Source organism: Bacillus sp. D7-8, from assembly GCF_052055895.1.
GTDB lineage: Bacteria > Bacillota > Bacilli > Bacillales > Bacillaceae > Bacillus > Bacillus velezensis.
This window is the reverse complement of record NZ_CP179922.1, coordinates 1,509,411-1,624,753: the sequence shown is the minus strand read 5'-3', so window position 1 is coordinate 1,624,753 and position 115,343 is coordinate 1,509,411. Positions and strand designations below refer to the sequence as shown.

115 protein-coding genes, 2 riboswitches and 1 other annotated feature (2 of these 118 cut by a window edge) are annotated in these 115,343 nt (G+C 47.4%); of the genes, 2 read left to right on the top strand and 113 right to left on the bottom strand.

The window, feature by feature from the left end:
* The 62 genes from cheA to ACKTRM_RS07955 form a co-directional block, all read right to left on the bottom strand.
* Window positions 1-1,876 carry the 5' portion of a chemotaxis protein CheA gene (gene cheA, locus ACKTRM_RS08260; protein WP_023356898.1) on the bottom strand. The gene continues 143 nt to the left of window position 1, outside the view, so 1,876 of the gene's 2,019 nt are visible here — the first part of the coding sequence; the start codon lies at window positions 1,874-1,876; its stop codon lies beyond the left edge, outside the window.
* A 5-nt stretch (window positions 1,877-1,881) separates the two neighbouring features.
* The gene (locus ACKTRM_RS08255; RefSeq protein WP_007409791.1) at window positions 1,882-2,949 is read right to left on the bottom strand and encodes a protein-glutamate methylesterase/protein-glutamine glutaminase; all 1,068 of its coding nucleotides are present in this window, start codon (window positions 2,947-2,949) and stop codon (window positions 1,882-1,884) included.
* On the bottom strand, window positions 2,946-3,839 hold the full coding sequence (locus ACKTRM_RS08250) for a MinD/ParA family protein (protein WP_012117560.1): 894 nt from the start codon (window positions 3,837-3,839) through the stop codon (window positions 2,946-2,948). The genes ACKTRM_RS08255 and ACKTRM_RS08250 overlap by 4 nt, the downstream gene beginning before the upstream one ends.
* Window positions 3,836-4,927, bottom strand: coding sequence for a flagellar biosynthesis protein FlhF (gene flhF, locus ACKTRM_RS08245; protein ID WP_012117559.1), 1,092 nt, complete (start codon window positions 4,925-4,927; stop codon window positions 3,836-3,838). The genes ACKTRM_RS08250 and flhF overlap by 4 nt, the downstream gene beginning before the upstream one ends.
* Window positions 4,927-6,960 carry a flagellar biosynthesis protein FlhA gene (gene flhA / locus ACKTRM_RS08240; RefSeq protein WP_012117558.1) on the bottom strand — a complete coding sequence of 678 codons (2,034 nt, stop codon included), beginning with the start codon at window positions 6,958-6,960 and terminating at the stop codon, window positions 4,927-4,929. Before flhA ends, flhF begins: the two co-directional genes overlap by 1 nt.
* Window positions 6,961-6,993: 33 nt before the next feature.
* The gene (flhB, locus tag ACKTRM_RS08235; protein WP_007409787.1) at window positions 6,994-8,073 is read right to left on the bottom strand and encodes a flagellar biosynthesis protein FlhB; all 1,080 of its coding nucleotides are present in this window, start codon (window positions 8,071-8,073) and stop codon (window positions 6,994-6,996) included.
* A complete protein-coding gene (gene fliR / locus ACKTRM_RS08230) occupies window positions 8,073-8,852 on the bottom strand; it encodes a flagellar biosynthetic protein FliR (RefSeq protein ID WP_012117557.1) in 780 nt (259 codons plus the stop codon). The genes flhB and fliR overlap by 1 nt, the downstream gene beginning before the upstream one ends.
* 6 nt (window positions 8,853-8,858) lie before the next feature.
* Window positions 8,859-9,128 (bottom strand): flagellar biosynthesis protein FliQ, encoded by a 270-nt coding sequence (gene fliQ, locus ACKTRM_RS08225; RefSeq protein ID WP_003154234.1) that lies wholly within the window; start codon window positions 9,126-9,128, stop codon window positions 8,859-8,861.
* Between the two features lie 14 nt (window positions 9,129-9,142).
* The gene (gene fliP, locus ACKTRM_RS08220) at window positions 9,143-9,808 is read right to left on the bottom strand and encodes a flagellar type III secretion system pore protein FliP (protein WP_012117556.1); all 666 of its coding nucleotides are present in this window, start codon (window positions 9,806-9,808) and stop codon (window positions 9,143-9,145) included.
* Window positions 9,801-10,454: a flagella biosynthesis regulatory protein FliZ gene (fliZ, locus tag ACKTRM_RS08215; RefSeq protein ID WP_003154237.1), complete on the bottom strand. Its 654-nt coding sequence runs from the start codon at window positions 10,452-10,454 to the stop codon at window positions 9,801-9,803. Before fliZ ends, fliP begins: the two co-directional genes overlap by 8 nt.
* A 14-nt stretch (window positions 10,455-10,468) precedes the next feature.
* Window positions 10,469-10,831, bottom strand: a complete 363-nt coding sequence (cheY, locus tag ACKTRM_RS08210; RefSeq protein WP_003154238.1) for a chemotaxis protein CheY — start codon at window positions 10,829-10,831, stop codon at window positions 10,469-10,471.
* Between the two features lie 26 nt (window positions 10,832-10,857).
* Window positions 10,858-11,994: a flagellar motor switch phosphatase FliY gene (gene fliY / locus ACKTRM_RS08205; RefSeq protein WP_012117555.1), complete on the bottom strand. Its 1,137-nt coding sequence runs from the start codon at window positions 11,992-11,994 to the stop codon at window positions 10,858-10,860.
* A complete protein-coding gene (gene fliM / locus ACKTRM_RS08200) occupies window positions 11,984-12,982 on the bottom strand; it encodes a flagellar motor switch protein FliM (RefSeq protein ID WP_003154240.1) in 999 nt (332 codons plus the stop codon). Before fliM ends, fliY begins: the two co-directional genes overlap by 11 nt.
* Window positions 12,983-13,015: 33 nt before the next feature.
* Window positions 13,016-13,435: a flagellar basal body-associated protein FliL gene (gene fliL, locus ACKTRM_RS08195; RefSeq protein ID WP_003154241.1), complete on the bottom strand. Its 420-nt coding sequence runs from the start codon at window positions 13,433-13,435 to the stop codon at window positions 13,016-13,018.
* The gene (locus ACKTRM_RS08190) at window positions 13,432-13,647 is read right to left on the bottom strand and encodes a flagellar FlbD family protein (protein ID WP_003154243.1); all 216 of its coding nucleotides are present in this window, start codon (window positions 13,645-13,647) and stop codon (window positions 13,432-13,434) included. Before ACKTRM_RS08190 ends, fliL begins: the two co-directional genes overlap by 4 nt.
* A gap of 39 nt (window positions 13,648-13,686) precedes the next feature.
* A complete protein-coding gene (gene flgG, locus ACKTRM_RS08185; RefSeq protein WP_007409783.1) occupies window positions 13,687-14,463 on the bottom strand; it encodes a flagellar basal body rod protein FlgG in 777 nt (258 codons plus the stop codon).
* Window positions 14,464-14,487: 24 nt separating this feature from the next.
* A complete protein-coding gene (gene flgD, locus ACKTRM_RS08180) occupies window positions 14,488-14,928 on the bottom strand; it encodes a flagellar hook assembly protein FlgD (protein WP_012117554.1) in 441 nt (146 codons plus the stop codon).
* On the bottom strand, window positions 14,929-16,272 hold the full coding sequence (locus ACKTRM_RS08175) for a flagellar hook-length control protein FliK (protein WP_023356897.1): 1,344 nt from the start codon (window positions 16,270-16,272) through the stop codon (window positions 14,929-14,931). It lies immediately after the preceding gene.
* Between the two features lie 6 nt (window positions 16,273-16,278).
* Window positions 16,279-16,893 carry a MotE family protein gene (locus tag ACKTRM_RS08170; protein WP_007409780.1) on the bottom strand — a complete coding sequence of 205 codons (615 nt, stop codon included), beginning with the start codon at window positions 16,891-16,893 and terminating at the stop codon, window positions 16,279-16,281.
* 11 nt (window positions 16,894-16,904) lie between these two features.
* A complete protein-coding gene (gene fliJ / locus ACKTRM_RS08165) occupies window positions 16,905-17,348 on the bottom strand; it encodes a flagellar export protein FliJ (RefSeq protein WP_003154253.1) in 444 nt (147 codons plus the stop codon).
* Window positions 17,349-17,353: 5 nt separating this feature from the next.
* Complete coding sequence (fliI, locus tag ACKTRM_RS08160) at window positions 17,354-18,670, bottom strand: flagellar protein export ATPase FliI (RefSeq protein WP_007611430.1); 1,317 nt, start codon at window positions 18,668-18,670, stop codon at window positions 17,354-17,356.
* Complete coding sequence (gene fliH / locus ACKTRM_RS08155; RefSeq protein ID WP_023356896.1) at window positions 18,667-19,422, bottom strand: flagellar assembly protein FliH; 756 nt, start codon at window positions 19,420-19,422, stop codon at window positions 18,667-18,669. The genes fliI and fliH overlap by 4 nt, the downstream gene beginning before the upstream one ends.
* Window positions 19,415-20,431: a flagellar motor switch protein FliG gene (gene fliG / locus ACKTRM_RS08150; protein ID WP_003154256.1), complete on the bottom strand. Its 1,017-nt coding sequence runs from the start codon at window positions 20,429-20,431 to the stop codon at window positions 19,415-19,417. Before fliG ends, fliH begins: the two co-directional genes overlap by 8 nt.
* Window positions 20,432-20,443: 12 nt before the next feature.
* On the bottom strand, window positions 20,444-22,054 hold the full coding sequence (gene fliF / locus ACKTRM_RS08145; protein WP_012117551.1) for a flagellar basal-body MS-ring/collar protein FliF: 1,611 nt from the start codon (window positions 22,052-22,054) through the stop codon (window positions 20,444-20,446).
* 42 nt (window positions 22,055-22,096) lie between these two features.
* A complete protein-coding gene (gene fliE / locus ACKTRM_RS08140; RefSeq protein ID WP_007409777.1) occupies window positions 22,097-22,417 on the bottom strand; it encodes a flagellar hook-basal body complex protein FliE in 321 nt (106 codons plus the stop codon).
* A gap of 10 nt (window positions 22,418-22,427) precedes the next feature.
* Entirely contained in the window at window positions 22,428-22,880 is a 453-nt protein-coding gene (gene flgC / locus ACKTRM_RS08135; protein ID WP_003154259.1) for a flagellar basal body rod protein FlgC, read from the bottom strand.
* Entirely contained in the window at window positions 22,880-23,269 is a 390-nt protein-coding gene (gene flgB / locus ACKTRM_RS08130; protein WP_003154260.1) for a flagellar basal body rod protein FlgB, read from the bottom strand. Before flgB ends, flgC begins: the two co-directional genes overlap by 1 nt.
* 353 nt (window positions 23,270-23,622) lie before the next feature.
* On the bottom strand, window positions 23,623-24,402 hold the full coding sequence (gene codY, locus ACKTRM_RS08125) for a GTP-sensing pleiotropic transcriptional regulator CodY (RefSeq protein WP_003154263.1): 780 nt from the start codon (window positions 24,400-24,402) through the stop codon (window positions 23,623-23,625).
* A 37-nt stretch (window positions 24,403-24,439) separates the two neighbouring features.
* Window positions 24,440-25,843 (bottom strand): HslU--HslV peptidase ATPase subunit, encoded by a 1,404-nt coding sequence (hslU, locus tag ACKTRM_RS08120; protein ID WP_007409775.1) that lies wholly within the window; start codon window positions 25,841-25,843, stop codon window positions 24,440-24,442.
* A 16-nt stretch (window positions 25,844-25,859) separates the two neighbouring features.
* A complete protein-coding gene (gene hslV, locus ACKTRM_RS08115) occupies window positions 25,860-26,405 on the bottom strand; it encodes an ATP-dependent protease subunit HslV (protein ID WP_003154267.1) in 546 nt (181 codons plus the stop codon).
* A gap of 15 nt (window positions 26,406-26,420) precedes the next feature.
* Window positions 26,421-27,338: a tyrosine recombinase XerC gene (gene xerC / locus ACKTRM_RS08110; protein ID WP_007409774.1), complete on the bottom strand. Its 918-nt coding sequence runs from the start codon at window positions 27,336-27,338 to the stop codon at window positions 26,421-26,423.
* Window positions 27,339-27,407: 69 nt separating this feature from the next.
* Window positions 27,408-28,715, bottom strand: a complete 1,308-nt coding sequence (trmFO, locus tag ACKTRM_RS08105) for an FADH(2)-oxidizing methylenetetrahydrofolate--tRNA-(uracil(54)-C(5))-methyltransferase TrmFO (protein ID WP_012117550.1) — start codon at window positions 28,713-28,715, stop codon at window positions 27,408-27,410.
* Between the two features lie 64 nt (window positions 28,716-28,779).
* The gene (topA, locus tag ACKTRM_RS08100) at window positions 28,780-30,855 is read right to left on the bottom strand and encodes a type I DNA topoisomerase (protein WP_007409771.1); all 2,076 of its coding nucleotides are present in this window, start codon (window positions 30,853-30,855) and stop codon (window positions 28,780-28,782) included.
* Between the two features lie 181 nt (window positions 30,856-31,036).
* Window positions 31,037-31,936, bottom strand: coding sequence for a DNA-processing protein DprA (gene dprA, locus ACKTRM_RS08095; protein WP_012117549.1), 900 nt, complete (start codon window positions 31,934-31,936; stop codon window positions 31,037-31,039).
* Between the two features lie 64 nt (window positions 31,937-32,000).
* On the bottom strand, window positions 32,001-32,903 hold the full coding sequence (gene sucD / locus ACKTRM_RS08090; protein ID WP_003154281.1) for a succinate--CoA ligase subunit alpha: 903 nt from the start codon (window positions 32,901-32,903) through the stop codon (window positions 32,001-32,003).
* 28 nt (window positions 32,904-32,931) lie between these two features.
* Entirely contained in the window at window positions 32,932-34,089 is a 1,158-nt protein-coding gene (gene sucC / locus ACKTRM_RS08085) for an ADP-forming succinate--CoA ligase subunit beta (RefSeq protein WP_003154283.1), read from the bottom strand.
* A gap of 174 nt (window positions 34,090-34,263) precedes the next feature.
* Entirely contained in the window at window positions 34,264-34,545 is a 282-nt protein-coding gene (locus ACKTRM_RS08080; RefSeq protein WP_007409769.1) for a FlhB-like flagellar biosynthesis protein, read from the bottom strand.
* Window positions 34,542-36,245, bottom strand: coding sequence for a hypothetical protein (locus tag ACKTRM_RS08075; protein WP_012117548.1), 1,704 nt, complete (start codon window positions 36,243-36,245; stop codon window positions 34,542-34,544). The genes ACKTRM_RS08080 and ACKTRM_RS08075 overlap by 4 nt, the downstream gene beginning before the upstream one ends.
* A gap of 16 nt (window positions 36,246-36,261) precedes the next feature.
* Window positions 36,262-37,029 carry a ribonuclease HII gene (locus ACKTRM_RS08070; RefSeq protein ID WP_007611398.1) on the bottom strand — a complete coding sequence of 256 codons (768 nt, stop codon included), beginning with the start codon at window positions 37,027-37,029 and terminating at the stop codon, window positions 36,262-36,264.
* Window positions 37,030-37,101: 72 nt separating this feature from the next.
* Window positions 37,102-37,950, bottom strand: a complete 849-nt coding sequence (ylqF, locus tag ACKTRM_RS08065; protein ID WP_007611396.1) for a ribosome biogenesis GTPase YlqF — start codon at window positions 37,948-37,950, stop codon at window positions 37,102-37,104.
* A gap of 142 nt (window positions 37,951-38,092) precedes the next feature.
* Window positions 38,093-38,440, bottom strand: a complete 348-nt coding sequence (gene rplS / locus ACKTRM_RS08060; protein WP_003154288.1) for a 50S ribosomal protein L19 — start codon at window positions 38,438-38,440, stop codon at window positions 38,093-38,095.
* Between the two features lie 140 nt (window positions 38,441-38,580).
* Window positions 38,581-39,312 (bottom strand): tRNA (guanosine(37)-N1)-methyltransferase TrmD, encoded by a 732-nt coding sequence (gene trmD, locus ACKTRM_RS08055; RefSeq protein WP_012117547.1) that lies wholly within the window; start codon window positions 39,310-39,312, stop codon window positions 38,581-38,583.
* Window positions 39,309-39,833, bottom strand: coding sequence for a ribosome maturation factor RimM (rimM, locus tag ACKTRM_RS08050; protein ID WP_003154290.1), 525 nt, complete (start codon window positions 39,831-39,833; stop codon window positions 39,309-39,311). Before rimM ends, trmD begins: the two co-directional genes overlap by 4 nt.
* A 4-nt stretch (window positions 39,834-39,837) precedes the next feature.
* A complete protein-coding gene (locus ACKTRM_RS08045; RefSeq protein ID WP_003154291.1) occupies window positions 39,838-40,224 on the bottom strand; it encodes a YlqD family protein in 387 nt (128 codons plus the stop codon).
* Between the two features lie 90 nt (window positions 40,225-40,314).
* Complete coding sequence (locus tag ACKTRM_RS08040; RefSeq protein WP_007611392.1) at window positions 40,315-40,560, bottom strand: KH domain-containing protein; 246 nt, start codon at window positions 40,558-40,560, stop codon at window positions 40,315-40,317.
* Window positions 40,560-40,832: a 30S ribosomal protein S16 gene (rpsP, locus tag ACKTRM_RS08035; protein ID WP_003154296.1), complete on the bottom strand. Its 273-nt coding sequence runs from the start codon at window positions 40,830-40,832 to the stop codon at window positions 40,560-40,562. The genes ACKTRM_RS08040 and rpsP overlap by 1 nt, the downstream gene beginning before the upstream one ends.
* Before the next feature lie 105 nt (window positions 40,833-40,937).
* Entirely contained in the window at window positions 40,938-42,278 is a 1,341-nt protein-coding gene (ffh, locus tag ACKTRM_RS08030) for a signal recognition particle protein (RefSeq protein WP_007409763.1), read from the bottom strand.
* A 13-nt stretch (window positions 42,279-42,291) separates the two neighbouring features.
* A complete protein-coding gene (locus ACKTRM_RS08025) occupies window positions 42,292-42,624 on the bottom strand; it encodes a putative DNA-binding protein (protein ID WP_003154299.1) in 333 nt (110 codons plus the stop codon).
* A gap of 121 nt (window positions 42,625-42,745) precedes the next feature.
* A complete protein-coding gene (locus tag ACKTRM_RS08020) occupies window positions 42,746-43,516 on the bottom strand; it encodes a phosphotransferase family protein (RefSeq protein WP_012117546.1) in 771 nt (256 codons plus the stop codon).
* Window positions 43,517-43,599: 83 nt separating this feature from the next.
* Window positions 43,600-44,589, bottom strand: a complete 990-nt coding sequence (gene ftsY, locus ACKTRM_RS08015) for a signal recognition particle-docking protein FtsY (RefSeq protein WP_012117545.1) — start codon at window positions 44,587-44,589, stop codon at window positions 43,600-43,602.
* Window positions 44,590-44,608: 19 nt separating this feature from the next.
* On the bottom strand, window positions 44,609-48,169 hold the full coding sequence (smc, locus tag ACKTRM_RS08010; RefSeq protein ID WP_012117544.1) for a chromosome segregation protein SMC: 3,561 nt from the start codon (window positions 48,167-48,169) through the stop codon (window positions 44,609-44,611).
* A 101-nt stretch (window positions 48,170-48,270) separates the two neighbouring features.
* Window positions 48,271-49,020, bottom strand: coding sequence for a ribonuclease III (gene rncS, locus ACKTRM_RS08005; protein ID WP_012117543.1), 750 nt, complete (start codon window positions 49,018-49,020; stop codon window positions 48,271-48,273).
* A 138-nt stretch (window positions 49,021-49,158) separates the two neighbouring features.
* Window positions 49,159-49,392, bottom strand: coding sequence for an acyl carrier protein (acpP, locus tag ACKTRM_RS08000; protein WP_003154310.1), 234 nt, complete (start codon window positions 49,390-49,392; stop codon window positions 49,159-49,161).
* 84 nt (window positions 49,393-49,476) lie between these two features.
* A complete protein-coding gene (gene fabG / locus ACKTRM_RS07995; protein ID WP_003154312.1) occupies window positions 49,477-50,217 on the bottom strand; it encodes a 3-oxoacyl-[acyl-carrier-protein] reductase in 741 nt (246 codons plus the stop codon).
* Window positions 50,210-51,163: an ACP S-malonyltransferase gene (gene fabD, locus ACKTRM_RS07990; protein WP_012117542.1), complete on the bottom strand. Its 954-nt coding sequence runs from the start codon at window positions 51,161-51,163 to the stop codon at window positions 50,210-50,212. Before fabD ends, fabG begins: the two co-directional genes overlap by 8 nt.
* Window positions 51,164-51,181: 18 nt before the next feature.
* Window positions 51,182-52,180, bottom strand: coding sequence for a phosphate acyltransferase PlsX (gene plsX / locus ACKTRM_RS07985; RefSeq protein ID WP_012117541.1), 999 nt, complete (start codon window positions 52,178-52,180; stop codon window positions 51,182-51,184).
* A 13-nt stretch (window positions 52,181-52,193) separates the two neighbouring features.
* Window positions 52,194-52,760 carry a transcription factor FapR gene (gene fapR / locus ACKTRM_RS07980; RefSeq protein WP_003154320.1) on the bottom strand — a complete coding sequence of 189 codons (567 nt, stop codon included), beginning with the start codon at window positions 52,758-52,760 and terminating at the stop codon, window positions 52,194-52,196.
* A gap of 106 nt (window positions 52,761-52,866) precedes the next feature.
* Window positions 52,867-54,915: an ATP-dependent DNA helicase RecG gene (gene recG, locus ACKTRM_RS07975; RefSeq protein WP_012117540.1), complete on the bottom strand. Its 2,049-nt coding sequence runs from the start codon at window positions 54,913-54,915 to the stop codon at window positions 52,867-52,869.
* Window positions 54,893-55,795: an L-serine ammonia-lyase, iron-sulfur-dependent, subunit alpha gene (gene sdaAA / locus ACKTRM_RS07970; RefSeq protein ID WP_012117539.1), complete on the bottom strand. Its 903-nt coding sequence runs from the start codon at window positions 55,793-55,795 to the stop codon at window positions 54,893-54,895. The genes recG and sdaAA overlap by 23 nt, the downstream gene beginning before the upstream one ends.
* A 20-nt stretch (window positions 55,796-55,815) precedes the next feature.
* Entirely contained in the window at window positions 55,816-56,478 is a 663-nt protein-coding gene (gene sdaAB, locus ACKTRM_RS07965) for an L-serine ammonia-lyase, iron-sulfur-dependent subunit beta (protein ID WP_003154325.1), read from the bottom strand.
* Window positions 56,479-56,620: 142 nt separating this feature from the next.
* On the bottom strand, window positions 56,621-58,288 hold the full coding sequence (locus ACKTRM_RS07960) for a DAK2 domain-containing protein (protein WP_012117538.1): 1,668 nt from the start codon (window positions 58,286-58,288) through the stop codon (window positions 56,621-56,623).
* A 15-nt stretch (window positions 58,289-58,303) separates the two neighbouring features.
* Window positions 58,304-58,666, bottom strand: coding sequence for an Asp23/Gls24 family envelope stress response protein (locus tag ACKTRM_RS07955; protein ID WP_003154327.1), 363 nt, complete (start codon window positions 58,664-58,666; stop codon window positions 58,304-58,306).
* A gap of 258 nt (window positions 58,667-58,924) precedes the next feature.
* Between ACKTRM_RS07955 and rpmB the strand changes: the two genes are divergently transcribed.
* Window positions 58,925-59,113: a 50S ribosomal protein L28 gene (gene rpmB, locus ACKTRM_RS07950; RefSeq protein ID WP_003154328.1), complete on the top strand. Its 189-nt coding sequence runs from the start codon at window positions 58,925-58,927 to the stop codon at window positions 59,111-59,113.
* 77 nt (window positions 59,114-59,190) lie between these two features.
* On the opposite strand, the gene spoVM is transcribed toward rpmB, so the two are convergent.
* The 17 genes from spoVM to ACKTRM_RS07865 form a co-directional block, all read right to left on the bottom strand.
* Window positions 59,191-59,271, bottom strand: a complete 81-nt coding sequence (spoVM, locus tag ACKTRM_RS07945) for a stage V sporulation protein SpoVM (RefSeq protein ID WP_003154329.1) — start codon at window positions 59,269-59,271, stop codon at window positions 59,191-59,193.
* A gap of 86 nt (window positions 59,272-59,357) precedes the next feature.
* Window positions 59,358-60,002 (bottom strand): thiamine diphosphokinase, encoded by a 645-nt coding sequence (locus ACKTRM_RS07940; protein ID WP_012117537.1) that lies wholly within the window; start codon window positions 60,000-60,002, stop codon window positions 59,358-59,360.
* Between the two features lie 68 nt (window positions 60,003-60,070).
* The gene (gene rpe / locus ACKTRM_RS07935) at window positions 60,071-60,721 is read right to left on the bottom strand and encodes a ribulose-phosphate 3-epimerase (RefSeq protein ID WP_012117536.1); all 651 of its coding nucleotides are present in this window, start codon (window positions 60,719-60,721) and stop codon (window positions 60,071-60,073) included.
* Window position 60,722: 1 nt separating this feature from the next.
* On the bottom strand, window positions 60,723-61,613 hold the full coding sequence (gene rsgA, locus ACKTRM_RS07930) for a ribosome small subunit-dependent GTPase A (RefSeq protein ID WP_012117535.1): 891 nt from the start codon (window positions 61,611-61,613) through the stop codon (window positions 60,723-60,725).
* A gap of 14 nt (window positions 61,614-61,627) precedes the next feature.
* Window positions 61,628-63,571 carry a Stk1 family PASTA domain-containing Ser/Thr kinase gene (gene pknB, locus ACKTRM_RS07925; protein WP_012117534.1) on the bottom strand — a complete coding sequence of 648 codons (1,944 nt, stop codon included), beginning with the start codon at window positions 63,569-63,571 and terminating at the stop codon, window positions 61,628-61,630.
* Complete coding sequence (locus ACKTRM_RS07920; protein WP_041482191.1) at window positions 63,565-64,326, bottom strand: Stp1/IreP family PP2C-type Ser/Thr phosphatase; 762 nt, start codon at window positions 64,324-64,326, stop codon at window positions 63,565-63,567. Before ACKTRM_RS07920 ends, pknB begins: the two co-directional genes overlap by 7 nt.
* A 5-nt stretch (window positions 64,327-64,331) precedes the next feature.
* Window positions 64,332-65,423: a 23S rRNA (adenine(2503)-C(2))-methyltransferase RlmN gene (rlmN, locus tag ACKTRM_RS07915; protein ID WP_003154339.1), complete on the bottom strand. Its 1,092-nt coding sequence runs from the start codon at window positions 65,421-65,423 to the stop codon at window positions 64,332-64,334.
* A 3-nt stretch (window positions 65,424-65,426) separates the two neighbouring features.
* Window positions 65,427-66,770 carry a 16S rRNA (cytosine(967)-C(5))-methyltransferase RsmB gene (gene rsmB / locus ACKTRM_RS07910; RefSeq protein ID WP_012117532.1) on the bottom strand — a complete coding sequence of 448 codons (1,344 nt, stop codon included), beginning with the start codon at window positions 66,768-66,770 and terminating at the stop codon, window positions 65,427-65,429.
* Window positions 66,757-67,710, bottom strand: coding sequence for a methionyl-tRNA formyltransferase (gene fmt / locus ACKTRM_RS07905; RefSeq protein ID WP_012117531.1), 954 nt, complete (start codon window positions 67,708-67,710; stop codon window positions 66,757-66,759). Before fmt ends, rsmB begins: the two co-directional genes overlap by 14 nt.
* A 4-nt stretch (window positions 67,711-67,714) precedes the next feature.
* Window positions 67,715-68,197, bottom strand: a complete 483-nt coding sequence (gene def, locus ACKTRM_RS07900) for a peptide deformylase (protein ID WP_012117530.1) — start codon at window positions 68,195-68,197, stop codon at window positions 67,715-67,717.
* A 24-nt stretch (window positions 68,198-68,221) separates the two neighbouring features.
* Window positions 68,222-70,633 (bottom strand): primosomal protein N', encoded by a 2,412-nt coding sequence (gene priA, locus ACKTRM_RS07895; protein WP_012117529.1) that lies wholly within the window; start codon window positions 70,631-70,633, stop codon window positions 68,222-68,224.
* On the bottom strand, window positions 70,630-71,850 hold the full coding sequence (gene coaBC, locus ACKTRM_RS07890; RefSeq protein ID WP_012117528.1) for a bifunctional phosphopantothenoylcysteine decarboxylase/phosphopantothenate--cysteine ligase CoaBC: 1,221 nt from the start codon (window positions 71,848-71,850) through the stop codon (window positions 70,630-70,632). The genes priA and coaBC overlap by 4 nt, the downstream gene beginning before the upstream one ends.
* Window positions 71,851-71,940: 90 nt before the next feature.
* Entirely contained in the window at window positions 71,941-72,144 is a 204-nt protein-coding gene (gene rpoZ, locus ACKTRM_RS07885; RefSeq protein WP_003154346.1) for a DNA-directed RNA polymerase subunit omega, read from the bottom strand.
* A 3-nt stretch (window positions 72,145-72,147) separates the two neighbouring features.
* Window positions 72,148-72,762, bottom strand: a complete 615-nt coding sequence (gene gmk / locus ACKTRM_RS07880) for a guanylate kinase (protein WP_003154347.1) — start codon at window positions 72,760-72,762, stop codon at window positions 72,148-72,150.
* 7 nt (window positions 72,763-72,769) lie between these two features.
* Window positions 72,770-73,039 carry an extracellular matrix/biofilm regulator RemA gene (gene remA, locus ACKTRM_RS07875; RefSeq protein WP_003154355.1) on the bottom strand — a complete coding sequence of 90 codons (270 nt, stop codon included), beginning with the start codon at window positions 73,037-73,039 and terminating at the stop codon, window positions 72,770-72,772.
* A gap of 76 nt (window positions 73,040-73,115) precedes the next feature.
* Window positions 73,116-73,991, bottom strand: coding sequence for a YicC/YloC family endoribonuclease (locus ACKTRM_RS07870; protein WP_007409745.1), 876 nt, complete (start codon window positions 73,989-73,991; stop codon window positions 73,116-73,118).
* A gap of 81 nt (window positions 73,992-74,072) precedes the next feature.
* Window positions 74,073-76,745: a calcium-translocating P-type ATPase, SERCA-type gene (locus tag ACKTRM_RS07865; protein WP_012117527.1), complete on the bottom strand. Its 2,673-nt coding sequence runs from the start codon at window positions 76,743-76,745 to the stop codon at window positions 74,073-74,075.
* A 119-nt stretch (window positions 76,746-76,864) separates the two neighbouring features.
* Between ACKTRM_RS07865 and ACKTRM_RS07860 the strand changes: the two genes are divergently transcribed.
* A complete protein-coding gene (locus tag ACKTRM_RS07860) occupies window positions 76,865-78,571 on the top strand; it encodes an Rqc2 family fibronectin-binding protein (RefSeq protein WP_041482252.1) in 1,707 nt (568 codons plus the stop codon).
* A 447-nt stretch (window positions 78,572-79,018) separates the two neighbouring features.
* Here ACKTRM_RS07860 and ACKTRM_RS07855 read toward each other — a convergent pair whose 3' ends face one another.
* The 34 genes from ACKTRM_RS07855 to ACKTRM_RS07690 all read right to left on the bottom strand — a co-directional run.
* Complete coding sequence (locus ACKTRM_RS07855) at window positions 79,019-79,507, bottom strand: precorrin-2 dehydrogenase/sirohydrochlorin ferrochelatase family protein (RefSeq protein ID WP_012117525.1); 489 nt, start codon at window positions 79,505-79,507, stop codon at window positions 79,019-79,021.
* Window positions 79,488-80,273 (bottom strand): sirohydrochlorin chelatase, encoded by a 786-nt coding sequence (locus tag ACKTRM_RS07850; RefSeq protein ID WP_012117524.1) that lies wholly within the window; start codon window positions 80,271-80,273, stop codon window positions 79,488-79,490. Before ACKTRM_RS07850 ends, ACKTRM_RS07855 begins: the two co-directional genes overlap by 20 nt.
* Entirely contained in the window at window positions 80,274-81,047 is a 774-nt protein-coding gene (gene cobA, locus ACKTRM_RS07845; protein WP_007409740.1) for a uroporphyrinogen-III C-methyltransferase, read from the bottom strand.
* Window positions 81,048-81,171: 124 nt separating this feature from the next.
* Window positions 81,172-81,765, bottom strand: a complete 594-nt coding sequence (gene cysC, locus ACKTRM_RS07840) for an adenylyl-sulfate kinase (RefSeq protein ID WP_007611313.1) — start codon at window positions 81,763-81,765, stop codon at window positions 81,172-81,174.
* A 13-nt stretch (window positions 81,766-81,778) separates the two neighbouring features.
* Complete coding sequence (sat, locus tag ACKTRM_RS07835) at window positions 81,779-82,927, bottom strand: sulfate adenylyltransferase (RefSeq protein WP_012117523.1); 1,149 nt, start codon at window positions 82,925-82,927, stop codon at window positions 81,779-81,781.
* Window positions 82,928-82,975: 48 nt separating this feature from the next.
* Window positions 82,976-84,040: an inorganic phosphate transporter gene (locus ACKTRM_RS07830; RefSeq protein WP_012117522.1), complete on the bottom strand. Its 1,065-nt coding sequence runs from the start codon at window positions 84,038-84,040 to the stop codon at window positions 82,976-82,978.
* 12 nt (window positions 84,041-84,052) lie between these two features.
* Window positions 84,053-84,754 (bottom strand): phosphoadenylyl-sulfate reductase, encoded by a 702-nt coding sequence (locus ACKTRM_RS07825; protein ID WP_003154369.1) that lies wholly within the window; start codon window positions 84,752-84,754, stop codon window positions 84,053-84,055.
* A gap of 126 nt (window positions 84,755-84,880) precedes the next feature.
* A riboswitch (SAM riboswitch) is annotated at window positions 84,881-84,985 on the bottom strand.
* 101 nt (window positions 84,986-85,086) lie between these two features.
* Entirely contained in the window at window positions 85,087-85,719 is a 633-nt protein-coding gene (pyrE, locus tag ACKTRM_RS07820; RefSeq protein WP_023356887.1) for an orotate phosphoribosyltransferase, read from the bottom strand.
* Window positions 85,716-86,435, bottom strand: a complete 720-nt coding sequence (pyrF, locus tag ACKTRM_RS07815) for an orotidine-5'-phosphate decarboxylase (RefSeq protein WP_023356886.1) — start codon at window positions 86,433-86,435, stop codon at window positions 85,716-85,718. Before pyrF ends, pyrE begins: the two co-directional genes overlap by 4 nt.
* The gene (locus ACKTRM_RS07810; protein WP_012117519.1) at window positions 86,404-87,339 is read right to left on the bottom strand and encodes a dihydroorotate dehydrogenase; all 936 of its coding nucleotides are present in this window, start codon (window positions 87,337-87,339) and stop codon (window positions 86,404-86,406) included. The genes pyrF and ACKTRM_RS07810 overlap by 32 nt, the downstream gene beginning before the upstream one ends.
* Window positions 87,339-88,109, bottom strand: coding sequence for a dihydroorotate dehydrogenase electron transfer subunit (locus ACKTRM_RS07805; protein WP_012117518.1), 771 nt, complete (start codon window positions 88,107-88,109; stop codon window positions 87,339-87,341). Before ACKTRM_RS07805 ends, ACKTRM_RS07810 begins: the two co-directional genes overlap by 1 nt.
* Window positions 88,106-91,321 carry a carbamoyl-phosphate synthase (glutamine-hydrolyzing) large subunit gene (gene carB, locus ACKTRM_RS07800; RefSeq protein WP_012117517.1) on the bottom strand — a complete coding sequence of 1,072 codons (3,216 nt, stop codon included), beginning with the start codon at window positions 91,319-91,321 and terminating at the stop codon, window positions 88,106-88,108. Before carB ends, ACKTRM_RS07805 begins: the two co-directional genes overlap by 4 nt.
* Window positions 91,306-92,400, bottom strand: coding sequence for a carbamoyl phosphate synthase small subunit (locus ACKTRM_RS07795; RefSeq protein ID WP_007409730.1), 1,095 nt, complete (start codon window positions 92,398-92,400; stop codon window positions 91,306-91,308). The genes carB and ACKTRM_RS07795 overlap by 16 nt, the downstream gene beginning before the upstream one ends.
* Window positions 92,397-93,683, bottom strand: a complete 1,287-nt coding sequence (locus ACKTRM_RS07790; RefSeq protein ID WP_012117516.1) for a dihydroorotase — start codon at window positions 93,681-93,683, stop codon at window positions 92,397-92,399. The genes ACKTRM_RS07795 and ACKTRM_RS07790 overlap by 4 nt, the downstream gene beginning before the upstream one ends.
* The gene (locus tag ACKTRM_RS07785) at window positions 93,667-94,581 is read right to left on the bottom strand and encodes an aspartate carbamoyltransferase catalytic subunit (protein ID WP_012117515.1); all 915 of its coding nucleotides are present in this window, start codon (window positions 94,579-94,581) and stop codon (window positions 93,667-93,669) included. Before ACKTRM_RS07785 ends, ACKTRM_RS07790 begins: the two co-directional genes overlap by 17 nt.
* A gap of 140 nt (window positions 94,582-94,721) precedes the next feature.
* Complete coding sequence (pyrP, locus tag ACKTRM_RS07780; protein WP_012117514.1) at window positions 94,722-96,032, bottom strand: uracil permease PyrP; 1,311 nt, start codon at window positions 96,030-96,032, stop codon at window positions 94,722-94,724.
* A 154-nt stretch (window positions 96,033-96,186) separates the two neighbouring features.
* Complete coding sequence (gene pyrR, locus ACKTRM_RS07775) at window positions 96,187-96,732, bottom strand: bifunctional pyrimidine operon transcriptional regulator/uracil phosphoribosyltransferase (RefSeq protein ID WP_003154392.1); 546 nt, start codon at window positions 96,730-96,732, stop codon at window positions 96,187-96,189.
* Between the two features lie 188 nt (window positions 96,733-96,920).
* Window positions 96,921-97,835 carry an RluA family pseudouridine synthase gene (locus ACKTRM_RS07770; RefSeq protein ID WP_007409726.1) on the bottom strand — a complete coding sequence of 305 codons (915 nt, stop codon included), beginning with the start codon at window positions 97,833-97,835 and terminating at the stop codon, window positions 96,921-96,923.
* 1 nt (window position 97,836) lies between these two features.
* On the bottom strand, window positions 97,837-98,298 hold the full coding sequence (lspA, locus tag ACKTRM_RS07765; RefSeq protein WP_003154398.1) for a signal peptidase II: 462 nt from the start codon (window positions 98,296-98,298) through the stop codon (window positions 97,837-97,839).
* 101 nt (window positions 98,299-98,399) lie between these two features.
* Window positions 98,400-98,771 (bottom strand): TraR/DksA family transcriptional regulator, encoded by a 372-nt coding sequence (locus ACKTRM_RS07760; protein WP_012117513.1) that lies wholly within the window; start codon window positions 98,769-98,771, stop codon window positions 98,400-98,402.
* A gap of 150 nt (window positions 98,772-98,921) precedes the next feature.
* A complete protein-coding gene (gene ileS, locus ACKTRM_RS07755) occupies window positions 98,922-101,687 on the bottom strand; it encodes an isoleucine--tRNA ligase (RefSeq protein ID WP_012117512.1) in 2,766 nt (921 codons plus the stop codon).
* Window positions 101,688-101,739: 52 nt separating this feature from the next.
* Window positions 101,740-101,968 (bottom strand) — a binding site (T-box leader).
* Window positions 101,969-102,029: 61 nt separating this feature from the next.
* Window positions 102,030-102,524, bottom strand: coding sequence for a septum site-determining protein DivIVA (divIVA, locus tag ACKTRM_RS07750; protein WP_003154406.1), 495 nt, complete (start codon window positions 102,522-102,524; stop codon window positions 102,030-102,032).
* 94 nt (window positions 102,525-102,618) lie between these two features.
* A complete protein-coding gene (locus tag ACKTRM_RS07745; RefSeq protein WP_007409722.1) occupies window positions 102,619-103,389 on the bottom strand; it encodes an RNA-binding protein in 771 nt (256 codons plus the stop codon).
* A 61-nt stretch (window positions 103,390-103,450) separates the two neighbouring features.
* Complete coding sequence (locus ACKTRM_RS07740; protein ID WP_003154408.1) at window positions 103,451-103,729, bottom strand: YggT family protein; 279 nt, start codon at window positions 103,727-103,729, stop codon at window positions 103,451-103,453.
* A 6-nt stretch (window positions 103,730-103,735) separates the two neighbouring features.
* Window positions 103,736-104,194, bottom strand: a complete 459-nt coding sequence (gene sepF, locus ACKTRM_RS07735) for a cell division protein SepF (protein ID WP_007409719.1) — start codon at window positions 104,192-104,194, stop codon at window positions 103,736-103,738.
* Window positions 104,191-104,883: a YggS family pyridoxal phosphate-dependent enzyme gene (locus ACKTRM_RS07730; protein ID WP_012117511.1), complete on the bottom strand. Its 693-nt coding sequence runs from the start codon at window positions 104,881-104,883 to the stop codon at window positions 104,191-104,193. Before ACKTRM_RS07730 ends, sepF begins: the two co-directional genes overlap by 4 nt.
* A gap of 4 nt (window positions 104,884-104,887) precedes the next feature.
* Window positions 104,888-105,724: a peptidoglycan editing factor PgeF gene (pgeF, locus tag ACKTRM_RS07725; RefSeq protein WP_012117510.1), complete on the bottom strand. Its 837-nt coding sequence runs from the start codon at window positions 105,722-105,724 to the stop codon at window positions 104,888-104,890.
* A 154-nt stretch (window positions 105,725-105,878) separates the two neighbouring features.
* Window positions 105,879-106,130 (bottom strand): YlmC/YmxH family sporulation protein, encoded by a 252-nt coding sequence (locus ACKTRM_RS07720; RefSeq protein ID WP_003154415.1) that lies wholly within the window; start codon window positions 106,128-106,130, stop codon window positions 105,879-105,881.
* 60 nt (window positions 106,131-106,190) lie between these two features.
* The gene (locus ACKTRM_RS07715; RefSeq protein WP_012117509.1) at window positions 106,191-107,471 is read right to left on the bottom strand and encodes an acetylornithine deacetylase; all 1,281 of its coding nucleotides are present in this window, start codon (window positions 107,469-107,471) and stop codon (window positions 106,191-106,193) included.
* Between the two features lie 76 nt (window positions 107,472-107,547).
* Window positions 107,548-107,653: riboswitch (TPP riboswitch) on the bottom strand.
* A gap of 4 nt (window positions 107,654-107,657) precedes the next feature.
* Window positions 107,658-108,455, bottom strand: a complete 798-nt coding sequence (locus tag ACKTRM_RS07710) for an ABC transporter ATP-binding protein (protein WP_012117508.1) — start codon at window positions 108,453-108,455, stop codon at window positions 107,658-107,660.
* Between the two features lie 128 nt (window positions 108,456-108,583).
* Window positions 108,584-109,366, bottom strand: coding sequence for an RNA polymerase sporulation sigma factor SigG (gene sigG, locus ACKTRM_RS07705; protein WP_003154420.1), 783 nt, complete (start codon window positions 109,364-109,366; stop codon window positions 108,584-108,586).
* A gap of 140 nt (window positions 109,367-109,506) precedes the next feature.
* Window positions 109,507-110,226: an RNA polymerase sporulation sigma factor SigE gene (sigE, locus tag ACKTRM_RS07700; protein ID WP_007409714.1), complete on the bottom strand. Its 720-nt coding sequence runs from the start codon at window positions 110,224-110,226 to the stop codon at window positions 109,507-109,509.
* 57 nt (window positions 110,227-110,283) lie between these two features.
* Window positions 110,284-111,213: a sigma-E processing peptidase SpoIIGA gene (gene spoIIGA / locus ACKTRM_RS07695; protein WP_012117507.1), complete on the bottom strand. Its 930-nt coding sequence runs from the start codon at window positions 111,211-111,213 to the stop codon at window positions 110,284-110,286.
* A gap of 215 nt (window positions 111,214-111,428) precedes the next feature.
* A protein-coding gene (locus ACKTRM_RS07690; RefSeq protein ID WP_012117506.1) for a S8 family peptidase crosses the window boundary here: on the bottom strand, window positions 111,429-115,343 show its 3' portion. 381 nt of this gene lie beyond the right edge of the window; the window shows 3,915 of its 4,296 coding nt (coding positions 382-4,296); its start codon lies off the right edge, out of view; it ends in the stop codon at window positions 111,429-111,431.

Sequence of the window (115,343 nt, the reverse complement as noted above, 5' to 3'; positions counted from 1 at the left end):
CGACAAAAGCAGTGGATTTATCGCCCTTTTTCACGACGATTACATGGAACTGATCGGCATCCTGTTTTGAATCCGTAATGCCGAATTCTTTTTTCAAATAGACGATCGGAACGATTTGGCCTCTGAAATCAATCACTTCTCTGTCATGCGTCTGCAGGATATCTTTCTTATCAATAACAGCCGTCTCTATAATAGAAGAAATCGGTATCGCAAACGTCTCTTCTTCCAGTTTAATGAGAAGAACGGATATAATTGAAAGTGTCAGCGGAAGCTGGATACTGAAAAGAGAACCTTGACCTTCCGCGGATTTGACACTGACAGAGCCGCCGAGTGATTCGAGTTTATTTTTTACGACATCCAGGCCGACGCCCCGCCCTGAAATGTCAGAAATTTGATCGGCAGTCGAGAAGCCCGGAGCAAAAATAAGCTCGTAAATCTCATTATCTTCAAGCGTTTCAGCATCACGTTCGGTGATTACACTCCGCTCGAGCGCTTTTTCAAGAATTTTCTTTCTGTTCAGGCCGGCCCCGTCATCTTCAACCTCAATAAAGACGTGGTTGCCGCTGTGATATGCCTTAAGCACGACATGACCTGATTCCGGTTTTCCTTTATTCACCCGCACTTCAGGCGATTCAATGCCGTGATCGATGCTGTTTCTGATTAAATGGACAAGCGGATCGCCGATTTCATCAATCACCGTGCGGTCCAGCTCCGTTTCAGCTCCGATGATGGACAATTCGATTTTCTTGTTTAATTCCTTTTGAAGCTGGCGGATCATTCTCGGGAAACGGTTAAAGACGGTTTCTACCGGCACCATCCGCATATTAAGAATAATAGACTGAAGGTCGCCCGAGATTCTGGTCAGGCGTTCAACGGTTTCAGTCAGCTCATTGTGGTCAAGCTCTTTGGCGATCTGCTCAAGACGCCCGCGGTCAATGACAAGTTCTTCAAAAAGGTTCATTGAAGAATCCAGTCTTTCAATGTTGACGCGAATCGTTTTCGAGCCGCTGTGATGCTTCGGCTGTTCTTCCGTTTTCGCTTGCGGCTTAGGCTGTTTCTCAGTCTTTTTAACCGGAGCTTCCTTCACCGGTTCAGCCGCTTGCGGTTTTTCGGCCGTTTTTAACGGCGCACCGGCAGAAATTTCGACATTCTCTACTTCTGAAATGCCGCTGATGAGTTCTTTAATTTCTCCAGCAGGCTGCTTTGTCAAGAAACACACCTGAAAATCCGTTCCGAAATCTTCCGTCTCAAGCACTTCCGCGGCGGGTATCGTTTTTGCGACTTCCCCGGCTTCATTCAGCTTTTCAAATATCATGTACACGCGCACGGCTTTGAGCATGCAGCTTTCATTCAGGGAAACCGTTATTTCATAGCGGCTGAATCCTTGCTCTTCCGCCTCTTCAATAACAGTCCGTTCGAACTCGTCATAATTCCATTCAGTTGAAGCCTGTTGTTCTGAAGCCGGCGGTTCTGCTGTTTCGGCTGAAGCCGCAGTCTCATGCACCGCATTTACGTCGAGCTTCGCACTCACTTCAGAAATATCACGTTTGCCGTCTCCTCCGTCAATAATGGACTGCACCATCTCTTCTAGATGATCAAGCGCTTCAAACAGCACATCCAGCCAATCTGATGTAACCGGCATTTCTCCGTTGCGGATAGCGTCCAGCACATTTTCCATCAGATGGGTTAAATGCGCCAGATCTGTATATCCCATCGTTGCGCTCATGCCTTTCAGCGTATGGGCAGCTCTGAAGATGTCATGCACAAGCTGAAGATCTGCCGGATCTTTTTCCAACAGCAGCAGCTTTTCGTTACATGTCTGTAAGTGCTCTTTACTTTCATCAATAAAGACATCTAAATATTGATTCATATCCAATTGATTCACACCCTCTCTTTTTTCACACATCCGGTGATGGATGCCGCGATATCTTCCACATGTTTAATCTCATGAATGAGGCCCGCCTTTATCGCTGACTTCGGCATTCCGAACACAACACAGGATTCGTCCGATTCCGCAATCGTTTTAACGCCGCCTGTTCTGAGCATTTCTTTTACGCCCTCGGTTCCGTCGCTGCCCATGCCTGTCATAATGACGGCTACCTTTTCGTAATCGGATAAGCGGCTTGCCGACCGAAACAAATAATCGGCTGACGGTTTATGCCGGCTTTCCGTATCATGAACGTCAAGAATGATGCGGAGCCTTCCGCCTTCCTCTGCAACCGTCATATTTTTTCCGCCGGGTGCGATGTACACCCATCCGTCTTTCGCTTCTTCACCGTTTTCCGCTTCTTTGACCTGAATATCTGACAAATGGTTGAGTCTGTCTGCAAGTGAAGCGGTGAAACCTTCAGGCATGTGCTGAACGACAAATACAGGCGCCTTTAAATCCTTCGGCAGTTTCGGAATCACCTTTTGCAGAGCCCGCGGTCCGCCTGTAGAGGTCGCGATGAATACGGCCTGTTTGGCGGATTTTGCTTTCGGTCTTTCAAATCCCGCCAAAGCCGGACGTTCCGGGATAGAAGACTCTTTCACTGCCGCCTCAGGTTTTTGTGCGCGGGACAGCCCGGCTGCAATCACCCTCTCAATCAGCTGCTCTTTAATTTTATAAAGATCAAGTGAAATCGCTCCGGAAGGCTTGGTGATAAAATCAAAAGCGCCCATTTCCAGACAGTTGATCGTTCGGTCCTTCCCTTGCTGTGTCTGGCTCGATACCATGATTACGGGAAGTTTATATATGCTGATGATCTTCCGCAATGTATCCGTTCCGTTCATGACCGGCATTTCAATATCAAGCGTGACAACATCCGGTTTAAGAAGCTCTATTTTCTTCAGCGCCTCTTCCCCGTTTCTGGCTGTCCCGATGACTTCTATCTGCACTTCCGCAGCCAGAAAATCGGTAATCATCTTTCTCATAAAAGCTGAGTCATCAACGACAAGCACACGAATCACTGTAAAGTCCTCCTCAATAAAAAAGAAGATAATCTCTCAATAAATGCCGGTTTCTCTTCTCTTGGTTTGTTTTCTTCCGTTTGAAACAAGACATCCGTCAGAAGACGGACGGACCTGCTGGCTTTTGCTTGAGGACTTTTTATTAAAAAAGGCACCTGGTCAATGACGGCTTGACTTACTAGCGGGTCATCGGGTATGGAGCCGGCGAAACGCACCCCTGCGCCTAAAAACGTGTGAATCGCATGAGAAAGGCGGTTGTACGTGTCCAGCGCCTGTTTTTGAGCGCGGGCGCGATTGACGGCAATGTTTACGGTCAGCCGTTCATCCGCGAGCAAAAGATGTTTGATCGCGCTGTAGGCATCCATAATGGCCGTCGGCTCAGGCGTTGTCACAGCGAGAATGTCTTCCGCCGATAAAATAAACGGCAGCTGTTCTTTTGAAAGTCCCGCTCCCATATCAAACAGAACGTAATCAAAATCGCTTAATACAGCGGAAAGACCATTCATAAAAGCCGACCACTTCTCTCTGTCTGCTTGATAGATCGCCTCAAGCCCCGTTCCTCCGGATATGTAGCGAAGGCCTTTCGGACCGGAGGAAAGTGATTGAGCCAATGCGTGCCGATTCTCCATCACATCAATAATGGTGCGGGAAGAAGCAGCGCCGATCAGCACATCAATGTTGCCCATTCCGATGTCAAGATCAATGATGAGTGCTTTTTTTCCTTTTTCCTGCAGGGCAACTGCCATGTTTAATGTTAAATTAGATTTTCCGACGCCGCCTTTACCGCTGATGACGGCTAATGTCTTCGCTTTTTTCTCATAAAGCTCCGGCTTGATCATTTGCCGCTCTCTCATTTTCCTTCTTAATGACTCTGCCTGATCGGGTTTCATGTCAAAAGCATCCTTACAAACTCTTTTGGTGAAGCCGATAGGATGTCTTCAGGCACATCCTGTCCATTTGTCAAATAGGCGGCGCCGATTCTTGATTCCGACAGCACTTGAAACACGGAGCCGAGTGAGGCGGTTTCATCCGTTTTCGTGAAAATGAATTGATTGACCGGCACACCTGAAAACTGTTTCAGCCCCTGTTTCATATCTTCATATTTTGCAGATGCCGATAATACGAGAAAGGATTGTAAGCCTGATTCAAACGGAATCATCTCTTGTAATTCCGTAATATACTGCTCTTCTTTAAAGTTTCTACCGGCTGTATCAATGAAAACATGGTCATATTCAGCGAATTTTTCCAGTGCCTTCAGACATTCTTCCTTTGAATAGCATACTTCAAGAGGAGCCTGAAGCAGCTCCGCATATGTCTTCAGCTGCTCGACCGCGGCAATCCGGTAAGTATCCGTCGTCATAAAGGCAATTTTTTTATGCTCTGTCAGCATTGATGAGGCCGCGAGTTTCGCAAGTGTAGTCGTTTTGCCGGCCCCGGTTGAACCGAAAAGCACGACGTATTTTGATTGAATCCCTTCCTGCCACCTGTCTGCCGAAGGGAGTTTTTTCACTAACAAATCCTGCAGTTTTGAGCTGACATTATCTTCAGTTAAATCTCCGGAAACAATTGAAGAACGGAGCAATTCACTGAGTACGGCGTTTTGCGTATGATCAGGAAGCCCGGCTTGCTTCAATAGTCTCTCGGCTTTTTTTAATGGTTCAGGGAGCACTTCTTTAAAATGCGCCAGTTCGCCGGAAATGCTTTGATCCGGAAGACGTGGCGGCTGAACAGGCTCAGCTTTCTCCGCCGTTTCCGTCTTTTTCATTTCTTCAGCGGCAGCCGGCGGCGTTTTTCTCGCTTCCCTGACGTCACGATCTAAAACCGCTATCACTTCGACGGCCTGCTGCGACCGCAGCCCCAGCCATTTTCGTTTCTTTACTTGTTTGGAATGTAAAATAACGGCATCATTGCCGAGTTCCTTTTTGATTTGCTTCGCGGCATCCTGCATTGAAGCGGCTGTAAATTTTTTTATTTTCATTAAATATCCACCACTCCAATGCTCTGTACTTCAACATTTGCTTCCAGCTCATTATAAGAAAGAACCGGAAGATCAGGGAAATACCGTTCTAACAGCTGTTTTACATACATTCTGACAGCAGGCGAGCAAAGAAGAATCGCCGACTCCTGGCGGATGGAAAGCTGCTCGGCCTCTTTAGCGACAGAACGGATGATGCTGTCTGAAACCTCAGGGTCGAGTGACAGGTAATTGCCCTGTTCAGTCTGCTGTACCCCGTCTGCAATCGCTTTTTCCACCCGGCCTGAGCATGTGATGACCTTCAGCGTTTCATGCTCTCTCGCATATTGTGCCGTGATTTGTTTGGCAAGCGACTGTCTCGCGTATTCTGTCAAAAGGTCTGAATCTGTCGTTAATCTTCCGTAATCGGCAAGAGTTTCAAAAATGGTCACCAAGTTTCTGATTGAAACTTTTTCTCTCAGCAATTTGGCAAGCACCTTTTGAATATCGCCGACAGAAAGAGGGTTTGGCGTGACTTCCTCAACAAGCACAGGATAATTTTCCTTCAGATGATCGATCAGCTGCTTTGTTTCCTGTCTGCCGACCAGTTCATGGGCATGCTGCTTAATTTTTTCTGTAATATGCGTAGATACGACTGATGCCGGATCAACAACTGTATATCCCAGCATGTCCGCTTCATCTTTTGCAGCTTCGCTGATCCATTTTGCGGGAAGTCCGAACGACGGCTCTATCGTTTCAATTCCTTCAATGACGTCATCTTCAGGCGTCGGTGACATCGCTAAGTAATGATCTAGCAGGAGCTCTCCTTTAGCGACTTCATTGCCTTTAATTTTCAATCTGTATTCATTCGGCTGGAGCGCGATGTTATCTCTGATGCGCACAACCGGAATGACAAGTCCCAATTCAAGCGCAAGCTGACGTCTGATCATGACGATGCGGTCAAGAAGATCACCGCCCTGCCCCGCGTCTGCAAGCGGCACGAGTCCGTATCCGAACTCAAATTCAATCGGATCAATATGTAAAAGCTGCACAACGCTTTCCGGGCTTTTCAGTTCATCCGCCTGAGCCTCTTCTTCAAGAATTTCTTCCTCTTCTTCGCTCGGCTTATCCGCTTTGGACAGCATGTAAGCGCCGAATGCAAGCAGACCGGCGATCGGCCCCGTCAGCAGAATGCCGATCGGTGTAAGAAGACCGAGCAAAAGTACAGTTCCCGCAGCTACATACAAGAGCTTCGGATAAGCAAACAGCTGGCCTGTAATATCATGACCGAGGTTTCCTTCAGATGCCGCTCTCGTCACGACAATCCCTGTAGCCGTTGAAATGAGCAAGGCCGGCATTTGAGAAACGATACCGTCACCGACCGTCAGCATTGTAAAGTGAGACGCAGCTTCTTGTATGCTCATCCCCTGCTGCAGCATGCCGATTACGATTCCGAAAATAATATTGATCATCACGATGATGATACCCGCGATGGCATCCCCTTTGACGAATTTGCTCGCACCGTCCATGGCGCCGTAAAAATCCGCTTCCCGGGCGACTTTTTCACGTCTGTGCTTTGCATCCTGCTCCGTAATCATGCCGGCATTTAAATCCGCGTCAATACTCATTTGCTTTCCGGGCATCGCATCGAGCGTAAATCTCGCCGCCACTTCCGATACCCGCTCGGCGCCTTTTGTAATGACGATAAACTGAATAATAATCAAGATAATGAAGACAACAAGCCCTACCAGCACATTTCCGCCGACAACGAAATTCCCGAATGTCTCAACAACCTTTCCCCCTTCTCCGCGAGAAAGAATCGAACGTGTCGTCGACACATTGAGCGAAAGCCGAAACAGCGTCAATAACAGCAGCAATGACGGGAATATCGAGAATTGCAGCGGTTCTTGCATATTCATTGTGGTGAGAAGCACGATCAACGCAAGAGAGATATTAATGATGATCAAAATACTTAACAACCATGGAGGGAATGGAATCACCAGCATTGCCACAATGAGGACAACACTTATTAAAACCGATAAATCTCTTGTTGACATGCTGTTTTTCTCTCCTTTTGAATCTGAAATTCACTATACTTTTTGTTTCGTTTTATATACATAAGCCAAAATTTCCGCAATGACTTTGAAAAACTCTTCCGGCACGGCCTGGTCAATGTCAACCTGATCATATAACGCACGCGCGAGCGGCCTGTTTTCAATCGTCATGACATCGTGTTCTTTGGCGATCTGCCTGATTTTTAATGCGAGATGGTCCACCCCTTTGGCAACAATGTAAGGGGCGTCCATTTTCTTTTCATCATATTTTAAAGCTATCGCATAATGGGTCGGGTTGGTAATGATGACATCCGCTTTCGGCACTTCCTGCATCATCCGCCTCATCGCCATTTCCCGCTGCTTCTGCTTAATTTTGGACTTAATTATCGGATCACCCTCCGATTTTTTGTATTCATCTTTTATATCCTGCTTTGACATTCTGATATTTTTCTCATAGTCAAAACGCTGATATAAGTAATCAAGCCCGGCCAGCAGCATTAAAGCCCCTGATCCCGCAAGCCCCATCCAAAGAGTGAGCTTGGAAACGAAAGTGAGCACTTCCGCAGGAGTCAAAAGCGGAAGGCGGAGAATATCGCCATAATGCAGCCAGAGCACCATAAAGGCGGCAAAACCGACCACAGTAATCTTCAAAATGGATTTGACCAGTTCAACAATCGCCCTCATGCTGTAAATCCGCTTAAATCCTTTCAGCGGGCTGAGCTTATTCAAGTCAGGCTTGAGGACTTCCGCAGAAAACAGAAAACCCACCTGCATGTAATTGCTCACGACACCTGCCACAAGCGCGACCAGCATAATCGGCGCGAGGATGAGGCTGATATCTTTCACCGTATCCACGAACAGTTCATGCACGGCAGATGCAGACAGATGTAATGATATCGATTTCGTATAAAACGTTTTAATAAAGGACAGCAGCCTGTCCCGCATATAAGGACCGAGCGCGATCAGCGAAAGAAAGATAATCAGTAAAGAAACGGCTGTATTCACATCCGTACTTTTCGCGACCTGTCCTTTCTTTCTTGTATCCTTCCGTTTTTTCGGAGTGGCTTTCTCCGTTTTTTCACCGGCAAAGAATTGCAGATTCAGTCTGAGCCTCATCATGTCACACCGACCAATGCCAATAGATTCCGCATGGTTTCAACGGTAAGGCTGAAGATGTTGCGGACAACGACAAACATCACCGCCATACAAACGATCAGCATAATAAAGCTCACGGCTATTTTCAGAGGAAGCCCGACAACGAAAACATTCAGCTGCGGCACCGTTCTCGCCACGATACCGAGCGCCAAATCAACTAAAAACAGACTGGCCACAACCGGCGCAGACATTTGAAAAGCGATAATAAACATGGCATTGAAGCTTTTTGCGATAAAAAGTCCAAAGTGATCATTTCCAAACGACGGAAATGCCTGATCAAGCGGGATATACTGAAAGCTGTAATAAATCCCGTCCAACAAAAGATAATGGGCGTTTATGCTGAGCATAAATAACAGCGCCAGCGTATAAACGAATTGTCCGATCAGCGGGCTTTGCGTTCCTGATTGCGGATCAATGACATTGGCGATGGAAAAGCCCATCTGAAAATCAATAAAGGAACCTGCTATCTGAATGGCTGTCATCATCATGAAAGCGATCAGCCCGAGGCTCAAGCCCACAACGGCCTCTTTTATGACAAGAAGCATATACTGTTCCCCTATTTCTATTTCCGGCGCATGTTTCAGCGTGCTGAAGCAGATCACCGAAAGAAAAAAAGCAAAGCCGATTCGGTGAACCGCCGGCAGATTCCGATGCCCGAACACCGGCACCGTTACAAAAAAAGCAGAGATTCTGATAAAGACCAATAAAAAAGCGGGAAATAAATCAATGATGGAATTCATTTGATTCTACCCTGCAAATCGGTTCAGATGAGAGAACAGATCAGTTGTGAACGAAAGAATCGTCGACAGCATCCAAGGACCGAAAAAGATCAGTCCAAGCATCACCGCCACGATTTTCGGAATGAACGCAAGCGTCTGTTCCTGGATTTGAGTTGTCGCTTGAAAGATACTGACGAGCAAACCGACGATCAGCGCGATCGCAAGCAGCGGCCCGCTGATCATTAGTGTTACATATACGGCTTTTTCCGCCATGGAAATTACAAATTCTGAACTCACAATTAGCACCTACCCTAAAAGCTGTCAAGCAAAGATTTCACGATTAAATACCATCCATCGACCAAAACGAAAAGCAATATTTTAAAGGGCAGAGAGATCATAACCGGCGGTAGCATCATCATTCCCATTGACATTAAGACGCTCGCCACGACCATATCGATAATTAAAAACGGAATAAAAATCATAAAGCCCATTTGAAAAGCGGTTTTGAGTTCTGATATCGCATAAGCGGGCACCATCGTCGTCAAAGGAATATCCTGAATCGATTCAGGTTTTTTCATTTTGGCATAGTTCATAAACAGCGCCAGATCCTTCTGCCTTGTATGCTTGCTCATATACTCTTTAATCGGCTTCTCGGCTTTTGTATATGCTTCATCGAGACTGATTTTGTTGTCCATCAGCGGCGTTAAGGCTTCCTTATTAATCTCTGAAAAAGTCGGCGCCATAATAAAAAACGTCAAGAACAGCGCAAGGCCGATTAAAACCTGGTTGGGAGGCATGTTCTGCGTCGCCAGTGAGGTTCTTACAAAAGACAGGACGATGACGATTCTCGTAAAGCAGGTCATCAAAATCAGAATCCCCGGCGCCACTGAAAAGACAGTCAAAAGCAGCAGTAATTTAACAGTGGAGCTGACTTCGGTCGGACTGTTTGAATTAAAAAGATTAATGAATTCATTCATGGTGATAAGGGCCTTTCTTCTTTCCTTCAGAACGGCTTTGTTTCAGCTCGTTCAGCTGTTCTTTCAGCGCTTTTGAAAACGACGGAAGCATCGTTTGCGGCTTTTTTTCTCCATCCTTACGCGGATTTACGAGCTTGGTCCATTCCACTTTTGAAGACATCGACTCTTCGTATTGGCTCAGAATCGCCTCGCGCTCTTTTTCATCTTCAATTTCTTTTAAAAGCTGTATCGTTTCGCCCACACCGACTACGAGAACGCTGTTTCCCACTTTGATCAGCTGCACGGAACGGTTTTGGCCGACTGACGTTCCGCCGATATTTTCTACATATTGAAACGGCTTCAGCAGACGGTTTCTTCTATTCATCAGTTTGACAAATCCATAGATCAGCAGAATGACGAATAATAACGCCCCAATCATCTTTACAAAATCAAAAGCGGAGACAGAAGATGCAGAAGCATCCCCTATCTCTTGATCAGCCGTTTGTTTCGATGTATCGCTTTTTTTCTCTGTTTTGTTTGTTGATTGTTTGTCAAACCATTCGTTGACGGTGGAATTGTCAGACTCCGCCGCAAAAGCAGGGAACGGATGTACATTGAGTAAAACGAAACAACAAATCAAAGCTAGTAAACCATGACTCTTTTTCAACAGTCGTACACCCTTTAGCTTAATGTTTTATTAATAGCTTCAAGCACGCGGTCCGCTTGGAACGGTTTCACGATAAAGTCTTTTGCGCCGGCTTGAATCGCGTCAATAACCATTGACTGCTGGCCCATAGCCGAACACATAATGATTTTCGCCTGCGGATCGATTTGTTTAATTTCCTTTAAAGCTGTAATCCCGTCCATTTCAGGCATTGTAATATCCATTGTCACAAGGTCGGGGGAATGCTCTTTGAATTTTTCGACTGCCTGCGCTCCGTCTGAAGCTTCAGCTACAACGTCAAAACCGTTCTTCACTAAAATATCCTTGATCATCATTCTCATAAATGCTGCATCGTCTACAATTAAAATTCTGTGTGCCATAATCTGTTTCTCTCCTCTATGTTCGCTTATTTTAAATTGTTAAGGCGGTCTGCCTGACTTAAAATATCAGTGACTCTCACGCCGAAGTTTTCTTCTATGACAACGACCTCGCCCTTTGCCACGATCCGCTGGTTGACCAGGATGTCAACAGGTTCACCAGCCAGCTTGTCAAGCTCAATAATGCTTCCCGCAGAAAGTTCAAGGATTTCTTTGACGCTTCTCTTCGTTCTGCCGAGCTCAACCGTAACGGAAAGCGGAATATCCATCAGCATATCAAGGTTATTCCTTGATCCTTGCGCCGCTTCGTTATGATCAAACGCCTGGAATTCTACCGGAGCGACTTGAACAGGAGCAGCTTTTTTGGCGGTTCCCTGTCTCTTCGGAAGCTCGGGTTTTGCCTGCGGCTCCGGCTGCATGGCAGGTTCCGGCTGCGGCGTTTCGTATGTTTCCTGTGGTTCTGATACGGTTTCTGCGGCCTCTGACTCATGCTGGTCTGCAGTCATCAGGTCTGCGATCAGATCTTTCGCAAACGTAATCGGATAAAGCTGCATGATGCTCGAATCGATTAATTCGCCGACTTTCAGACGGAATGACACTTTTACGAGCAGGTCATCCTCAGGTATTCTGTCAGTTCCTTTTTCTTCCATCACATCCAGAAGTTCAACCCTTGGCGGAGAAATGTCAATCTTTTTACTGAACACGGTCGACATTGACGTAGCAGCCGAGCCCATCATTTGATTCATTGCTTCCTGCACGGCGCTCAGGTGGATTTCACCGAGTGACGGATCGGCGCCCCGGCCGTCTCCGCCGATCATCAAATCCGCGATGATGGCCGCGTCGCTTTGTTCGACGACGAGCAAATTGCTGCCGTCAAAGCCTTCTGTGTAGTTCACTTCAATGGCAACATACGGATGAGGAAATTCATCACTGATTTTGCTTTTTGAAATGACGGTCACACTCGGCGTCGTAATGTCCACTTTTTGATTTAAAAGAGTGGACAGCGCCGTAGCCGAGCTGCCGAACGAAATATTCCCGATTTCTCCGATCGCATCGCGCTCAAGTTCAGACAAGTTTGCCCCTTGAGGCTGTTCTGTATCCTCTGATTGACTGCTTGTGCCGTTAAGAAGAGCATCGATTTCATCTTGAGATAATCTATTGTTCATCTTGTTCACCTCTTATGTCGTGATCTAAAATTTGCACTGCCTGTCTTCGATTCACCCGGCCGGCCTGCCCTAAAAACTTCGGTTTGTTTCCGACCAATACAGTAAGAGGATCAGTCACTGATTTGTCCAGAGTTATACAGTCCCCGACTTCCAAACTTAAAAATTCTTCTATTGTCAGTTCAGAAGCGCCCAAGAGAGCCACAACGGGAATTTGAGCCGTCATGATGCGCTTTTCAAGCAACTTCGTTTCTTCGGGCTTCGCTTCATTCCGGTCTGATTGCATCCAATAATGTACGGAAAGCTTAGGGATAATCGGCTCAAGTACGACATGGGGAATACAAAGATTAATGACACCGCTGATTTCACCTATCTGTGTATTGAGAGAAATGACAACGACTGTTTCATTTGGGGAAACCATCTGTACAAACTGAGGATTCACTTCAAATTCAGTCATTTCAGGGTCAATATCAGCAATCGATTGCCAAGCTTCTTTGTAGTTGCCCAGTGCATTTTCAAATAAGTTAGAAATAATATTCGTTTCAATTTCCGTAAGGCTGTCAGCTTTGTTATGAGTGATGCCGATGCCTCCCATGACGCGGTCAAGCATTGCGTATGCGATAGTGGGATTAACCTCCATCATGATTCTGCCTTCCATCGGATGAACATCGAATAAATTTAAAATCGTCATGTTCGGTATGGAACGGATAAATTCTTCATACGGCACCTGGTCAACTGAGCTGACGGATATATGAATATACGTTCTGAGCTTGGCGGAAAAGTGTGTTGTGAGAAGCCTCGCAAAGTTATCATGTATCCGGGTTAAACTGCGTATCTGATCTTTCGAGAATCTGAGAGCCCGTTTAAAATCATATACCTTTACTTTTTTCTCTTTAACTTCCTTTTTCAGCTCTTCCGCATCCGCCTCACCCGTGGAAATGGCGGAAAGCAGTGCGTCTATTTCATTTTGGGAGAGAACTTCTCCTGACATTTTCTTCACCTCCGTATTCTGTCAAATTTGTTTTTATTGCAGATTAAAGGAGGTAATGTACACTTTCTGAACTTTTCCTTCTTGGAGATAGCTGTTTACTTTCTCTTTTAATGATTGTTTAAACGCTTCTCTTCCTTTATCTCCCTCAATCTCTCCGGCGCTTGTGTCGGCTAAAATGGAAATGATGTTGTCTTTCACCTGAAAATCGCGTTTTTCAAGTTCTTCCTTCGCTTTAGCCGAGTCGGTTTCAAGCTTGATGCCGATACGGATGATGCTGTCAGACTTTAAGTTTGTCGTAATATCGTCGACAGACACAGTGGCTGCAACGACTTCGTCAATTGTCGGCTTTTTATCTTTGCCGGAATGTCCGCTGACGACAAAATATGCTGCCGTTCCGAGGCCGGCGATGACAATTAAAATAATCAGCAAAATGATGACTAATTTTTTCTTCATTCTTCTTCCTCTATTCCCTGATCCAGTGAAAATATTTGTATGCTATGGTAAAACGATATGACTTTTTTGAGAACTGCTTCTTCCGGTTCTTTCACTACGAACTTTTTGCCGTTGGACAGTGTAATCGTCGTGTCGGGGAAGCACTCAATCTGTTCGATAAACAGCGCGTTCAGCGTAAAAGGCTGGCCGTTTAAACGGGTGACTTGAATCATGCAATCCGGAGAAGCGGCCTAACCGCCTCTCCTCCCTCCTTACCGTTTCAGATTAACCAGCTCCTGAAGGATTTCATCTGAAGTCGTAATGATTTTTGAGTTTGATTGGAAACCCCGCTGAGCAACGATCATTTCGGTAAATTCATCTGTCAGATCTACGTTTGACATTTCAAGATAGCCTGCCAAAAGCTTACCCGTTCCGTTTTCGCCCGGAGTGGTGACTGCGCTCGCAGCTCCTGAACTTAATGATTCTCTGTAAAGGTTGCCTCCGATTTTTTCCAGACCGGCGCTGTTAGGGAACGTGACCAAACCGATTTGTCCGGCATCATGAACCTCATCCCCTGCATCAGTGTATGTAACGGTTCCGTCTGCACCGATGCTGTAATCTTTCGCATCAGTCGGAATATTGATTTTGCCGCCGCCGATTTTTTCAAGATAGTACCCGTCAGTCGTAACAAGGTTCCCTTGATTGTCCTTTCCGAAATTCCCCGCACGTGTGTAAACAATTCCCGCACCTGTATTAATCTGAAAGTAGCCGTCTCCGTCAATGGCTAGGTCGGTTTTATTCTGTGTAGCCTGCGGGGCGCCGGTTGAATGAACAACATCAATGGAAGAAGTCGCGGCACCCAAGCCGATTTGTTTTGAATTGGTCACGTTTGAACCGCCGGCGACTGTCTGGCTGATCATATCTTTAAATGTAACGCGGCTTTTCTTAAATCCCACTGTGTTGACGTTGGCGATGTTATTGCCGATTACATCTAGTTTTGTCTGAAAGTTTTTCATGCCGCTGATACCGGAATATAATGAACGTAACATGTTAAATTCCCCCTGAGTTTCTTATTATTTAGATGTTTCGCTGACGGCCGTGACATTCCACGGACTGACCTCTTTGCCGTTTTCAAGCACGAGCACGTAATTGCCGTTTGAATGCTTGACTGAATTGACTGGGCTTGTCTGATCCTTCCCGTCGCTGTCGCTGAATGTGACATTTTTGCCGATCCAGTTCACATACATCGTAAACGGATCTTGATTTTCTACAAATTTAGTCATCGTCGTATTCATATTCATCATTTGCTCCAATGAAGAAAATGTCGCCATCTGGCTGATGAATTCTTTGTCATCAACCGGATTGAGCGGGTCCTGGTTTTGAACCTGTGTCATTAAGATCTTCAGAAATTCGTCTTTCCCTAAATTCGTGCTGCTGTTTACTGCGGTGGTGCTCTTCGCGCTTGAAGTGGTTGAAGCGCCCGCCGCGGCATAATCCGAGTTTACTGATGTCAACTATTCTTCCTCCATTTCATTGAGAGAAAGCTCCTCCAGCATATCTCCGAAATCGCCTGACTGCTGCTGGTTCTTCTGCTCTCTCTGTCCCTGATGCTGCTGTTTATTGTGATCGGCCGTCTGCCCGTAAACAGGCTGCTGATCCCCGCTTTGAAGGGGGACTGTAAAACGGTCGACCTGGACCGACATATTCGGAAGCGACTGTTTCAGCTGAGGAAGATGCTGTTCCAGCAGCTCTTTCGCGGACTGGCTGGATGCGATTATTTTGCTTTGAAACATCCCGTTTTCGTTTGTCACCTTAATTGTGACAAATCCGAGGTTCTCGGGATTAAGACGAATCGTAAAGCTTCCGGTTGTTTTCCCGAAAGGCGTGTATTTCATCTGTTTCCAGCCGCTTATAACCTGATCCGTTAACGGTTTATTTTCTGCCGGCTGCTGTTCAGCTCCTGCGGACGTTTGCTGAATGCCGGCAAGGCTTCTCGTTCCCGAAAACAGTATATGTGCAGACAATTTGCTGTCAGGCGCCTTTGCGTGAGAAACCGTGCCGCCGTTTTGCTGTTCTGTTTTCCCGGCTGACTCTTGGGATGATTCAGATGATTGAGATAACACAAAAACTTTCAGCTCAGTTTCAGCCATATCCCATTCCTTTGTTCCCTTTTGAGAAAGGCCCGCAAGCTGCTCCGCGACGCTTTGAAAGCTCTTCAGCTCAGCGGCTGTCATGGAGTAAAGTTTAGATGCAGATTCGTTTTTCGGAAAAAATGTCTGCCGCAGGTCTTGAATCACGCGGTCTGGGACACCTTGTTTTTTCAATGCCTCTAATAAACGGGCGCCTTCCTGGTAAACCGCCTTTGCCTGCGCGCTGTCAGGCAGTTCCTGCTGAGATGTGAAGAGCTGGGATACGGCTTCTTGAATGAAAAGCAGCCCCTTCTCAAGCGCATCCTTAACGGAATCCCCGTCTTTTGCGGAAGAATCCGGCTCATCCGTTTCAGGCTTCACCCCATGCTGTTTTCCCGCTAACATGTCTTCAACAGATTCGGCAAGCTGTTTCAATAAAGGATGAGCTGTTTCAGCCGTCTGCTTTCCTTCAAGAGCTTTTACCGCCTCAAGCAGCTGTTTTAGCTGCAATTCTTTATCTTCCGGGCCGGCTTTCAGCCAATCACCGATTTTCGATAAGGCATCATTCAGCTCTGCGTCACTTGTTTTTGTTTCATCTCCGGGCTGCCGGGGAGAAGTGATTTCCGACAGGAGCCAGTTCTGAAATAGACCTAAGCTGTTTACATTCATCTTCACATTGCTGTTTTGCACAGTCTGCGTACGATTACCCGTTAATTCAAGCAGCTTCAACTTACATCACTCCTTATTTCCGTCAGCGGATAGTTTTTCTGTATATTTAGCCGCTTGTTCAGGAGTCATTTTCGTCAAGATTTCAGCAAGCTGCTTTTTACTTAATCCGTTTAAAATATCGAGGGCTTCTTTTTCTTTCAGCTTTACGATAATGCTTGCCGCTTTACCGCTGTCCATACTTTTATAGATGTTGATCATTTTATCTTTTCCGGCTGAATCCGCAGCGTCTTTTTTCGTTTCATCCGTCTTCGTTTTCTGCTGCTGTTCAGCTTCCTGTTTCAGTGAACGGATTTTCTGATTCAGATTATCGATTTCGGACTTGCTTGTGTCTAAATCTTTATTCAAAATGTTAATTTCACTTTTTTGTTCCTTTATGGTCTTTTCAAGAGAAGCCGTTCTGTCTTCCTTCTGCTTTTCCGCCGCGCTTTTCATTTCTTTCGTTTCGGGAACCAATTCTTTTAAAACAGGCGTTTTAGCGGCTGTTTCCTGAATCGGCTTCATTACATCAACGCCGGCAGCCCAAAGGATGATGCTTGCGACGATGATCAGAAAAATCAGCGGGATCATGATAAAAAGCAGGATTGAACCGAACTTTCCAGATCTCTTTTCTTTATCGGCCATTTCATTCGCTCCTAATGCCCCTGAATCATAAACTGCTTGATTGAAATGTCGTCCATTTCCCTCATCTCTGCAGCTTTGTCTTCAAGTGCGAACATATTAAATTGTTTTTCCCGCATTTTTTCAAATTTCTTTACTTCAATGTTTTTTTCGGTGAGCTGTTCCTGCTTCTCATTCATTTCATTTCGTTTCATGATGACAAGCTTTTGATAATGATAGATGGTGTTCTCAAGATTGGAAACGAATTGCTGATAATGTCTCATTTCCTGAACGCTCATCCCGCATTTCAGCTTTGATTCTTTGTCTTTTTCGAGCAATTCTTTTTTGCTCATATTTTCATATAGTTTTTCAGCCACTGTCTCAAATTCTGAAACCGATTGTCTGTATTCAGTCAATGTTTGGTCTTTTTCATTTTCTTTTAATTCCAGCAGCTTTTGAAATCTGAATTGGTATGCCACGATGTTTATTCCTCTTTTCCTGTCAGACTCGTCAATGCCGCAATGCTGTCTTCCAATTGAGCAGGTTCTTCCGTTCCTTGTTTTAAAAATTGAATAAGCTGCGGATAAAACTGAATCGCTTCATCAATTTCTCTTGATGACCCTCTTTTGTAAGCTCCGATATTAATGAGATCTTCAGAGTTTTGATAAGTTGACAGAAGATCGCGGAATTTGTTGGCCGCCTCTATATGCGATGTGTCTGAAATATTAGACATGACCCTGCTGATGCTTTTCAGGATGTTCACGGCCGGGAACTGCCCTTTGTTGGCAAGCGCCCGATCGAGAACGATATGCCCGTCTAATATTCCGCGCACCGTATCGGCAATCGGTTCGTTCATGTCATCTCCGTCAACGAGAACCGTATAAAAAGCGGTTATCGTTCCTTGTTCATTCGCGCCCGTTCTTTCCAGCAAACGGGGCAAAATAGCGAACACAGAAGGTGTATATCCTTTTGTTGTCGGCGGTTCTCCCGCTGCCAGGCCGATTTCCCGCTGAGCCATCGCGACCCTCGTGACAGAGTCCATCATGAACATCACATTCCGGCCTTTATCCCGGAAGTACTCTGCAATGGCGGTGGCCGTATACGCCGCTTTCAAACGCATTAAGGCAGGCTGATCAGAGGTCGCGACTACGACTATCGAGCGTTTCAGGCCTTCTTCGCCTAAATCCTTCTCGATGAATTCACGCACCTCGCGCCCCCGTTCCCCGACGAGTGCGATAATGTTTAAATCAGCTTCAGTCTGCTTCGCGATCATTCCCATCAGGGTGCTTTTTCCGACTCCGCTTCCGGCAAAAATCCCGATTCTCTGCCCTTTTCCTACCGTCAGCAGACTGTCAATCGATCTGACACCGACACCCATCTTTTCCCGTATCGGCGGGCGTTTCATCGGGTTTGGCGGCGGCTGTTCCGTCGAAACGGGGGACAAACCTTTCGGAAGCGCCCGGCCGTCAAGAGGTTCGCCGAACGCGTCGACAACTTGTCCGATTAAACCCGCGCCTACTTTGATGCGGAGCGACTCCCCAGTGGCCTCCACAATGCTGCCCGGCGCAATGCTGGCCGCTTCCAGATAAGGCATTAACAGAATGTTCTCATCTTGGAAGCCTACAACCTCAGCTTTAATCGCTTTTTTCGCATGGCCTTTCGGATAAATGAGACAAACATCTCCGATTGAGCTTTCGGGCCCTTTTGATTCAATCATCAGCCCGATGACCCGTTTAACCTTGCCGTAGCGCTTGTACGGATCCGCTGTTTCAATTGAGTCTATTAAATACTGTGTCTTCATTGCTCCGCTCCCGCCTCAAGCGCCGTTAAAAGTTTTTGCTTTAATTGCATCAGCTGGGTGTCTATGCCTGCATCAACACGTCCGAACGGAGTTTCTATCGAGCACGTTCCCTTCGCGGCTTTTTCATCGGCATATAAGCTTAATCTGCATTCTTTGTATAACAGCTGCTGAATTTCGTCCATATGCTGATGAACCGTCACATAATATTCAGGGTCCACATAGATGGAGATGTCATCATAATCTTTTACTTCGGCTACTACCTGTTTGACCAGCAGAAGAAAAGCCTCTTTATCATCACTTTTTTGCCGCCATACTTTTTTAGCGAGCGCAACGGAAAGCTCAATGATTTCTTCCTCAGCGCTTTCCAGTTTTTCCTCGACTGACTGTCTCGCCATTTCCATAACGGCATTGGCCCGGCTGATGAGATTGGCGTATTCAGCTTGAGCCTCGGCTTTTCCCAATGCCATGCCTTCTTCATATCCTTCTGCCTTTGCTTCTTCTATCAATCTTTGTTTTTCTTCCGCCCAGCGGTTTTTCTCTTCTTCAATCTGCCGAAGAGTGTGCTCAAATTGATTTTTCGCTTCTTCAGACACCCTGTCGGCTTCTGCTTTGGCAAAAGCCATGAGAGCCTCCGGATTTTCGGGTTCCTCCCGGTCTGGATGGGAATGTGTTTTCCTGACTTCCTGCAAGGAAAGCTTGCGCCGTTTTTGTTCAGGAGAAAATGATGATTGCTGTTTAATGATATTAGACAATAATATCGTCTCCTCCGCCTCGCGCGATTACAATTTCTCCGGCTTCTTCCAGCTTGCGGACGACGCCCACGATTCTTGATTGCGCCTCTTCCACATCACGCAAACGCACAGGCCCCATAATTTCCATTTCCTCTTTAAACGTTTCAACCATACGCTGTGACATATTGCTGAAGACGATTTCTTTGACTTCCTCGCTCGCAACCTTCAATGAAAGCAGGAGGTCGTCGTTTTCAACGTCTCTGATCACGCGCTGAATCGCACGGTTATCAAGGGTGACAATATCTTCAAAGACAAACATCCGTTTTTTGATTTCATCCGCCAATTCAGGATCTTGGATTTCTAATGAATCAAGGATCGTTTTTTCCGTTCCTCTGTCTACGCCGTTTAACACTTCAACAACGGCTTCTATGCCGCCGGTCTGCGTATAATCCTGCGTAAAGGAGGAGGACAGCTTTTGTTCAAGGACCCGCTCCACTTCATTTATGATTTCAGGAGACGTTCTGTCCATAACCGCAATCCTTCTTGCCACCTCAGCCTGAACGTCCGGGTTCAGCTCAGACAAAATCTGTCCGGCCTGCACCGGGTCAAGGTAGGATAAAATCAGCGCCATCGTTTGCGGATGTTCCTGCTGAATGAAATTTAAAATCTGTTCGGGCTCCGCTTTTCTCGCGAAATCAAACGGCTTTACCTGCAAAGAAGAGGTGAGCCTGTTTAAAATGCTTACCGCTTTGTCTTCTCCGAGCGCTTTTTCAAGCACTTGGCGGGCGTAATTTAAACCGCCTTGTGAAATATAGTCCTGAGCGATTGCGATATTATGAAATTCTTCAATGATTTCATCTTTTCTTTGATGATCGACGCTTCTGACTCCCGAAATCTCGAGTGTCAATCTTTCAATTTCTTCTTCAGACAAATGCTTGTACACAGAAGCTGATACATCAAGGCCTAAGGAAATCATGAGGATGGCTGCTTTTTGTTTTCCTGTAAGCTTGTTCTGATCACGTTTCGCCATTTTCCATTCCCCCTAATCCTCGTCCAGCCAGCTTCGAAGCAATTTAGCAAAGTCTTCCGGTTTTTCTTTAGCCATTTTTTCAAGCTGTTTTCGTCTGACTGTTTCTTCCGTTTCAATTTTCTCTTCGTTGATATCAGGCAATCGAACCGGCTCGGGCGGTGTTTCATATTCATATTCTTCGTATTCATCCTCTTGTGAGCGTTTCTTTCTGATGAGGAGAATAATAAGCAGAATAATGGCCGCAAGCAGTACGCCGCCTGTAATGTATACCCAGATCGGAAGACCTGAAGATTGTGCCGAATCTGTGTTCAGGCTTGTTTTTCCGTCAAACGGCTGAACGGATACAACGATTTTATTGTTGATATCATTGTCTGTCAGGTTTTGATTTTGCGTTTCGTTTTTATCAAGAGACGTTCTGACGACCGTTCCTAAAATCTTCTGTATATCAGCCTGTCTCTGTGCTGATAAGGAAGCGGCATTTTTCGGATTAGGCGGCTCCACCATGACCTGAATGCCTAAATCACGCACTTTATACGGGCTTTCCGCGATTTCTTTATGAATGCGGTTGACTTCATAGTTGATTTTATTGCTGCTTTTTTCGTAGTCCCCGCTGTTTGAACCGCCGTTTGTCTCGGCATAGTTCGCGGTGTCATTGCTTCCCGTTCCGGCCGTGCCGCCGTTGGCCGCGCCGTCGCCTTTATACGTTTCCGCAACTTTTTCGGCGCTTACCGCTATGCCTTCCATGTTATCTTTATCGACAGGTTCGACAGTGTCTTCAGTGCGTTTTTCCTTCGTGAAGTCAACATCCGCCGTCACGGAAACAACGACCTTATCCTGCCCCATCATTGTGCCGAGCAGTGACTGAACATGTTTTTGAATGTCCTTTTCGACCTGCGACTTAATACCTTGCTGAGAAGCATAACTGTCAGAAACGGACCCTGCACCGCTGTCACTTTTGTCATAATATGTAGAATTTTGATCCATTATGACGATATTATCTTCTTTTAAGTTCGGAACACTTTTAGAAACGAGATGGTACAGCCCGTTGATCTGGTTTTGATCAAGCGAGTAGCCCGGTTTCATCTGCAAAACGATTGATGCGGACGCTGCCGGCTGATCTTCACCGACGAACACGGCTTCTTTCGGCATATTGATCATGACCTTCGAGCTTTTAATACCGTCCATTTCATTTATCAGGTTTGACAATTCGGTCTGAGTCGCCTCAACCTTTAAAACGTCAAACTCATTATCCGTCAGGCCGAAGCCCGCATTTTGTCCGAAAAACGAATAATCAATTGATCCCGTTTTCGGCAGGCCTTCCGCGGCAAGCTGGACTTTAAGCGAATCCACTTGGCTCTCAGGAACCTTAATGACCGTGCCGCCGTCAGCAAGTTCAGAAGACACCTTTTTCGTATCGAGCTCTTCTTTAATCTTCCCCGCTTCTTCTGCGGACAAATCTTTATAAAGAGGCACCATCTTTTCAGACGAAGTAAAAATAATAACGACGATGAGTAAAATAATGAATGCGGCCAAGCCGCTTACCATGAGTATCTTCTGTGTTTTTGATCTGTTGTTCCAAAACGCTGCCGTTTTGGTTTTCATTTGCATTAGAGTACGATTCATGTTAACCCCCGGTCATTCCAGTCATTCTCTTTAATCTGACCACTACATCTGCATTCTCATGATTTCCTGATAGGCTTCCACGGCTTTATTGCGGAATTCGGTAGCGGCCGTCAGAGAAATATTTGCTTTTTGGGCAGCGATCATGACCTCGTCAAGGTTTACATCCTTTCCTGCAGCCAGTTCGTTCGTTATTTGGTCAGATTTTACTTGTGACTCATTTAACGAATCAATAGAGTTTTTTAAAAGCTCCGAAAAGCTTGTTTGGTTTGAAGAATCAGTTTTTTGAGTTTGGTTTAATTGATTCGTTACGTTTTGAGTGTTTTGGGTTTGTTGAAGCTGAAAAGGAGTAATAGCGTTAACCACTTACATCACCTTACTTTCCGATTTCTAACGCCTTCAAAAGCATGCCTTTGGAAGCGTTTAATGCAGTTACGTTTGCTTCATATGATCTCGTGCTGCTGACAAGATCCACCATTTCTTTTAATGGATCTACATTTGGTTTTTGTACATATCCGTCTTTATTCGCATCAGGATTCTCCGGATCATAAACGAGATTAAAAGCGGACGGGTCTTCCGTAACACCAGATACCTTTACGCCATTTCCCGCGCTTCCTGTTCCGTTCATCTTGGAATGTAAAAGGGACGAAAATGATTCGCCTCCGGATTGGAGAGATACCAGCTTTCTTCTGTAAGGCACCCATTCGCCATTTACCTGCTTCGCTCTCGTTGTATCCATATTGGCCAGGTTGGACGATACGACGTCCATCCGGACACGCTGTGCAGTTAAAGCGGAGCCCGAAATATTTAAGCTTTGAAAGCCACTCATTATTTTCCTCCTGTCAAGACGGTTTTCAGAGAATTGAATTTGCCGCTCATTCTTTCAACCAAAGCCTGATAATTAATTTGGTTTTCGGCTAAATCTGTCATTTCTTTGTCGATATCGACATTGTTTCCGTTTTGCTGGTACGATGTATCACTGCTGGACACGATAGAATAATCGTCCCCTGAACCCGTAAAGTCAACGTGCCGATAGTCGGTTTTTACCGCCTCAAGATTGGATGTTTCCTGATCTAACAAATTTCGGAAAGAGACTTTTTTTGCCTTATAGTTCGGTGTATCTATATTGGCGATGTTATTAGTTAAGACTTTTTGCTTAATGTCCGCTCTCCCCAAGGCATTCTCAAGATTTTGTATAGTTCCAGAAAATAAGTCCAAATCCACTTACCTCCATTTCAGATATTTTTCTCCTAAAAATCCTTGTCGAGAATTGTAAAACCATATGCTTATTGTAAGAAATAACAGGCTTAAAGTCTATGAAGTTAGGCTAAAAAAAAGTACTCATTTGTATCCATTTTACACATAGGTATAAAGTCCTAGAGTATTTGGACTACAAATATTTGATTAATATAAGACTGAAAATAGCCGAATTTCTGTATCTTCCCCTTATTTTCACACAGCAAGATGGATTATCTCAGATCAGATTCCAATAAGCAACTTTAAACTGCAACTTTTCACCTATTGTCCATAAAAAAAGCAGGACCCCCATTTTTAGGGATCCTGCTTTTGTCTTAATGAGATTTAAGGTTTTCCAATTCGATAAGGAATTTGTTGTTCAGAACTTTAATGTACGTCCCCTTCATTCCCAGTGATCTGGATTCAATGACACCTGCGCTTTCCAGCTTTCTCAGCGCATTAACGATTACTGAACGCGTAATGCCGACACGGTCGGCAATCTTACTTGCCACAAGCAAGCCTTCGTTTCCGTCAAGCTCTTCAAAGATATGCTCAATCGCTTCAAGTTCACTGTAAGACAGAGAACTGATCGCCATTTGAACAACCGCTTTGCTTCGCGCCTCTTCTTCGATTTCTTCCGCTTTTTCTCTTAAAATCTCCATTCCTACAACGGTTGCTCCGTATTCAGCAAGAATGAGATCATCATCTTCAAATTGATCCTGCAGACGGGACAGAATGAGCGTGCCCAGTCTCTCTCCTCCGCCGATGATCGGCACGATCGTTGTTAAGCCCGCTTGGAACAGGTCTCTGTTTTCTACAGGAAACGCCGTGTATTCGCTGTTGATATCAAGGTTTGAAGACGTCTCCGGAACATTGAACAGATTTCTCGTGTACTCTTCCGGGAACTGGCGGTCTTCAAGCATTTTTTTCATGCGGTCATTTTCAATCTGCTGATTAATAGAGTAGCCCAAAAGCTTTCCTCTGCGGCTGACGACGAAAATATTAGAATCAATGACGTCACGAAGCGTTTCAGCCATTTCTTTAAAGTTTACGGGTTTGCCTGCCGCAGCCTGCAGCATGCTGTTAATAATTCGTGTTTTTTGTAGTAAAGCCATGATAAATAATCCTCCTAGAATTCCTCTTATTAAATTTTCACAATATAAATTGACTTAGATCTTTGTTGTTTGCAATCGTTCCGAGCTTTTCTTCAACGTATTGCGGCGTGATAGCGACTTTTTCCATCGTCACGTCCGGCGCTTCAAACGACAGGTCTTCCAAGAGACGTTCCAATATCGTGTGAAGCCTTCTCGCTCCGATGTTGTCCGTATCCTGATTCACATGATAAGCCACTTCGGCGATCTTACGAATAGCTTCGTCAGAAAATTCAAGAGATATACCTTCTGTCTGCAATAAAGCCTGATATTGTTTTAACAGCGCGTTATCGGGTTCGACGAGAATCTTCACAAAATCATCTACCGTCAGCTTGCTCAATTCTACACGAATCGGAAAGCGGCCCTGCAGCTCCGGAATCAGATCAGACGGTTTGGCCATATGGAATGCCCCGGCTGCGATAAACAGCACGTGATCTGTTTTGACGGAGCCGTATTTCGTGACGACGGTAGATCCTTCGACAATCGGAAGGATATCTCTTTGAACGCCTTCTCTCGATACATCTGCTGAGGAAGAAGCCCCTCCGTTTTTTGCGATTTTATCTATTTCGTCAATAAAGATAATGCCGCCCTCTTCAGCTCTTAACACGGCCTCTTGGCCGACTTCATCCATATCGATTAATTTGCCTGCCTCTTCATTGGTCAGAACCTTCCTTGCTTCTCTGACCGTCATTTTGCGGCGTTTTTTCTTTTTTGGCACCAGATTGCTCAGCGCATCCTGCATATTCATGCCCATCTGCTCCATCCCGGAGCCTTGCAGCATGTCAAACATCGACGGCTGCTGCTCTTCCACCTCTACGGAGACGTAATGGTCTTCGAGCTCTCCCAATGCGAGCTGATGCGCCATGCGCTTTCTTTTCTCTTCAAGGCTTGCTTCTTCCTGCTGGTCGGCTTCATCATCATTTGCCGCCTGGTTTCCTCCGAAAAGCATTTCAAACGGATTTTTCACACCCGCTTGTTTTTTCTTTCCCGGAACGAGAAGCCGCACTATACGTTTGTTTGCATTTTCTTCAGCCTGTTCTTTCACTTCGCTGATTTTTTCTTCTTTAATGAGCCGCACGGATGTCTCAACGAGGTCTCTGACCATTGATTCGACATCTCTGCCTACATAGCCGACTTCTGTAAATTTTGTCGCTTCAATTTTTATAAATGGCGCACCGGTAAGCTTGGCGATCCGTCTGGCGATCTCTGTTTTCCCCACCCCGGTCGGGCCCATCATCAGGATGTTTTTGGGAACGATCTCGTCTCTCAGTTTTTCATCAAGAAGACTTCTGCGATAGCGGTTTCTTAATGCCACGGCGACAGCTTTTTTCGCATCCTGCTGTCCTACAATGTATTGATCCAACCGATCTACGATTTGTCTCGGTGTTAACGGTTTGTTTTCCATGCGCCTCAAGTCCTTTCTATTCAAGTTCTTCCAAAATGATCTGATCGTTTGTGTACACACAAATCTCGCCCGCGATTTTCAAAGCGGCTTTTGCAATATCTTTGGCGGACAGATTCTCTCCGGCATAGGTTTTCAGCGCTCTTCCTGCTGACAGGGCGTAGTTTCCGCCGGAGCCGATTGCCAAAATGCCGTCATCCGGCTCAATCACTTCACCTGTTCCCGATACGAGAAGCAAGGTATCCTGGTTCATGACAATCAGCATGGCTTCCAGCTTGCGCAGCACTTTATCGCTGCGCCATTCTTTCGCAAGCTCAACCGACGCACGTTTTAAATTGCCGTTGTATTCTTCAAGCTTCGCCTCAAACATTTCAAAAAGTGTGAAAGCGTCTGCAACAGATCCCGCAAATCCGGCCAGAACCTTTCCGTTAAACAGCTTTCTCACCTTTCTCGCGGTATGTTTCATGACTACAGCCTGACCGAATGTGACCTGGCCGTCTCCTGACATAGCGCTTTTCCCGTTATGCTGGACGGCAAAAATCGTTGTCGCATGAAAAGATGACATGAGAAGGGCCTCCTTTTAATTTTCTTTAAAAGCTCTCGGGTGGTGGGACATATATGTGTTTCTCAGCATTTCCTTCGATACATGTGTGTATATCTGCGTAGAAGACAGATTGGAATGGCCCAAAAGCTCCTGGACGCTTCTTAAATCAGCCCCTTCATTCAGCAGATGAGTCGCAAACGTGTGCCGAAGCATATGCGGGTGTATATGTAAAGTGCCGGATGCTTTTTTTACAAGCCCGCTTAAAATATACCGGATTCCTCTGGCGGTCAGCGGGCCGCCTCTTTGATTGACAAACAGCACATCATGAGGCTCCTTTGCTTTTTCAAGCAGGCACTGCCTTCCGCTGTTGATATACAGCTCCAGCGCATCACGGGCATATGAGCCGAACGGGATATAGCGCTGCTTCTTGCCTTTCCCGTGAACGAGCACCGTATCCATGAACAGGTCAAGATCGCCGACAGTGAGCGTACAGCACTCACTGACCCTCATTCCGGTCGCATAAAGAAGCTCAAGCAGGGCCTGATCGCGCATCCCTGACGGCTGACTTCTGTCTGAAACAGCGAATAGTTCCTCAAGTTCTTTTTCATAAAGAAACTTCGGAATCCGTTTCTCTTGTTTCGGCAGATGAACAAGCTGAAACGGATTCTCTTCAACAAGCTTTTCCCTCATTAAAAATTTATAGAAGCTTCTCAAAGCTGAAATTTTCTTGCTGATTGTTTTTCTTGACAGGCCTTTTTCATAAGCCTCTGTCAAAAATATTCTCACATCATGATATGCAGCTTCTTTCATTCCATTTATATTTTGAGCATGCAGAAACATCCCAAATTCTTCAATCGAATTAACATAATTCACAATAGTATATTGTGAATAATTTTTTTCAATTTGTAAATATTCAACGAATAACTTTAAAAAAAAGTTAACATTCTCAGTCATTATGAAGACCTCCCTCTCCGAAGGGCTTTTAAATGGTATCATATAATGCATCGAAGTTGCAATGAAAAGCTATATCGTTTTCGAAATAGTTTGAATAGTCTCAATTGCGCGTTTAGCGTATTCTTCATTTCGTTCTTTTTTGTTTTTAATTTTTACAGGCAATTCTTTTAAGAGGCCGAAGTTTGCATTCATCGGCTGGAAGTTCTTCTGGTTTGTCGTCGTAATGTAGTGAGCCATGCTTCCTATCGCCGTCTCCTGCGGGAATGTCACAAGATCCTGACCGAGCACAAGTTTGGCGGCATTGATTCCCGCTACAAGACCTGAAGCGGCAGATTCAACATAACCCTCTACGCCGGTCATTTGGCCCGCGAAAAACAGATCGTTCCGCTGTTTAAATTGATATGTCGGATTCAAAAGGCTCGGCGAGTTGATAAATGTGTTTCTGTGCATGACGCCGTATCTGACGATATCAACATTTTCAAGACCGGGGATCAGTTTAAGCACTTCTTTTTGGTCTCCCCATTTTAAATGTGTCTGAAAACCTACAATATTATAAAGCGTTCCCGCCGCATCATCCTGTCTGAGCTGAACGACTGCATAAGGGCGCTTGCCTGTTTTCGGATCTTCCAGTCCGACCGGTTTCATCGGTCCGAACAGCATTGTTTTCTTGCCTCTTTTCGCCATGACTTCAATCGGCATGCAGCCTTCAAAGAAGATTTCTTTCTCGAATTCTTTTAAAGGTACCGTCTCAGCCGTCGTCAATGCTTCATAGAAACGGTCGAACTCTTCCTCTGTCATCGGGCAGTTTAAGTACGCCGCTTCTCCCTTGTCATAACGGGATTTTAAGTACACTTTCTCCATATCGAGGCTGTCTTTTTCGACAATCGGCGCCGCCGCGTCATAAAAATACAGATACTCTTCTCCCGTGAGCTCTTTCAGCTGCTGTGAAAGCGATTCTGACGTAAGCGGTCCGGTCGCGATAACAGTCGGGCCTTCCGGAATCTCTGTTACTTCCTCAGTAAGAACCGTTACGTTCGGATGGTTTTTCACGAGATCCGTCACGCTTTGCGCAAATTCATGACGGTCAACGGCAAGCGCTCCCCCGGCCGGAACCGAGCATTTATCAGCAGATTGAATGATTGCCGAGTCAAGGGCCCGCATTTCTTCTTTTAATACGCCTACCGCATTGGCGAGTGTATTTGAACGGAGGGAGTTGCTGCATACCAGTTCGGCGAATTTATCAGTATGATGGGCTGCCGTCTGCCTGACGGGCCGCATTTCATATAGTTTCACTTGAATTCCTCGTTTTGCAAGCTGCCATGCCGCTTCACTTCCGGCAAGGCCTGCTCCGATTACATTAACTGTTTGCTGGTTCATTTCTTTTCATCTCCTGTTGTTTGTCCCTTCCACACAAAGAAGGTGAGCAAGGCTCTGCTCACCGCTACTTCTGTGGTTCTTCCTTATAATCGCATTCGACGCATTGGACTTGTATGCCTTTTTTAAGCTTTTTCTCTACGAGCATATTTTCACATTTCGGGCATTTTCGTTCAATCGGTTTGTCCCAAGATACGAAGTCGCATTCAGGATAACGGTCACAGCCGTAAAAGATGCGTTTCTTTTTTGATTTTCGTTCGACAATGTTTCCTTCATGGCACTTAGGACATTTTACGCCGATTTGTTTGACAATCGGTTTTGTATTCCGGCAGTCAGGGAAGTTGGAGCACGCCATAAATTTGCCGTATCGGCCCATTTTATAAACCATCCGGGAGCCGCATAACTCACAATCTTCATCGGCGTATTCAGGTTCAATTTCCACTTCTTTCATTTCGGCTTCCGCTTTTTTCACGCGTTTTTCGAAATCAGTATAGAAGCTGTCAATGATTTGAACCCATTCTGTCTGGCCATCTTCAACATGGTCAAGATCTCTTTCCATTTTAGCCGTGAATTCAACGTTAATGATTTCCGGGAAAAACTCCATGATAAGATCCAGCACGATCTGCCCAAGCTCAGTCGGCACAAACCGTTTATTGTCTAGTCCCACGTAACCGCGGCGCTGGATGGTGTCAAGAGTCGGCGCATATGTCGAAGGACGGCCGATCCCCAGTTCTTCAAGCGTTTTAACCAGGCGCGCCTCTGTATAACGCGGAGGCGGCTGAGTAAAGTGCTGCTCAGGCTCAATATCTTTCGATAAAACCGTGTCTCCCTCTTTAAGGTCCGGAAGCATGCGGTCTTTTTCTTCCAGCTGATCGTCTTTACCCTCTACATAGACTTTCATGAAGCCGGCGAATTTGACTTTACTTCCGTTTGCCCGGAATGTCAATCCGTTATTGCTGAGATCGACGCTCATCGTATCAAGGACGGCAGGCGCCATCTGGCTTGCAACAAAGCGCTCCCAAATCAGCTTGTATAATCTGAGCTGGTCTCTTCCAAGCACCGCTTTTAAGTCGGCAGGTTTTCTGAGCACCGAAGTCGGGCGGATCGCTTCGTGGGCATCTTGAGCGTTTTCATTTTTCTTTGCCGGTTTCCGTTTTCCCGCTAAGTACTCTTTTCCGTACGCCTGATCAATAAAAGCTGACGCTTCTTCAACGGCTGTATTGGAAATCCGCGTTGAGTCCGTTCTCATATACGTGATGAGCCCGACTGTCCCTTCTTTGCCGAGATCAATTCCTTCATATAATTGCTGCGCGATCATCATCGTTTTCTTCGCTCTGAAATTCAGCTTTCTTGCAGCCTCCTGCTGCAGAGTGGACGTTGTAAACGGCAGAGCGGGATTTCGTTTGCGCTCTTTTTTCGTAACCTTGTCAACTGTATACTTATTGCCTTTCAGCTGAGCAAGGATGGCTTTTACGTCTTCTTCGCTTTTTAAAGGAAGCTTTTTGCCGTTTTTTCCGAAAAATCCGGCTTCAAACGTCTCTTTTCCTTTTAAAAATGAGCCGGTAATCGTCCAGTACTCTTCAGGTTTAAAATCGTTGATTTCCTTTTCCCGGTCGATGATCAGCCGGAGCGCAACGGATTGCACACGGCCCGCACTGAGGCCTTTTTTTACTTTTTTCCAAAGAATCGGGCTGATTTTGTATCCGACGAGTCTGTCTAATATGCGGCGCGCCTGCTGTGCATCGACAAGATCCATATTAATCATGCGCGGATGTTTAAATGATTCTTTAATGGCGTCTTTCGTTATTTCATTAAAGACGACCCGGCAGTCCGAGCTGAGATCCAGATCAAGACTGTGTGCGAGATGCCATGCAATCGCTTCCCCTTCTCTGTCGGGGTCGGCCGCGAGATAGACTTTTTTTGCTTTCTTTGCCGCTGTTTTTAATTCTTTTAAAACAGGGCCTTTTCCGCGGATCGTAATATATTTCGGTTCAAAGTTCTGTTCGATGTCAACTCCCATTTGACTTTTCGGAAGATCCCGGACATGTCCCATTGAAGCTTTGACTTTATATTTCTTCCCTAAATAACGTTCAATCGTTTTCGCCTTTGCCGGCGATTCCACGATGACTAGATAATCAGACATTTTCATCCCCCTCAAGAGGTGTTCTCTCTCTTTTCAAGTATCAATTCATTTTAGAGCTGCCTTTTTATGGCTTTCAACATTTCATTCTTTATGATGAACGTCATTTTATACATGAAAATAATGTGCAACTTTAAATCCTCACTATTATTAAATATTACAATACCGTTTGTCAAACGATATTTCAAAAGGGTTCCGTATACTGAACGCATCGGGCGGTCAGCTCTCCGTCAATATCCTCTGCGCATAATACAGCTTTCGCCCCTTCTTGAATGAGTTTTATAGGTCCTCCGGAATATGGATTAAATATGGAACCCGGAACGGCAAATACCTCTCTGCCTTGATCGAGAGCCTGGTAAGCTGTGATTAATGAACCGCTTTTTTCTTTTCCCTGCACGACCACAATTCCTTCACTTAGTCCGCTGATTATGCGGTTTCTCATCGGAAAGTGCCATTTTTTCGGCTTTGTTTCAGGAGGATGTTCTGAGAGTAGGAGATGGTGTTCAGCCATGTATTCTGCTAACAGGAGATTTTCCCGGGGATAGATGTGATGGAATCCGCCGGCTATCACGCCGATCGTAAGCCCTTTTGCCCTGATGCTCGCCTTATGAGACAATCCGTCTATACCGGATGCAAGCCCGCTTACAATGACCCAGCCTTTTTTTGAGAGTTCGGCGGAAAGATGCCCAACCGCTTTTATTCCGTCTTCCGTCGGTTTCCGCGTTCCTACAATCCCGATTTTTCTGCCTTTTTCAAGAAGCAGCGTGTTCCCTTTTGCATACAGGACAGCCGGCGGATCATAAATCGCTTTAAGCCATGTTGGATAGCAGCTTGATGAAATCGGAATGACAGTAATGCCTTCGCGGCGGTAATCGGACAGAACTTCATCAAGTTCCGGATCCTTGCGCTCTATTTCCCGAAAAATTGCTTCCGGGGCTGTTTTCCCTTCTGATAAAACAGTTAATGGATGCGGATGCGGTAAAAAAGACAGAGAATGATCAGCTTTCCACCATTTTAATAGAAGAGACGGGGAAATGATTTGATTAATACTGCAGACCATTAAACAGCGCGATGCTTGATCCAAATCTGGAAACCTCCTCTTTTTTCAGCAAAAACAGGAACAGCCGTTACGGCTGCCCCTGCTTCGATCAGTGCGTTTTGCACGTTTCAAATAAGCCTTTTTCTTTTAACACCTTAATCAGCGTTTCACCCATTACAGAAGGGGTTTCCGCGACTTCAATTCCGCAGGCGTTCATCGTTTTGACTTTTTCTTCTGCCGTGCCTTTTCCTCCGGAGATGATGGCGCCCGCATGGCCCATGCGTTTTCCCGGAGGCGCGGTTTTACCGCCGATAAAGCCGACAACAGGCTTCGTCATGTTCGCTTTCACCCACTCAGCCGCTTCTTCTTCAGCTGTGCCGCCGATTTCTCCGATCATGATGACGGCATGTGTTTCTGGATCTTCATTGAACGCTTTTAACACATCAATAAAGTTCGTGCCGTTGACCGGATCGCCGCCGATCCCTACAGCGGTAGATTGGCCTACGCCGGCTTCTGAAAGCTGATGGACGGCCTCGTATGTCAATGTTCCTGAACGGGATACAACGCCTACATGACCCTTTTTATGAATGTATCCCGGCATAATGCCGATCTTGCATTCTTCAGGTGTAATAACACCCGGGCAGTTCGGCCCTATTAATCTCGTTTTCTTGCCTTCCATAAAGCGCTTCACTTTCACCATGTCCAAAACCGGAATGTGCTCAGTGATACAAATGACAAGATCAATTTCCGCGTCAACCGCTTCCATAATTGCGTCCGCCGCAAACGGAGCCGGCACGTAAATAACTGACGCATCAGCGCCCGTTGTATGAACCGCTTCTGCGACCGTATTGAATACCGGTACGCCTTCCGCTTCCGTTCCGCCTTTTCCAGGTGTTACACCGCCAACGATATTCGTGCCGTATTCCAGCATCTGCTTTGTATGAAATAAAGCGGTAGAACCTGTAATCCCCTGTACAATAACTCTTGTATCTTTATTGATAAAAACACTCATTATCTGGTCCCCTGCCTTTCATTCTTTCCTAAACTAAGGATACGATTTTCTGTGCGCCGTCTGCCATTGATTCCGCAGATGTGATGTTTAAGCCTGATTCATTCAGGATTTTCTTTCCTAAATCTACGTTTGTCCCTTCAAGGCGCACGACCAGCGGCAATGTCAATCCGACTTGTCTCGTCGCTTCAACAACGCCCTCGGCGATGACATCACACTTCATGATGCCTCCGAAAATATTAACGAAAATTCCTTTTACGTTTTGATCGGAAAGAATGATTTTAAAAGCTTCCGTAACTTTTTCTGCGGTTGCGCCGCCCCCGACATCAAGGAAGTTTGCAGGTTCTCCGCCGTAGTGTTTAATGATATCCATTGTAGACATTGCAAGACCCGCGCCGTTTACCATGCAGCCGATATTTCCATCAAGGGAAATGTAGCTTAAATCGTATTTTGACGCTTCGATTTCTTTCGGATCTTCTTCATCTAAATCTCTGTATTCCATAATGTCTTTTTGTCTGTATAACGCATTGCTGTCGAAGTTCAGCTTAGCATCCAGCGCCATGACGTTTCCGTCCCCCGTAACGACGAGAGGGTTGATCTCGGCGATGGAGCAGTCCTTCTCAACAAATGCTTTGTATAAACCGAGCATAAATTTAGCGGCTTTGCCGACAAGCTCTTTCGGGATGTTAATTGCGAATGCAATTTCCCTTGCCTGATAGCCCTGAAGGCCGACAGCCGGATCAATTACCGCTTTTTTAATTTTTTCAGGTGTTTTTTCCGCTACTTCTTCAATCTCCGTTCCGCCTTCTTCAGACGCCATTAAAACGATTCTTGAAGTAGCGCGGTCAAGTACAAGCCCGACATAGTATTCCTTTTTAATATCGCAGCCTTCTTCAATAAGTAAGCGTTTTATTACTTGTCCGTCCGGACCCGTTTGATGTGTGACGAGCGTCTTGCCTAACAGTTCTTCGGCATACTCTTTCACTTCATCTTTTGTTTTTGCAATCTTTACCCCACCAGCTTTGCCGCGGCCGCCAGCATGGATTTGCGCCTTTACGACATAAACCGAGCTTGACAGGCTCTCTGCTTTTTCAACTGCTTCCTCTGCTGTAAAAGCCACTTTACCTTCAGGAACAGACACCCCGTATTTTCTGAGGACTTCTTTTCCCTGGTACTCATGGATATTCATTTCCCATCCTCCTAACTTATGTAGCAAAACTAAAAATAGACTGCGCTTTCATTCTATATAATACTGGAAGAATTGTCTAGGGTTCAAAACAAAATCTTTATATCCTTCCAAACATTCTAACTTTTATTTTATTGAAAATATAAATTTAAACGGAGTCCGGGAAATGAATGGTCCTTATTTTTCGTTTTTCAGGGTTTCGTCCAGTCTGTAAACAAATGAAAAAATTTCGGCAACGGTTTCATAAAGCGCCTCCGGTATCTGATCGTCAACCGTCAAATGGCGCATTAATTCGACAAGGGTTCGGTCTTCCTGAATGGGGACCCCAGCCTTCTCAGCTTCTTTTATAATATTTTCCGCCACGTGCCCCCTGCCTGTTGCGACAACCTTCGGGGCTTGGTCTTTCTGCCGGTCGTAATGCAGGGCGACAGCTCTTCTTAACGGCGTTTGCTCTTTCATATTTTCACATCCACTTTTCTTCCGCCGTCTTTTTCTATAAACTCTTCCACAAGAGTGCTCTGGTCTTTCGGGCGCCGTTTTTTAGCCGTGACGCCTGACAGGCTGAAGCCCGTTTCTTTTACGGCTTCTTTTAAAGCCGGTACGAGAGGGTCGATGGCGGCCTGAAGCTCAAAATCAGTCTCAACCGTAATGGTCATTACATTTTGCTGAATCATGCAGTCCACAACGGTTTCTTGCAGTGTTTCAAGGTGCAGCAAAAACAGGAGCCTGCAATGTGACGGATCGAGTTTTCCGTCCGGCTTCTTCCGTCCTTTAAAGAGAACTGTGATGTCATTCTCATACGCGGACGCTCCCAGCGGAAATGACAGCACCATCTGCGTAAAAGAAGGGTTATGCTGCTCAATAAACAGCTGGCCGTTTAATTTATGAATAAGCGGTTCCGCCTCTTGTTTAACGGATTGGGGCGCCTCTTGAAGCGTCCGGACGGCTTGGAGGGCTGTTTTCAGCGCTTGTTTCTCCGGCTGAGGAGATACGCCTTTTTCAAGTGCTGTAATGAATGATAATTCATCACGCGTGCCCAGTCCTTTTTTGATTTTCTGCAAAAGGCTTAATACATCATGTTTTTCTGCATATTTCAATTCGGTGAGCTGAGCGGCTTTTTCGAAAACAGCCGCCTCCTGTTCTGTCAGATGTGCGTTTTGAAGAACAGGTGCTGTTTTCAATGTTTTTTCTTGAGAAATGAAAGCCTTAATGATCTCCGCCGTTACTTTTACGGGACGGTTTTCAGTTTTTTCTGCCGATGTCATTAATTTCTCTATAATCTGTTTTGCCGTTTTTTCAGGCAGTTCCGGATTTGTGCGTGCACTCGGAGGAGAAGGCTGGCTTGAGACTGCCTTTCCGTTTTCACGAGTCTCTCGGACAAATGGTGATTGTTTTGATTCCGTCCGTTCTCCTTCATCCATCAGCCCGGTTTCTGAGAGCGGCATGCGTGCAGCCTCGGCAAGCTTCTTCAGGAGACGTTCTGCATGAAGATCCGTTTCCGCGTTTAACACGTCAGAAACCGCCGCTTTGAGCACAGACAGCTCTTTTGCCGATTGCGGAGCCTGATTGATTGCCTGAAACAGTCCTGAGAGGAGGCGCCGGGTCGGAACCGGATATTTAACGGCATGAATGGCTGACAAGACTTCCGGATGTGCGGGCAGTTCCCGTTTCAGCGCAAATACGATTGTTTCCGCCGCTTTTTTCAATTCGGCGGCCGGAAGCGATTCAGCCCAGCGGATGCAAGCTTTGAGGCTGTTTTCCGTCATCGGCAGCTTCTGCTGCATAAACGTTTCGGCAATCTGCAGAGACACAGGGCCTGGTTTGACAGAAAGAGCGTTTAACAGTCTTCCCGCCGCTTCCTGAACGGTTTTCGGGTTTCCTTCGAATTGGTCGATGACATGAAGCCGGCCCGTTTTTTCCGCCGGCTGTTTGTCATAAGAAAACCAGTAATACGCCTGCGGACGAAGGGCGGTTTCAAGTTTTCCCTGCATCGTCCGGCCGCCGATTTGGATAAGAGCGCTTTGATCGTCCAGCAAACGGAGAACCTTCCCTAACAGCAGCCTTTGAGCGCCGCTGTCTTTACCGCCGTCTTGCCGGTCCGGAGGGATTTCCGCCGTCAGCTGTCTGAAAGCCGCTTGGATTTCGCCGCTTATGTTCATGTCTTAAGCCTCTTTTCTAACAATAAGATTGAACGGGAGCGAACGTTTTTCGGTGAATAGTTGTCGGTCCGTATGCCTGAAGAGCTTCAAGATGTTCTTTCGTTCCGTAGCCTTTATTTTTTTCAAAGCCGTACATGGGGTAGGTTTTGGCGTACTCAGCCATGAGACGGTCCCGCGTTACTTTTGCGATGCAGGCTCCGGCGGCAATTGACACGCTTTTGGCATCCCCTTTTATAACTGATGACTGCGGAATGTCAAGCGGAAGGGTCATGGCATCAACAAGCAGATAATCAGGTGTTTCCGTTAAAGCATTGACGGCTTTTACCATCGCCAGTCTCGCGGCCTCATAAATGTTGATCCGGTCAATGACGTCCGCATGGACAATGCCGACTCCTACAGCCGCCGCTTCTTCCGTGATCCGGCTGTAATACTCCTCGAGCTTCTTTTCCGACAATTTCTTCGAGTCCGTGAGACCGAGAATCTCGCATTCTGCCGGCAAAATGACGGCGCCGGCGACAACCGGTCCGGCAAGCGGCCCTCTTCCGGCTTCGTCAACACCCGCAATCAGGCGGAAGCCCTTTTTGGATGACAGTCTTTCGTATGCCGTCATGTTCAGCCATTGCTCTTTAAGAGCTTTTTCCTTTGCGTGCTTTTTCAGCCATTGCTCTAAAAGCGTCTGTACGCTTTTTCTCGGGTCTTTCTCACATTGGGCAAGGAAGGGGTCGCTTTCGTCCCTGACCTCTTGCAGGCGTTCTTTTACGCTTTTTACGGTTAATGTATTCACGTTCTCTTCTCCCTTACATTATGTATATCGGTATTCTGCGGAAAAAATAAAGACCCGCATCGCTGCGCGTCTTTATTCTGATGGTGTTTCAAATGAAAGCCTGCCGAATTTTTCCGTCCGGATGTCCCGAATGATGACTTCCGTTGTTTTATCATAGTCAACCATTCCGCCGCCCATCAAACAGCCGCGTTTTTCACCGATCGCGTCGAAAAGAGCGGCGATATCCTCAGGGATTTCCTGAAGTCCGTAGCGCTCCTTCAAGCGGTCGGGATAATGCTCTTCCAGAAAGCGCAGCCCGAAGACGGCCACATCCTGCAGGTTGATAATCGTATCTTTAATCGCCCCGGTGATCGCCAGACGCAAGCCGACAAGCTCATCTTCAAATTTAGGCCATAAAATTCCCGGTGTATCGAGCAGCTCTAATTCCTTGCCTACCTTTACCCACTGCTGTGAAGTGGTAATGCCGGGCCTGTCTCCCGTCTTGGCAATGTTTTTTTTGGCCAGCCGGTTAATGAGCGTAGACTTGCCGACATTCGGAATGCCGATGATTAATGCGCGGATTGCTCTCGGCCTAATGCCCTTTGCTTTCATTTTATCGAACTTATCCTTCAGCAGCTCTTTTGAGGACGGCACGATTTGATGCAGTCCCTGCCCGTTAACGGAGTTTATTGAAAGAGAGGGAATGCCCTGTTCCTGAAAGTGGTCCTTCCACTGAGCAGTCACAGCCGCATCCGCCTTATCGGCTTTATTTAAAAGCATAATGCGCGGCTTATTTTTTAAAATCTCCTCAATCATCGGATTTCTCGATGACATCGGGATTCTCGCATCCACCAATTCGTATACGATATCAATTAATTTCAGTTTTTCTGTTACTTCCCGTCTCGCTTTAGCCATATGGCCTGGGAACCATTGAATGGTCATGTGACTTCGACACCTGCCTTATTTACCGGAACCGGATGTTCCGATGATCTCTTATGTATTTTACGTTGCTTGTTCTGCTTTTACAAATTTCATATAAAAAAAGAGCCTGTTACGGGTAACAAGCTCTTTTCGTTCGTTATCATTATCGTCTGATTTCTTTAATACGAGCCGCTTTTCCGCGAAGTTCACGCAGGTAGTAAAGCTTAGCGCGACGTACTTTACCGTAACGTACAACTTCGATTTTCGCGATTTTTGGTGTGTGTACAGGGAATGTACGTTCAACGCCAACACCGTAAGAAATCTTACGAACTGTGAACGTTTCGCTGATTCCACCACCACGACGCTTGATCACAACACCTTCGAAGATCTGGATACGCTCACGGTTACCCTCAACAACTTTTACGTGTACACGTAAAGTGTCACCAGGACGGAACGCAGGAAGATCAGTGCGAAGCTGTTCTTTTGTGATATCTTGAATTAGTTTTTGCATCGTTTTCAACTCCTTCCAACAGATGCTCTTGGCCACAACTGCAAGGCACAGCGGAACATCGTTTTCAAGCTTCTGAAGGATAAGCCTCCTTAAGCCACAAGTAGTATCTTATCATATCTTCATCGCCTGCGCAATAGAATCTATTCGTTTTCCCACTCGGAAATCCATTTTCTTTGCTCATCAGTGAGAGGATAGTTTTTAAGAAGATCGGGACGTCTTAAAAAGGTTCTTCTGATTGATTCTTTATTGCGCCATTTTTGTATTTTTGCATGGTTGCCCGACAGAAGGGTCTCAGGCACTTTTAAGCCTCTATAATCTGCAGGCCTCGTATAGTGCGGATGCTCTAAAAGCCCCGTGCTGAAGGAATCCTCCACGTGGGATGCTTCTTTTCCGAGGACGCCCGGCAAAAGCCTGACAACGCTGTCGGCAATCATCATGGCAGGGAGCTCTCCCCCGGTCAGCACAAAATCCCCGATGGAGATTTCATCAGTGACAAGATGTTCCCGGATCCGTTCATCATACCCTTCATAATGTCCGCAAATAAACATGAGATGTTCCTCTTGTGCCAGCTCCTCGGCTTTCTTCTGCGTATAACGCTCACCTTGCGGGCAGACGAGAATAATGCGCGGCTTGGCGTCCGTACCGGCTGTCAGCTTTTCAACCGCATCAAATACAGGCTGCGGCTTTAACACCATCCCGGCTCCCCCGCCGTACGGGTAATCATCAACCGTTTGGTGTTTATTATCCGAAAAAGCCCGGAAATTGATGACGTCAAAACGGACAGCCTCTTTTTCCTGTGCTTTTTGCAGAATGGATGAGCCGAGCACCCCTTGAAACATTTCGGGAAACAGTGTTAAAAAGTCGATTTTCATTCGTCTATTAACCCTTCCATTACATGAATCTTAATTTTCTTCTCATTTATATTAATATCCTTTACCACAGAAGCAATATACGGAATGAGCGCATCTTTTTTGCCTTTTCTTGCAACCACCCATACGTCATTAGCCCCTGGCGTCAAGATTTCCTTCACTGTGCCGATCAGTTCCCCGTCTTCTGACACAACCTCGCAGCCGATGATCTCATGAAAATAAAATTCATCTTCTTCAAGCTCTCCCAAGTCTTCTTCAGGGACTTTGATCACCATGTTTCTTAGGTGTTCGACTTCATTGAGACTCGGCATTTCTTTGAATTGCAGCAGGTGAAACTGCTTGTGAAGCCTGTGGGCGCTTACCGTTACTTTGATTGGCTCCGCAGCCCCTTCCGCAAACAAATAGAGCGTATTGCCGGGCTTGTACCGTTCTTCGGCAAAGTCCGTTTTAGAAATGACCCGCACTTCGCCTTTAATGCCGTGGGTATTTACAATTTTGCCTACATTAAACCATCTGTTTGTCATATTATCACCTCGGGCGGATTTCAATTACTACCCCGTCTTTTATGACGATGGTATTTGCCGCTGTTTTTTCATGCCAGTTATCACCGACATTGATTGAAAGCAGCGCATCGATCTCCTTTTCCTTCACTTCGCTTCCAAGCGGGAGCGACTCTGTCTGGCTTATTTGGAAATCGATCATTTTGATTTTGTCTTGTCTTTTTTCAATGGCTTTTTTAAAAGATTCCGCTACATCGGGATTCTGCTGATCTTTTTCATGTTTTCTAAGCTGAAAATAGAGCTGGCTGCATTCTCGTTCAAGCGTCTGCTTTTTTTCTGCAAAAGAGGCCAAAAGCTTTTCCTTGCTTTGCTCGGTCAGAACCTGCATAACGGTTACCCTGTGAATAATCTGCATAGGACCAGACTCCCCACTCTTCCAACATATTTCTGTTCATTTGCCTTTTTTACGTGTAAAAAAAGGGGAGGTGCCGGCCCTCTCCCTTTTTCAGTCAAATATTTCAAATTGAACTTTCTTAGAAGACTGTGCGCCAGCTGCAAAAACGACGGTTCGAATCGCTCTTGCAGTCCGGCCTTGCTTTCCGATAATTTTACCGGTATCTGACTTATTGACAGATAAGCGCAGCGCAATCTTTTGATCAGTCTCTTCCTTTGTGACCGTTATGTCTTCCGGATGGTCGACAAGCGGAGCCACAATGCTGACAATCAAATCTTCCAAGTTCTGATCAGTCATTACTTGCCTTGTTTAGCGTTGTGGAATTTTTCCATAATTCCTTGGCTTGAGAACAAGTTGCGGACTGTATCAGAAGGTTTAGCTCCTGTTTGAAGCCATTTAAGAGCAAGCTCTTCGTTGATTTTCACTTCAGCCGGCTTTGCAACCGGGTTGTATGTGCCGACTGTTTCGATGAAACGGCCGTCACGCGGTGAACGAGAATCTGCTACAACAATACGATAGAAAGGAGATTTTTTTGCTCCCATACGTTTTAAACGAATTTTTACTGCCATTTTACTAGCACCTCCGAAAATATTTCAACAAGATAGTATATTAACAATGATAAAAGTGTTTGTAAAGTGTTTTTTCTTAACAACGGTTTTATCATGTATAACCGATTACATAAAAGGTAATTTAAAGCCTTTTTTCTTCCCTTTTGTCATGTTGGTCATCTGCTTCATCATTTTTTTCATTTCCTCAAACTGCTTTAAAAGACGGTTGACTTCCTGAACGGATGTTCCGCTTCCTTTGGCAATCCGCTTCCGCCGGCTGGCGTTAATGATATCCGGCTGTTCTTTTTCAAGAACAGTCATTGATTTAATGATCGCTTCCACATGATTCAGCTGTTTCTCATCGACTTGGATGTTTTTTAAGCCTTTCATTTTGCCTGCGCCGGGCATCATTTGCAGCAGTTCGTCAAGAGGCCCCATGTTTCGGACCTGGCCGAGCTGCTCCAGAAAATCATCCAATGTGAAGCTCATCGTTCTCATTTTCTGCTCAAGCTCTTTGGCTTTGTCTTCATCAACGGTCGCCTGAGCTTTTTCAATCAGCGTCAGCACGTCACCCATTCCGAGAATCCGGGATGCCATCCGTTCAGGATGGAACGCTTCAAGAGCATCGAGCTTTTCTCCCATTCCGGCGAATTTAATCGGCGTTTCGGTGACCGCGCGGATAGAAAGCGCCGCACCTCCGCGGGTATCCCCGTCAAGCTTTGTTAAAATGACGCCCGTTAAACCGAGCTGGTCATTAAAGCTTTTGGCGACGTTTACCGCATCCTGACCGGTCATTGAGTCGACGACAAGGAAAATTTCCTCAGGATTTGCGACTTCCTTTACGCCGGAGAGCTCATCCATCAGTTCATGATCGATGTGCAGCCGTCCGGCGGTATCTAAAATCACATAATCATGATGCTCTTCCTTCGCTTTTTCAATCGCCTGTCTGGCAATTTCCACAGGGCTGACCTGATCGCCAAGCGAAAAGACCGGCATATCAAGCTGTTTCCCCAGGGTTTCCAGCTGTTTAATCGCGGCGGGACGGTAAATATCCGCCGCCACGAGCAGCGGTTTGCGGTTATGTTTTTTGCGCAGCAGGTTGGCAAGCTTCCCCGTGGTTGTCGTTTTACCGGCACCTTGGAGCCCGACCATCATAATAACGGTCGGGGGGCGTTTGGCGACGGCAATCTTGCTTTCTTCGCCGCCCATCAGCTCGGTAAGCTCTTCTTTTACGACTTTAATAACCTGCTGACCGGGTGTCAGACTCTGCATAACGTCCTGTCCGACAGCCCGTTCACTTACTTTTTTCACAAAATCCTTTACGACTTTAAAGTTAACGTCAGCCTCAAGAAGCGCAAGACGAACTTCACGCATCATCTCTTTTACGTCTTGTTCGCTGACTTTTCCTTTTCCGCGGATTTTTGAAATCGTCTTTTGCAGTCGGTCGGCTAATCCTTCAAATGCCATTGTTTGCCGCCTCCTAATCTAATTTCTCAAGCGCTTCAATCAGAGCCGTCATTTTTTCCTCTTCCTGCAACCCGGAAGCAAGCTCTTTCAGCTTTGTAAACATTTCTTTACGCTCCTGAAACTTTTTAAAAAGGAGCAGTTTTTCTTCATATTGTTCAAGCATCGCTTCAGTCCGTTTGATGTTATCGTAAACGGCTTGCCTTGAAACGTCATACTCTTCGGCTATTTCACCAAGGGAGAAATCGTCCAGATAATAAAGCGACATATAGCTCTTTTGTTTTGACGTCAGCAACGACTGATAGAAGTCAAATAAATAGTTCATTCTCGTCGTTTTTTCGAGCGACATTTGAGCTCTCCCCTTTGTTAAGTCAAATCCCTTTACAAAAACTTAGTTTACATGGTTTCAGAGCGTGTGTCAAGTTTTTATCTTGTCAAAGCATGATGCTCTTTTTACATAATAAGTTTTTTCAAAAAAATTCATATAGACCGTCGTTAAAATACTCGAATTCTTGTTTTGATACACGATAGCGGCAATAGCCTTCGTAAAAAGCATTGAGGCATGCTTCATTTGTGACAAAATGACTGATCGCTAATGATTCATCATATCGCGGATCTCCCGCCGATATTCCCGCAGCATCGATAAACAGATAGACCTCTCCGTCTTTCACCAGCACATTATCAGTCGTGCAGTCACCGTGTATCATTGTCTGCTGAACAGGAACAGGCCTGCACCTGTCCAATTCCTTCAAAAGCTCTGCACTTCCTTCAGCCTGTCCTTTTTTGACATATTCTCCGGCTCGTTTGATTTGCAGATCGAGCCAGTCTGTTTCCGGCTGTAAACCAGAGACCATTTCAGTTTCATGCAGCCGTTGCAGAAACTGGCCGAAACTTTTGATCAGCTTTTTCTTTTCAGTATCCCCTTTTGCTTTTCTTAAAGCCGAAGTCAGGGTGATTCCATCCTCAAATGACATGATGATATGGCTGGCATGCTGTTCCTGTATCATCCCATAATAAATAGGAACAGGCAGACGACGAGTTTCCGTCAGTTTTTGTAAAACGAAGGCTTCTCTCATTAACCATTCCCGATACTTCTGTTGAAAAGAACTTTTCAGCAGAAATGCGTCTTGGCCGGTCACTATTTTTCGAACGGTTGAAGTGCCTCCCTGTTCATCCAACAGCGACATACGGTTTATCGCGCCGATCTTACTTTCCAATTCAGCTTTCAGCCATTTGTCCAACAATTGCCCCCTCCATTCCGATCTATCAATGCGTATAAAAAAACGAGTATAAAACCGTCCATTTTATACTCGTTTTTTATTCATTAATCCTCGGCTTTTTCAACTAAATCAGAAAAGAGACCGTATACGTAAGATTCTGCATCAAACCGCTGGAGATCGTCAACCTTTTCTCCGAGGCCGACCAGTTTCACGGGGATGTGAAGCTCATTGCGGATCGCCAAGACGATACCGCCTTTAGCGGTGCCGTCAAGCTTCGTTAACGCGATACCCGTCACATTCGTCGCTTTGGAGAATTCTTTCGCCTGCGCCATCGCATTTTGGCCTGTCGTCGCGTCCAGCGCAAGGAGAACCTCATGCGGAGCCTCAGGCACTTCGCGTTCGATGACACGTTTGACTTTTTCAAGCTCTTTCATTAAGTTTACTTTATTCTGAAGGCGGCCGGCCGTATCACAAATCAGCACATCCGCTCCTCTTGCTTTAGCCGCGTGTACGGCATCATAAATAACCGCAGCAGGGTCGCTTCCGGCAGCCTGTTTAATGACAGGCACGCCTGTACGCTCCCCCCACACTTCAAGCTGTTCAATCGCCCCGGCTCTGAAAGTGTCTCCGGCAGCGAGCACAACGGATTTGCCTTCATTCTTCAGCTTATGGGCAAGTTTTCCGATCGTTGTCGTTTTTCCGACGCCGTTTACCCCGACAAGCAGAATAACGTTCAGGCGCTCGTCCTGAATATTTAATTCAGAAATCTGTTCGTCGCCGCTGTTATAAATGTCGACAAGCTTTTCAGAAATGACGGACTGCACTTCCTGAGGATCTTGGATGTTTTTCAGCTTCACTTCTTTTTTGAGCTCATCAATCAGCTCCATAACGGTTGTAAAACCTACGTCAGCGCCAATCAGCACTTCCTCAAGCTCCTCGAAGAAATCCTCGTCGACTTTCCGGTAGCGGGAGACGAGTTCGTTCACTTTATTTGAGAAGGAATTTCTTGTTTTTTCAAGACCATCTTTAAATTTTTCAGAGACGGAGTCTGTCTGTTTCGTGATTTTCTCTTTTAATTTTTTAAAAAAGCTCATCTTTCAACCTCTTTCCTCGTTACTGAACGAATTCTTTTGTTTCTTCCAGTTTGACCGAAACCATTCGGGAAACGCCGGATTCCTGCATCGTAACACCGTAGAGGACATCCGCTTCTTCCATGGTGCCTTTTCTGTGGGTGATGACGATAAACTGGCTGTCGCCGCTGTATTTTTTTAAATATTGCGCAAACCTGAATACATTGGCTTCATCAAGCGCAGCTTCCACTTCATCAAGGACGCAGAACGGCACGGGCCTTACTTTCAGAATGGAGAATAAAAGGGCAATGGCAGTCAGCGCCCGTTCTCCCCCTGACAAAAGATTTAAGTTTTGCAGTTTTTTACCCGGAGGCTGCGCGATAATGTCCACCCCGGAATTAAGAAGATCATTCGGATCAGTCAGCTTCAGTTCAGCCCGTCCTCCTCCGAATAAAGAACGGAACACGTCGTTGAATTGAGAACGGATCTGGATAAACGTTTCATGGAATCGCTTCGTCATTTCAGAATCCATTTCTTCAATGACTTGAAACAGTGTGTTTTTCGCTTCCGTCAGGTCATTTTTCTGCTCTGTTAAAAACTGATACCGTTCGTTTACTCTTTCAAATTCATCGATGCTGCCGAGATTGACCGTTCCGAGCTCTTCAATTGAAAGCTTGATCAGTTTGACCCGTTTTCTCGCCTCTTCAGGCTCGAGTTCGAGCTGATATTGTTCTTTTGCTCCTTCAAAGGATAAGCTGTATTCCTCGCGTAAATACTGCAAGAGATTATCAAGCTCAACTTCCATCCGGCCGAGTTTTACCTCTTCATCTTTCAGAATGTCTGTTTTTTGCTTATACAGACGCTTCATCTCTTTCAGTTCAAGCTCGTTCGTATCAAGAGCCCGCTGGAGCTTCACACGCTGGTCGCGCCGGCTGGCGATCAATTCGATCGTTCTCGTTTTATCATGAAGCTTGTGATGGGCTGCTTCTTCAAGCTGCTCCTCACCGCTTGTGCTGGACGTCATCTCTGAGGTCAGGAGGCTTAAATCTTCCCGTGTTTCTTTCAGAGCGAGCTGCGTTTCTTCAAGCTCTTTTTTCAGCCGTTTGAGGTTGTCTTCCTCACTCGAGCACGCCTGTTCTTTTTTCGCAGCGGCCACTTTACATTCCGTCAGTTCATGAGAGAGCGTTTCTTTTGTTGAGGATAGGGTCTGCTTTTGTTTTGTCAGCCTTTCCATCTCTTCCTCAAGCTCTTTCAGCTGGCCGGATGCCTCACTCAGCTGTTCTTCCAGAGCTGATTTGCGCGTCTCTTTTTCCCGGCTGCTTTCGGTCAGTGATGCTTTCTCCTGATCGTAAAGCTCCAGATGGGTATTGATGTTCTTTTCAGCGACTTCGAGTTCATACAGCCTGCCTTTTACATCCTGCTGCTTTGTTCTGAAAGCTTCACCGTCTTCACGGAGACCGCTCAGCGTATGTTCAAGCTCTTGAATGGCCTGCTTCAGCGTTTTGACCTCTTTTTCGAGCAGAGCTGTTTTTTCTTCCATTTCGGCAAGCCGCGCAGTCACCGTCTCAAGCTCACGGCTTCTGCCGAGCAGAGAATTGTTTTTCTTTTTGACCGCGCCGCCTGTCATTGATCCGCCTGGATTGACGACATCGCCCTCAAGCGTCACGATGCGGTAGCGGTGCCCGAGAAGCTTGGCCAGTTCATTCGCACCTTTTAAATCTTCAGTGATCAGCACGGTGCCGAGAAGGTTTTGAATGACATTCCGATACGCGGCATCATATGTGACAAGCCCGCTCGCTGTGCCGAGGAAAGACGGATGCTTCTGAGCCGTCTGTTCATCACGGGTTTGGAGCTGGCGCGGTTTCATAACCGTAAGCGGCAGGAACGTCGCGCGGCCGAATGAATTCTGTTTTAAATATTGAATCGCTTTCCGCGCCGCCTGCTCGTCGTCTGTGACAACGTGCTGCGCCGCTGCGCCGAGTGCAATCTCGATCGCCGTTTCATACTTTTGTTCGGTGGCAATCAGTTCGAGAACGGCGCCGCGGATGCCGCCGAGCTTCTCTTTCTGCTTCAGCACTTCTTTTACGCCTTGGTAAAATCCTGAAAAATCGCCTTGCATCGTTTCAAGCATATCTTTTTTGGATCTGGCCTGCTGGACGAATTGATATGCCTGATACAGCGCTGATTCTTTCTTTTCATACTGGCGTTTTTTCTGTTCATATGCTGTCTGGACTTCGCGAAAGCGGACGACCTGATTGTGAATATCCTCTTCAACGGCGGCCAATTCTTCTTCGCACGCCGCTTTGCGGACTGCAATATCGTTACGTTCTTCAAGATATTTTTCATTGTTTGCGGTCAGTCTCGCCTGCTGGACCGCAGATTGGGACATCTGGTCATCCAAAAGCTGCAGCTCGTTGCGAATCGACGCCTGGCTGTTTAACAATTCAAAGTAATCGCTTTTTAATTGTTCAATTTTCTCATCTACATTTTCATTATGCAGACTGAGAGCCTGCTGCTTTTCTTTCACTTGAGCGTTTAACCGCTTCACTTCCGCACGCAGCTTATCATAGACGGCAGACTGCTTTTCAATGTCCGCTTTCAGTTCGGCTTCTTTGTTCGTGTAATGTGTAACGGATTCCTCAAGCTGTTCCCGGTTTTGCGCGGCGTTTTTTTTGCGCTCTTTCAGCACTTCTTTCCGGCCTTCCAGCTTTTCCAGCTCTTCACTTGTCACGAGCAGAACCTGCTGCAGTTCGTTGACGGATTCATCAAGCGCGTGGATTTTATCTCTCGTCTCTTCTATCATCGCTTCTTTTGCGGATAGAGCCGATGATTCCGCCAATTCTTCTTCTTTAGCAGCCTGCACCTTGTCTTTTAAACCCGACCATCTGCCATGCAGTTCTTCGATGTCAAAGGCGGTAAGGGCAATTTCGACATGCTCAAGCTCTTTCTTTTTTTCTAAGTAGTCTTTGGCGATTGATGCCTGGATTTTCAGCGGTTCGACCTGATCTTCAAGCTCGTGGAGAATATCTTCCACCCTGTTTAAGTTATCCTGCGTCTCAAACAGTTTGTTTTCCGCTTTTTTCTTTCTTGTTTTATATTTCAGCACGCCGGCCGCTTCTTCAAAAATACTGCGGCGGTCTTCCGCTTTGCTGCTGAGAATCTCTTCGACTTTCCCCTGGCTGATAATAGAGAATGCTTCTTTTCCGAGCCCGGAGTCCATAAATAAGTCAATGATGTCTTTCAAACGGCACTGCTGATTGTTGATGAGAAATTCACTCTCTCCGGAACGGTACACCCGTCTCGTCACGCTGACTTCGTGATAATCGATCGGGAGAAAATGATCTTCATTATCAAGCGTTAACGTGACTTCGGCAAGGTTCAGCCGCTTGCGCGAATCACTTCCCGCAAAAATGATATCTTCCATTTTTCCGCCCCGAAGCGAGCGGGCTGATTGTTCGCCGAGCACCCAGCGGATGGCTTCGGTAATGTTGCTCTTTCCGCTGCCGTTCGGACCGACAACGGCCGTGACGCCTTTTACAAAGTCAACGGATATCCGTTCTGCAAATGATTTAAATCCTATAACGTCTAAACGTTTGAGGAACATCCCAGATCCTCCTTATCGTATAAGTATCTCAATATTATCATAATCACCCGCTTATATCAGGCGCAGACATACTGAAATCCCCCTAGGGAAACAGGGGGATTTTATTGTTTCGTATGATGTTTTTGCATTTTTGCAAGAGCTTCCTGTGCCGCATGCTGCTCGGCTTCTTTTTTGGAACGTCCGTTCCCGATACCGAGCGCCTCACCTTTAAGGGAGACAAGCGCCTCGAATTCCCGGTTGTGGGCAGGCCCTTTTTCATTGAGAATTTTGTACTCAAGCGATCCTTTTCCGTCCCGCTGTACAAATTCTTGAAGCTGGCTTTTGAAATCCATCACATGAGAAAAAGCACCATCGTTTATTTTAGGGAACACGTACACTTTCAGGAATTGCTGAACCGGGTCAAGGCCCTGATCCAGATACAGTGCGCCGATAAACGCTTCAAACACATCCGCTAAAAGCGCAGGACGCTTTCTGCCGCCCGTCATTTCTTCTCCTTTTCCCAAGAGAACAAGATCGCCGAATGACAATTCATGGGCAAGTGAGACGAGTGACGGCTCGCATACGATAGCGGCTCTCAGCTTCGTCAAATCTCCTTCACTCATGGCCGGATATTTGGCAAATAAGAATTGGGAGATCGTCAGTTCCAAAACAGCGTCACCTAAAAATTCAAGCCTTTCATTGTCTTCATACGGCTTTTTCCGATGCTCATTCACATAAGATGAATGTGTAAATGCTTGATACAAAAGTTTCTCGTTTTGAAAATGAACCGAAATCCGTTCTTGGAACTCTTTAAATTGCTCTATTTTTTTATAGAACTTTTTTTTATCTTTAAAATGTGAGTGTTTTGACATAGTAACCTCCATAGGCACATCAGGTTCACCGCGCTCCCCGCCGTAAACGGAATCAGCAGCGCGTACAGCGTCAGACGCCGGTAACCGAACGATTAAAGGGCTAAAGCCCCGCTGTCAGGCGGGACTTTTAGCATCAGCTTATTGCTGGTTTTGTATGTAGTTCACAGCGTCGCCGACTGTTGCAATCTTTTCAGCATCTTCGTCAGAAATCTCCATATCAAACTCGTCTTCAAGTTCCATAACAAGCTCAACTACATCTAGGGAATCAGCACCTAAGTCTTCCTTGAAAGAAGCTTCAAGTTTGACGTCAGCTTCATCAACGCCAAGGCGGTCTACGATGATTTTCGTTACACGCTCTAATGTATCTGCCATAGCAATTCACCTCCCCTCAAGTATTATAGAGGATTCGTTTTTAAAAAACTAGAGAAACTAGGATGAAATTTTAAAAACAAATCTTTACATCACCATTCCGCCGTCAATATGAAGGGTTTGGCCCGTCATATAACGCGATCCTTCAGAAGCAAGGAACGTAACAACGCTGCTGATATCGGAAGGATCACCGAAACGCGCGAGCGGAATCTGCTTCAGCATTTCATCTTGGACTTCTTTAGAAAGCTTGTCCGTCATATCCGTGGAAATAAAGCCCGGAGCAATGGCATTAACCGTAATATTTCGGCTCGCAAGCTCTTTGGCTGATGACTTCGTTAAGCCGATTACACCGGCTTTTGCCGCCACATAGTTTGCCTGGCCGGGGTTTCCGCTGACGCCGACGATTGATGATACGTTGATAATCCGGCCGGAGCGCTGTTTCATCATCTGTCTTGTCACGGCTTTCGTGCAGTTGAATACACCTTTTAGGTTAATGTTAATGACATCATCCCATTCATTTTCTTTCATTCTCATCAGAAGATTGTCTTTTGTGATCCCCGCATTGTTCACGAGAATGTCGATTGAAGAAAATGCAGCGACAGCCTCTTTCATCATGTTTTGTACTTCTTCGGAATTTGATACATCAGCTTTTACCGCGATCGCGTTTCGGCCCAAAGATTTGATTTCATCTACGACTTCGTTCGCTTTCGCTTCATTCCCGGAGTAGTTGACTACTACGTTACAGCCGTTTTTCGCAAGATCAAGCGCGATCGCCCGCCCGATTCCGCGGGACGCTCCCGTTACCACTGCTGTTTTTTCATTAAGCATCCTGATTCTCCTCCTTCAGCGTTTGAATCGCCAGTTCGATGGTTTCATGGTCAGAAACCGCGATTGTTTTAAGGCGGCGGTTCACTTTTTTCACAAGGCCTGAAAGCACTTTTCCCGGCCCGATTTCAACAAACGTCGTGACGCCTTCGTCAATCAGTTTGTTAATGGTTTCTTCAAAGCGAACAGGTGAGTACAGCTGTTCGATCAGTTTTTTCTTGATATCGTCTTTTTCTGTCATAACGTCAGCCGAAACGTTTGAAATCACGGGAACAGCCGCATTTTTTAACTCACAGGCGCTGAGCACCTCCTCGAGTTTTTGCGCTGCCGGCTTCATTAATTCAGAATGGAACGGTCCGCTTACTTCTAATGGGATTGCCCGTTTTGCTCCGTTGTTTTTCGCTTCCTCTGAAGCCAGCTCCACGCCTTTTGCCGTTCCGGAAATTACGATCTGGCCGGGGCAGTTCAAGTTTGCAAGCTGTACGAGATGACCGTTTTCCGTCACTTGATCCGTCACCTTTTTCAATGACTCCGCATCCATGCCGAGAATAGCGGCCATGGCGCCTTCTCCGGCCGGCACGGCTTCATTCATGAATTCTCCCCGTTTTCTTACCGTGTAAACGGCATCTTTAAATGTCATCGCTCCCGCCGCAACAAGCGCCGAATATTCTCCGAGGCTGTGGCCGGCGGTGAAATCAGGCGTGATGCTGGATTCTTTAAACTTTTCCAATACGGCGATGCTCGTTGTCAACAGCGCAGGCTGCGCATTGTATGTAAGGGTTAATTCTTCGGCGTCACCTTCAAAAATGAGCGAGCTCAGCTTTGTTTCAAGCGTTTCATCCGCTTCATCAAAAATACGTTTTGACGCTTCTTCGCGTTCGTACAGGTCTTTTCCCATACCGATATATTGTGATCCCTGTCCGGGAAATAAAAATGCAATCTTACTCATGATGCGGTAACCTCCAGACTACTCATCTGTTTTTTCTTCTTTTACTTCTTCTTCTATAAATGCGGCCACGTTTTGGCTGACCATTTCTCTCGCCTGGCGCAGCGCATGGTAAACAGCGCGTGCGTCAGAAGAGCCGTGCGCTTTAACGACGGGCGCTTTCAAACCGAAAAGACTCGCCCCGCCGTACTCAGAATAGTCCATTTTCAGTTTCATTTCCATCAGCTTCGGCTTCAGCACTCCCGCTGCGAGCTTAGAAACAAAACTTGAAGTCAGTGTATCTTTCAGCATTTTGAAAATCGATAACGCTGAACCTTCCAATGTTTTCAACGTGACGTTGCCCGTAAAGCCGTCTGTGACGATGACGTCAGCAGCGCCTTCGAGCAAGTCTCTCGCCTCAACGTTTCCGACAAAATTCACGTTTGTTTCTTTTAATAGTTCAAACGTCTTTTTTGTCAGGTCGTTTCCTTTCTTTTCTTCCGTGCCGACATTTAACAATCCGACGCGGGGCGAGCTGATTCCGAGAACCTGCCGGGCATATACAGATCCCATAATTCCGTACTGGACGAGATGCTCCGGTTTGGCATCGACATTGGCTCCCACGTCCAAAAGAAGGAAACCGTCGCCTGAAACGGTCGGAAGCGTCGGCGCAAGCGCAGGCCGGTCGATTCCTTTAATTCTGCCGACGATAAACAGTCCCGCTGTCATGAGTGCGCCCGTATTCCCCGCTGAGATGCAGGCGTCCGCTCTGTTTTCAGCCACTTCCTGCGCCATCAGCACCATAGAAGAGTTTTTCTTTCTGCGTACGGCGCGGACCGGTTCATCCGTCGGTTCAATCACTTCATCGGCGTGCAACACAGTGATGCGGTCTGATGTTGTTGACAAGTGTGATTCTATCGTTGTCTTGTCACCGACCAGCGTAATATGAAGATCGTCAAATGCCTCAATACTCTTCATTACTCCGTCAATAACAGCTTTGGGTGCGTTGTCGCCCCCCATTGCATCTACAGCTATTCTCATGCATGCTCCACCTTTATGATTGTTTTGAACGGTACATGTCAAAGCTGCCGGAGAACACGACTTCTTCTCCCACATAGCTGTTGACTTCAACTACCGTTCTGCCTTTTTCTTTTTCGACTGCCGTCACTTTGGCTTTCGCAACGACGCGCTCGCCTTCTTTCACCTGTCTTGTAAAGCGGATATTTGCGCTTGCGGTCAGCGCCAGCTCATCATCAATGACGGCTACGGCGAGTGAGTTCGCCTGCGCAAACAAATGATGCCCCCGCGCAATTTGATTGCGGCTGAAGACATGTTCGCGTCTTACTTCTAATATGGAAATGGCCTGGCCGTCAAGCTCCAGATCAATAATTTCACCGATCACTTCGTCTAAAGACAGTGATTTCACTTCATCATCAAGCGTTTGTTCTGCCACGTTTTTAATTCTTTCCCTCAGCTCCGGTATTGAGAGCTCTAAGCGGTCTAAACGGATCGTCTGAATGCTGACGCCGAATTTCCCCGCTAATTCTTCATCTGTGATGAAGGGTGTCGATTTGATCGTCTGCTGCAATAATTTTTGGCGTTCTTTCTTGCTTCTTCTCATCTGTAAACACCATCCGGACAATTAAGACTAGGTACTAATAGTAGTATATAATCTCATAGTTTGGAATGCAATGATTGTTTTTTGAAAGCCGCCAAATTTTGCAGATTCAGCTTAACTTCTCCCCTTCCAGGACGCCGCTTGAAAGTAATTGACCGCGCAGCATGCGGTATTCGTCATCTTTCCAAAACGCCTCTGAAGACACCAGATTGGCTGCATCCTGGCGGGCCGTTTCCAAAGCTCTGTAGTCATGAACCATATCCGCCACCTTGAACTCGGGCATACCGCTCTGTTTTTTTCCGAAGAAATCACCGGGGCCGCGCAGTTCAAGGTCCTTTTCAGACAGCTCGAAGCCGTCGTTTGTCTCCGACATGATTCTCATCCGTTCCTTCCCGGTTTCGGATTTCGGATCTGCCATCAAGATGCAGAAAGATTGGTGGTCTCCCCGCCCGACCCGGCCGCGGAGCTGATGGAGCTGAGATAATCCGAAACGGTCGGCGTCATAGATGACCATAATCGTCGCATTCGGCACGTTCACCCCGACTTCTACGACGGTTGTTGACACAAGTACCTGACATTGATTGGCGCTGAATTCTCTCATCACCTGATCTTTTTCATCAGAATGAAGCTTCCCGTGCATCAGGCCGACATTCCATTTACCGCGGTAAACGTCAGACAGCATGTTATATACGTCAATCGCATTCTGTACATCCAGTTTATCCGACTCTTCAATGAGCGGGCAGATAACATAGGCTTGCCTTCCCTGCTTCAGCTCTTTTTCTATAAAAGCCAAAATCCGCTCCAGCATGTCGTGTTTCACCCAATACGTTTCGATTTGTTTTCGCCCCGCGGGCATTTCATCTATCACGGAAACATCCATTTCTCCGAAGACGGTAATGGCCAGCGTTCTCGGAATCGGGGTGGCTGTCATAAACAGCACATCCGGATCCTGACCTTTATTCTTGAGTTTTTTGCGCTGTTCGACCCCGAACCGGTGCTGCTCGTCCGTAATAACAAGGCTCAGCGCTTTGAATTCCACTTCATCCTGGATTAAAGCATGGGTCCCTACTAAAATATCAATCTCTCCGAGAGCAAGCCGCTCCAAAAGCTCCCTGCGCCGCTTTCCTTTGACAGAACTCGTCAAAAGCGCGATATTTACATCTTCATTTGCAAACAACGATACGAGAGAATCCGCATGCTGTTCGGCCAAAATTTCAGTCGGCACCATTAATGCCCCCTGATACCCCGACAAAATCGCAGCATACAAAGCGATGGCGGCGACGGCCGTTTTCCCTGAACCGACATCACCTTGCAGCAGACGGTTCATTCGGTAAGGGGATGTCATATCAGCGGTAATTTCCCGAAGCACACGCGTCTGTGCGGTCGTGAGCGAAAACGGCAGGCTGTCTGTGAAAGCGGCGAGCTTTTCAGCAGGAAACACATGGCTGATGCCTTTTGACTGTTCCCTTTCCGCTTTACGGAACGCCTGCATTTTCAGCTGAAATAATAAGAATTCCTCGTAAACAAACCGGCGTCTTGCCTGCTGTAACGATTCCCTCGTTTCAGGCTGATGCATCGTCTGCAGGGCATGTTTGTAATCAGGCAGCTTGTAGCGGATTCTCAATTTTTCAGGAAGCGGATCGGCCGCACTGTCCAAATGATGCTGCAGCGCTTCCTTAATAAACCGTCTCATCATTTTTACGGTGACGTTTTCTTTAACAGAATAAACAGGCTCAATGCTTTTATCTTCTTGATGAGGACCGTTTTTTAATTCCTGCACGGAAACGGTCTGTCTGTGTTTATCCCATTTCCCGGATATCGTGACGACAGAACCTAACGTCAGTTTCTTTTTTAAGTAGGGACGGTTAAAGCAGACCGCGGTAATTAAATAATTGCCGACAAGCACCCTGAATGTCAGCCTGTTTCGTTTTTTGCCGTAATAGGTAAGAGAAGGTTCTGAATGAACCTTCCCTTCTACCGTCACTCTTTCTTCATGTTTTACTTCTTCTAAATCCCTCAGCTCATAGTCATCATAACGGTAAGGGAAATAATTCAGAAGATCAGAAATGTCATAGATACCAAGTTCGTGCAATGTTTTTTCTGTTTCCGGCCCAATGCCCTTAATTTCCGCTATACTAGTTTGCTGATGGTGTGTCACTTGATTTCAGCGCTCCTCCGAAAATTTTTTTCTCTAATTCTCTTCCCGTCGGTGTCGCGGCTAAACCGCCTTGTCCCGTTTCACGCAGAGCTGTCGGCATTGTCTGGCCGATTTTGTACATCGCGTCAATCACCTCATCGCAAGGAATGCGGCTTGTAATCCCGGCCAGCGCCATATCCGCCGCGATCATTGCGTTGGATGCTCCCATTGCGTTTCGTTTGACACACGGCACTTCTACCAATCCGGCGACCGGGTCACATACGAGACCGAGCATATTTTTCAGTGTAATCGCCATTGCTTCCGCTGATTGCTGAGGCGTTCCGCCCGCCATTTCCACAATCGCAGCCGCTGCCATGCCTGATGCTGACCCGACTTCCGCCTGACAGCCTCCTGCCGCTCCTGAAATACTCGCATTATTTGCTACGACAAAACCGAACGCGCCGGCTGTAAACAGAAAACGGATCATTTGTTCTGTCGTAGGGTGCAGCTTATGCTTTACGGCGAATAACGTTCCCGGCACGACCCCGGCAGAGCCGGCAGTCGGTGTAGCGCAGATCGTTCCCATCGCCGCATTGACTTCATTTGTCGCCACAGCTTTAGAAACGGCGTCTAAAATCAGATTGCCCGACAGGCTTCTTCCCGATTGGATGTATGCCTGAAGTTTCACGGCATCTCCGCCTGTTAAACCGGTCTGACTCGTGACGCCCTTCAGCCCTTTTTCAACAGCTGCTTCCATGACGGAGAGATTGCGCTCCATTCCTTGAAAGATTTCTTCCCGCGTTTTTTGCGTCACTTCCATCTCTTGGGTGATCATCACTTCCGAAATCGGAATTTGTTTTTCTTGAGTGATTTCTATTAATTCTTTTACATTACGAAACATGTCATTTTCCTCCTGACTTTTTAGTCAGCTATCTTAGTAACCTGTATAATATTAGGAAGTGTTGAAAGCTCGTCAAGCACTTCTTCTTCAATATTCTGATCGACCTCAATCGTCATCAGCGCAAGCTGGCCGACGTCCTTACGCGCCACTTCCATATGTCCGACGTTGATGGAGAATTTCGCAAGCACATTGGCAACGCCTGCAATCGTGCCGAATTTATCATTGTGAACGACTAAAATAGCCGGATGGTTTCCGGACAAACGCAGCTCAAAGCCGTTGAGCTCCGTGATTTCTATTTTTCCGCCGCCGATGGAAATACCGGTAAGGGCAAGCTCTCCCTCATCATCAGAAATGACGATGCGCGCTGTATTCGGATGAACGGGCACGGCATCCTCTGTACGGAACTCTACATATATGCCCTTCTCTTCCGCAATTTGAATCGCTGTTTTAATCCGCTCATCAAATGTATCAAAATCAAGCAGGCCGCCGATAATCGCGACATCAGTGCCGTGACCCTTATACGTCTCCGCAAATGATCCGTAAAAAGACACAACGATCCGGCGGGGCTCCCGCCTGAATAAGCTTCTGGCCACTCTGCCGATCCGGGCGGCGCCTGCGGTATGTGAACTGGACGGACCGATCATTACCGGGCCGATAATATCAAAAACGCTTCTATACTTCATGCTGGTTTGCTCCTCCTTAACATCACTTCATTCAGCGCTTTTCTTTAGACTAATTGAACATTTCTCAATTGGCAAGCAGGCACACTGCCGCACTGCCGCAGGTAAATAAAGGCATAAGAATAGAAGGGCCTGATAAGCCCTTCTATTCTGCCGCAAATATATATGGATACAGAGGCTGTCTGCCGTTATGGATTTCAACCTCGATATCTTCACAGACGCTTGCAATATACTCAGCGAGTTTCTCAGCTTCTTCTTCCGGCGCGTCCTCTCCGTACAGGATGGTGACGATTTCATCTTCATCCCCGATCATTTCATCCAGCAGCAATTTCGCCGCACTTATCCGATCTTCGGCGCTGCCGATAATTGAACTGTTTAAAATGCCGATAAAATCACCTTTTTTAATATCTTTGCCGTCGATATGGGTGTCTCTGACTGAATATGTCACCTGTCCGCTTTTCACATTCCGGATGGCCTCAAGCATATTAGCTTCATTTACATCAGCCGGCTGGTCAGGGTTAAACGCAAGCAGGGCAGTCATGCCTTGAGGGACCGTTTTTGCCGGAATGACAATGACATTTTCTTCAGCCACGCTCGCCGCCTGATTGGCAGCCATCACAATATTGGAATTGTTCGGAAGAATGAAAACCGTCTCCGCATTGACAGACTGAATGGCTTCAACAATATCTTCCGTGCTCGGATTCATTGTCTGGCCGCCTTCGATTACGTGTGAAGCGCCGATGCTCGTAAACAATTCAGAAATGCCCTCTCCCATTGCCACAGTCACGATGCCAAAAGGCTTGCGGGCTTCTTTCATAACGCCGGCAGGCTTTTTTTCATCATGTTCTTGGCTGATGATTGAAGTATGCTGTTCCCTCATGTTTTCAATTTTAATTTTAATCAAATCGCCGTAACGCTGTGCGAGATTGAGTACGTTCCCTGGTTCTTCGGCATGAATATGAACTTTCGCCAGCGTATCATCAGCCACGACCAGCAATGAATCGCCGAAACGGCTCAGTTCGTTTCTGAACGTCTCTTCCTTGAACGTCCGTTTATCTTGATCCAGCCTCACCATCACTTCCGTACAAAATCCGAATTCAATGTCTTCTGTACTCAGCATGCTCTGCGCGCTTTTATGATGCTCGGCATTCACCATATCATCGAGTGCCGGAAGAACCGCTTTTTTCGGTACAGCCTCTCCTTTTAAAGCAGCCAAAAAGCCTTCATATACACAAAGCAGACCTTTTCCGCCGCTGTCAACGACACCGACGTCCTTTAAAACAGGAAGCAGATCCGGCGTGCGGTTCAGCGACGCTTCCGCTTCTTCAATAACGGCCTCCATGACCGAAATAATATCGGTTTCTTCTTTGGCCGAGGCGACCGCTTTTTTAGCCGCATCCTTGGCCACGGTTAAAATCGTTCCTTCAACCGGTTTCATGACCGCCTTATATGCCATATCCACTCCCGCTTGGAGTGCTGCGGCAAATTCTTGGGCGTCTATTTGGTTTTTGTTTTCAATGCTCTTTGTGAAACCTCTGAACAATTGGGACAAGATCACCCCTGAGTTTCCTCTCGCCCCCATAAGCAGGCCTTTTGACAGGGCGATGCCGACTTTGCCGATGTCGGGTGAGTCAATGTGCTCTACCTCTCTTGCACCGGATGACATCGATAAATTCATATTTGTTCCGGTATCGCCGTCAGGCACGGGAAACACGTTCAGCGCATCCACCGCGGATGCGTTTTGAGACAATGTCTCAGCCCCCGCCAGAATCATTGCCGCAAAAGCTCTCCCATCTAAGTTTCGTCTAGACAATACTCATCCTCCTCACTACGGGTTCGTTACTCGTACGCCTTGGACATAAATATTTACAGAATCAACTGCAAGTCCGATTGTTTGATTTACTGTGTATTTTACCTTCGTCTGAACATTGTGGGCTACTTCGGATATTTTAGTGCCGTAGCTGACAATAATGTACATGTCGATATGTATTTGTTCGGCTTCCTGACGGACATGTACGCCTTTTGCGAAGTTCTCTCTCCGGAGGATTTCAGACAAACCGTCTTTAATCTGGTTTTTTGAGGCCATCCCCACTATTCCGTAACAGTCAATGGCAGCGCCTCCGGCAACCATTGCGATGACTTCGTTGGATATATCAATCTGTCCGTATTTTGTCTTCATTTCAATGGACACACAGGTTCCTCCTTCAGATGCATAGAGTTATCATTATTCTACTATATGTATCCCATTATGAAAAGAAAAGATACAGACAGCGGCCTTCAGCGCGGAAATGTGATTGGTTTTACATGTCAAGTGATTTTTCTTGAAAGTAAGGGAAACAATAGTTGCAAACGGTTTTTAGCTGTGGTAAATTATTTAAAGTATTGTATAACGAAAGCATCTGAGACACTATGTTTGAAAAGATGTTTCGCGCAGTTAGGAGGGAAACAAATGGCACGTAAATGTTTTATTACAGGTAAAAAAACAAAAGCCGGAAACAACCGTTCTCACGCAATGAACGCTTCTAAGCGTACTTGGGGCGCCAACCTTCAAAAGGTCCGCATCCTTGTTGACGGCAAACCTAAAAAAGTGTATGTATCTGCCCGGGCTTTAAAATCCGGTAAAGTTGAGCGTGTATAAGCAAAAATGAACGCCTGCCCTTTTATGCGGCAGGCGTTTTTTATGCGTTCAAAGAGGGCAATTTCAGCTTCTTGGGCTTACTCTTTTCTAAATGAGCCCAGCATCGCCCGGACAATTCCTCCTAAAAACTTCGGCAATTTAATGGTATAAAATTTCATTTTGTCCCCTCCTATAAGTCCCGTATCCGCTGCGTTCATCACTTTAGGATTCATGGTTTTTTCCGCATATGGCAGAAGCCGCTTTTCTAATCCGCGCTCCTTACCATTATTAATATGCCTTTTGCAAACGAAAAAGTACCTCGTGAATGAATGAGTTCGTTACTAATACATAGTGTGGAACCCAGAGGAATATGACAATTATCAAGGGGATATTTAAAACCGTCGAGTGTCAGGCCGTCTGCCGCTTCCGTAAACGGAATGAAAGAAATATAGCGTCTGCGCGCTTTTTCTTCAATTGTATAACGGCCGGGCCCGAACATCTGAATGTCATTCTGCCGATCGATCAGCTTGAGATCGGTATTCTTATGTAAGGCTTTATACAGCAGCTGGATGTTCCCTAAAAAGTGATCGGCTCTTCCGCCCGTCACACCGAATATCCGAATGGTTTCCGGTTCTTTTTGTAAAGCCCAGTCAAGGGCGAGTTCAAGATCGGTATAATCTTTTTCCGCCTGATACACATGGAGGGCCGGCGCCGCTTTTTGAATCTGCATGAGCTCCTCTTCCGTAATGCTGTCAAAATCACCGAAAGCTTCCTGCGGAATGATTCCGGCTTCCAAAAGAGCAACCGTCCCTTTATCGACTCCGACCCACGTCGTATCTCCGTCAGTGTATTCGGATAGATCGGGAATAAGCTCCCGCGGGCCGCCCGCAACGATATTGATTGTCTTCATATGTTTTCCTCTCTCTTAGACGCGAAAAGAGCCGGCGGCTTTCACCGGGCTCTTTTTCAGCATGTTTATTACGCGTTTCGGATGTCAGCGATGGCTTTTTTCCGATCCGGCTGATTATATACGGCAGACCCGGCAACAAGCAGGTTGGCGCCCGCTTCAGTGCATAAAGGAGCTGTTTCTATATTAACGCCTCCGTCCACCTCGATTAAAAGCTCAGACAGGCCTTTCTCCTCAGCCAGCTGTTTGACCTGACGGATTTTCGGCAGAACCGAATGAATGAAGCGCTGTCCGCCAAAACCGGGGTTAACCGTCATTAACAGCACAAGGTCAAGCTCCTCGATCACATGTTCAATCATTTGGACGGGCGTATGCGGATTGAGCACAACTCCCGCTTTTACCCCCTGCTCTTTTATTAATTGAATGGTCCGGTGAAGATGCGGACACGCCTCAGCATGAACGGAAAGGATGTCCGCACCGGCTTTTGCGAATGCCGGGATGTAGCGGTCCGGGTTTTCAATCATAAGATGGACATCCAGCGGCAGATCAGTCACCGGACGGACGGCTTCAACGATAAGCGGCCCGATTGTAATGTTAGGGACGAAATGGCCATCCATGACATCAATATGGATATAGTCCGCCCCTCCTTTTTCCACGTCTTTAATTTCCTCGCCCAGTGAAGCAAAATCGGCGGAAAGAATTGATGGCGCAACCTTAATCATATTAATACCTCGGCTTTCTCTCTTTTATTTCCTGCATAAATTCTTTGTAATGCTCATAGCGGTACGGCTGAATCTCTCCTTCTTCCACCGCTTGCTTTACCGCGCATTTCGGCTCTTTAAGATGCAGACAGCCTCTGAATTTGCAAGAGGCGCTTATTTCTCTGATCTCAGGGAACGTGCTGCCCAGCTCTTCTTCCTCAATGCCGGTAAATTCAAGCGAACTGAACCCCGGAGTATCCGCAACCAGACCGCCTGATGTATGAATGAGCTCCACATGGCGCGTCGTATGTTTTCCGCGTCCCAAATGCGTGGAAATCTCGTTTGTTTTCAGCTCAAGCTCCGGGCTGATCGCATTTAAAAGCGAAGATTTTCCGACTCCGGACTGACCGGCAAACACCGTTGTTTTGTTCTCGAAGTGTTTCACAATGCCTGTTAAACCGCTGTTTTCTTTTGATGACGTCACATATACGTCATAACCGATCGCCTGATAGTCTTTCACGTAAGAAAGTATCGCCTCTTTCGATTCCCCGTCTGCAGCTAAGTCCATTTTGGTTATGCAGATGATCGGGTGAATGCCGTTGGCTTCCACAAGGACGAGAAAACGGTCCAATAAAGACGTGCTGAACGCCGGCTGAACGGCAGAAAAGACAAGAACGGCCTGATCGACATTTGAAATCGGCGGCCTGATCAGCTCGTTTGTTCGTTCTTTGATTTCCAGCAGGTAGCCTTCTTTATCATTTTCAGCCTGATAAACGGCATAATCGCCGACCAGGGGCGTTATTTTATTTTTTCTGAAAATGCCCCGGCCCCTGCATTGAATGATCTTGTCCTGTGATTCATCCAAGACATAATAGAATCCGCTTAACGCTTTTATAATTTTGCCCTCAGGCATAGGGTCCCTCCTTGTCAATCATTATCTTTCGGGTATTCAATCGTTTTGTAGCTGACGACTTTATGATCGACCATCACTTGATAATACCCCTTCTGTCCCTGATCAATCTTCAGTTCGATTGTTTTTTCAGTCGGCTCTTTTATTTTAAATGAGTCATACGTATCAGAGATGCTGTGGTCCTTATCATCGATGGCGATTTGCACTTCAAGCTCGTCCCCTTCATGTTCGGGTTCGTAAGGAATGCTGATTTTTTCTTTTACCGTTTTCGCCGGTTTTTCTTCAGGTCCGAGCGAGAACGTCACTTCAACATTACTTCCCGGCTTAACCGCAGTGCCGGCTGCCGGCTCTTGCTTCATGACTTGTCCTTCCGGCACGTCATCTGAATGGGCTTGTTTTTCAACAAGCTGCAGGCCGTTATCTTCAAGATACCCTGAAGCCGCTTCTTTGCTGTAAGTCTTTAAGTCCCTCAGCGTAACGTCCGCCGGGCCGAGGCTGACCGTTAGATTGACTTCATCGTCGCTTGCGACCATGTCGGTGCCGGCTGACGGGTTCTGATCAATTACGGTGCCGGCCTCGCTGTCATCGTTCTCTTCTTTGACATTGACATGTTTGAAGCCTTTTTCCTTCAGCGCTTTTTTTGCGTCGCCGATCTGCCGTCCTTTCACGTCGATCAGCTGGGTTTTCGGTTTTCCGATGCTTTTGTACAGTTTTACAGAAGAGCCTTCTTTAACGGTAGACCCCGCTTTTGGGTCCGTTTTGACCATTAATTCCTCTTCTATTTTTTCATCTTCAATGTCCGTTATATCAGGATCCGCCCGGAGCCCGTTCTTTTCAAGCAGGGCTTCCGCTTTTTCGTACTTCATGCCCCGTACGTCGGGGACGCTTACATCTTTAGGCATAAATAAAGACGGAAACACGGTGACCGCAAGAACAGCCGCCATAATGAAAATGAAACAGACGGCCAGCAAAACCCACGGCCATTTCCGTTTTTTCTTTTTGGCGGGCTGCTGTTCCTTATCATCCGTCTCCCCCGGCGTTTCCGCCTGAGGCGCGGCTTTTGCGCCGTCAGTAATAACGGGAATGGCTTTTGTCATTTCCTCATCATCCTGCACGGAAAATTTTTGTTCATTCAGCCTGCCGGCGTCAAAAGCCGTTCTGATGTCCGCTTCCATGTCCTCGGCGCTTTCATAGCGGTGAAACGGGTCTTTAGCGGTTGCCTTTAAAATAATGTTTTCGACGCTCTGCGGAATGGAAGGGTTCCACTTTCTGGCGGAAGGCGTTTCTGTTTGCAGATGCTTTAGCGCTATACTGACGGCTGATTCTCCGTCAAAAGGGATTTTACCTGTTAAAAGCTCAAACAGCACGATGCCGAGCGCGTAAATATCTGATTTTTTCGTTGCCAGACCGCCTCTCGCCTGCTCCGGAGACAAATAATGAACCGAGCCCAGCACAGAATTCGTATGTGTGATTGTCGTAGACGTAAGCGCTGTGGCGATGCCGAAATCCGTCACCTTGATATGCCCTAAATGATCTATCAATATATTGTGCGGTTTAATATCCCGGTGCACGATATGGTTTTGATGGGCATGGGCGATGGCCGAGACGATCTGCTCCATAACGGACAGCGCTTCTTTCGGATGAAGCGGTCCGTGTGCGTTTATGTATTCCTTTAATGTCATGCCTTCCACATATTCCATGACAATGTAATAAATATCGCCTTCCTCCCCGATATCGTAAATACTGACGATATTCGGATGATCGAGGCTTGATGCCGACTGTGCTTCTCTTCTGAAACGCCTGATAAAATCAATGTCATTCACAAAGTCAAACCGCAGAATTTTAATTGCGACTTCACGTTCGAGAATGATGTCCTCAGCTAAAAAAACGTTTGCCATTCCGCCGCCGCCAATGGGCCGGAGGATATGATAACGCCCGCTGATCCGCTTGCCGGTTAGCACTTGTCTTCACCCTCTTTTGCATCTGCGGAAAACTCAATCAACACAGCCGTGATGTTATCTTCGCCGCCGTTTTGATTCGCTTTGCTGATGAGAAGGTCTACTTTTTCCTGAGGATCAAATTCGGCTTGAAGCATTTGTTTGATCTCGTGATCTTCTATTTTATTTGACAGTCCGTCAGAGCATAAAAGCAGCTGATCGCCGTCAGACAGTTCAAAAGAACGGGCGTCGGGACTGATGGTTTCATCTGTCCCCAGCGCTCTCGTCAATACATTTTTCCGCGGATGGTGCTCGGCGTCCTCTTTCGAAATTTCTCCTGTCTTGACCAGCTCATTCACAAGCGAATGGTCTTCAGTCAGCTGAGTGAATTCCCCCTCTTGAAGCAGGTAGCACCGGCTGTCACCGATATGAGCCACAGTGACAAACTTCCCGGTGAATAAGGCGCAAACAACAGTGGTGCCCATACCCCGGCATTCTTCATTCGCTTTAGCGTGGTCATGTACTTTGACATTCGCCTCATGAATCCGGTCTTTCAGCCAATCCTCGCAAGCAGACGGCAGAGAAGGAACCGTTTCGGTCCGGTTCCACTGCTCTTCCATCGCCGCAACCGCCATCCTGCTCGCTACATCTCCGGCAAGATGACCGCCCATGCCGTCGGCGACAACCGCAAGCACCGCGTCTTCTTTTGTGAAAATGCCCGCCGCATCTTCATTATGCCGGCGGACTTTACCTGTATCTGTTTTCAAGGCTGTAATCAACCTCTTCACCTCGTCTCGTCTTGACGCTCCTTCGCGCGAAGCTGACCGCAGGCCGCGTCAATGTCATGGCCTTGCTCTCTTCTGATCGTGACATTTACACCGCGGGATTTTAACGTTTTTTCGAATGCGAAAATCTGATCTCTCGGTGTGCGGACGTAATCCCGTTCAGGCACATAGTTTACCGGAATTAAATTGACATGGCATTTCACGTCTTTTAACAGTTCTGCAAGCTCTTCTGCATGTTCGACCTGATCATTTACGCCGCCGAACAGCCCGTATTCAAAGCTGATCCGTCTGCCTGTTTTCTCGATGTAATATTTGACGGCCTCCATAAGGTCAGGAAGCTTATAGGCTTTGTTAATCGGCATCAGACGGCTTCTGATTTCCGTATTCGGAGCATGCAGAGAAATCGCGAAATTGATCTGCATTTTTTGATCGGCGAAATCGTAAATCTTCGGAATGATTCCGCTGGTGGAAACTGTGATATGACGCGCTCCGATGTTCAGCCCTTTATCATGGTTAATGATTTTTAAGAAAGCGAGCATTTCATTGAAATTATCAAACGGCTCTCCGATTCCCATGATGACGACTGAGCTGACGCGTTCATCCGTTTCATCAAGCGCCTTTTGCACTTTCACGACTTGAGCGACGATTTCTCCCGCTTCAAGATTCCGTTTCAGTCCGCCGAGCGTTGACGCGCAAAATGTGCAGCCGATCCGGCAGCCGACCTGTGTCGTTACACATACAGAATTACCATACTCGTGTCTCATTAAAACCGTTTCGATCGTATAACCGTCATGAAGCTCAAATAAAAATTTCATCGTGCCGTCTTGAGATGTCTGTTTTACAGCCGTTTTCAGCGTTGTCAGCACAAAATTGCTCTCGAGTTTTTCACGCAGGCTTTTTGAGAGGTTTGTCATTTCATCAAATGAAGAAACCCGCTTCTCATAAAGCCATTCAAAAATCTGTGCTGCGCGGAACGGCTTTTCGCCATTCTCGGTCAGCCATTGTTTGATTTCATCTAATTCAAAAGAGTAAATGGACGGCTGCTCAGTCCGCAGCTCTTTCCGTACGCTTGTCTTTTTTAATTGTGTCATTTTTTATCCCTTCTTTCTCATGCTGCTAATAAAGAAACCGTCTGTTCCGAAATAATGCGGAAGAATTTGAAGGCTTCCATCCTGAACAAAGGGTCTCGCCTTTTCAGGCAGCCGCTTTTCAAGAGACAAATCGGGTTCAAACTCAGGGTGTTCTTGTATAAACGCATGCATAACTTCTTCATTTTCTGTCCGGTCCATTGTACACGTACTGTATACGAGTGTGCCACCTTTTTTTACTAATGGGGCGATTTCCCTTAAAATGCCGAGCTGGATTTCTGACAGCCGTCTGCTGTCCTCCGGCGTCTTCGTATATTTCATATCGGGTTTTCTTCTGATGACGCCGAAACCTGAGCAAGGGGCATCAACGAGAACACGGTCAAACCGTTCTGCGCCAAAGGCCTCTCCCGCTTTTCGCGCATCCATCGTTTGCGCGTCGATGATCGTAAGCCCGAGCCGTTCTGCGCCCTCTTTAATCAGCTTCACTTTATGGCGGTGAAGATCAAGCGATGTGAGGCTCCCCTCGTTCTCCATCAGTTCCGCAATGTGAGCCGACTTTCCGCCCGGTGCGGCGCATGCGTCTAAAACGGTTTCGCCCGGCTTCGGGTCCAGCGCCCGCGCGACAAGCATTGAGCTTTCATCCTGTATGGATACCCGGCCGTTTTGGAAAAATGCCGTGTTCGCGATGCTTCCTTTTAAAAGCTTAATCGCATCAGGAGAAAGGTCTCCGGCTTCAGCTTCAAGACCGGCATTCTCCATCTCATTCAGCACCGTTTCCCTGTCGCTCTTTATGTGATTGACACGGAGCGTCTGCTTCGGCGGAATGAGATGAATCCGGCAGATCTTTTCAGCTGCCTCAAAGCCGTACGCCTCGACCCACTCTTTTACGAGCCACTCGGGATGGCTTGTCTCTGTGGAAAGACGGAGAACCGGGTCTTCAATTTCAGCGAATGACGGCACACCTTCACGCTGCAGGGAGCGGAGGATGCCGTTGACAAAGGACGCAATGCCCTTATGCCCGCGTTTTTTGGCGATCTCAACCGCTTCATGAATGGCGGCGCGATCCGGTATTTTTTCTAAATACTCCATTTGATACGCGGACAGACGAAGCAGCTGAATCACCCATGACTTCACTTTATTCGGCTTGCGGATAAAAGGCTTCAGCATGTAGTCTAAGGCGATTTTATTTTGCAGCGTTCCGTAGACAAGCTCTGTCAGCAGTCCTCTGTCCTGATCGCTGAGCGTGTTCGTTTTGATAACCGATGTAAGAAGCAGGTTGCTGTATGCCTGATTTTGCTCAAGCTTCTCAAGCGCTTCAAGGGCGAGCTCCCGGACATTAATTTTCTTCATTTGCTTCTCCTAACACGTCACCGGGCTGCACATTTTTGCCTCTTACAAAATCTTCGCCCTTCATCCGTTTTTTTCCCGCCGGCTGCAGCTCTGTGATTAAAAGGGCGGTGCTGTTTCCTGATGCGACGACAATGCCGTTTTGCTCCGTGCGGATGACTGTTCCGGGCGCAGCTTCAGTTTTTGCCGCAACTTTTTCAGAAGCCCATACTTTCATATTTTGACCGTTCAAAGTTGTATAGGCGACAGGCCAAGGGTTTAAACCTCTGATCTGGTTGTAGATCTCTTCTCCGGGCTTTGCCCAATCAATCCGCTCCTGCTCACGCTTAATGTTAGGCGCGTAAGTCGCTTTTGATTCGTCCTGTTTGATCGGTTTAATATTTCCGGAAATGACGTTCGGGACGGTCTCTGACAAAAGCTTTGCCCCCGCTATGCTTAATTTGTCGTGAAGCGTGCCGACGTTATCCGTTTCATCAATTTCCACTTCGATTTTCGAAATCATATCGCCCGCATCAAGCTTTTCAACCATATACATGATTGTCACGCCCGTTTTCTTCTTGCCTTGGAGAATCGAATAATGTATCGGCGCTCCGCCTCTTAATTCAGGCAATAGTGACGCGTGTACGTTGATACAGCCGTATTTCGGGCCGTCCAGCAACTGCTTGGGCAGGATCTGTCCGAATGCCGCCGTAACAATCAGGTCCGGCTTCAGGCTGAGCACTTTTTCTATTTCTTCTTCGAGCCTTACTTTTTCGGGCTGAAGCACGGGAATGCCGTGACGTTCAGCTTCAGCCTTAACAGGAGGGGGCGTCATGATTTTTTTTCTGCCTTTCGGGCGGTCAGGCTGCGTAACGACACCAACCACTTCATACCCGTCTTCAATAAGCGTGCGCAGGACGGGAACTGAAAAATCGGGCGTTCCCATAAAAACGATCCTTGTCATCCAATCATCCTTCCATTTCTGCCAGTTCTTCTTCAGTGTAGTAAGCCGTAATTTTTGATGTGAATAAAATGCCGTCTAAATGATCCATTTCATGCTGAACGGCTCTGGCCAAAAAACCCTCCGCTTCTAAAATAAACGGTTTTCCTTTACGGTCATAGGCTTTTACCTTTACGTAATCCGGGCGGGTGACATCGCCGTAAACCCCTGGAAAGCTTAAACAGCCCTCGACTCCGGTCTGTTCACCGCTCTTTTCAAGAATAACCGGATTTACAAGGTCGATCCGGCCGCTTTCTTCACCGATGTCCACGACGGCCGCTCTTTTTAAAATGCCGATTTGCGGCGCGGCGAGACCGACGCCATCCATTTCGAGCATCGTATCGTACATATCGTCAAGCAGTTTTTTTAATTTTTTATCAAACACTGTCACTTCATCGGCAGGTGTTTCCAGAACCTCCGCCGGGTGTGTGACGATTTTTTTTACAGCCAAAATTTTGCCCTCCAAAAACTAATGTTACATCAGCATGTACGGATTCATATCGATTGAAATCATGACATGCTTTTGCGCAATGTCGCGTTTATAGTGCTCCAGTATCTTTTTCAACTGAATCTGCAACTCGTTTTCCTGTCTGTATTTTATCACGCATTGATAGCGATATCTATCTTTGATCCTGGCGATCGGGGAAGCCGCCGGCCCGAGAATTTTCGTATCAGGCCCGCATCCCGCCCTTAAATAGTTTGTAATCTTTTCTGCGGTGACCGCGGCTTTTGCCGCTTCTTCATGAGAAACGGTCACCAGCGCCACGTAATAATAAGGCGGGTATGACTGGGCCCTTCTGTGCGCCATTTCCTGCTGAAAAAAAGTTTCATAGTCGTGCGTTTTCGTCAGCTGAATGCTGTAATGAGACGGTGTATACGTTTGAATGACCACCGTTCCCGGCTTTTCATGCCGCCCGGCCCGGCCGCTTACCTGCGTCAGCAGCTGGAATGTCTTCTCCGCGGCCCTGAAATCAGGGATGTGAAGCGTCGTATCTGCGCTTAATACTCCGACGAGCGTCACGTTCGGAAAATCAAGCCCTTTTGCGATCATTTGCGTACCGAGCAGGATATCCGCCTTCCCTTCACCGAACGCTGACAACAGTTTTTCATGGGCGCCTTTTCTTGAAGTGGTGTCCACATCCATCCTGATCACGCGCGCCTGAGGCAGCACTTTGGTAAGCTCCTCCTCCACACGCTGCGTTCCCGTGCCGAAAAAGCGGATATGTTCGCTGCCGCATTCCGGGCATGTTCCCGGGACAGGTTCCTCATGGCCGCAGTAATGGCATTTCAGCCTTTGTCCGTAGCGGTGATAAGTCATCGAAATGTCGCAATGCGGACATTGCGGCACATAACCGCAGTCCCGGCACATCACAAACGAGGAATACCCCCGTTTATTCAGAAAAAGGACGGCCTGCTCTTTTTTTGCAAGCTTCTCTTCCAGCTGTTCCATCAGTTCTCTTGAAAACATTGATCTGTTGCCGTTTCTCAGTTCTTCTCTCATATCAACGAGAGAAACGTCAGGCATGAGCTGGCGATTTACGCGATGTTTTAATGGAAGCAGCTCATAAACGCCTTTTTTCGCCCGCGCAAATGACTCCAATGTCGGCGTGGCGCTCCCGAGGACGACCGGACAGCTGTGATGCTCGGCCCGGCGGATGGCTACGTCCTTTGCATGATACCGCGGCATTTCCTCCTGCTTATAGGAAGATTCGTGCTCTTCATCAATAATGATCATGCCGAGATTTTCAAACGGGGCAAAGATGGCCGATCTGGCTCCGACGACAAGCCGGACTTCCTTGCGCTGAATCTTCCGCCATTCATCGTATTTTTCACCTGTGGATAATCCGCTGTGCATGACCGCAACCTGTGAGCCGAAGCGGCCTTTAAAACGGTTGACCATTTGCGGTGTCAACGAGATTTCCGGAACGAGCACGATGGCTTCTTGTCCTTTTGCCAGCACTTTTTCAATGGATTGCAGGTAAATTTCCGTTTTGCCGCTTCCCGTGACGCCGTGAAGCAGAAAGACGTGATGGACATGATCGGCTACAGCTTGTTTAATCGGCTCAAAAGCGGCCTGCTGCTCTTCTGTAAGAGAGAGCGGCTCTGTTTTTTTGAACATTCTGTCCTGATAAGGATCGCGGTAAACCTCCTCAAAGCTTTCCGTAAGAAGCCCCTTTTTAAGAAGCGTTTTCAGCGTCGCGGAACTGGAATCGGTCTTTTTGCAAAGCTCGGCCGCGGAAATCTTTGCTCCCCCGCCGATAAAATAAGTAAGCACGGTGAGCTGTTTAGAAGCCTGCTTTGTCAATGCATCTGCGTGCCGGGCGAGTTCTTCTTTGTCCGCCCCCGCTTCGATCATGCGGATCATTTTTTTATTCGTTTTTTGGGCGACTTTATATGTGACATCAATGCTTCCTTTGCGCACGAATTTTTGAAGTGACGAAAGAATGCTTTCATCGGTAATATCCGAGTACAGAAGACTTTTTTGATTCCTGAAAAGCTGTTTGATGTCCGGTGTCAGCGCTTCTTCGTCAACGACTTTCAGCTCTTTCTCGTACTTCGCCTTCAGTGCGGCGGGCAGCATTGCCTGAAGCGCCGTGATTTTAAACGACAGCGTTTTGTCAGAAAGCCATGAAGACAGCTGCATCAGTTCCTCAGTCAGAACGGGCGTCAAATCAAGAAGCTTCTCGACTTCCTTCATTGAGCCGCCGTTTAATTCAGACGATTCTTTCAAACCGGTCACAAATCCTTGAAGCTTGCGCGGGCCAAACGGGACAATCACCCGCATGCCGACTTCGATCATCCCTTTTAAATGATCGGGAATTTTGTAATCAAAGGGTCTGTCAATGTTTTTGGAGCTGACATCGACAATGACTTCTGCTACATTCATACGGGTTTTCGGTCCCCGGCTTTCAAAGCGGTCATTTCCTTCAGCATTTCAAAGGAAACGTCAAGTTTAGACATAAGCGCAAGCTCCCGTTTTCTTCCGTCCCGGAAATAGAAGGTGACGACATTCGTATCCGTGCCAAATCCGGCCCCTTCTGCTTTCACATCATTCGCAACGATCATATCAAGGTTTTTCTGTTCGAGTTTTCTGCGCGCATAGCGTTCGACGTCTTGCGTTTCAGCCGCAAATCCGACCAGCAGCTGGTGTGTTTTCCGTTCGCCGAGTTCTTTCAGTATGTCTGCCGTACGGTTGAATTCGATCACGAGCGAACCGTCTTTCTTCTTCATTTTGTGATCAGAAACAGCCGCCGGCGTAAAATCGGCCACGGCCGCCGTCTTAATCACCATGTCGCATGAATCAAACACAGAAAGCACGGCTTCTCTCATATCGGCTGCCGATTGCACAGGAAGAAACTGATACAGCCCGACTGGCGGCTCTATTGACACCGGGCCTGAAATCAGCGTCACCCGCGCCCCGAGACGGACGGCGGCTTCAGCAGCGGCGTAGCCCATTTTGCCGGTGGATTTATTTGTGAAGAAGCGGACAGGGTCCACGGCTTCGCGCGTCGGACCGGCCGTAATGACAATATGTTTTCCTTTCAGCGGCGCATCGTCTTCAGGCTCCTTAAAATGCTCTCTGACACGCTCAACAATAAGCTCCGGCTCCTCCAGCCTTCCTTTGCCGACATATCCGCATGCCAAATAGCCTTCACTCGGCTCGATAAAGCGGACCCCGTCCTGATAAAGCACAGAGATGTTCCGTTTCACCGCCGGATGATCATACATATGGACATTCATCGCAGGCGCCACCCAAACCGGGGCCTCAGCCGCCAGCACCGTCGTTGTGAGCATATCGTCAGCAATTCCGTTGGCAAGCTTGCCGATGATATTTGCCGTAGCGGGCGCGACAATAATTAAATCCGCCCAGTCAGCGGCATCAATATGAGAAATCACCTTCGGATTTTGTTCATTAAATGTATCTGTATACACTTCATTCCGGCTCAGCGCCTGAAATGTCAGCGGAGAAACAAACTCACGCGCGGACTCAGTCATAATCACTTTGACGTTTGCGCCGGCCTGAACCAGCTTGCTCGTGAGTGCGGAAGCTTTATAAACGGCAATTCCTCCGCTTACGCATAGCAAAATGTTTCGGTTTTTCATGAAGTCTTCTCCCCTTTATGAAAGCATTGGACAAATCCCAAACGGAAAAAAATAACAACCTATGTAGAGATAGGTTGCTACGTGTGCTTGTTATTCGCTGTCTTCTCTTTCAAACGAAAGCAGGCCCGCGTCAATTTCTTCTAAAGCTTTGCCTACATATTTGTGAGAAATGGTATGTTCAATCTGCTGGTCTTTTTTGATCTGCATTTCACGCGCGCGTCTTGCAGACACGGTCACCAGCGTATATTTAGAATCTAATTTATTCATTAAAGAGTCAATTGACGGATCTAACATAAGTTATTCTACCTCCAGCATTTTCTTATATCTCGGAGCGACGCGTTCACGTTTTAAGTGCTCGGCGAGAACGATTGCGTTAATCTTATCACAAGCCGTTTGGATATCGTCGTTTTCAACGACATAATCATACGCGTCCATCATTTCGATTTCAGCTTTTGCGGCATTCATTCTGTTTTCGATTAAATCGTCGGTTTCAGTTCCTCTTGTCACGATTCTGTTTTTCAGCTCAGAAAGACTCGGCGGCGCTAAGAAGATAAACAGGCCTTCCGGAAATGCATTCCGCACTTGGAGCGCGCCCTGCACTTCAATCTCTAAGAAGACGTCTTTTCCTTCTTGAAGCGTCTGTTCGACATAATCAACGGGCGTTCCGTAATAGTTGCCGACATATTCTGCCCACTCAAGCAGTTTGTTGTTTTCAATCATGCGTTCGAATTCATCTCTAGATTTAAAGAAATAATCGACGCCATCGACCTCGCCCTCTCTCGGGTTTCTCGTCGTGACTGAAATTGAGTATTCAAATTTCGTGTCCTGTTGTGAAAATATTGCTTGCCGAACCGTTCCTTTTCCAACTCCGGAGGGACCTGAGAGAACGATTAATAACCCTCTTTCTTTCATGCGGCAATTACCCCTGCCCTTCATCCATAATTTCTTCTTTCACAGAAAGTCTGTGTGCAACTGTCTCAGGCTGGACGGCAGATAAGATAATGTGATCACTATCCATGACGACAACTGCACGGGTTCTTCGTCCGTATGTAGCGTCTATTAGCATTCCGCGGTCTCTTGCATCCTGGATCATTCGCTTTATTGGCGCAGACTCCGGGCTGACAATCGAAATCATCCGATTGGCGGAGATGATATTGCCAAATCCGATATTAATCAGTTTAATCGTCATCTTCTACGTTCCCCCTGTAAAATAGACGTCTCTAGTGTAACCTGAAGAGGCCGTCTGTAAACAATACGCACAGTCGCTATTCTATATTTTGCACTTGTTCCTTCAATTTTTCAATAGAACTTTTCATTTCAACGACAAGCTTTGTGATTTGATGATCATTGGCTTTTGAGCCGATCGTGTTCGCTTCTCGGTTAAGCTCCTGAACAAGGAAATCAAGTTTGCGGCCGACTGCCCCGCCTTCTTTTAATATATCACGGAATTGAACAAAATGGCTCTTCAACCTGGTAATTTCTTCCGTTATATCAGAACGATCGGCGAAAATGGCGCATTCCGTGATCAGCCTGCTTTCGTCGAGCGCATCCTCCGTCCATTCCTTCATTCGGGCGTAAAGACGCTCGCGGTATTGAATAACAACGGCCGAAGCGCGCTCTTTCACCTGTTCGGACAGCGTCTCAAGCCGCTCAATGTGCAGAAAGCAGTCTTCCGCCAAAAGCCGTCCTTCTTTTTCCCTCATGTCACAAAGTTCCTTTACAGCCAGCTCAGCGGCTTCCCTGATGACTTCTTCAAGCTTGTCATCACGCATCTGTTCTTCGTGTATCTGCGCAATATGTTCAAATTTAAAGAACTCCATTGCATCGGGTTCTGCGGCCAGGCTGTAGCGCTCTTTCATGACGCGTGCGGCGCTCACATATTCATCAAGGAGCTCCCAATCGATGTTCAGGCTTCTTTTTATGAGCGCGTCACTGTTTACAGTGAGAAACAGCTCTACTCTTCCGCGCTGTATATGCTGCAATATCGTTTGTTTCAGCTTATCCTCTACATATAGCAAAGGCCGTGGCAGGCGGGCGTTCACTTCTTTGAACCTGTAATTGACGGATTTCAATTCAACGGTTGCCGAGAGATCGCCTTTTGTGCTGCTTGCGCTGCCGAAGCCTGTCATACTCCGTATCATATGAAACACCCAATTCTTTCCCGTTATCAAAATAAAAGGGCAATAGACATGCTATTACCCCTAAGATTATATCATATGGAATTATTTTTTTCTTGTCAAAAGTGAACCCGCCAGCAAAAAAGTAGGTATGCCCGACATACCGATAATCAGCATCCAATCGCCCGGCGTAATCGGCACTGTTTTGAAAATCGGCTGCAGCGGCGGATAATAGATGACGATGACCATCAGGAAGATAGAAGAAATGATGGCCCCGAGCAGATAGATATTTTCAAACGGATTCCGGGAGAAAACAGACGTTTCGCTCCGGCAGTCAAACACGTGTATAAGCTGAGCCAGGACAAGAGTCGCGAATGCAACGGTCTGTGCGTAGGGCAGATTTTCAGGATTGCGGTGATAGACGATGATAAACGCTAAAATGGTTGCAGCTCCGATTAAAAACCCTCTTGATACGACTTTCCAGCCCAGTTTTCTCGCAAACACTCCTTCTTTCGGGTGCCGCGGCTTCCGCCTCATCAGGTCTCCTTCCGGCTGATCCATACCGAGGGCCATCGCCGGCAGCCCGTCAGTGACTAAGTTCACCCACAGTATCTGAATCGGAACGAGCGGCAGCGGCAGAGCGAGAAGCATCGCAAACAGCATCACTAAAATTTCACCGACGTTGGAGGCGAGCAAATAACGGACGAATTTTCTTATATTTTCATAGATATTCCGTCCCTCTTTTATGGCTGATTTAATCGTAGCAAAGTTATCATCTACCAGAATGAGAGAAGAGGCTTCCTTTGCCACATCCGTTCCCGTCACGCCCATGGCAACACCGATATCTGCCTGCTTTATGGCCGGCGCGTCATTAACCCCGTCTCCCGTCATGGCGACGACGTGTCCGTTTTCCTGGAACGCTTTGACAATTTTCAATTTATGTTCAGGCGACACACGTGCGAAGACGTAGACATCATCGACTGTTTCGATAAGTTCTTTCTCCGTAAGCTCATTCAGCGTCTTGCCGTCCATCACACGCCCCTTTTTCGGAAGAAGACGCAAATCTTTTGCAATGGCCTTTGCCGTTTCGACGTGATCCCCTGTGATCATAACCGTTTTAATGCCGGCTTCACGGCATTCTTTAATCGCCTGTCTGACCTCTGGACGGGGCGGATCAATCATGCCTGACAAGCCGAGTATCGTCAGATTTTTTTCCGCCTGCTCCATTGTCGGCTTTTCTCCGGGCTTAAGCTGTTTATAAGCAATCGCGATCGTACGCAAAGCTTGCGACGCCAGCTCTTTCAGAACCGCTTCCGTTTCTGCTTTCTTTTCTCCTGAAAATGGCGCGCTTCTTGCGTCGTACATCAGATGTGACGAGCGGTCAATCAGCACATCGGGCGCTCCTTTAGTGATGACGAACTGCTTTTTTTCCCGATCCTCTACAATGACGGTCATCATTTTGCGGACGGAGTCAAACGGAAACTCGGCAACCACGCGGTAGTGCCCGCTGAGCCAATCGTTTGAATAGCCGCCCTTTCTTGCAGCCGTCAGCAGCGCTCCTTCTGTCGGATCGCCGTCGAGTACATAATGGCCGTCTTTCAGTGCGATTTCGGATGTGTTGCACAACGCGCCGAAAACCAGCATCTGTTCAAGAATCTTCTCATCTTTCGGCTTGATTTCCCGCTCATCTCGGGTGAAAACGCCCTCCGGCTCATAGCCGATGCCTGACACTTTAAATGTTTTTCCCCCTGACCACATATGGGTGACGGTCATTTTGTTTTGTGTCAGCGTGCCGGTTTTATCAGAACAAATGACAGAGGCGCAGCCCAATGTTTCAACCGCCGGGAGCTTTCTGACAATTGATTTTTGTTTGATCATGCGCTGGACGCCGATTGATAATGCCACCGTAACAATGGCGGGAAGCCCTTCCGGAATCGCGGCGACGGCCAATGACACCCCGGCCAAAAACATGCTGTAAAGCTCATGTCCCTGTAAGACGCCGACTGCAACGACCAATACCGTTAAAAGGAGCGCGACGATAATTAAAATTTTGCCGAGCTCTTCAAGTCTTCGCTGCAGCGGTGTTGAAAGGCTGCCGGCGGATTCCAGCATATCGGCGATTTTCCCCATTGCCGTATTCATTCCTGTACCGACGACGACGCCGACACCGCTGCCGCGCGTTACGATCGTACCCATAAACGCCATATTGCTGATGTCGCCTAACGAAACATCCGGCTTTCTCAGTTTATCAGCTTGTTTAACCACCGGAATTGATTCCCCGGTCAGCGCCGATTCCTCAATTTCAAGGCTTTTCGCTTCAACAATCCGCACATCCGCGCCAATCCGGTCGCCGCTTGAAAATTTCATGATATCGCCGGGAACGAGCTCCTTGGACTGAATTTTCTTCCAGCTCCCGTCCCGCAACGCTGACACATACGGCGTTGACAGCTCTTTTAATGCATGTAAAGACTTTTCCGCCCGCCGCTCTTGAAAAAAACCGAGAACCCCATTGACAAATACAATCGCCATAATCGCTACGGCATCTACATATTCGCCTAAAAACCCGGATATTAAGGTTGCCGCCAGCAGCACGAGCACCATAAAATCTTTAAATTGGGCGAAAAACACGGCGATCGCCGGTGTCCTCTTGCCCTCCTGAAGCTCGTTCGGTCCGTGCTTTTCAAGGCGTTTTTTCACCTCTTTTTCGGTCAACCCCTGTTTAATGGACGTATTTGTTGCTTTCAGCAAATCGGTTTGTCCCATTTCATGAAACTTCATTCTTCTCGTCCACTCCCCTGCCTCGCTTTAGAGATGTCACTCTGTAAACAAGCTTATTCTGACTCGTCCCTTTTCATGCTATAATTATCGAATGCAGGAAGAAGGAAAGGGTGTTTTATATGTCTTTTGATGGCATGTTTACATACGGAATGACACATGAATTAAACAGCCGGATCGCCGGAGGCCGGATTACGAGAGTCCATCAGCCTTTTAAGCACGATGTGATATTTCATATCCGCGCTAACGGAAAAAACCATAAATTATTATTATCGGCGCATCCGAGCTATTCACGGGTGCACATGACAAACCAGGCCTATGAAAATCCGAGCGAGCCGCCGATGTTTTGTATGCTGCTCAGAAAGCATATAGAAGGCGGATTTATTGAGAAAATAGAACAGGCCGGATTAGACCGGATTATGATATTCCGGATAAAAAGCAGAAATGAAATCGGCGACGAAACCGTCAGAACACTGTATGTGGAAATTATGGGACGGCACAGCAATATTATTCTGACTGACGGAGAAGGAGCCATCATCGACGGGCTGAAACATTTATCTCCGTCGATGAACAGCTACCGGACCGTTCTGCCGGGCTATGATTACAAGCTTCCTCCCGCTCAGGAAAAAATTTCGCCGCTTGCCGCGGATGAAGAGGACGTTTTGCGTTATCTCAGTTTTCAGGAAGGACGGCTTGACCAGCAGATCGTCAGACACTTCTCCGGTGTTTCTCCGCTGTTTGCAAAAGAAGCCGTGCACAGAGCGGGTCTCGCTAACAAAATAACGCTGCCGAAGACGCTGATTGAAATGTTCCATGCCGTGAAAGATTGCAGGTTTACACCGAACATTACGACAGCCGGCGGAAAGGAATACTTTTATCTCCTGTCTCTCACACATGTAAACGGAGAGGAGCGCACCTTTCACTCACTGAGTGAGCTGTTGGACCGGTTTTATTTCGGCAAGGCGGAACGCGACCGCGTCAAACAGCAGGCTCAGGATCTCGAGCGGTTTGTCGCAAATGAACGGAAAAAGAACGCCAATAAGATAAAAAAGCTGGAAAAGACGCTCGACTACTCAGAAAATGCGAAGGAATTCCAGCTATACGGCGAACTGCTGACGGCGAATTTGTATATGCTGAAAAAAGGTGACAAAGAAGCGGAAGTCATCAATTATTATGATGAAGAAAGTAAGACAGTGACCATCCCTTTAAATCCGAACAAAACACCGTCAGAAAACGCGCAGATGTATTTTACAAAGTACCAAAAGGCGAAGAATTCCGTCGAGGTGGTAAAACAACAGATCCGTCTGGCCGAGGAGGAAATCGCTTATTTCGATCAGCTGATCCAGCAGCTCTCCTCCGCCTCCACAAAGGATATTCACGAAATAAGGGAGGAGCTTGTGGAAGGCAAATATCTGCGACCGAAACAGCAGCGAGGACAGAAAAAACAGAAGCAGCACGTTCCTGTTTTGGAGCAATATGAATCTTCACGGGGATTGACGATTCTTGTCGGCAAAAACAATAAACAAAATGAGTACTTAACGACAAAAGCTGCCGCAAGGGATGATTTATGGTTCCACACGAAAGACATTCCGGGTTCCCACGTTGTGATTAAAAGCAACGATCCGGATGAACAATCCATACTGGAGGCGGCTGCGATCGCCGCTTATTTTTCCAAGGCGAAAGATTCCGGCTCCGTTCCCGTTGATTATACAAAAATCAGACACGTGAAAAAGCCAAACGGCGCAAAGCCCGGATTTGTCACCTATGACAGCCAGCATACCGTATTTGTCACACCTGATGCCGACCTTGTCATACGGCTGAAAAAATAAACGCACCTCCAAGCTGAAACCCGCACTCAGCTTGGAGGTGTTTTTTATTACTTATAAACGGAGACGACACTCTCCCAGCCGTCAGAACCATCTATACAGTATCTGATCAGTTTCCCGTCATGTCTGCCTGATCCGCCGGGGGCCGTCTCTGATTAAAGCGGTCACACCTGATTTGGCGGCGGATACTGTCACCTTCACTCGCCGCACCTGAGCACATCCGAGCAGTCAATATCAATATAATCATGCCGGGTCTCTGACCTTTCCTTTGTATGCGGGCGGAATCCAGGCGGCATTGGGATCAGATACATATTCCGCATCACTTCGCAATCCTGACCGCTTGTCGGCATATACCGTTCAAACTGCCCGCTTTCGTTTTGAATTGTTCACATTCGGGGACTGTGAGGACAGTATAAAAAACACCCTGCCTGATGACAGACAAGGTGTTTTTTATAGTCTTCTTCTTTTCTCAAATAATCGATCCACTTCTTCAGCCAAATCAGCAGTAATGAGAGGCTCTATGTCCTCAGCCAGTCTTTTCGTATGTGCCGGGCTTGCGCCGCTTGTTGATACGGATACTTGAATGCGCCCTTTGCGGATGATCTTCGGCATATACACGCTGCCCTGTTCAGCATCGCTTACACAATTGACCAGCTGCGTTTCAGAAGCGCTCGCGGCTATCTCCTGATTCACGCTGCAGTCATTTGTCGCGGCAATGATGAAAAAAGCGGGCGCGAGATCCTTCATTTCAATTTTACGGGAAACCCAGCGGATGCGCCCTTCATCCGCCAGCTGTTTAATTTCGGGCAGGGCATCGGGACTGATTACAGTAATATCCGCGCCTTCCGGAAGCACCGTTTTGAGCCTTCTTAAGGCAACATTGCCTCCGCCCGCGATGATAATTCTTTTTCCGCTTAAATTAATGTGCAGAGGCAGCATACTGTCCCCCCTTAAAATCAAACTGACCGCCGGGGTTTCGAACAGCTTCTGACACACGGTTCAAAAACGCCTGCTTAATATGCGGGTGAAAACCTAAGTATGAAGCGAGATGAACATTTTGATTGACCGTTTGAAGCTTTTGAACTTCCCGTTCAATCTCAGTCATTAAAAGCCCGGTAAACAGAAGATATGGAACGATAAAAACGGGTGCTCCGTCATCCTCTTCAAGGCCGGCAAACACTTCTTTATAGTGCGGATCACATGCTGTTAAAAAACAAGGGATGACTTCTTTAACAGGTGTAATCGCCTCAAGTTTTCCGGCAATCTCACTGACTGCGTTCTTAACTGCCGGATCTGTGCTTCCTCTTCCGATCAGCACCACTTTCGCCTGCTCAATGGGCACTCCGGTATCTTCAATGCGATGATGCACCGCTTTTACGACTTCATCGTCCACTCCGATCGGAACACCATATGTCACTTTTATATCGGGATGCAGGGCCGCCGCACGGGCGATTTCAGCCGGAATGTCATGTTTTGCGTGGGCAGCGGTCAACAGCAGCAAAGGCACGGCCGCAATATGAGTGGCGCCTTGTCTGACACATGCTTCAAATCCCGCTTCAATAGACGGTTCCTGCAGTTCTAAAAAACAAATTTCCTGAATGGGAGCGTCAGCGTGCGGCATGCACCCTTTTAAAAACGCCGCCGACTCTGTCTGCGCTTTTTTCATCCTGCTTCCGTGCCCGATGTATAAAATCGCCTGCTTCATTTACAACGCCTCGCTCAAATCCAGATTTTTCTGTTCAGATGCATACCAGTCCAGTTTGCAGTGATAATTGACGACATCGCCGATAACAATTAAGCTCGGGTTTTTGATTTCTTCTTTTATCACTGTGTCTGAAAGCGTGCCGACGGTGCAGACGACTGTTTTTTGCCTGTCCGTCGTTCCCCAATGAATAAAGGCTGCCGGGGTGCCGGCGTCTCTGCCGTTTTCCAGCAGCATTCTTTCAATCTGCCGGATATTTTTAATTCCCATATAAATCACCAGCGTATCAATGCCCGTCGCCAGCGCTTTCCATTTTTCTTCAAAGTCGTCTTCTTGTTTATAATGTCCCGTAACGAATGCGACATTGGAGCTCGCCTCTCTGTGCGTCACGGGAATGCCGGCATAAGCAGCAGCCGCGATTCCTGATGTAATGCCGGGAACGATCTCAAACGGAATGGCGTTTTGTGCGAGAGCCTCCGCTTCTTCGCCTCCGCGGCCGAAAACAAACGGGTCGCCTCCCTTGAGCCTTACAACGGTTTTCCCCTTTTTCGCATACTTCACAAGGAAACGGTTGATCGTATCCTGTTTCATAATGTGAAAATCCGGGAGCTTTCCGCAGTAAATCAGATCCGCTTCTTCTCCGGCATATTGTAAAATCTCTTTGCTTACCAATCTGTCATATAATATAACGTCCGCTTTCTGTATGGCTTTCATTGCCTTCACCGTTAATAAGTCCGGATCTCCCGGACCGGCTCCAACGATAAATACTTTCCCCATAGCATGTCTCCCCGATCCGTTTTGAAATCTTCCCAGAACAGCCGCGAGGCCGCACTTCAGCTATTTTACCATATCCCGCCATTGCGGGGGATATCCGGCTGATTGCGCGGCCTTTTTGGACCTATTATGCTAAGCTGTTTTTCACAAAGTCAACCAGTCTTCCGGTGCATTCTTCGCGTTCACATTTGCCTGAATCAAGTACGAGCTCAGGCGCTTTCGGCTCTTCATACGGTGAGTCGATCCCCGTAAAGAACGGAATTTCACCATTTCTTGCTTTTTTATATAAACCTTTCGGATCGCGCTTTTCACATATATCGAGGTCGCATTTCACGTAGATTTCATTAAATTCGCCCTCTGCCACAAGCTCTCTCACCTGATCTCTGTCCTCACGGAACGGAGAAATAAAAGCCGTGATGACGATGGTTCCCTGCTGAACGAAAAGCTTCGCCACTTCCCCGATGCGGCGTATATTTTCCTTGCGGTCATCATCGGAAAAACCTAAGTCCTTGTTTAAGCCGTGGCGGATGTTATCACCATCAAGCACGATGACTTGATAGCCTTGTTCAAACAGCTCGCGCGCTGCGGCGTTTGCAATCGTGGATTTTCCTGAACCGCTTAAGCCCGTCAGCCAGAGGATAGAGCTTTTATGCTTGTTTTTCTGCTGGTATTCTTCTTTCGTTATTGAGGCTTCATGCCACACGATATCACGATTTGTCACTCTATTTTCCTCCTTAAGAAACGCCTGCTTCTTCTTTCGTTTTCAGCCCTTTAATCAACACCTCGACAACTTCCGGACGGCTGAATTCCGCCGGCGGCATGACGCCGCTTCGCAGCATTTCTCTGACCTTTGTTCCTGACAGAATGACGTGGTCTTCTTTGTCATGCGGGCATGTTTTGGCCGTTCCCATGTTGCCGCATTTCTGGCAGAAGAAGCTGTGCTCGAATTTCATCGGTGTAATCCCGAGTTCATCCGCTGTAAATTGATCAAACAGCTCTTGCGCTTCATATGTGCCGTAGTAATCACCGACGCCGGCATGATCGCGGCCGACGATAAAATGCGTGCAGCCGTAGTTTTTGCGGACAAGGGCGTGGAAAATGGCTTCTCTCGGCCCCGCATACCGCATAGCCGCCAAAAATACGCCGAGGAACACGCGGTCTTTCGGATAATAATGATCGAGCAGCACCTGGTAGCTTTCCATTCTGACATCCGCCGGAATGTCATCTGATTTTGTTTCACCGACGAGCGGGTTCAAAAACAGGCCGTCAACCGTCTCAAGCGCGGTTTTTTGGATATATTCGTGGGCGCGGTGGACCGGATTTCTCGTTTGGAAACCGACGATGGTTTTCCAGCCCTTTTGTTCGAAGCTTCGTCTTGTATCGGCAGGTTCAAATGTAAACTCGGGAAACTGCTTTGACGCTTTTTTAACTAATGTGATCGGCCCGCCGACATACGTATCGCCGCGTGAAAATAATTTTTTCACGCCCGGATGCGCTGCATCATCGGTTTTATATACGTGAACGGCTTCTTTTTGTTTATCCGGCGTATAAATATCTTCGATGTCGACTACGCCGTATGTTTCTCCGCCGTAAGTCAGTTTCACCGTGTCGCCGACGGCAAGCTCAGCCGCTTTTTCTGAATCGACCGGAAGCGTGATCGGCAGGGACCAGACAACCCCGGATGCCAGACGCATATTTTCAACGACTGACACGTAATCTTTTTCTGTGAAAAATCCTTCAATCGGGCTGTACCCCCCGATCCCGATCAGCTCTAAATCAGCGAACGAAATCAAATCAAGCTCAATTTCTTTTTGGACGGATGTAAGATCATACTGCTCATTTACCCGATTAATTAATGTTCCTCCGTGCGGTGCTAAACTCATAATACATGATTCCTCCCAGTTAACAGATAAATAAACTCAGATTAATAGTTAAATGCCTCCGCCTTGTTCATGGACAGAGCGTTTCTCTTTTCGGATGGCTTTCATCAGACTGGCGGCTCCGCCAGCTGCCAAAAGCACGCTGGCCATCATAAAGATGGAATAGTAATCTCCTTTTAACAGCAGGGAGACAAGCAAATACGAAATCGACAGTGACAAAAACGGTGAAACGACCCATACTTTGAGCATCGTTTTCACGACTTCTTTATGAAAAACGTTCGGCCCGTTTTTGGCCATTCCGATACCGATAATTGATGATGATGTGACTTGCGCCAATGGGACCGGCAGACCGAAGACGGAACTGATAATGACAAGACCCGCGCCGGTTCCTGAAAGCAGTATGCCTTCTCCGGCTGAAAATCTCGTAATCTTTTTCCCGTTGGTTTCAAGCACTTTGCGTCCTAAAAGCAGAGCGCCGAGAGCGACAAAGATGCCTCCGTACAGCGTTCCTTTGGACACGCTGAGCACGCCCGCAGCAACCAATGGGCCCACCGCATTTGCGACATTGTTCATTCCGGCTGAAAAAGCTTCCCAAAACCCCGCAATCAGCAGCACAATCCCTAAAATCTTCTGTTTCCGATTCGAAATGACTCGAATATTCAGAGAACTGAATACCTTCGAGACGAGAAACGTGAAACAGAACGCGACAAACGGTACAAGCACCCAAAAACTCACGATGACTAAAAGATGCTGTAAAAACAATACTTTGTACGCGACGCCGACACCGACAATCGCCCCGACAGTGACCTCACTCGTCGACAGCGGAATGCCGAGCACATTCGCCGTGAATAACGATAGCGCCGCCGATCCGATAATAATGCAGACAATGGTGAGCGTAATGGTTTGTTCGGGAATGATTCCGCCGCTGATCGTCTTAACGACTTCTCCGCCGCCGATAACCGCCCCTGACAGGACCCCGGCCGCGCAGATGATCAGCGCATACGTTTTCTTTTTAACGGCGCCGGACCCATAAGCGACTCCCATTGAAGCCGCGGCTCCGCTTGCTCCGATATTCATGGCAAAAAACAGGCAGAATAAAATAGCGGCTAATTCCATCGTGCAGCTCCTTTATTCATGCAGTCCGCATTCTGTTTTCGCCATGCCGTTCCATCTGCCGCTCCGCAAATCTTCCGCGGTAAACGCAGGTGAAGTGCACGGTTCACAGCCGATGCTCGGATACCCCTGATCATGGAGGATATTGTAATCCAGCTCATGCTTGGAAGTATATCTCCAGATGTCTTTCCATGTCCAATGGATCAGCGGGCATACTTTAATCGATTGAAACTTGTCGTCTTTATTCAGGAAATTCGTATTCGCCCGGCTCGGCCCTTGATCCCGGCGAAGGCCGGACAGCCATGCCGGATGCCCTGCGAGCGCTTCTCTTAACGGCAGAATTTTTCTGATGTAGCAGCACTGGTTCGGTTCTCTTTCCCACAGTTTATCTCCGTGAGCCTCGGCCTGTTCTTCAAGAGTAAGACTGGGCTTTTTCAGGATAATGTTCAGTCCCGGGTAACGCTCTTTCACTTTTTCGATCGTTTCATATGTTTCTTTAAAGTGAAGACCCGTATCGAGAAACACGATTTCCGCATCTTTCTTTACTTTAGAAATTAAATCGATCAGGACGATGCCTTCAATCCCGAAGCTGCACGCGTAAACAAGCTGGTCTCCGTAGTGGCCGTATGCCCATTTTAAAACGGACAGCGCGCCTTTATAGGAATCGTCTTCCGGAAATGTAATCGCCGGCTCTTCCCATGTGTCATACGTTAGCATTTTTCCTTTCCTCCTCCCGGAGACAATCAAACAGCTGTTGTTTTCTGCCGGTTGTCTTATCCCTCAATCTTTTTTTATATAAAAAACTTTCAATCCAGCGGAATGAAAGACAGTGACCCGGTATAGCCCTTATCTTCAAAATGCTGTGCATTTTTCTGGATGCGGCACCTTGCAATACACGCAGGTTGCCGGGCGTCATCGGTCCAGTCCCTCAGCCGCTCTTGATAAGCTTTTTAGATTTGTACTAAATTTTAGCACAATTCTAACAGAAGTCAACCCGAGTTTTTTGATAGGAATAATAAAACAGGCCCTGAGGCCTGTTTTTATTGTCATTATTTTTTAAACCAATCTTTTGACTCGGGATTCTGTTTCCATGATTTCAGTTTCTCAATGTCATCTGAATGAATCGTTCCGTTTTCAAGCGCGACTTCAATCAGCGTGTCATAATCCGTTAACGAGTAATAAGGAAGACCCGCTTTTTTAAAGGCTTCTTTTGCTTTCGGCAGTCCGTATGTAAAAATGGAAATGACGCCGAGGACTTCCGCGCCCTCTCTTTGAAGGGCCGCCGCAGCTTCAAGCACGCTGCCCCCGGTAGAAATCAAGTCTTCAATCACGACTGTTTTTTGCCCTTTTTTAATGGCGCCTTCTATTTGATTTCCTTTGCCGTGCGCTTTCGGTTTGCTTCTGACGTAGCACATCGGCGCGCCTGTACGATCTGCTAGAAGCGCAGCATGCGGAATGCCCGCCGTTGCAGTGCCCGCGATCATCTCCGCCTCGGGGAAATGCTCTTTCAGCAGTTTGCCGAGCCCGTCCGCCACATCATTTCTCACTTTTGGATACGACAATGTCAGACGGTTGTCACAATAGATCGGTGATAAAATGCCGCTCGCCCACGTAAACGGCTCATTCGGGCGTAAAAAGACAGCTTCAATGTGTAATAGATGTTTTGCGATAGCCTGTTTCATCGGCGAACGCCCTCCCATTCCAGTTTAATTGCTTCATATGCTTCAACGGGGTTTTCCGCTTTTGTAATTGAGCGGCCCACGACGATGGCTGACGAACCGTTTTCTTTCGCAAATGACGGAGTCGCCGTCCGGACTTGATCGTCAGCTGCGTCACTGGCCGTGCGGATGCCTGGTGTGACTGTCAGAAATGAAGGCCGGACCGCTTCATAAATGGCTTTTGTTTCATGTACCGAACATACCACTCCGTCCAGCCCGCACTCTTCCGCCATTTTGCCGTAATGCACAACCGTTTCTAACAGCGGCTTATGCAGCAGAAGCTCTTCCTTCGCCACCTGCTCTGAAGTGCTGGTCAGCTGAGTCACCGCGATTAAAGACGGGCGTTTTCTGCCTGCCGGCGTGCCTTCTTCAAGTCCCTCAAGGGCCGCACGCATCATGCGTGCGCCCCCTGCCGCATGCACATTGACGAGATCAACGCCGAGGCCGGCCAGCCGCTTCATCGCTTTATTGACCGTAGTCGGGATATCATGAAGCTTTAAATCTAAAAATATATCACAGTTCCGTTCTTTTAATTGGTGAATGATGGCGGGGCCTTCCTGATAAAAAAGTTCCATCCCCGTTTTGACAAAAAGCCTTTCCTTTTCAAACAAGTCTAAAAACGTTAAAGTCTCTTCCCCTGATGCAAAATCAAGCGCGATGATGGGCAGGTTGTTTTTCATGTTTCCAGCTCCTTCCGATGCATTCACTTACAGATTGAAAGCCGTATTGACGCAGCACACGGGGGAGCTGTTCTATGATTTCCGGGCAGACGAACGGATTGACGAAGTTTGCCGTGCCGACGGCAACCGCACTCGCTCCCGCAAGAAGAAATTCTAATGCATCCTCTGCGGTCTGAACGCCGCCCATCCCGATAATCGGGATATGAACGGCCTGGCTGACTTCGTATACCATCCGGATGGCGACCGGTTTGATCGCCGGGCCTGACAGTCCGCCCGTTTTATTTGCTAAGATCGGCCGTCCCGTCTTGAGATCGAGCCTCATCCCGATGAGTGTATTAATCATCGTCAGACCGTCAGCACCGGCCGCTTCAATCGCTTTGGCAATCTCGGTTATGTTTGCGACATTAGGCGAAAGCTTCACATACACAGGCACTGCGGAAACTTCTTTCACCGCTTTTGTCAGTTCGGCCGCCATGACGGGATCAGTACCAAAAGCAATCCCCCCCGTTTTGACATTCGGACATGAAATGTTAAGCTCAAGCGCATGCACATTCGGCGCTTGGCTGATGTGCTCGGCCACTTCTTTATAGTCGTCCACCTGAGAACCCGCGACATTTGCGATAATCGGCGTGTCAAATTGTTCGAGCCAAGGCAGCTCATGATTGAGCACATGCTCAAGGCCGGGATTTTGCAGTCCGATGGCATTCAGCATTCCCGCGCTTGTCTCCGCCACTCTCGGCGTCGGATTTCCGAAGCGGGCTTCGTTCGTCGTGGCTTTAATCATAATGCCTCCGAGGCATGATAAATCGTAAAATCCGGCATATTCTTTCCCGAAACCGAAACATCCGGAAGCGGGGATGATCGGGTTTTTCAATTGGAGACCCGGCAGATTCACCTCTAACATTACAGCGCCACCTCCTCAGCTTTAAATACCGGCCCGTCAAGGCAGACCTTTACATAGGATGTATCGCTTTCACCCGTGCGGCACACGCAGGCGAAGCAGGCTCCGATGCCGCAGCCCATCCGCTCTTCCATCGAAAGATAAACCTCTTTATGGCCGTACTGCTGCTTCAGAGCTTTCAGCATCGGTGTCGGTCCGCAGCTTAGCAGGACATCGAATTCGAGCTGCTTTTCACGGATGACATCGGTGACAAACCCTTTCTCTCCATATGTTCCGTCAGCCGTCGCCACATAGGTGTCTCCGTACGCACGACATTCCTGTTCGTAAAAAACATCCTTTGCTGATTGAAATCCAAGCACATGAATGACGTTTACGCCTTTTTCCGTCAGACGCTTTGACAGTTCCTGCAAAGGCGGAACCCCCACTCCGCCTCCGACTAACAGCGCGGTTTTGCCGGGTTCAATCCGCCGGACGGGGAATCCGTTGCCGAGAGGGCCGAGAACGTCTATCCTGCCGCCCTCTTTTTTCCCGGCCAAAAGACGCGTTCCCTCACCGTCAGCTCTGTAGATAACGGATACTTCATCCGCGGCGAAATTGACGTCCGCAATGCTGAGCGGTCTTCTTAATAGCGGCGTGACCGCGTCACTCACCTTCAGATGTAGAAATTGACCCGGCTCGGTAAGGTGCCGGACAAGCTCTCCTTTCAGCACCATCTTATAAATCCGGTCGGCAATTTCTGAGTTGGATTGAACAGTCAAGTGCGCTTTCTTCATACCGTAACGGCCGCCTTTGGATTGGTTTTGGATGCAGGCATATGATCCGCCCGGAATGTCATGCTTTCCAGTACCCGCAAAATGGCTTCGGCCGTATCTAAAGATGTCAGGCAGGCGACTCCGTTCTCAACGGATTCGCGGCGGATTCTGAAGCCGTCTCTGGCCGGCTGTTTGCCTTTTGTCAGCGTATTGATGACAAATTGCGCTTCGCCGTTTCTGATGACATCGAGCAGATTTTTCCCTTCTTCGCCGATTTTTCCGACGACCTGAGCCGGAATCTGAGCGTCTTTCAAATAAGCCGCTGTTCCTTCCGTCGCCAAGATTTTATAGCCGATGGCGTGGAACCGCTTCGCGATCAGCAGTCCTTCTTCTTTATCTTTATCGGCAACAGTCAACAGCACTGAGCCGTAGTTCGGGATTTGAATGCCAGAGGCAATCAGCGCTTTATAGAGCGCTTTTTCCAGGGTTGAATCTTTGCCCATGACCTCTCCCGTCGACTTCATTTCAGGGCCTAACGTAATATCTACTCTTCTCAGCTTCGCGAATGAGAAGACAGGCGCTTTCACGAATACCCCCTGCTGTTCAGGCTGCAGCCCCTCTTGATAGCCGAAATCAGCAAGCTTTTGGCCGAGAATGACCTTTGTCGCCAGATTCGCCATCGGAATCTTTGTGATTTTGCTTAAGAACGGCACGGTTCTGCTTGACCGCGGATTTACCTCAAGCACATACACTTCACCTTGCGACAGTACGAACTGGATGTTCAGCAACCCGATGATGTTAAGGCCTTTTGCCAAGGCTACAGTGTATTGTTCGATTTTTTTCTTAATGTCTTCGCTTAAAGACTGAGGCGGATAGACGGCGATTGAATCCCCTGAATGGACGCCGGCCCGCTCGATATGCTCCATAATTCCCGGAATAACGACTGTTTCGCCGTCAGATACGGCATCGACTTCGATTTCTTTCCCCGTCAGATAACGGTCGATTAACACCGGATGCTGCGGGTTGATTTTGACCGCATTTTTCATATAGTGAAGCAGCTCTTCTTCGTGATAGACGATTTCCATCGCCCGGCCGCCGAGCACATACGAAGGGCGGACAAGTACCGGATAGCCGATGGATGCGGCAATTTTGACCGCTTCGTTCACCGATACGGCGGTTTTTCCGAGCGGCTGCGGCACATTCAGCGCCTCAAGCGCCTGCTCGAACTTATCCCGGTCTTCCGCACGGTCTAAATCTTCAAGTGATGTGCCGAGGATTTTGACGCCGCGGGCGCTCAATTCTTCCGCAAGATTGATCGCCGTCTGGCCGCCGAATTGGACGACAACGCCTTCCGGCTGCTCCAAATCAATGATATGCATGACATCTTCAACCGTCAGCGGTTCAAAATACAGTTTGTCTGATATGCTGAAATCAGTGGACACCGTCTCAGGGTTGTTGTTGATAATAATCGCTTCATAGCCTGCCTGTTTGATGGCCCAGACAGAATGAACGGTCGCATAGTCAAATTCGACGCCCTGTCCGATGCGGATCGGGCCGGAGCCGAGGACGACGACGCTTTTTCTTGATGTAACCTCAGACTCATTTTCTTCCTCATATGTGCTGTAGAAGTACGGGGTTTCTGATTCGAATTCCGCCGCGCATGTATCCACCATTTTATATACAGGCTTGATGGCTGCTTCTTTTCGCATTTGATACAGCTCTTGTTCCGGCATATTCCATTCCCGGCTGATATATTTGTCGGAGAAACCGAGTTCCTTCGCTGTCTGAAGGACGGCGAGGCTGCCTTTTTCCGCTTTCAGCTCTGTTTCAAAAGCGACCAGCTTACAGAGCTTGTGCAAAAAGAATACGTCAATTGCGGAAAACTCATGAAGCTGCTCCACTGTATAGCCTCTTCTGAACGCTTCAGCAAGATAAAACAGCCGTTCATCCCCGGCTTTTCTGATCCGTTTTTCCAAAAGTCCGTCAGAAATCTCTTCCGCATCCTTCAGTTCCAGGTGATAGACATCGGCTTCAAGTGAGCGGACCGCCTTTAACAGCGATTCTTCAAGGGTGCGCCCGATGGCCATGACCTCTCCGGTGGCTTTCATTTGCGTCCCGAGCCTGCGGTTTGCCGACTCAAATTTGTCGAACGGCCAGCGCGGGATTTTAGAAACGACATAGTCAAGCGCGGGCTCAAAAGCCGCATATGTTTTTCCCGTTACGGGATTCATCATTTCATCAAGAGAAAGCCCGACTGCGATTTTCGCCGCAAGCTTTGCGATCGGGTAACCCGTCGCTTTTGAAGCGAGGGCAGATGAGCGGCTCACCCGCGGATTCACTTCGATAATGTAATATTGGAAGCTGTCGGGATCGAGCGCGAGCTGAACATTACAGCCGCCTTCAATGCCGAGCGCGCGGATCAGCTTTAATGAAACATTGCGCAAAAGCTGATATTCCCGGTCGCTCAAAGTCTGGCTCGGGGCAACGACGATGCTGTCGCCCGTATGGATGCCGACCGGATCGATATTTTCCATGTTGCAGACGACGATCGCGTGATCTCTGCTGTCTCTCATGACTTCATATTCGATCTCTTTGTAACCGGCAATGCTTTTTTCCAGAAGGCACTGATGGACGGGGCTGAGTTTTAATCCGTTTTCGACGATCTCTTTCAGTTCTGCTTCATCCGAGCAGATGCCGCCGCCCGTTCCGCCTAATGTGTAAGCGGGGCGCACGATAACCGGAAACCCGATCCGGCCGACAAATTCCTCGGCTTCCTGTAAAGTGCGGATGATCTCACTTTCCGGCACCGGTTCATTCAGCTCATTCATCAGCGTACGGAATAAGTCGCGGTCTTCCGCCTGCTGGATGGCGGACAGCTTTGTGCCGAGCACTTCCACCCCGCATTCCTCAAGAACCCCGAGTTCAGACAGCTCGACGGCAAGATTCAGTCCGGTCTGTCCTCCCAGAGTCGGCAGGATGGCGTCCGGCCGTTCTTTTCTGATAATACGCGTGAGAAACTCCGGCGTCAGCGGTTCTATGTATACCCGATCAGCCATTTCCGTATCCGTCATAATCGTTGCCGGATTCGAGTTGACGAGAATAACTTCATAGCCTTCTTCCTTTAAAGCGAGACACGCCTGTGTGCCCGCATAATCAAATTCCGCCGCCTGTCCGATAATAATCGGGCCTGATCCGATCACTAAAATCTTTTTAATATCTACGCGTTTTGGCATACCGCTTCCCCTTCTTTCTCAGTTGTTTCGATCAAGTCAATGAATCTGTCAAATAAATGATTGGCGTCTTCCGGTCCCGGTGAAGCTTCAGGGTGGTACTGAACCGTAAATGCCGGCAATGTTTTATGCTTGAGTCCTTCGATCGTTTGATCATTGATCGCAATGTGCGTCACTTCAAGCTCTGTCTCATCTATTGAAGAAACTGTATATCCGTGGTTTTGAGCGGTTAAAGCGACTTTCCCTGTCGCAAGCTCTTTAACCGGATGATTAGAACCCCTGTGTCCGAATTTCATTTTTTCCGTTTCCGCTCCGGATGCCAGCGCAAATAATTGGTGGCCGAGGCAGATTCCGAATAACGGCACCTTCCCGAGTATGCCTTTTATCATTTCAATGGCTTCCGGCACATCTTTCGGATCTCCGGGTCCGTTAGAAAGCATGATGCCGTCCGGCTTGAGCTGAAGCACTTCTTCCGCCGTTACATTGTACGGCACAACGATGACATCGCATTTTCTTTTGTTTAACTCTCTTAAAATGCCGTGCTTCATACCGAAATCGACGAGTACGATGCGTTTGCCGCGGCCCGGACTCGGATATGCCGTTTTCGCAGATACTTGAGCGACTTGATTTCTCGGCAGTTCCGTTTCTTTCAGCCTTGCAAGAACCTCTCCGACATTCTCCTCACTTGAAGCAAACGTTCCTTTTAATGCGCCGGCCGTGCGGATCATTCTTGTGAGCTTTCTCGTGTCAATCCCTTGTAAGCCGGGGATATTTTTCATTTTCAAATACTCGTCAAGCGTGTAAGCCGAACGCCAGTTGGAAGGCAGCTCGCACAGTTCTTTTACGATCAGCCCTTTTACAAAAGGAGTGATGGATTCAAAGTCATCTCTGTTAATTCCGTAGTTGCCGATCAGTGGATACGTCAGCGTCACGATCTGCCCGCAGTAAGAAGGGTCTGATAAAATTTCCTGATAACCGGTCATTCCCGTGTTGAATACGACTTCACCCGCGGTATGCTCCAGGCTCCCGAATGCTTCACCCTCAAATACCGCTCCATTTTCCAGCACTAGTCTTCTTTTCATTTGACGAGTCTCCCTTCTTCGTATGCAAGCTTACCGGCAGCCATCGTTGCAACAGGCCAGCCGAAGCACTTCATCTTGTTGAATGGCGTATTTTTTCCTTTAGATAAAAATGTATCTTTGTCAATGGCTGCTTCTTTTTCCAGATCAATCAGGGTGATGTCAGCCGGCGCCCCCGGTGCAAGCGTTCCGTACGGAAGAGCGAATGCCTCGCAAGGTTTTACCGTCATGAAATCAACCAGCTGCTTCAGCGTCCACTCCCCGTTTTTCACAAAATGTGTGTACAGAAGCGGAAAGGCTGTTTCTAAACCGACGATCCCGAAAGGCGCAAGCTTCATGTCCGTGTTTTTCTCTTCTTCTGTATGCGGCGCATGGTCAGTGGCGATGAAATCAATCGTACCGTCTAAAAGCCCTTCAATCAGCGCCTCTCTGTCCTCTTTGCTGCGAAGCGGCGGATTCATTTTAAAATTGGTATCAAGTCCCGGGATATCTTCGTCACAAAGCAGCAGGTGGTGCGGCGACACTTCCGCCGTCACGCGGATTCCCGCTTTTTTTGCGTCTCTTACGGCTCTGACGGATTCTTTCGTGCTGATATGACACACGTGGTAATGGCAGCCCGCCGCTTCCGCCAGCAGGACGTCACGGGCGATATGTACCGCTTCACAAATGGAAGGTATGCCGTTCAGGCCGTTCGCTTTTGAAAAAGATCCTTCATGCACGCTCCCTCCGTAAATAAGTGAGTTATCCTCACAATGAGCGACAATCGCTTTATTCATTGAAGCCGCCCGTTTCATGGCTTCATACATCATTCCGGCCGTCTGAACGCCGACGCCGTCATCGGTGAAGGCGAATGCGCCGGCTTCATGAAGCGCCTTAAAATCTGTCATTTCTTCGCCGGTTTGTCTGATCGTAATGGATGCGTAAGGAAGAACCCTGACAGATGAGGTTTCTTTGATCCGGTTTTGCAGCCATTCCATCTGCTCTTTCGTATCCGGCACCGGCCTTGTATTCGGCATGGCTGCGACTGTGGTAAAGCCGCCCCGCGCCGCGGCTTTAGAGCCCGTCTCAATGGTTTCTTTTTTCTCGCCGCCCGGTTCTCTGAAGTGGACATGAAGGTCTACGAGCCCCGGTGAAACGAACAGTCCCTCAGCGTCGATCACCGTTTCTCCGTCTTTCGCTGTCAGAAGCCCGGTTTCCGAAATGAATTCACCCGTTACCCGGATATCCTGTGCCACTTTTTCTCCCTGTTCATTTAACATCCAGCCGTTTTTAATGAGATAAGACATAAGCCGCTTCTCCCCTTTTCACATTGGTTTGCAGTGCTCTTTTTAAGACTGCCATTCTGATATACACGCCATTTTCCATTTGTTTAAAGATTCTTGATTTTCCGCATTCCACTAATGTTGTGTCAATTTCGACTCCTCTGTTCACCGGTGCGGGATGCATGATGATGGCATGCCGCTTCATGCTCTCCGCCCGCTTTGCGGTCAGCCCGTATGCTTCCAGGTAGCCTTTTTGGTCGGCTTCTGTCTGATGCCTTTCATTTTGGATGCGGAGCAGCATGACCACATCTGAAGCTTGTATGGCTTCATCCGTCTGAACACAGGTGCCGAAGGCGTTTTTCTCATCCTGCCATTGCGGCGGACCAGAAAACAGCACACGTGCGCCGAGCCTTGTCAGCACCTCGGCATTCGACCTTGCCACCCTGCTGTGTTTGATATCGCCATGAATGGAAACCGTCAGGCCCTGAAAGGTCTCAAATTCCTCTTGAATCGTCATTAAATCGAGTAATGACTGAGTCGGGTGCTGGCCGCAGCCGTCGCCGGCGTTTAAGATCGGAATATTGACTCTGCCGGTCAGATCTTTGTAATATTCATCCGTGCTGTGCCTGATGACGCAGGCGTCCGCTCCGATTGATTCCAGTGTTTTGACCGTGTCATATAAGGACTCGCCTTTTTGAACGCTTGTGCTCGTATCGTCTAAGCTGAGCACGTTCATTCCGAGTTTCTTTTCCGCCACTTCAAAGCTGAACCGCGTTCTCGTGCTCGGTTCAAAAAACAGATTCGCAACAAATTTTCCCGCGAGATCATGGCGGACTGTTCCCTCTTTTATTGCTTTTGCCTCACGCAGCAGTTCTGTAATTTCAGCCGCGCTCAGTTCAGACATCGCCGTTAAATGATTCATGTTTTTCTCCTCCGTTTCCGCTTGAAGGCCGTAAAAAACACCCCGGTCTATAGACTCGGGGTGCGGTTAAAGAGAGAAGCAGGTACAGCTTCTTCCCGTTATAACCCTTCCAAGCCTCTCTGGACTTTCTTTAAAAGGTTTTATATATGATTTTGTTTTTCTGATGCAATCGCGTCTTCTTCATTTGCATGCGGCAGGATAAGGTTCAGGATGACTCCGACGATTGCCGCAAGCGCCATGCCGGATATTTGGAACCCGCCTTTTGATACTTGAATAAAAGCCCCTCCGACGCCGATCACGAGGATGACGGATGTGATAATTAAATTTCTCTTGTTTTCATAATCAATGTTGTTGTCAATCAGCATTCTTAAGCCGCTGGAGGCGATAATTCCGAAGAGCAGGAAGGAAACGCCTCCCATAACCGCGGACGGAACAGAGCTGATCAGCGCTGATACTTTTCCGATAAATCCGAAGCACAGCGCAATCACACCCGCGCCACCGATGACAAAGACGCTGAAAACTCTCGTAATTGCCAGTACTCCGATGTTCTCGCCGTATGTCGTCGTCGGCGGGCCGCCGATTAACGAAGCGATAATCGTCGCTACGCTGTCCCCCATTATGGAGCGGTGCAGTCCCGGCTTTTTAATGAAATCCTGTCCGACGACTTTACTCAGCACCATTTGGTGGCCGATATGTTCTGACATCGTCACGAAAGCGACCGGCACCATCGCAGCCGCAATGCCCAATGTCACTGACGGCGTATAGTCTTTGAAAGGGATGATAAATTCAGGAACGGCGAACCACTTTGCATCAATGACCGGCTGAAAATTGACGATGCCCTGTGTCAGCGCAAACAGATAGCCGCCTATAATGCCGATCAATACCGGAATCAGGCTTAAAAATCCTCGTAAAAAGATGGCGCAAATAATGGTGATTGCCAAAGTGACGCCGGCTACACTGAAATGTTTCAAGCTGTAGACGAGTTCCTTTGCATTCGGATCGGCATACATTGCCATATTGACGGCTGTGCTTGCCAGTCCGAGGCCGATGACGATGATGACCGGCCCGACGACCACCGGGGGCAGCAGCTTCATCAGCCACCCCGTTCCAAGCTGCCTGATGAGAAGCGCGATCAGGCCGTACACAATTCCCGCCAGGAAAGCGCCGACCATGGCAGCCCCCGGCCCTCCCGTCGCCTTCACCAAGATAATCGGTGATATAAAGGCGAATGATGAGCCGAGATAAGCGGGAATCTGGCCTTTTGTCACCAAGAGATAGGCGAGTGTCCCGATTCCGCTCGTGACAAGCGCCACTGCCGGGCTCATTCCGACCAGTTTCGGCACGAGTATGGTTGAACCGAACATGGCGAATAAATGCTGCAGGCTGAATGACAGCCAGGACAATGGATTGGGGACATCCCTGACTCCCAGGTTTACTTTTTTCTTACTCATGGCGTTTTCCTCCCGGTTGACTTTCAAATGGTATAAAAAAACCTCTTTGCTTTTTGCGCAAAGAGGCATACAAAACCCGGCCGCGTCGATCCGCCCGGCTTTGTGTTTTAAAATCCTCTTTGCAAACTCTCTGGAATGCATTTAAAAAGGGTGATTATTCATTTTCGTAAATGGCGACCATATCAGTCTGATCAACTTCGCTCAGCTGAACCATCACTTTTTCAGCTTTTGAGGTCGGAATGTTTTTCCCGATATAGTCCGCTCTGATCGGCAGCTCCCGGTGCCCTCTGTCGACAAGCACGGCAAGCTGTATCGATGACGGCCGTCCGACATCAACGAGGGCATCCATCGCAGCTCTCACCGTCCGGCCGGTATAAAGCACATCATCAACCACAATGACCTTTTGGTCTGTGATATCGGCCGGAATGTCCGCGCCTTTTACAAGCGGCTCTTCATTGCTCGTTTTTTTCGTCAGGTCGTCACGGTAAAGGGTGATATCGATTTCCCCGACGGTGACCGGATTCCCTTCAATCTGTTCGATCCGCTCAGCCAGCCGCTTCGCTAAATAAATGCCTCTTGTTTTAATTCCTACAAGAATGCAGTCATTCATTCCTTTATTCCGTTCGATCATTTCATGGGCTATCCTTGTCAGCGCCCGCCTGATCGCCTGTTCGTCGAGAATAACAGCTTTTTGATTCACTCGTGACACCTCTCCATTCGTATATAAGAAGAAAAAACCCCTCCTGCCAGAGCATAGAGGGGTTCCTTTCCAGGACGAAGACACATGCGTATCTCTTCTGTCCTATCCGTTATCCTTCTCAGCCTCTCTGGACTGTGTTAAAGAATCTATTCAGCTTGTTTTTATTATTTCAGAAAAGAAAGTCGCTGTCAATGGCTATTTCTTAAATCTTCAATGAGTTTTTTCATATCTTCAGGAAGGGGCGCTTCAAACTCCATGTATTCGCCCGTCCGCGGATGATCAAAACCTAATATTCCGGCATGAAGCGCCTGACCATTGAAATCAATGGTTTTTCTCGGTCCGTACTTCGGGTCGCCCGCCAAAGGAAACCCGATATATTTCATATGAACACGGATCTGATGCGTTCTTCCGGTCTCAAGCCGGCACTCTACGAGCGTGAAATCTTGAAAACGCTCAAGCACGTGGAAATGCGTGACGGCGTTTTTGCTGCTTTCTCTTGTTACGGTCATGCTTTGACGGTCTTTTTTATCTCTCCCGATCGGAGCGTCAATCGTTCCGTCATCATGTGAAATCACCCCGTGGACAACCGCTGTGTACTTTCTGGTCACGGTTTTATTGACGAGCTGATTAACGAGTGATTCATGCGCCATATCGTTTTTAGCGACCATTAACAGACCGGAAGTATCTTTATCAATCCGGTGGACGATTCCCGGGCGCATGACGCCGTTAATGCCGGAAAGGTCGTTGCAGTGAGCCATCAGTCCGTTTACAAGCGTCCCTGTCACATGGCCGGGCGCCGGGTGTACAACCATGCCCCGCGGTTTGTTCACAACCAAGACATCCTGGTCTTCATAGTAAATGTCCAAATCCATCGGTTCTGCAAGCACGTCCAATTCTTCCGGTTCAGGAATGGTGACGTTTACCTGATCGCCGGGCTGCATTTTATAATTCGCTTTTACGGATTTGCCGTTAACGGATACCAGTCCCTCTTTTACCCATTGCTGCACTTGAGTGCGTGACCAGTTTTCTCCCGTTGAAGCCAAAAATTTATCAATCCGTTCGCTCTTTTGTTCAGGCTGAACGGTTATCTCAAATTGATTCATGTTATTGCTCCTTCTTTTTCCCGCTGTCAAACAGCATATGAATAAATAAAAGTATTACACCGACGCACAGTGAGGAGTCCGCGATATTAAATATCGGATAGTGATAATCCACGATGATGACATGAATAAAATCCACCACTTCCTGGCGCGCCGCCCGGTCAATAAAGTTTCCGGCCGCACCGCCCAGCATTAAGCCGAGAGAAATTCCGAGTAACATCTGCCCTTTTGCATAACGCTGTATGTAATAAACGATTCCGATAATCACGGCGATGGTAATGACGTAGAAAAACCACATTTGGCCGGCTAAAATACCCCACGCCGCTCCCGTGTTGCGATGAGATGTGATATAAAGCACCTGATCGATGACAGGTATGCTTTGTCCCAATTCCATATGGCTGACAACAAGCCATTTGGTCAATTGGTCGGCAATAATAATAAAAAGAGCGATTAGATAATAAAGCACACACGTTCCTCCAGTATACAGTTACTTTTATCCTTTATGAATTTTATCAGTAAAAGATGCCAGAGTAAAGGCAGATCATAAGCGCATGCAAACAGACGCTGTCATTCATACAGCGCCTGATCATATGCATAATCTCCGGGTTCCCAATATGGAAGGGTTTTCTTTTCAAATTGAGCGGGATAATAAAAATCATCAGCGGTTCTGGCCGTCGGCAGCACCGCAAGTTTTTCAATCGGAATGGGGTCGCCTGTTTTTTCACAATAACCGTACATATTGTTTTCAAACTTAGACAGGGCAAGAAGAACGTCCTGAAGTTCTTCTTTTATATGATAGATCAGAGTTGCTTCTTGGTCGTTCATTGAAGGTTCAACAGATGCTGACATGTGAAAGCAAGAATATTCGAATAATCTTGATTGAAGTTCTTCTTTCATCATGAGAAGCTCCGTGTGGATTGCGGTCAGTTGATCATTCATTCATCACAACTCCTGCTCTTGATGTTATAGCTTTATTGTTGCCCCCAGGGCGCCATTTGAAGCCCATAAGATTTTTCCTGTCGTTCTAATCGATGACATTAGTGGCATGTAAAAAAAGCGCCCGGCTGTCACCGGACGCTTTCTCATTCATTATTTTTGATAATATTTTTCAACGATTTCCGCATTGCGCAGTGATAATGTCGGATATTTCGGATTGGCTCCGACATCTTTAGAAATTACGCGGGAACGTTCACACATCTGGCCTTCCGCTTTTTCTACGGTCATTTTTCCTGTTGTGAAGCTTTGCGCGTTTTCCGGTGCTTCACTTTCGTCTTTTACTGTCAGTTCTGAGACGATAAACAGCTGCGCGATGTTTTCTTTAATGGATGACAAGAGGTCGCGGTTTTCTTTGTTCGGATACAAAGTCAGGCTCGCTTCCAATGATCTTCCGATAATTTTTTCGTTACGGGCTGTTTCCAAAGCTTTCAGCACGTCGTTTCGAAGCTCCATGAAGCGGTCGAACTTTTCTTCTGTCGCTTGACTGTCCGGAACAGCAATGGTTTCCGGCATATCTGTCAGCTGCACGCTCGCTTCTTCAACAAATGATAAGTGAGACCACATTTCATCCGCCGTGTGCGGGAGAATCGGCGCCGTCAGCTTCACTAACGCCAGCAGCGTTTCATAGAAGACCGTCTGCATGCTGCGGCGGTCCGGATGATCCGCATGCTCGATGTACACAACATCTTTTGCAAAATCAAGATAGAAGGAGCTGAGCTCGATCGTACAGAAATTGTGAATGCTGTGATAAACAACCGCAAATTCATATTCATCGTACGCTTTTTTCACCTTATCGATCAGCTTATTCAGCTTGATCAGCATATATTGATCCACTTCGCGGAGATCTTTTACATCCACGGCATTGACGCTTGGATTGAAATCGAACAGGTTGCCGTGAAGGAAGCGGAACGTGTTGCGGACTTTCCGGTATACTTCCGCGACCTGCTTCAGAATGGCGTCAGACACGCGAACGTCCGCCTGATAATCCACTGACGATACCCATAATCTTAAGATGTCGGCACCAAGCTGTTTCATGACTTTAGCCGGAACAACAACGTTACCGATTGATTTACTCATCTTGCGTCCTTCTCCATCCAGTGCGAACCCATGGCTGAGCACACCTTTATACGGCGCTTTTCCTGTTACGGCTACTGCTGTAGAAAGAGAAGAGTTAAACCAGCCGCGATATTGGTCAGATCCCTCTAGGTATAAATCAGCCGGGCGAACGAGGTCATCACGTTCTTCAAGCACTGCTTGATGTGAAGAGCCTGAATCAAACCAAACATCCATGATATCCTGTTCTTTTGTAAATGTGCCGTTCGGGCTGCCAGGATGCGTAAAGCCTTCCGGAAGAAGATCCTTTGCTTCTTTTTCAAACCAAATGTTTGATCCGTGCTGTCTGAACAATTCAGAAACATGTTCAATGGTTTCATCTGTAATAATCGGTTCTCCGTTTTCAGCGTAAAATACCGGAATCGGCACACCCCACGCACGCTGTCTGGAAATACACCAGTCTCCGCGGTCCCGAACCATGTTGTGCAAACGCTGCTCACCCCATTCAGGAACCCATTTGGTTTCTTTAATGGCATCCAGCAGGTCTGATCTGAAATCTTTAATAGACGCAAACCATTGCGCTGTCGCTCTGAAAATGGTTGGTTTTTTTGTTCTCCAATCATGCGGATAAGAGTGAGTAATGAATTCAAGCTTCACAAGTGCGCCTTTTTCATCGAGCTGCTGTGTGATCGCTTTGTTTGCATCATCATAGAACATGCCTTCAAACCCAGGAGCTTCGCTTGTCATTACACCTTTTTCATCGACCGGGCAAAGCACATCTAAACCGTATTTTTGGCCAATGATAAAGTCATCTTCCCCATGTCCTGGCGCTGTATGAACACAGCCTGTTCCGGCATCAGTTGTTACGTGTTCACCAAGCATAACGAGAGAGTCTCTGCCATATAGCGGGTGTTCAGCGATAATGTTCTCAAGGTCTTTTCCTTTGACCGTTCTTGTCACTTCATACTGATCAAATCCGCATGCTGATGCAACACTTTCGACTAAGGCACTTGCTACGACAAAGCGGTCTTCACCTACTGCAATCACGCTGTACTCAAGATCAGGGTGCACTGAGATTCCGAGGTTCGCCGGAATTGTCCAAGGCGTTGTTGTCCAAATGATGATGCGCTCGCCGTTTTCAAGAACGCCTTTTCCGTCTTTTACACCAAAAGCGACGTAAATAGATGCTGAACGTTTGTCTTGATATTCGATCTCGGCTTCAGCCAGAGCAGACTCACTTGAAGGTGACCAGTTAACCGGTTTAAGGCCTTTGTAAATGTAGCCTCGTTTTGCCATTTCACCAAATACGCGGATTTGCTGCGCTTCGTATTCCGGTTTTAATGTCACGTATGGGTTTTCCCAGTCACCGCGGACACCAAGACGTTTGAATTGCTCACGCTGTCCCTCGATTTGCTTCCAAGCGTACTCTTCACATAGTTTGCGGAATTCTGCTACTGACATTTCTTTCCGGTTTACTTTTTTGTTTTTCGTCAGCGCCGTTTCAATCGGCAGTCCGTGCGTATCCCAGCCCGGCACGTACGGTGCGTTGTAGCCGCTCATTGATTTATAGCGGACGATGAAGTCTTTCAGGATTTTGTTCAGGGCATGGCCCATGTGGATGTCTCCGTTTGCATAAGGAGGTCCGTCATGCAGCACGAATTTCGGGCGGTCTTTCGTCCGTTCTTGAACAAGACGGTAAATGTCCTGCTCCTCCCAGTCTTTTTGCATGTCCGGCTCACGATTCGGCAGATTTCCGCGCATCGGAAAATCTGTTTTCGGCATTAACAGCGTATCTTTGTAATCCATTTTCATTCCTCCACAACATTTTTCAGAAAATAAAAAAAAGCCCTCTCATCCCATAAGGGACGAGAAAGCTTATCTCGCGGTACCACCCTTTTAGAAAAAACGGATCATCCGTCTTTTCCTCTCGAACATCGTAACGTGATGGAACGTCCTTTCCTACTCTCGGTTCAGAAAGGAAACTAAAGGGCTGATCTGCATGATTCCGGCCATCCCGGGCTTTCACCTTCCCCGGGTCGCTTTATAGCCTGTTTTGAGTCATGCCGGTCCCTTTCAATCGTCTTTTCATCTGAATTTATGAACGTATTATATTCGAACGGGCCGGAGAATGTCAAGAAAATCAGAAAATTATTCTTTTTCCTCAAATACCGCGTCGACTTCGTATTCCAGCAGATGATCCCAATCATCGTTCTTCAACAGGTCGAGCTGCGCTTCAATCAGCATTTGGAAACGTGTTCTGAAGACTTTAGACTGTTTTTTCAGCTCTTCGATTTCCATTGCGATTTTTCTTGATTTGGAAAGCGACTCATTGATGATGCGATCAGCATTTTTTTCTGCTTCACGGACGATCAGCTTCGCTTCTTTCTGCGAGTTGCGCTTTACGTCTTCTGCGGCTTCCTGGGCTACGAGAATTGATTTATTCAGCGTTTCTTCGATATTGGCAAAGTGGCCGATTTTTTCGTCCAGCTCGTTCACTTTCGCCTCAAGCTCCGTTTTTTTACGGAGTGCGATTTCGTAATCTTTTCTGACCTGCATTAAAAATTCATTTACTTCATCTTCATCATATCCGCGAAAACCTTTTGTAAACGTTTTGTTATGGATATCATTCGGCGTTAATGGCATATTGCCACCTCCATTTTTACATTTCAGTACGGTTATCTAGTTCACATTATAAAACAAATACGGCACAGATGGAGAAAAAAACTGAAAAAACGACTCATTTTTGCCGTTCAAATGTAACTTTCCATTTGTCTTTTTTCGTTTTTCCGTCAACTTTTGCCAAACTGCATCGTCCGAAGCCGCGAATCGAGAGCATGTCCCCTTCAGCAACCTGATAAGACGGATCTTCAATGGCTTTCCAATTCACCTTAACGAGCCCGTTTTTCACAAGCGCCTGCGCTTTCTGCCGGGATTGCCTGCTCATTGAAGCGCAGACGGCGTCGAGACGCAATGAAGAAACCGTGTCATCCCTTATTTCGACATCTGAAGCGGGAATGTGAAGAGCGGAAAGCTCGATTTTCTCAAGCTTTACCGGCGCTTTGCCCGCCTTGGTCAGCTGAGTGCTGACAAAATCGGCGATTTCACCGGAGACGATCAGCTGCACGGCTTCCTCTGAGAAAATCAGATCGCCGTATTTCTGCCGCTTTAAGCCGATCCCCATTAATGATCCGAGAAGAGAGCGGTGGTCAATGCTGACGAATTTTTCAGCGTATTGAACGTCAAAAGCCCGAAGCTCAAAATCATCCTGTTCAGGTTCCATATATTCAGGGTATAAAATCGCGCGTTTGCGCTCAGCTCTGTCATATCCTCCGAAAAACGCAAGACCGCAGGCGTCGCCGATAACGGCTTTTACAATGACCTGTTCTCTGGGATCTAAGAAATCAGTCAGCTTCATCCGATACTGGTCCAGGACAATCTGTTTCCATTCAAGCGCCTGATCAATAAAAGGCCGCTCGTCTTGTCTGAAGTGCTGGTAAATATCGCTCATGTTCTTTCCTTTCTATGTAAAGAGGCTTGGCTGGTGCCAAGCCCGTATCAAACTGTCGCATTCAAGTATACATTGCGATCATGCGGTATAGGCCCCAAAGTCCCGTCGTGGCAAACCGAAGCACGATAATCGCTACAATCGGGGATATATCCAGCATGGCAATGGGCGGAATGATCCTTCTGAACGGCTCTAAATACGGTTCGCAAATCGCTGCGAGAAACCGTCCGACCGCCGTTTCTCTCGTACTCGGCACCCATGACATAAAGATATAGATGATCAGGGCAAACGAATAGATGTAAATTAAATAACTCAGAACGGAAAAAATTTGATAAAGAATCATCCTGCTTTACCACCTCTGATGTTCGTCTTCATTTATAAGCTCCGAAATCGTGCCGGAAACGTCGACATTATCAGGCGTGCACAGAAAAATATCTGAACCGATTCTCTGAATGTCGCCGCCGATGGCGTAGACGGTACCGCTTAAAAAGTCGACGATTCTTTTCGCCTGATCATGCTGGATGCGCTGCAGATTGACGACAACCGCCCGCCTGTTCTTTAAATGATCGGCGATTTCCTGCGCTTCCGCATATACACGCGGTTCACTCAACACCACTTTAGAGGATTTCTGAACACTTTGCAAGCTTACTACGTTCTGCTTGCCCTGCGGCTTCTGAGCGTAAGCAGGCTGTTTATCTTTCTGCTGTTCATGCTCTTCCGGATGATCCTGCTCCGTTTCAATGTATTCGTACTCGTACTCCTCCTCATCCATTGAGAAAAAGTTTTTCAGTTTATTTTTCATGCTCATTTGTTTACACCCCCCGGTTCATTTCCGACTAATGAAGAGCCGATTCTGATAAAAGTTGCGCCCTCTTCAACAGCGATTTCATAATCATTTGACATGCCCATTGACAATTCCCGGCACGGTGCGTTTGTCTGATTCAGTTTTTGCACCTGATCCCTCAGATCACGCAATTGCCGGAAGCAGGCTCTGATCGTTTCTGTATCGTCTGTCAGGGGAGCCATCGTCATCAGGCCCTCTACAGAAATGTTTCTAAACTCAGAAAGCTCTCTGATAAAGGGGATGACCTCCTCTGTTTTCAAACCGTGCTTAGACGGCTCAAGCGAAGTATTCACCTGCACAAAACAGCGAACCGCATGCTGCGCCCGTTTTTCAATCTCTTTTGCCAATGACAGTCTGTCTAAGGAATGAATATAAGATACACGGTCAACGACGGCCTTCACCTTTCTGGACTGAAGACTGCCGATAAAGTGCCACTCCGGGCTGCCTTTGATGACTTCCTGCTTATGGATAAGCTCGGCATCCCGGTTTTCTCCCAGACTTGTAATACCGGCATCAACGGCCTCTTGAGCCCTTTCGGCTGATACGTATTTTGTAACCGCGATGACGGTAACATCTTCGGGGCTTCGGCCCGATCTGTTACATGCTTCGTTTATTCTTTCGTTTATATGTCGTAATTGATCAGCAACACGCAAGATCTTACGCCTCCTTCAATCCGATAAAGGACATCATGCGTCCCGTTTTCCCTTTGTCGCGGCGGTGTGAAAAGAATAGTTCACGCTCTCGTTCAGTGCATAAACCGCTGACTGAAATGTTTTCTTCCGGAATGCCGCAATGTATCAGAAGAAGACGGTTGACCTCTTTTAAATCAAGCTGGTACTGGCCTTTTTCCGTTTCGCATATGGCGGATTCAGCCGTAAAAGGCAGCGCCCGCACTTCATTGATGACGCGATCGTCGACTTTATAGCTTCCCGCGCTGATGGACGGACCGATGACAGCCTGAATATCTGTTAAACGGGAGCCTTCTTCGTTTACCCAGCGTTCCGTCATGATGCGTCCGATTTGTTTGACCGTCCCCTTCCATCCGGCATGGGCAGCGCCGATAATGGATTTCACCGGGTCATAAAAATACAAGGGCACACAGTCCGCAAAACAAAGGGCCAAAAAAAGATTCGCATCTTTCGTGTAGAGCCCGTCCGTCCCGCGGAATGCGGAAGAATAGTCTCTCGCTCCTTTTCCTTTATCCCCGGCTGTCACGCGCCGGACGCGGTTTTCATGTGTCTGGTCGGCGAACACCCAGGAATCCAGATCAGTACCGCATAAGGACGCTATGACTTCACGGTTTGTCACAACATCATGAGCTTCGTCCCGGACGTGCAATCCGGTATTTAATGACTCATACGGAGGATTGCTGACCCCGCCGTTTTTCGTTGTGAATCCGGCGATGACCTTTGTGTTAAGCTGATTCACACAGTTCCAGTCTTCTATCATGAGTGCCGAGGGGGTGGTAAGACTAAACGGGTGATATGTATTCATGGAGATCCAACCTTTCGACAAACATTAAAAAAGCGTAATTTCCCACTCATTTTAACACAATTTTAAGCATACGTTTAGCGGCTGATTGAAAAATGAGATAAATAAATGTGCCGGAAACATTGAGATTTCCGGCTTTTTACAAGTAAAGGGAGGATTACGCTCCCCCCTTTGGTTCGTTTACACGCACTAAGATGACATCTTCCCCAATTTTAACTATATTTCGCCAAGGAATGATCATTTCCTCTTCTTTTCCGAAAAAACCGAGAACTTTTCCGCTGCCGCCTAAAATAATCGCCTGAATTTTTCCCGTTGTCACGTTAATATCAATATCACCGATGCTTCCGAGTTTTTTTCCGTTCGACACGTTTACCACATCTTTTATTTGAAATTCAGATATGCTGATCATCCGTATCACGCCCTTTGCCCGTTCTTTTTCCTAGTATATGAACGGCCTGGCTGAACCTTGTCACATCGGGCAATCTTTTTTGCGGCTGCACCAGCCGAGGATAAATCTCAGCATGATTTTCGTATAGTCCATAAGCTCATCAACAGACACTTCCTCGTTTACGGAGTGGGCGTTTTTTAAATCGCCGGGACCGTATATGACGCTCGGAATCCCGGCATGATAAAGCCACCCTCCGTCAGTTACGGTTTGGGAAACATCAATGACGGGCTCCTGTTTTTTGACGGCTGAGTGTGATGCAGCCAAGACAGAAACTGCCGGATGATCCGGGTCGATTTCCAGCGCCGGGAACACCTCTCCTCTGTCTTCAATCATCGAAGATCCTCCCCATTTGAACACCGGCCTGTTTTCTTTGAGCCACAGATCACTGTCAGCGACACGATTAATATAGTCTTCGATTTCTGCGGCTGCTTGTTCGTGCGTTTCGTTCGGATAAAAGTGGACGGTGATCCATAACCGGCATTCATCGGCGACAAACGCTGCGTGTCTTCCGCCTTCAATGACGGCAGGGTTGATCGTATTGGTGCCGGGCGCAAAACCGGGATAGCTTTTCGTTACCGCCCAGTGGCGCTCCAGCTCTCCCAAGGCAGTGATGATTTTCGCCATTTTTTCGATGGCGCTCGCTCCGAATGTGCCTCCGCCCGCATGAATCATATTGCGCCTCATGCCGTCATGAAATGTTTGTTTGCTTTTCAATTCTATCCAGCCGGTGATGACTCCGCCCTGCCCTTGAATATGCAGGCTGCTCGTATCCGCGACAACGGCAAAATCCGCGTGATAGCCGCGTTTGCAGCATTCCAGCGTCCCCGCCTCACCGACTTCTTCTCCGATTACAGACTGTACAATGAGGTCGCCCGGAAGCTCAATGCCGGCATCATGGATCAGCTTCAGAGAGAAAAGAACACACGCCAACCCCCCTTTCATATCAGCGGCGCCCCTTCCGATCAGCATGCCGTCTTTTACGATCGGCTGAAACGGGTCAGAGTGCCAGTCTTCGCCCCCGGCTTCTGCCACATCAATGTGTCCGTTTAAAATCAGGCTTTGATGCCTGCTTGAATCTGTCCCTTTTAAAACACCGACTACATTCGGATCTTCCGGATACACATCCCACATATCGACCGAGCAGCCCGTTTCTTTTAAAAAGCCGGCCACCCACTTTTGGGCTTCTGCCGTATTTCTTGCTGGCGGGGCCGGAGTGGGAAAAGCTATCAGTCTTTCAGCAATATGTATGAAGTCGTGCCGCCGTTTCTCCGCCTGGTGTAACAGCATATCAATCTGATGCATTGGAAATCTCCCCTTTGGCTGTATCAAAAAACCCGTTTCATTCATGAAATGAAACGGGTAAAAAACGGATCTTCCTCCGCTTTTTTCACCGCTTCCCTCCGCCGGCATGATCCGGATCAGGTCCGTTAAGGGTTGAGACAAACGTCTCTCTCAGCCGCATGGCAGCACCCCCAGGGTGAATTTATGTTATTTTACGTATGATGCCTCTTTTGCACGTGTTAAAAACGGGCGGCCATTGTTCCATAAGACATTGACAGGCATATCGAAAAACGCTGTAAGCCGCTCGTCAGAAAGCATGTCCCTGATTTTCCCGGAGGCGTACACCTCGCCCTGTTTTAAAAGCAGCGCCTGATCAAATACCGGCAGAATTTCTTCAGCGTGATGGGTGACATAAAGGATGGATGGTGCATTTTCTTTTTCGGCGATCGACGTAATCGTGTCCAGCAGCTGCTCCCTTGCCATAAAATCAAGACCCGTCACGGGTTCGTCCAAAATCAGCAGTTCCGGATCAGCCATAAGCGCCCGCGCAATCAGCGCTCTTTGTCTTTCCCCTTGTGATAATGTTTCATACCGTCTGTCGGCGTAACCGATGGCGCCCAAATCCTTCAGAAGACCGATCGCTTTTTCCCTTACCTGCTCACTCGGAGTTTCGTACAGCCCGATTGAGGCGTACGCGCCGCTGAGGGCGATTTCAAAAGCGGAGTCCGCGGCATATAATTTGTGCTGAAGACCTGCCGAAACAAGGCCGATTTTCCTTCTGAGCCTGTCACCGAGCTCTGTTTTGCCGAATTGATGGCCGAGCACCTGCATCTCTCCTGAAGTGGGGAAGTAATAAGAGCATAACATATTCAGCAAAGCCGTTTTTCCGGCTCCGTTTAATCCGTACAGCACCCAATTTTCGTTTTTCTCGACGCGCCAGTTAATATCTTTCAAAATCCATTTCCCGTTTCTTTTTAATGACACACTGTCCAGCTGTAAAATCATTGAAGTTTCCCCCGTTTACTTTGTTTAAATTTTCTAAAAACTTTTACACATTAGAATACATCACTTTTTTGCAAACGTAAACCATCGCATGAAAAAAGCCTTTAAACAAGGTTTAAAGGCTTTTTCCGTTATTGATGGATATTCTTATTCATTTGTTTAATGGCTGCTTTTTCAAGCCTTGAGACCTGAGCTTGGGATATGCCGATTTCTTCAGCGACTTCCATTTGGGTCTTCCCTTGGAAAAAGCGCTTTCGCAAAATCATTTTTTCCCGTTCGTTCAGTCTTCTCATGCCTTCTTTCAGAGCGAGCTCCTCAATCCATTGTGTATCCTTATTGCGCTCATCGCTGATCTGGTCCATCACGTAAATCGGATCGCCGCCGTCATTATAAATCGGCTCAAACAGTGAAACCGGATCCTGGATGGCGTCAAGGGCAAACACAATTTCTTCATGGGGCACTTCAAGAACTTTGGCGATTTCCTCTGCTGTCGGCTCCCTGCTTGTCTCACTGATTAACCGCTCTCTTACTTGAAGCGCTTTATATGCGATATCGCGAAGCGACCTCGAGACGCGGATCGGATTGTTATCCCGCAAATATCTGCGGATTTCTCCGATGATCATCGGTACAGCGTATGTTGAAAACTTAACATTATGGCTTAGGTCAAAATTATCAATGGATTTCATTAGTCCGATGCAGCCGACCTGAAATAAGTCATCAACATACTCTCCTCTGTTGTTAAACCTCTGAATGACGCTTAAGACAAGGCGCAGATTGCCGTTTACAAGCTTTTCCCTCGCTGAATCATCGCCCTCATCCTGTAATTGCCTAAACAGCTTTCTCATCTCTTCATTCTTGAGCACCGGTAATTTGGAGGTATCCACCCCGCAAATTTCGACTTTATTTCTTGACACGTTTTTCCCTCCCACTAGGAGCTGCTGTACAACGTTAAGTATCTCCTCGGGTGGGAAAAATATGCACCGCCATTTTACAGAAATAAACATCCGGCTGCGGCAATCCTTGCAGCAGTAAGGGCTGTCAGATGGAAAAAATTTTACACCATTTTGTTAAACTCTTTTCTCAGTCTTTTGATAATCCGCTTTTCGAGCCGGGAGATATAAGATTGTGAAATCCCCATCATGTCGGCTACATCTTTTTGTGTTTTTTCTTCTTCTCCGACAAGCCCGAAACGCAGTTCCATAATCTGCTTTTCTCTTTCGTTTAATTGCTCAAGCGCTTTTTTCAAAAGTTTTTTATCCACATTGGCTTCAATGTCTTTTGTAATAATATCATCATCTGTGCCGAGCACATCCGAAAGCAGCAGTTCGTTTCCGTCCCAATCAATATTCAGCGGTTCATCAAAGGATACCTCTGAACGGATTTTATTGTTTCGGCGCAAGTACATTAAAATTTCGTTTTCGATACATCGCGACGCGTAGGTGGCGAGTTTGATTTTCTTTTCCGGATTAAACGTGTTTACCGCTTTGATCAAACCAATGGTGCCGATGCTGATTAAGTCCTCGATGTTGATGCCGGTATTTTCGAATTTGCGGGCAATGTAAACGACAAGACGTAAGTTTCTCTCAATCAGGATGGCCCGCGCCGCCTGATCCCCGCTCGGTAGCTTTAATAAGAGCACCTGCTCCTCTTCTTTAGACAAAGGCGGCGGCAGCGCCTCGCTTCCTCCTATGTAATACACTTCATCGCTTTTCAGTCCGAGTTTCATCAGCCATTTATACCACAAATATGTCAGACGCAGCTTAAGTTTTTTCATCTTCCTCCCCCTTCTAAATACAACGCGTTTTGAGTATGATGAATAACAGACTTTTCGTCAGGAAACATGTTTTACAGCCTTCCCTGTCAGCATCTTCGGATGAACGATTCCGTCAAATTCACCGTCCGCGGATAATGGTTTCGTGCTGATGCCGATCAGGCATTTTTCACAAGCGATCATTTCGTCTTTTGTTAAAATCGTGACGTAATCCGGCTTTAAACAGAGTAAAAATTGATTGTCCTGGCCGACGCCCCTGTATGGAATCAGCCTCAGCTTATCCGCATGGCGGAACGAATCATCAAGCTGCTCTATCACTTCAAGCGGACTGGCGGATTTGATGAGGTCCGTTTCCTTTTCGCTGAGAATCGGAGCGAATTTGTCAATGCAAAGGATCATGACCGGCGTTTTCGTCAGCGGATCATACAGCTGATTCCCGGAATCCACCAATCCTTTCGCGCGGATTGTCTGTCCGCTGAATTCCGCCTGCACCATGACAAGTTCATCGTACTGAATGGACTTCGTCTCGATGTCTTCAATTCTCTTTTTCGAAAAAAACCATATGGCCGGAAATCCGATAACTACAAACATCCAGCTGATCGGGTCGCCGAATCCGGTCTGGCTTGTGACCATTACGCCTTGCTGCACAATTGATTCTGTCTGCAGCAGGGAATGTACGCCGATCATTCCCCCGCCGACGAGAAAAGTCGCGAAATAAAAGGCGAACAAATTTTGAAAAAAGTATCGGAACCGTTTAAAGCCAAAAGCCGCAAGCACGATGACTACTGAAAACGCCATTTTTCCCGCCGGATGCTCCACAAAGGGAGAAACAGGCGTAAACATCAGAAGCACAATGGCTGACCCGATGAAACCGCCGGCGGCCACTCTTCTTTTTTTCACCTGGCGTTTTAAAATAAAGGCGGTCAATAAAAGCAAAAGAGAATCAAAACAAAAGTTCAACAGCCAAATGACATCCAGATAGATTTTCACATCTGACCCCTTTCCTCTTTTGTCTTACTTATCTGTTTCTCTCTCTTGTTTCATAAGTATAAAGCAAGCTCTGTGGGAAAGTCTGTCAATTAATGTTGAGGGTAAAGTACAATTTTTAAGGGATAACCGTTTTATTTGTCGAGGGCCGAAAAGGTTGCTTTCCTATTGTCCGCTTCAACTAAAAAAGCGCTGCCGTGATCTGGCAGCGCTCTGTTTTACTCATTGATATAAAGTTTTCCTTTAGCCGTCTGTCTCGTTTCATTTCCGTAGTCATCTCTAGCGATAACGTCAATTTTTGCTCCGCTTGCTTTGATGGAAGAAGTCGCCGTCCAGTAACCCTCATATCGTCCCGGAGAAATTTCTCTCAGCGGAAGCTCTGTTGCGTTTTGGCTCCCTGCCCGGGCGTTTGTCAGAGGCAGACGGATAACGAAGGAAGCGTCTAATTTCTTTCCGCTTGAAAAAGCGATTTTCACTGATTCTCCGGCTTTTAATTCCTTATCCGCTCCGGGAACCAATCCGGAAATGACGGGAGCATTGTAATTGACATCGATTACCGTCTTTTTCGTTGTTTTGTTACCCGCTTCATCTGAGGCCGTGACCTTGATCTCATTGCTGCCGTTTTCCAGAAGGGTTCTCGCTTGATAAGAACCGTTATTTACTTCAGCTTTTTTTCCGTTCACCTTTACCCATTTTAAATGGGTGTCGTGCACTTTTCCTTTTACGGTCACTGCTTCTTTATTTGTTTTATCACCGTTTGCCGGACTGTCAATCGTCACATCCGGCTTATCCTCATCCAGTATGACCGTGACAGGGCGTGACTCATCGGTTGACCCGCTGTCTGTCACAGATGCCGCCGTCAGCCGATTGGCATCTTCAGTGAGTGTGACGCCGGCCTGGAAATTGCCGTCTGCATCTGCTTTCGTTTCTGCGGCGGTTTTACCGTTATTGGTAAGACGGACAGCGGTTTTTGGTGAAGCTGTTCCTTTCACCGTGATTGACTTCTTGTTTGTAAATGACCGGTCTTCAGGCGACGTTATTTCTGGCACAGAAGCTTCGTAGTCGACCAAAGCCCTGATCATAAAGTTTCCGTCTGATTTATCGGCTTTTGACCAGCGGCCGTCAAGGTATTGCCAGTTTCTGTTCGAGTACGGACTGCCGTCATCAGATGACAGGGCAGGTGTATAAGGATCGGGTTTCGTCTGGCGGAACACAAGATAAAAATCCTTTCCGACCGCGATTCCTTTTGAGCTGAGATCCACTTTGGTCCATTCGCCGTTTCGAAGCGCTTCAGCTTGGAACGGGCCGGCAATTTTGCTGCCCGGAGCTCCATCAGGGCCGGATGCATCATATACTTCTGCTTGAAATTCGGTACCGCCCGGATCAGGCCAGTCGGCGCCCCAAAATTTAAAAAGGCCTCCCGTCAGCATACCGTGTTCTTTTCCGTCTTTGAGCGTCATCTTAACGGCAGATTTGCTGCCGGCTTTAAAATATGACAGCGCGGCTTCTTCCGTTCCGTTATCATAGGCAATTTCCCCTTCATAACCGATATACGGCTTAAGCTTGACGTTTTTTTCAGCATCTCCTTTGATGTCAACGGAAAATTCGCTATTGTAAAAGCCTTTTGCCGCTACTTTGATTGTGTAGGAGCCTTCGTACGCCTTAAGCGAATATTCCCCTTTATCGTTTGTCACCGCCGGTTCAATTGCGGCATCCTCAGCCACATAAAGCGCAGCCCCTTTTACCGGTTCGCCTGTTGACTGATTGGTGATGGTTCCTTTTAGCGTGCCGGACGGCATTTGCTCCAGTGTAAAGTCTGCCTGTGCGGTTTTGTCTGATTGAATAGAAACTTGTTTCGAAGCGGACTTAAATCCGTAAGCCTCGGCTTTCAGCGTATAGCTTCCCGCCTTATGCGACAGGCTGTAGCTTCCGCTTGCAGGGTCGGAATATACGGATTTCCCCGTCTCGGCGACACTGATTTGCGCTCTGAGAGGCAGGAGGTTTGTTTCACGTTTTACTCTTTTTCCGGGTGATTTCACTGCCGGTTTGGCCTGTTTCGGACTGACTGCTTTTTTCTTCAGGTGGCCGGGAGGTGTTTGTCTATTGTGTTTACTTTTTTTAGCCGCCTTGCCGAGAGGGCTGCTTGAAAGCCGGACATCATCGATATACCATCCGTCTTCATTGAGTACTTCGTCTGACTGCATATTAAACATGAGCTTTATGTTTTGGCCTTTATACGCAGATAAATCTGCCTCTTCATCGTTCCATCCTGTGGAGTCACCATTGTAAACGGCCGCCTGCTCCCAATGTGATTTTCCTTCCGGAAGAACGAACACATACCCGTAATCAAAAAATTCTTCGAGCTTGTGCCAGCTTTTAAATTGCAAAAACAGCCGTCCTGTTTCCGGAACTTGAATCGGAGGCATCACCAAATTCATGTTGGCTGAATCGGCATAAGGGCCGGACAGATTCGTCGCATACACTTTATCTCCGGAAAATGCGGTGCCGGGCCCTGAACCCGGGATACCCCATTCCCATTGGTCATGTGTCCCGTAACTGGACCAGCCCGCCGGCTGTGATTCAAAATCCTCTTTGTATCCCGCCGTAATGCTCGGTTTCACGTCAGCCCGGTACGTATCAGATTCTACAGAATGACCTCCGAAATCTTTTATGGTCCATTTATAACTTACCTTGCTTCCCGTTACATCCGGAATCTCCGCCTGGTATGTTCCCTTTTTTTCATCACCGCTTTTTTGAACGGCGGCTGTCGTTTTCCACTCTCCTTCATCAAACTGATAGGAAAGGATGACTTCAGTTACGCTTACATCGTCTTCTGCTGTAACCGTTAACGGAAGGTTTGCTCCTTTGTAAGCCGCTGAGACCGGTTCATGGTGAAAGCTGGGCGGATTGTGATCTTCGCCCGCAGAAGAGACCTTGCCTTCTACGCCTCCGATTCCGTCCGTTACGGCAGAAACGGCATCAAAAGCGTTAACGAGACCGTGGCCGTAACCGTTATTCGGTGATTCCGGAAAAACGGAATCTGTCAGCTTTTCCGCGGTGCGCGTCAAAACGTCTTCCATTTCATCGACCGTAATAGAGGCGTTCGCCTGCCTTAACAAAGCCGCCGTCGCCGCCACATGCGGCCCGGCCATTGAAGTTCCGTCCCAGCCGCCTTCGTATGTTCCTCCAGGAATCGAAGAACGGATATTCACTCCCGGAGCCGAAATGTCCGGTTTTGTTTCATGATACGGTGAGGGGCCTTGAAGTGAGAAATCAGCGAGTTTCTTGTCGATGTCAGTCGCACCTGTCGCAAATGCTTCAGGATAATTGGCCGGATTTGCGATTGAACCCGGTCCTCCCGGTGTAAATAAGTCTTCATTTCCCGCAGAGAATTCCGGAAAAATCCCTGCCGCTCTCCACGCATTCACCATATCGCGGTACCACTCGTCCATTCCCGAACCGCCTGCCCAGGAATTATTGACAACATCCGGCGCCATCTCGGGATGCGGCGTGCCGTTTTTATCTTTAGGCGCGAGCACCCACTCACCGGCATCCAAAATATCGGCATCGGTTCCTCCGTCATCTGAAAATGCTTTTACTGCGATCCATTTCGCCCCCGGAGCCACACCGATTTGATTTGAGCCGTCAGGTTCTGAACCCGTCATGGTCCCTGTTACATGAGTGCCGTGTTCAAGATCATCGTAGGGAGCGTCTTTATGGGACACGGCATCATACCAGTTCATTTCATGATTCGGCGCTGCGGGATTTTCAGGATCGTAACCCCGGTATTTTTCTTTAAGCGCCGGATGATCCCACTGAACTCCCGTATCAATGGAGGCGACAACCGTGCCGGTTCCGTCGTATCCTGAGGCCCAGGCCTGCGGCGCATCAATTTGGCTGATATTCCATTCGATGCCTTCCTTTGCTTTGATCTCTTTTTGTTTTTTCTTCATTTGAAAAGGAGCTTTTGATTGTCGTTGAGTAAGCTGACGTTTTTCATTCGGAAGAACTTTTTCTACTTCAGGAAATGAGGCGGCTTTTTCCATTACCTCTTTCGAAGCAGTGACTGCCATTCCGTTAACAATATAATAGGAATGGATGTGATCAGCCTTGCCTTTCTTTTTTTGTTTTTC

Excerpts from the sequence above, each read along its gene's own strand:
- priA (WP_012117529.1), bottom strand. The coding sequence starts at position 70,633 with ATGAATGTAGCAGAAGTCATTGTCGATGTCAGCTCCAAAAACATTGAC.
- ACKTRM_RS07760 (WP_012117513.1), bottom strand. The coding sequence starts at position 98,771 with ATGAATGATCAACTGACCGCAATCCACACGGAGCTTCTCATGATGAAA.
- ACKTRM_RS07855 (WP_012117525.1), bottom strand. The coding sequence starts at position 79,507 with ATGCTGCCTCTGCACATTAATTTAAGCGGAAAAAGAATTATCATCGCG.
- gmk (WP_003154347.1), bottom strand. The coding sequence starts at position 72,762 with ATGAAAGAAAGAGGGTTATTAATCGTTCTCTCAGGTCCCTCCGGAGTT.
- fliP (WP_012117556.1), bottom strand. The coding sequence starts at position 9,808 with ATGAATGAATTCATTAATCTTTTTAATTCAAACAGTCCGACCGAAGTC.
- xerC (WP_007409774.1), bottom strand. The coding sequence starts at position 27,338 with ATGACTGAGAATGTTAACTTTTTTTTAAAGTTATTCGTTGAATATTTA.
- ACKTRM_RS08250 (WP_012117560.1), bottom strand. The coding sequence starts at position 3,839 with ATGAAACCCGATCAGGCAGAGTCATTAAGAAGGAAAATGAGAGAGCGG.
- fliY (WP_012117555.1), bottom strand. The coding sequence starts at position 11,994 with ATGAACAATAGATTATCTCAAGATGAAATCGATGCTCTTCTTAACGGC.
- trmFO (WP_012117550.1), bottom strand. The coding sequence starts at position 28,715 with ATGAACCAGCAAACAGTTAATGTAATCGGAGCAGGCCTTGCCGGAAGT.
- fliG (WP_003154256.1), bottom strand. The coding sequence starts at position 20,431 with ATGGCGAAACGTGATCAGAACAAGCTTACAGGAAAACAAAAAGCAGCC.
- pyrE (WP_023356887.1), bottom strand. The coding sequence starts at position 85,719 with ATGAAACAGGCTATCGCAAAACATCTATTACACATTGAAGCTGTCTTT.
- ACKTRM_RS07720 (WP_003154415.1), bottom strand. The coding sequence starts at position 106,130 with ATGATCAGCATATCTGAATTTCAAATAAAAGATGTGGTAAACGTGTCG.
- flhB (WP_007409787.1), bottom strand. The coding sequence starts at position 8,073 with ATGAGGCTCAGACTGAATCTGCAATTCTTTGCCGGTGAAAAAACGGAG.
- rpe (WP_012117536.1), bottom strand. The coding sequence starts at position 60,721 with ATGATTAAGGTTGCGCCATCAATTCTTTCCGCCGATTTTGCTTCACTG.
- ACKTRM_RS07825 (WP_003154369.1), bottom strand. The coding sequence starts at position 84,754 with ATGCTAACGTATGACACATGGGAAGAGCCGGCGATTACATTTCCGGAA.
- flhF (WP_012117559.1), bottom strand. The coding sequence starts at position 4,927 with ATGAAAATAAAAAAATTTACAGCCGCTTCAATGCAGGATGCCGCGAAG.
- rncS (WP_012117543.1), bottom strand. The coding sequence starts at position 49,020 with ATGTCAAAACACTCACATTTTAAAGATAAAAAAAAGTTCTATAAAAAA.
- spoVM (WP_003154329.1), bottom strand. The coding sequence starts at position 59,271 with ATGAAATTTTATACCATTAAATTGCCGAAGTTTTTAGGAGGAATTGTC.
- ACKTRM_RS07745 (WP_007409722.1), bottom strand. The coding sequence starts at position 103,389 with ATGAGCGATATTTACCAGCACTTCAGACAAGACGAGCGGCCTTTTATT.
- ylqF (WP_007611396.1), bottom strand. The coding sequence starts at position 37,950 with ATGACCATTCAATGGTTCCCAGGCCATATGGCTAAAGCGAGACGGGAA.
- fmt (WP_012117531.1), bottom strand. The coding sequence starts at position 67,710 with ATGACAAGGATCGTTTTTATGGGAACGCCCGATTTTTCAGTTCCCGTC.
- hslV (WP_003154267.1), bottom strand. The coding sequence starts at position 26,405 with ATGTCATCTTTTCATGCGACAACGATTTTTGCCGTCCAGCATAACGGG.
- ACKTRM_RS07850 (WP_012117524.1), bottom strand. The coding sequence starts at position 80,273 with ATGAAGCAGGCGATTTTATACATCGGGCACGGAAGCAGGATGAAAAAA.
- fapR (WP_003154320.1), bottom strand. The coding sequence starts at position 52,760 with ATGAGAAGAAGCAAGAAAGAACGCCAAAAATTATTGCAGCAGACGATC.
- fabG (WP_003154312.1), bottom strand. The coding sequence starts at position 50,217 with ATGCTTAATGAAAAAACAGCAGTGGTAACGGGAGCGTCCCGCGGAATC.
- flhA (WP_012117558.1), bottom strand. The coding sequence starts at position 6,960 with ATGTCAACAAGAGATTTATCGGTTTTAATAAGTGTTGTCCTCATTGTG.
- ACKTRM_RS08025 (WP_003154299.1), bottom strand. The coding sequence starts at position 42,624 with ATGTCGCTCGAAAAAACGACGAGAATGAACTATTTATTTGACTTCTAT.
- ACKTRM_RS08040 (WP_007611392.1), bottom strand. The coding sequence starts at position 40,560 with ATGACTGATCAGAACTTGGAAGATTTGATTGTCAGCATTGTGGCTCCG.
- ACKTRM_RS07830 (WP_012117522.1), bottom strand. The coding sequence starts at position 84,040 with ATGGAATTAGCCGCTATTTTATTCTGCCTGTTTTTTGCCATGAATATC.
- cheY (WP_003154238.1), bottom strand. The coding sequence starts at position 10,831 with ATGGCACACAGAATTTTAATTGTAGACGATGCAGCATTTATGAGAATG.
- plsX (WP_012117541.1), bottom strand. The coding sequence starts at position 52,180 with ATGAGAATAGCTGTAGATGCAATGGGGGGCGACAACGCACCCAAAGCT.
- fliL (WP_003154241.1), bottom strand. The coding sequence starts at position 13,435 with ATGAAGAAAAAATTAGTCATCATTTTGCTGATTATTTTAATTGTCATC.
- sdaAA (WP_012117539.1), bottom strand. The coding sequence starts at position 55,795 with ATGTTTCGTAATGTAAAAGAATTAATAGAAATCACTCAAGAAAAACAA.
- ftsY (WP_012117545.1), bottom strand. The coding sequence starts at position 44,589 with ATGAGCTTTTTTAAAAAATTAAAAGAGAAAATCACGAAACAGACAGAC.
- ACKTRM_RS08170 (WP_007409780.1), bottom strand. The coding sequence starts at position 16,893 with ATGGCCGATAAAGAAAAGAGATCTGGAAAGTTCGGTTCAATCCTGCTT.
- ACKTRM_RS07740 (WP_003154408.1), bottom strand. The coding sequence starts at position 103,729 with ATGATTCTTTATCAAATTTTTTCCGTTCTGAGTTATTTAATTTACATC.
- ffh (WP_007409763.1), bottom strand. The coding sequence starts at position 42,278 with ATGGCATTTGAAGGATTAGCCGACCGACTGCAAAAGACGATTTCAAAA.
- hslU (WP_007409775.1), bottom strand. The coding sequence starts at position 25,843 with ATGGAAAACAAACCGTTAACACCGAGACAAATCGTAGATCGGTTGGAT.
- sepF (WP_007409719.1), bottom strand. The coding sequence starts at position 104,194 with ATGAGCATGAAAAATAAACTGAAAAACTTTTTCTCAATGGATGAGGAG.
- pyrP (WP_012117514.1), bottom strand. The coding sequence starts at position 96,032 with ATGAGTAAGAAAAAAGTAAACCTGGGAGTCAGGGATGTCCCCAATCCA.
- ACKTRM_RS07790 (WP_012117516.1), bottom strand. The coding sequence starts at position 93,683 with ATGTCTTATCTCATTAAAAACGGCTGGATGTTAAATGAACAGGGAGAA.
- rplS (WP_003154288.1), bottom strand. The coding sequence starts at position 38,440 with ATGCAAAAACTAATTCAAGATATCACAAAAGAACAGCTTCGCACTGAT.
- ACKTRM_RS07770 (WP_007409726.1), bottom strand. The coding sequence starts at position 97,835 with ATGAATCAATTTGAGATAACCGTTCAGCCTGAACAAAAGAGCGAACGG.
- rpmB (WP_003154328.1), top strand. The coding sequence starts at position 58,925 with ATGGCACGTAAATGTTTTATTACAGGTAAAAAAACAAAAGCCGGAAAC.
- ACKTRM_RS08190 (WP_003154243.1), bottom strand. The coding sequence starts at position 13,647 with ATGATTCAAGTCACCCGTTTAAACGGCCAGCCTTTTACGCTGAACGCG.
- fliF (WP_012117551.1), bottom strand. The coding sequence starts at position 22,054 with ATGAATCGTACTCTAATGCAAATGAAAACCAAAACGGCAGCGTTTTGG.
- rimM (WP_003154290.1), bottom strand. The coding sequence starts at position 39,833 with ATGACAAACAGATGGTTTAATGTAGGCAAAATTGTAAATACCCACGGC.
- fliI (WP_007611430.1), bottom strand. The coding sequence starts at position 18,670 with ATGAAGACACAGTATTTAATAGACTCAATTGAAACAGCGGATCCGTAC.
- trmD (WP_012117547.1), bottom strand. The coding sequence starts at position 39,312 with ATGAAAATCGACTTTTTAACACTGTTTCCCGAAATGTTTCAAGGGGTG.
- coaBC (WP_012117528.1), bottom strand. The coding sequence starts at position 71,850 with ATGAAAAACCGAAACATTTTGCTATGCGTAAGCGGAGGAATTGCCGTT.
- carB (WP_012117517.1), bottom strand. The coding sequence starts at position 91,321 with ATGCCAAAACGCGTAGATATTAAAAAGATTTTAGTGATCGGATCAGGC.
- remA (WP_003154355.1), bottom strand. The coding sequence starts at position 73,039 with ATGACGATTAAACTGATTAATATCGGATTTGGCAATATCATCTCCGCC.
- flgC (WP_003154259.1), bottom strand. The coding sequence starts at position 22,880 with ATGAGTGGCTTTCAAAGCTTAAATATTTCGGGCTCCGCTTTAACTGCA.
- sucC (WP_003154283.1), bottom strand. The coding sequence starts at position 34,089 with ATGAATATCCATGAGTACCAGGGAAAAGAAGTCCTCAGAAAATACGGG.
- ACKTRM_RS07940 (WP_012117537.1), bottom strand. The coding sequence starts at position 60,002 with ATGAAGACAATCAATATCGTTGCGGGCGGCCCGCGGGAGCTTATTCCC.
- smc (WP_012117544.1), bottom strand. The coding sequence starts at position 48,169 with ATGTTCCTCAAACGTTTAGACGTTATAGGATTTAAATCATTTGCAGAA.
- ACKTRM_RS07860 (WP_041482252.1), top strand. The coding sequence starts at position 76,865 with ATGTCTTTTGATGGCATGTTTACATACGGAATGACACATGAATTAAAC.
- ACKTRM_RS07795 (WP_007409730.1), bottom strand. The coding sequence starts at position 92,400 with ATGAAAAGAAGACTAGTGCTGGAAAATGGAGCGGTATTTGAGGGTGAA.
- ACKTRM_RS08075 (WP_012117548.1), bottom strand. The coding sequence starts at position 36,245 with ATGAACATAAGCGGCGAAATCCAAGCGGCTTTCAGACAGCTGACGGCG.
- ACKTRM_RS07870 (WP_007409745.1), bottom strand. The coding sequence starts at position 73,991 with ATGATACGGAGTATGACAGGCTTCGGCAGCGCAAGCAGCACAAAAGGC.
- fabD (WP_012117542.1), bottom strand. The coding sequence starts at position 51,163 with ATGAGTAAGATTGCATTTTTATTTCCCGGACAGGGATCACAATATATC.
- ileS (WP_012117512.1), bottom strand. The coding sequence starts at position 101,687 with ATGGATTACAAAGATACGCTGTTAATGCCGAAAACAGATTTTCCGATG.
- ACKTRM_RS08045 (WP_003154291.1), bottom strand. The coding sequence starts at position 40,224 with ATGCAGATTATTCACAGGGTAACCGTTATGCAGGTTCTGACCGAGCAA.
- rsmB (WP_012117532.1), bottom strand. The coding sequence starts at position 66,770 with ATGAAGAAAATTAATGTCCGGGAGCTCGCCCTTGAAGCGCTTGAGAAG.
- ACKTRM_RS07805 (WP_012117518.1), bottom strand. The coding sequence starts at position 88,109 with ATGAAGAAAGCGCACTTGACTGTTCAATCCAACTCAGAAATTGCCGAC.
- codY (WP_003154263.1), bottom strand. The coding sequence starts at position 24,402 with ATGGCTTTACTACAAAAAACACGAATTATTAACAGCATGCTGCAGGCT.
- rlmN (WP_003154339.1), bottom strand. The coding sequence starts at position 65,423 with ATGACACAATTAAAAAAGACAAGCGTACGGAAAGAGCTGCGGACTGAG.
- fliM (WP_003154240.1), bottom strand. The coding sequence starts at position 12,982 with ATGTCAGGAGAAGTTCTCTCCCAAAATGAAATAGACGCACTGCTTTCC.
- rsgA (WP_012117535.1), bottom strand. The coding sequence starts at position 61,613 with ATGCCTGAGGGCAAAATTATAAAAGCGTTAAGCGGATTCTATTATGTC.
- pyrF (WP_023356886.1), bottom strand. The coding sequence starts at position 86,435 with ATGAAAAACAACCTGCCCATCATCGCGCTTGATTTTGCATCAGGGGAA.
- rpsP (WP_003154296.1), bottom strand. The coding sequence starts at position 40,832 with ATGGCAGTAAAAATTCGTTTAAAACGTATGGGAGCAAAAAAATCTCCT.
- sigE (WP_007409714.1), bottom strand. The coding sequence starts at position 110,226 with ATGAAAAAACTTAAGCTGCGTCTGACATATTTGTGGTATAAATGGCTG.
- ACKTRM_RS07715 (WP_012117509.1), bottom strand. The coding sequence starts at position 107,471 with ATGCATCAGATTGATATGCTGTTACACCAGGCGGAGAAACGGCGGCAC.
- cobA (WP_007409740.1), bottom strand. The coding sequence starts at position 81,047 with ATGGGGAAAGTATTTATCGTTGGAGCCGGTCCGGGAGATCCGGACTTA.
- ACKTRM_RS07785 (WP_012117515.1), bottom strand. The coding sequence starts at position 94,581 with ATGAATCATTTAACGGCGATGTCTGAACTGAGCGCGGCTGAAATTACA.
- rpoZ (WP_003154346.1), bottom strand. The coding sequence starts at position 72,144 with ATGTTAGATCCGTCAATTGACTCTTTAATGAATAAATTAGATTCTAAA.
- sat (WP_012117523.1), bottom strand. The coding sequence starts at position 82,927 with ATGAGTTTAGCACCGCACGGAGGAACATTAATTAATCGGGTAAATGAG.
- divIVA (WP_003154406.1), bottom strand. The coding sequence starts at position 102,524 with ATGCCATTAACGCCGAATGATATCCATAACAAAACGTTTACAAAAGGT.
- pgeF (WP_012117510.1), bottom strand. The coding sequence starts at position 105,724 with ATGAATACATATCACCCGTTTAGTCTTACCACCCCCTCGGCACTCATG.
- flgG (WP_007409783.1), bottom strand. The coding sequence starts at position 14,463 with ATGTTACGTTCATTATATTCCGGTATCAGCGGCATGAAAAACTTTCAG.
- topA (WP_007409771.1), bottom strand. The coding sequence starts at position 30,855 with ATGTCTGATTATCTAGTCATCGTGGAATCGCCGGCAAAGGCGAAAACG.
- sucD (WP_003154281.1), bottom strand. The coding sequence starts at position 32,903 with ATGAGTGTTTTTATCAATAAAGATACAAGAGTTATTGTACAGGGGATT.
- acpP (WP_003154310.1), bottom strand. The coding sequence starts at position 49,392 with ATGGCAGATACATTAGAGCGTGTAACGAAAATCATCGTAGACCGCCTT.
- ACKTRM_RS07865 (WP_012117527.1), bottom strand. The coding sequence starts at position 76,745 with ATGAAGTTTCATGAAATGGGACAAACCGATTTGCTGAAAGCAACAAAT.
- sdaAB (WP_003154325.1), bottom strand. The coding sequence starts at position 56,478 with ATGAAGTATAGAAGCGTTTTTGATATTATCGGCCCGGTAATGATCGGT.
- ACKTRM_RS08080 (WP_007409769.1), bottom strand. The coding sequence starts at position 34,545 with ATGAAAGAGCAAACGCCGTTAAGAAGAGCTGTCGCCCTGCATTACGAC.
- fliR (WP_012117557.1), bottom strand. The coding sequence starts at position 8,852 with ATGAATTCCATCATTGATTTATTTCCCGCTTTTTTATTGGTCTTTATC.
- ACKTRM_RS07710 (WP_012117508.1), bottom strand. The coding sequence starts at position 108,455 with ATGATTTTACAGCTGGACAGTGTGTCATTAAAAAGAAACGGGAAATGG.
- ACKTRM_RS07810 (WP_012117519.1), bottom strand. The coding sequence starts at position 87,339 with ATGTTAGAGGTGAATCTGCCGGGTCTCCAATTGAAAAACCCGATCATC.